The sequence below is a fragment of the Sphingobium sufflavum genome, assembly GCF_021403115.1.
In the GTDB taxonomy this organism is placed as follows: domain Bacteria; phylum Pseudomonadota; class Alphaproteobacteria; order Sphingomonadales; family Sphingomonadaceae; genus Sphingobium; species Sphingobium sufflavum.
This window is the reverse complement of the sequence record NZ_JAJSSH010000007.1, coordinates 1-115,343: the sequence shown is the minus strand read 5'-3', so window position 1 is coordinate 115,343 and position 115,343 is coordinate 1. Positions and strand designations below refer to the sequence as shown.

92 protein-coding genes and 1 riboswitch (1 of these 93 running past the window's edge) are annotated in these 115,343 nt (G+C 65.4%); of the genes, 47 read left to right on the top strand and 45 right to left on the bottom strand.

The features are described from left to right. The 3 genes in view from LWE61_RS11795 to LWE61_RS11785 are tightly spaced (at most 8 nt apart) and all read right to left on the bottom strand, a layout consistent with a single transcriptional unit that may run on beyond the window. Nucleotides 1-596 carry the 5' portion of an outer membrane lipoprotein-sorting protein gene (locus LWE61_RS11795; RefSeq protein ID WP_234150266.1) on the bottom strand. Its footprint begins 190 nt before the window's first position, so 596 of the gene's 786 nt are visible here — the first part of the coding sequence; its start codon is at nt 594-596; its stop codon lies beyond the left edge, outside the window. Nucleotides 597-604: 8 nt separating this feature from the next. Then, nucleotides 605-1,987, bottom strand: a complete 1,383-nt coding sequence (locus LWE61_RS11790; RefSeq protein ID WP_234150265.1) for an ABC transporter permease — start codon at nt 1,985-1,987, stop codon at nt 605-607. After that, the gene (locus tag LWE61_RS11785; protein WP_267961698.1) at nt 1,984-2,697 is read right to left on the bottom strand and encodes an ABC transporter ATP-binding protein; all 714 of its coding nucleotides are present in this window, start codon (nt 2,695-2,697) and stop codon (nt 1,984-1,986) included. Before LWE61_RS11785 ends, LWE61_RS11790 begins: the two co-directional genes overlap by 4 nt. A 127-nt stretch (nt 2,698-2,824) precedes the next feature. On the opposite strand from LWE61_RS11785, the gene LWE61_RS11780 reads away from it, so the two are divergent. From LWE61_RS11780 to LWE61_RS11740, 9 genes are read left to right on the top strand one after another with little or no spacing between them, the layout of a single operon-like run. Next, nucleotides 2,825-3,319, top strand: a complete 495-nt coding sequence (locus LWE61_RS11780) for a GNAT family N-acetyltransferase (RefSeq protein ID WP_234150263.1) — start codon at nt 2,825-2,827, stop codon at nt 3,317-3,319. A gap of 33 nt (nt 3,320-3,352) precedes the next feature. Continuing rightward, nucleotides 3,353-3,682 (top strand): acyl carrier protein, encoded by a 330-nt coding sequence (locus LWE61_RS11775; RefSeq protein ID WP_234150262.1) that lies wholly within the window; start codon nt 3,353-3,355, stop codon nt 3,680-3,682. After that, nucleotides 3,679-4,647: a beta-ketoacyl-[acyl-carrier-protein] synthase family protein gene (locus LWE61_RS11770; protein WP_234150261.1), complete on the top strand. Its 969-nt coding sequence runs from the start codon at nt 3,679-3,681 to the stop codon at nt 4,645-4,647. Before LWE61_RS11775 ends, LWE61_RS11770 begins: the two co-directional genes overlap by 4 nt. After that, nucleotides 4,644-5,606: a beta-ketoacyl-[acyl-carrier-protein] synthase family protein gene (locus tag LWE61_RS11765; protein ID WP_234150260.1), complete on the top strand. Its 963-nt coding sequence runs from the start codon at nt 4,644-4,646 to the stop codon at nt 5,604-5,606. Before LWE61_RS11770 ends, LWE61_RS11765 begins: the two co-directional genes overlap by 4 nt. Then, nucleotides 5,603-7,087 carry an MATE family efflux transporter gene (locus tag LWE61_RS11760; RefSeq protein ID WP_234150259.1) on the top strand — a complete coding sequence of 495 codons (1,485 nt, stop codon included), beginning with the start codon at nt 5,603-5,605 and terminating at the stop codon, nt 7,085-7,087. Before LWE61_RS11765 ends, LWE61_RS11760 begins: the two co-directional genes overlap by 4 nt. Then, complete coding sequence (locus LWE61_RS11755) at nt 7,059-8,651, top strand: acyl-CoA ligase (AMP-forming), exosortase A system-associated (RefSeq protein WP_234150258.1); 1,593 nt, start codon at nt 7,059-7,061, stop codon at nt 8,649-8,651. Before LWE61_RS11760 ends, LWE61_RS11755 begins: the two co-directional genes overlap by 29 nt. Then, nucleotides 8,638-9,918: a pyridoxal-dependent decarboxylase, exosortase A system-associated gene (locus tag LWE61_RS11750; protein ID WP_234150257.1), complete on the top strand. Its 1,281-nt coding sequence runs from the start codon at nt 8,638-8,640 to the stop codon at nt 9,916-9,918. The genes LWE61_RS11755 and LWE61_RS11750 overlap by 14 nt, the downstream gene beginning before the upstream one ends. A 27-nt stretch (nt 9,919-9,945) precedes the next feature. Continuing rightward, a complete protein-coding gene (locus LWE61_RS11745) occupies nt 9,946-10,944 on the top strand; it encodes an acyl-CoA dehydrogenase family protein (RefSeq protein ID WP_234150256.1) in 999 nt (332 codons plus the stop codon). Between the two features lie 33 nt (nt 10,945-10,977). After that, nucleotides 10,978-12,195, top strand: a complete 1,218-nt coding sequence (locus tag LWE61_RS11740; protein ID WP_234150255.1) for an acyl-CoA dehydrogenase family protein — start codon at nt 10,978-10,980, stop codon at nt 12,193-12,195. Nucleotides 12,196-12,537: 342 nt separating this feature from the next. Here the strand turns inward: LWE61_RS11740 and LWE61_RS11735 are convergent, their stop codons facing one another. From LWE61_RS11735 to LWE61_RS11680, 12 genes are all read right to left on the bottom strand, one after another. Next, entirely contained in the window at nt 12,538-13,647 is a 1,110-nt protein-coding gene (locus LWE61_RS11735; protein WP_234150254.1) for an LLM class flavin-dependent oxidoreductase, read from the bottom strand. A gap of 291 nt (nt 13,648-13,938) precedes the next feature. Beyond that, nucleotides 13,939-16,824, bottom strand: coding sequence for a TonB-dependent receptor domain-containing protein (locus LWE61_RS11730; protein WP_234150253.1), 2,886 nt, complete (start codon nt 16,822-16,824; stop codon nt 13,939-13,941). A gap of 662 nt (nt 16,825-17,486) precedes the next feature. Then, nucleotides 17,487-19,088 carry an FAD-dependent oxidoreductase gene (locus tag LWE61_RS11725; RefSeq protein WP_234150252.1) on the bottom strand — a complete coding sequence of 534 codons (1,602 nt, stop codon included), beginning with the start codon at nt 19,086-19,088 and terminating at the stop codon, nt 17,487-17,489. A 297-nt stretch (nt 19,089-19,385) separates the two neighbouring features. Beyond that, a complete protein-coding gene (locus LWE61_RS11720; protein ID WP_234150251.1) occupies nt 19,386-20,735 on the bottom strand; it encodes an NTP/NDP exchange transporter in 1,350 nt (449 codons plus the stop codon). A gap of 40 nt (nt 20,736-20,775) precedes the next feature. Next, entirely contained in the window at nt 20,776-22,095 is a 1,320-nt protein-coding gene (locus tag LWE61_RS11715) for an NTP/NDP exchange transporter (RefSeq protein WP_234150250.1), read from the bottom strand. 502 nt (nt 22,096-22,597) lie between these two features. Continuing rightward, entirely contained in the window at nt 22,598-25,183 is a 2,586-nt protein-coding gene (locus tag LWE61_RS11710; RefSeq protein WP_234150249.1) for a TonB-dependent receptor, read from the bottom strand. 202 nt (nt 25,184-25,385) lie between these two features. Then, nucleotides 25,386-26,171 carry an SDR family NAD(P)-dependent oxidoreductase gene (locus tag LWE61_RS11705; RefSeq protein WP_234150248.1) on the bottom strand — a complete coding sequence of 262 codons (786 nt, stop codon included), beginning with the start codon at nt 26,169-26,171 and terminating at the stop codon, nt 25,386-25,388. Between the two features lie 44 nt (nt 26,172-26,215). After that, nucleotides 26,216-26,554, bottom strand: coding sequence for a hypothetical protein (locus LWE61_RS11700; protein WP_234150247.1), 339 nt, complete (start codon nt 26,552-26,554; stop codon nt 26,216-26,218). Next, on the bottom strand, nt 26,551-27,759 hold the full coding sequence (locus LWE61_RS11695; protein ID WP_234150246.1) for an aromatic ring-hydroxylating oxygenase subunit alpha: 1,209 nt from the start codon (nt 27,757-27,759) through the stop codon (nt 26,551-26,553). Before LWE61_RS11695 ends, LWE61_RS11700 begins: the two co-directional genes overlap by 4 nt. 124 nt (nt 27,760-27,883) lie before the next feature. After that, the gene (locus LWE61_RS11690) at nt 27,884-28,474 is read right to left on the bottom strand and encodes a TetR/AcrR family transcriptional regulator (protein ID WP_234150245.1); all 591 of its coding nucleotides are present in this window, start codon (nt 28,472-28,474) and stop codon (nt 27,884-27,886) included. Nucleotides 28,475-28,570: 96 nt separating this feature from the next. After that, nucleotides 28,571-29,896 carry a diguanylate cyclase gene (locus LWE61_RS11685; RefSeq protein WP_234150244.1) on the bottom strand — a complete coding sequence of 442 codons (1,326 nt, stop codon included), beginning with the start codon at nt 29,894-29,896 and terminating at the stop codon, nt 28,571-28,573. 164 nt (nt 29,897-30,060) lie between these two features. Then, nucleotides 30,061-30,984: a formylglycine-generating enzyme family protein gene (locus LWE61_RS11680; protein WP_234150394.1), complete on the bottom strand. Its 924-nt coding sequence runs from the start codon at nt 30,982-30,984 to the stop codon at nt 30,061-30,063. A 295-nt stretch (nt 30,985-31,279) separates the two neighbouring features. On the opposite strand from LWE61_RS11680, the gene LWE61_RS11675 reads away from it, so the two are divergent. Continuing rightward, nucleotides 31,280-32,041: a sterol desaturase family protein gene (locus tag LWE61_RS11675; RefSeq protein WP_234150243.1), complete on the top strand. Its 762-nt coding sequence runs from the start codon at nt 31,280-31,282 to the stop codon at nt 32,039-32,041. A 60-nt stretch (nt 32,042-32,101) separates the two neighbouring features. On the opposite strand, the gene LWE61_RS11670 is transcribed toward LWE61_RS11675, so the two are convergent. Beyond that, entirely contained in the window at nt 32,102-32,569 is a 468-nt protein-coding gene (locus LWE61_RS11670; RefSeq protein ID WP_234150242.1) for a MarR family winged helix-turn-helix transcriptional regulator, read from the bottom strand. Nucleotides 32,570-32,788: 219 nt separating this feature from the next. Further along, nucleotides 32,789-33,988: an ROK family transcriptional regulator gene (locus LWE61_RS11665; RefSeq protein WP_234150241.1), complete on the bottom strand. Its 1,200-nt coding sequence runs from the start codon at nt 33,986-33,988 to the stop codon at nt 32,789-32,791. A gap of 131 nt (nt 33,989-34,119) precedes the next feature. On the opposite strand from LWE61_RS11665, the gene LWE61_RS20625 reads away from it, so the two are divergent. After that, nucleotides 34,120-36,825, top strand: coding sequence for a TonB-dependent receptor plug domain-containing protein (locus LWE61_RS20625; RefSeq protein WP_267961694.1), 2,706 nt, complete (start codon nt 34,120-34,122; stop codon nt 36,823-36,825). Nucleotides 36,826-36,906: 81 nt separating this feature from the next. Continuing rightward, nucleotides 36,907-39,057, top strand: coding sequence for a hypothetical protein (locus tag LWE61_RS11645; protein WP_234150240.1), 2,151 nt, complete (start codon nt 36,907-36,909; stop codon nt 39,055-39,057). Between the two features lie 90 nt (nt 39,058-39,147). On the opposite strand, the gene LWE61_RS11640 is transcribed toward LWE61_RS11645, so the two are convergent. Continuing rightward, nucleotides 39,148-40,032 carry an acid phosphatase gene (locus LWE61_RS11640; protein WP_234150239.1) on the bottom strand — a complete coding sequence of 295 codons (885 nt, stop codon included), beginning with the start codon at nt 40,030-40,032 and terminating at the stop codon, nt 39,148-39,150. A 223-nt stretch (nt 40,033-40,255) separates the two neighbouring features. Continuing rightward, complete coding sequence (locus tag LWE61_RS11635) at nt 40,256-40,660, bottom strand: hypothetical protein (RefSeq protein ID WP_234150238.1); 405 nt, start codon at nt 40,658-40,660, stop codon at nt 40,256-40,258. A 491-nt stretch (nt 40,661-41,151) separates the two neighbouring features. Between LWE61_RS11635 and LWE61_RS11630 the strand changes: the two genes are divergently transcribed. Genes LWE61_RS11630 through LWE61_RS11620 form a run of 3 tightly spaced genes read left to right on the top strand, consistent with a single transcriptional unit; the run spans nt 41,152 to nt 45,379 of the window. After that, entirely contained in the window at nt 41,152-41,850 is a 699-nt protein-coding gene (locus tag LWE61_RS11630) for a response regulator transcription factor (protein WP_234150237.1), read from the top strand. After that, on the top strand, nt 41,837-43,225 hold the full coding sequence (locus tag LWE61_RS11625; protein WP_234150236.1) for a FecR domain-containing protein: 1,389 nt from the start codon (nt 41,837-41,839) through the stop codon (nt 43,223-43,225). The genes LWE61_RS11630 and LWE61_RS11625 overlap by 14 nt, the downstream gene beginning before the upstream one ends. A gap of 3 nt (nt 43,226-43,228) precedes the next feature. Continuing rightward, the gene (locus LWE61_RS11620; RefSeq protein ID WP_234150235.1) at nt 43,229-45,379 is read left to right on the top strand and encodes a CHASE2 domain-containing protein; all 2,151 of its coding nucleotides are present in this window, start codon (nt 43,229-43,231) and stop codon (nt 45,377-45,379) included. A gap of 112 nt (nt 45,380-45,491) precedes the next feature. Here LWE61_RS11620 and LWE61_RS11615 read toward each other — a convergent pair whose 3' ends face one another. The 5 genes from LWE61_RS11615 to LWE61_RS11595 form a co-directional block, all read right to left on the bottom strand. Continuing rightward, nucleotides 45,492-46,043 carry a hypothetical protein gene (locus LWE61_RS11615; protein WP_234150234.1) on the bottom strand — a complete coding sequence of 184 codons (552 nt, stop codon included), beginning with the start codon at nt 46,041-46,043 and terminating at the stop codon, nt 45,492-45,494. A 140-nt stretch (nt 46,044-46,183) separates the two neighbouring features. Continuing rightward, on the bottom strand, nt 46,184-46,789 hold the full coding sequence (gene cobO, locus LWE61_RS11610; protein WP_234150233.1) for a cob(I)yrinic acid a,c-diamide adenosyltransferase: 606 nt from the start codon (nt 46,787-46,789) through the stop codon (nt 46,184-46,186). Continuing rightward, nucleotides 46,786-50,679, bottom strand: coding sequence for a cobaltochelatase subunit CobN (gene cobN, locus LWE61_RS11605; protein ID WP_234150232.1), 3,894 nt, complete (start codon nt 50,677-50,679; stop codon nt 46,786-46,788). The genes cobO and cobN overlap by 4 nt, the downstream gene beginning before the upstream one ends. Then, nucleotides 50,679-51,716: a cobalamin biosynthesis protein CobW gene (gene cobW / locus LWE61_RS11600; RefSeq protein WP_234150231.1), complete on the bottom strand. Its 1,038-nt coding sequence runs from the start codon at nt 51,714-51,716 to the stop codon at nt 50,679-50,681. The genes cobN and cobW overlap by 1 nt, the downstream gene beginning before the upstream one ends. Continuing rightward, nucleotides 51,713-52,792 carry a HoxN/HupN/NixA family nickel/cobalt transporter gene (locus LWE61_RS11595; protein WP_234150230.1) on the bottom strand — a complete coding sequence of 360 codons (1,080 nt, stop codon included), beginning with the start codon at nt 52,790-52,792 and terminating at the stop codon, nt 51,713-51,715. Before LWE61_RS11595 ends, cobW begins: the two co-directional genes overlap by 4 nt. 271 nt (nt 52,793-53,063) lie before the next feature. Next, a riboswitch (cobalamin riboswitch) is annotated at nt 53,064-53,318 on the bottom strand. Nucleotides 53,319-53,544: 226 nt separating this feature from the next. Between LWE61_RS11595 and LWE61_RS11590 the strand changes: the two genes are divergently transcribed. Further along, a complete protein-coding gene (locus tag LWE61_RS11590) occupies nt 53,545-53,763 on the top strand; it encodes a DUF5818 domain-containing protein (protein ID WP_234150229.1) in 219 nt (72 codons plus the stop codon). A 256-nt stretch (nt 53,764-54,019) separates the two neighbouring features. Here the strand turns inward: LWE61_RS11590 and LWE61_RS11585 are convergent, their stop codons facing one another. Further along, nucleotides 54,020-54,280, bottom strand: coding sequence for a hypothetical protein (locus tag LWE61_RS11585; RefSeq protein WP_234150228.1), 261 nt, complete (start codon nt 54,278-54,280; stop codon nt 54,020-54,022). A gap of 608 nt (nt 54,281-54,888) precedes the next feature. Beyond that, nucleotides 54,889-55,395: a hypothetical protein gene (locus LWE61_RS11580; protein ID WP_234150227.1), complete on the bottom strand. Its 507-nt coding sequence runs from the start codon at nt 55,393-55,395 to the stop codon at nt 54,889-54,891. Nucleotides 55,396-55,617: 222 nt separating this feature from the next. On the opposite strand from LWE61_RS11580, the gene LWE61_RS11575 reads away from it, so the two are divergent. After that, on the top strand, nt 55,618-56,907 hold the full coding sequence (locus tag LWE61_RS11575; RefSeq protein ID WP_234150385.1) for an ATP-binding protein: 1,290 nt from the start codon (nt 55,618-55,620) through the stop codon (nt 56,905-56,907). Beyond that, nucleotides 56,904-57,437, top strand: a complete 534-nt coding sequence (locus tag LWE61_RS11570; RefSeq protein ID WP_234150226.1) for a response regulator transcription factor — start codon at nt 56,904-56,906, stop codon at nt 57,435-57,437. Before LWE61_RS11575 ends, LWE61_RS11570 begins: the two co-directional genes overlap by 4 nt. 96 nt (nt 57,438-57,533) lie before the next feature. On the opposite strand, the gene fumC is transcribed toward LWE61_RS11570, so the two are convergent. The 3 genes from fumC to LWE61_RS11555 form a co-directional block, all read right to left on the bottom strand. Beyond that, nucleotides 57,534-58,916, bottom strand: a complete 1,383-nt coding sequence (gene fumC, locus LWE61_RS11565; protein ID WP_234150225.1) for a class II fumarate hydratase — start codon at nt 58,914-58,916, stop codon at nt 57,534-57,536. 85 nt (nt 58,917-59,001) lie between these two features. Further along, nucleotides 59,002-60,105, bottom strand: a complete 1,104-nt coding sequence (locus LWE61_RS11560) for a helix-turn-helix transcriptional regulator (RefSeq protein WP_234150224.1) — start codon at nt 60,103-60,105, stop codon at nt 59,002-59,004. A gap of 214 nt (nt 60,106-60,319) precedes the next feature. Beyond that, nucleotides 60,320-60,985 carry a TetR/AcrR family transcriptional regulator gene (locus LWE61_RS11555; protein WP_267961693.1) on the bottom strand — a complete coding sequence of 222 codons (666 nt, stop codon included), beginning with the start codon at nt 60,983-60,985 and terminating at the stop codon, nt 60,320-60,322. Between the two features lie 111 nt (nt 60,986-61,096). On the opposite strand from LWE61_RS11555, the gene LWE61_RS11550 reads away from it, so the two are divergent. From LWE61_RS11550 to LWE61_RS11540, 3 genes are all read left to right on the top strand, one after another. Then, the gene (locus tag LWE61_RS11550; RefSeq protein WP_234150222.1) at nt 61,097-62,347 is read left to right on the top strand and encodes an efflux RND transporter periplasmic adaptor subunit; all 1,251 of its coding nucleotides are present in this window, start codon (nt 61,097-61,099) and stop codon (nt 62,345-62,347) included. 104 nt (nt 62,348-62,451) lie between these two features. Continuing rightward, nucleotides 62,452-65,637, top strand: coding sequence for an efflux RND transporter permease subunit (locus LWE61_RS11545; RefSeq protein WP_234150221.1), 3,186 nt, complete (start codon nt 62,452-62,454; stop codon nt 65,635-65,637). A 4-nt stretch (nt 65,638-65,641) separates the two neighbouring features. After that, a complete protein-coding gene (locus LWE61_RS11540; protein ID WP_234150220.1) occupies nt 65,642-67,078 on the top strand; it encodes an efflux transporter outer membrane subunit in 1,437 nt (478 codons plus the stop codon). Between the two features lie 174 nt (nt 67,079-67,252). On the opposite strand, the gene LWE61_RS11535 is transcribed toward LWE61_RS11540, so the two are convergent. Beyond that, the gene (locus LWE61_RS11535) at nt 67,253-69,430 is read right to left on the bottom strand and encodes a S46 family peptidase (RefSeq protein ID WP_234150219.1); all 2,178 of its coding nucleotides are present in this window, start codon (nt 69,428-69,430) and stop codon (nt 67,253-67,255) included. Nucleotides 69,431-69,698: 268 nt separating this feature from the next. On the opposite strand from LWE61_RS11535, the gene LWE61_RS11530 reads away from it, so the two are divergent. The 3 genes from LWE61_RS11530 (at nt 69,699) to LWE61_RS11520 (ending at nt 71,590) form a co-directional block, all read left to right on the top strand. After that, nucleotides 69,699-69,992, top strand: coding sequence for a hypothetical protein (locus tag LWE61_RS11530; protein ID WP_234150218.1), 294 nt, complete (start codon nt 69,699-69,701; stop codon nt 69,990-69,992). Between the two features lie 11 nt (nt 69,993-70,003). Further along, complete coding sequence (locus LWE61_RS11525; RefSeq protein WP_234150217.1) at nt 70,004-70,765, top strand: phosphatase PAP2 family protein; 762 nt, start codon at nt 70,004-70,006, stop codon at nt 70,763-70,765. A 126-nt stretch (nt 70,766-70,891) separates the two neighbouring features. Further along, complete coding sequence (locus tag LWE61_RS11520) at nt 70,892-71,590, top strand: glutamine amidotransferase (protein ID WP_234150216.1); 699 nt, start codon at nt 70,892-70,894, stop codon at nt 71,588-71,590. A 235-nt stretch (nt 71,591-71,825) separates the two neighbouring features. Here the strand turns inward: LWE61_RS11520 and LWE61_RS11515 are convergent, their stop codons facing one another. Next, complete coding sequence (locus LWE61_RS11515) at nt 71,826-72,026, bottom strand: hypothetical protein (RefSeq protein WP_234150215.1); 201 nt, start codon at nt 72,024-72,026, stop codon at nt 71,826-71,828. A gap of 110 nt (nt 72,027-72,136) precedes the next feature. Beyond that, nucleotides 72,137-73,051, bottom strand: a complete 915-nt coding sequence (locus LWE61_RS11510) for a histone deacetylase family protein (RefSeq protein ID WP_234150214.1) — start codon at nt 73,049-73,051, stop codon at nt 72,137-72,139. Between the two features lie 181 nt (nt 73,052-73,232). Between LWE61_RS11510 and LWE61_RS11505 the strand changes: the two genes are divergently transcribed. The 5 genes from LWE61_RS11505 to paoC all read left to right on the top strand — a co-directional run bounded on the left by LWE61_RS11505 (nt 73,233) and on the right by paoC (nt 79,305). Next, entirely contained in the window at nt 73,233-74,432 is a 1,200-nt protein-coding gene (locus LWE61_RS11505) for an amidohydrolase family protein (protein ID WP_234150213.1), read from the top strand. Between the two features lie 84 nt (nt 74,433-74,516). Beyond that, nucleotides 74,517-75,407, top strand: a complete 891-nt coding sequence (locus LWE61_RS11500) for a LysR family transcriptional regulator (protein ID WP_234150212.1) — start codon at nt 74,517-74,519, stop codon at nt 75,405-75,407. A gap of 57 nt (nt 75,408-75,464) precedes the next feature. Beyond that, nucleotides 75,465-76,157 (top strand): aldehyde dehydrogenase iron-sulfur subunit PaoA, encoded by a 693-nt coding sequence (gene paoA / locus LWE61_RS11495; protein ID WP_407696227.1) that lies wholly within the window; start codon nt 75,465-75,467, stop codon nt 76,155-76,157. Continuing rightward, on the top strand, nt 76,154-77,107 hold the full coding sequence (locus tag LWE61_RS11490; protein WP_234150210.1) for an FAD binding domain-containing protein: 954 nt from the start codon (nt 76,154-76,156) through the stop codon (nt 77,105-77,107). Before paoA ends, LWE61_RS11490 begins: the two co-directional genes overlap by 4 nt. Further along, the gene (gene paoC / locus LWE61_RS11485) at nt 77,104-79,305 is read left to right on the top strand and encodes an aldehyde oxidoreductase molybdenum-binding subunit PaoC (protein ID WP_234150209.1); all 2,202 of its coding nucleotides are present in this window, start codon (nt 77,104-77,106) and stop codon (nt 79,303-79,305) included. The genes LWE61_RS11490 and paoC overlap by 4 nt, the downstream gene beginning before the upstream one ends. 89 nt (nt 79,306-79,394) lie before the next feature. Here the strand turns inward: paoC and LWE61_RS11480 are convergent, their stop codons facing one another. Beyond that, complete coding sequence (locus tag LWE61_RS11480; RefSeq protein WP_234150208.1) at nt 79,395-81,494, bottom strand: TonB-dependent receptor plug domain-containing protein; 2,100 nt, start codon at nt 81,492-81,494, stop codon at nt 79,395-79,397. A gap of 155 nt (nt 81,495-81,649) precedes the next feature. On the opposite strand from LWE61_RS11480, the gene LWE61_RS11475 reads away from it, so the two are divergent. Together LWE61_RS11475 and LWE61_RS11470 are read left to right on the top strand one after the other, a co-directional pair. Next, complete coding sequence (locus tag LWE61_RS11475; protein ID WP_234150207.1) at nt 81,650-82,162, top strand: homogentisate 1,2-dioxygenase; 513 nt, start codon at nt 81,650-81,652, stop codon at nt 82,160-82,162. A 93-nt stretch (nt 82,163-82,255) separates the two neighbouring features. Next, nucleotides 82,256-83,140 carry a cytochrome c peroxidase gene (locus LWE61_RS11470; RefSeq protein ID WP_326490636.1) on the top strand — a complete coding sequence of 295 codons (885 nt, stop codon included), beginning with the start codon at nt 82,256-82,258 and terminating at the stop codon, nt 83,138-83,140. Here the strand turns inward: LWE61_RS11470 and LWE61_RS11465 are convergent. The 4 genes from LWE61_RS11465 to LWE61_RS11450 all read right to left on the bottom strand — a co-directional run bounded on the left by LWE61_RS11465 (nt 83,135) and on the right by LWE61_RS11450 (nt 85,848). Next, entirely contained in the window at nt 83,135-83,785 is a 651-nt protein-coding gene (locus LWE61_RS11465; protein ID WP_234150206.1) for a molybdenum ABC transporter ATP-binding protein, read from the bottom strand. The genes LWE61_RS11470 and LWE61_RS11465 overlap by 6 nt on opposite strands. Next, nucleotides 83,775-84,476, bottom strand: coding sequence for a molybdate ABC transporter permease subunit (gene modB / locus LWE61_RS11460; protein ID WP_234150205.1), 702 nt, complete (start codon nt 84,474-84,476; stop codon nt 83,775-83,777). The genes LWE61_RS11465 and modB overlap by 11 nt, the downstream gene beginning before the upstream one ends. Before the next feature lies 1 nt (nt 84,477). Continuing rightward, nucleotides 84,478-85,278, bottom strand: coding sequence for a molybdate ABC transporter substrate-binding protein (gene modA, locus LWE61_RS11455; RefSeq protein WP_234150204.1), 801 nt, complete (start codon nt 85,276-85,278; stop codon nt 84,478-84,480). A gap of 165 nt (nt 85,279-85,443) precedes the next feature. Then, the gene (locus LWE61_RS11450; protein ID WP_234150203.1) at nt 85,444-85,848 is read right to left on the bottom strand and encodes a winged helix-turn-helix domain-containing protein; all 405 of its coding nucleotides are present in this window, start codon (nt 85,846-85,848) and stop codon (nt 85,444-85,446) included. Between the two features lie 233 nt (nt 85,849-86,081). Here LWE61_RS11450 and LWE61_RS11445 point away from each other — a divergent pair, with 233 nt between their 5' ends. The 5 genes from LWE61_RS11445 (at nt 86,082) to bfr (ending at nt 93,007) form a co-directional block, all read left to right on the top strand. Beyond that, entirely contained in the window at nt 86,082-87,284 is a 1,203-nt protein-coding gene (locus LWE61_RS11445) for an efflux RND transporter periplasmic adaptor subunit (RefSeq protein ID WP_234150202.1), read from the top strand. Nucleotides 87,285-87,288: 4 nt separating this feature from the next. Then, complete coding sequence (locus LWE61_RS11440) at nt 87,289-90,486, top strand: efflux RND transporter permease subunit (protein ID WP_234150201.1); 3,198 nt, start codon at nt 87,289-87,291, stop codon at nt 90,484-90,486. After that, nucleotides 90,483-91,937, top strand: coding sequence for an efflux transporter outer membrane subunit (locus tag LWE61_RS11435; RefSeq protein WP_234150200.1), 1,455 nt, complete (start codon nt 90,483-90,485; stop codon nt 91,935-91,937). Before LWE61_RS11440 ends, LWE61_RS11435 begins: the two co-directional genes overlap by 4 nt. A gap of 73 nt (nt 91,938-92,010) precedes the next feature. Further along, nucleotides 92,011-92,235: a DUF1289 domain-containing protein gene (locus LWE61_RS11430; RefSeq protein WP_234150199.1), complete on the top strand. Its 225-nt coding sequence runs from the start codon at nt 92,011-92,013 to the stop codon at nt 92,233-92,235. 289 nt (nt 92,236-92,524) lie between these two features. Further along, nucleotides 92,525-93,007: a bacterioferritin gene (bfr, locus tag LWE61_RS11420; RefSeq protein WP_234150197.1), complete on the top strand. Its 483-nt coding sequence runs from the start codon at nt 92,525-92,527 to the stop codon at nt 93,005-93,007. A 598-nt stretch (nt 93,008-93,605) separates the two neighbouring features. On the opposite strand, the gene LWE61_RS11415 is transcribed toward bfr, so the two are convergent. Continuing rightward, the gene (locus LWE61_RS11415) at nt 93,606-94,361 is read right to left on the bottom strand and encodes a PEPxxWA-CTERM sorting domain-containing protein (RefSeq protein WP_234150196.1); all 756 of its coding nucleotides are present in this window, start codon (nt 94,359-94,361) and stop codon (nt 93,606-93,608) included. Between the two features lie 947 nt (nt 94,362-95,308). Then, nucleotides 95,309-96,196, bottom strand: coding sequence for a KPN_02809 family neutral zinc metallopeptidase (ypfJ, locus tag LWE61_RS11410; protein ID WP_234150195.1), 888 nt, complete (start codon nt 96,194-96,196; stop codon nt 95,309-95,311). Nucleotides 96,197-96,341: 145 nt separating this feature from the next. Between ypfJ and LWE61_RS11405 the strand changes: the two genes are divergently transcribed. Then, on the top strand, nt 96,342-97,532 hold the full coding sequence (locus LWE61_RS11405) for a patatin-like phospholipase family protein (protein WP_234150380.1): 1,191 nt from the start codon (nt 96,342-96,344) through the stop codon (nt 97,530-97,532). Next, a complete protein-coding gene (locus tag LWE61_RS11400) occupies nt 97,529-98,311 on the top strand; it encodes a 3-hydroxybutyrate dehydrogenase (protein WP_234150194.1) in 783 nt (260 codons plus the stop codon). The genes LWE61_RS11405 and LWE61_RS11400 overlap by 4 nt, the downstream gene beginning before the upstream one ends. Nucleotides 98,312-98,526: 215 nt before the next feature. On the opposite strand, the gene LWE61_RS11395 is transcribed toward LWE61_RS11400, so the two are convergent. Continuing rightward, on the bottom strand, nt 98,527-99,114 hold the full coding sequence (locus tag LWE61_RS11395; protein WP_234150193.1) for a LysE family translocator: 588 nt from the start codon (nt 99,112-99,114) through the stop codon (nt 98,527-98,529). Between the two features lie 83 nt (nt 99,115-99,197). Here LWE61_RS11395 and LWE61_RS11390 point away from each other — a divergent pair, with 83 nt between their 5' ends. Further along, nucleotides 99,198-99,641 carry an Lrp/AsnC family transcriptional regulator gene (locus LWE61_RS11390; RefSeq protein WP_234150192.1) on the top strand — a complete coding sequence of 148 codons (444 nt, stop codon included), beginning with the start codon at nt 99,198-99,200 and terminating at the stop codon, nt 99,639-99,641. A 257-nt stretch (nt 99,642-99,898) separates the two neighbouring features. Here the strand turns inward: LWE61_RS11390 and LWE61_RS11385 are convergent, their stop codons facing one another. Then, nucleotides 99,899-101,674 carry a thiamine pyrophosphate-binding protein gene (locus tag LWE61_RS11385; protein ID WP_234150191.1) on the bottom strand — a complete coding sequence of 592 codons (1,776 nt, stop codon included), beginning with the start codon at nt 101,672-101,674 and terminating at the stop codon, nt 99,899-99,901. Nucleotides 101,675-102,081: 407 nt separating this feature from the next. Between LWE61_RS11385 and LWE61_RS11380 the strand changes: the two genes are divergently transcribed. Beyond that, a complete protein-coding gene (locus LWE61_RS11380) occupies nt 102,082-103,815 on the top strand; it encodes a thiamine pyrophosphate-binding protein (protein ID WP_234150190.1) in 1,734 nt (577 codons plus the stop codon). Between the two features lie 262 nt (nt 103,816-104,077). Beyond that, the gene (locus LWE61_RS11375) at nt 104,078-104,818 is read left to right on the top strand and encodes an SDR family NAD(P)-dependent oxidoreductase (RefSeq protein WP_234150189.1); all 741 of its coding nucleotides are present in this window, start codon (nt 104,078-104,080) and stop codon (nt 104,816-104,818) included. 300 nt (nt 104,819-105,118) lie between these two features. Here the strand turns inward: LWE61_RS11375 and LWE61_RS11370 are convergent, their stop codons facing one another. Beyond that, nucleotides 105,119-105,868, bottom strand: coding sequence for an SDR family NAD(P)-dependent oxidoreductase (locus LWE61_RS11370; RefSeq protein ID WP_234150188.1), 750 nt, complete (start codon nt 105,866-105,868; stop codon nt 105,119-105,121). Nucleotides 105,869-105,959: 91 nt separating this feature from the next. Continuing rightward, nucleotides 105,960-106,994 (bottom strand): AraC family transcriptional regulator, encoded by a 1,035-nt coding sequence (locus tag LWE61_RS11365; RefSeq protein ID WP_234150187.1) that lies wholly within the window; start codon nt 106,992-106,994, stop codon nt 105,960-105,962. Between the two features lie 183 nt (nt 106,995-107,177). Here LWE61_RS11365 and LWE61_RS11360 point away from each other — a divergent pair, with 183 nt between their 5' ends. From LWE61_RS11360 to LWE61_RS11345, 4 genes are all read left to right on the top strand, one after another. After that, complete coding sequence (locus tag LWE61_RS11360; protein ID WP_234150186.1) at nt 107,178-107,708, top strand: nuclear transport factor 2 family protein; 531 nt, start codon at nt 107,178-107,180, stop codon at nt 107,706-107,708. A 67-nt stretch (nt 107,709-107,775) separates the two neighbouring features. Continuing rightward, nucleotides 107,776-109,632: a flavin-containing monooxygenase gene (locus LWE61_RS11355; protein WP_234150185.1), complete on the top strand. Its 1,857-nt coding sequence runs from the start codon at nt 107,776-107,778 to the stop codon at nt 109,630-109,632. Between the two features lie 13 nt (nt 109,633-109,645). Beyond that, the gene (locus LWE61_RS11350; protein ID WP_234150184.1) at nt 109,646-110,500 is read left to right on the top strand and encodes an SDR family NAD(P)-dependent oxidoreductase; all 855 of its coding nucleotides are present in this window, start codon (nt 109,646-109,648) and stop codon (nt 110,498-110,500) included. 246 nt (nt 110,501-110,746) lie between these two features. Continuing rightward, the gene (locus LWE61_RS11345; RefSeq protein WP_234150183.1) at nt 110,747-111,667 is read left to right on the top strand and encodes an SDR family NAD(P)-dependent oxidoreductase; all 921 of its coding nucleotides are present in this window, start codon (nt 110,747-110,749) and stop codon (nt 111,665-111,667) included. Between the two features lie 155 nt (nt 111,668-111,822). On the opposite strand, the gene LWE61_RS11340 is transcribed toward LWE61_RS11345, so the two are convergent. Beyond that, entirely contained in the window at nt 111,823-113,094 is a 1,272-nt protein-coding gene (locus tag LWE61_RS11340) for an MFS transporter (protein ID WP_234150182.1), read from the bottom strand. Nucleotides 113,095-113,257: 163 nt separating this feature from the next. On the opposite strand from LWE61_RS11340, the gene LWE61_RS11335 reads away from it, so the two are divergent. Further along, nucleotides 113,258-113,578, top strand: a complete 321-nt coding sequence (locus tag LWE61_RS11335) for a polyhydroxyalkanoic acid system family protein (protein ID WP_234150181.1) — start codon at nt 113,258-113,260, stop codon at nt 113,576-113,578. Nucleotides 113,579-113,667: 89 nt separating this feature from the next. Here LWE61_RS11335 and LWE61_RS11330 read toward each other — a convergent pair whose 3' ends face one another. Beyond that, the gene (locus LWE61_RS11330; protein WP_234150180.1) at nt 113,668-114,510 is read right to left on the bottom strand and encodes a transglutaminase-like domain-containing protein; all 843 of its coding nucleotides are present in this window, start codon (nt 114,508-114,510) and stop codon (nt 113,668-113,670) included. Nucleotides 114,511-114,695: 185 nt separating this feature from the next. Between LWE61_RS11330 and LWE61_RS11325 the strand changes: the two genes are divergently transcribed. Then, on the top strand, nt 114,696-115,157 hold the full coding sequence (locus LWE61_RS11325; RefSeq protein WP_234150179.1) for a nuclear transport factor 2 family protein: 462 nt from the start codon (nt 114,696-114,698) through the stop codon (nt 115,155-115,157). Nucleotides 115,158-115,343: the final 186 nt, after the last annotated feature.

Below are 115,343 nucleotides of genomic sequence, written 5' to 3'. Positions count from 1 at the left end.
CGCCCGCTCGCCGAATAGAAATTGGCCTTGATCGGGCGATAGCTGCCCTTTTCGACCCAATAGGTCATGCGGTCATAGACGGCATCCTTGGTCGCCCGCGTCAGCGTGAGTTCCCACGCCCCGATGTCCTTGCCATCGGAACTGGCGACGGTGGCGGGGCCTTTCAACTGCGCCTTGTAATCCAGCGACAGATTGGCCGTCAGCACATCCCCGTTCGACGCCTGGCCGATCAGCCGTTGCTGGGGCGCGATGCGGACAGCGCTCTTGGAGGCGGAGTCATAGAACCACAGGGTCGTGCCGCTCAGCAGCAGCAATTTGCCCTGATCGCGGGCCGGCGCGACATAACGCACGATATTCTGATATTGCCCGCTGGCCGGATCGGTCTTGGCATAGACGATGATGCCATAGCTGCCCCTGGCCGATCCGCCGACATATTCGGTCAGCTTGTTGCGGAGCATGAAGCTCTGGCCGGGGTTGCGGATGGCGTCGGCGGCCCGGACCATGTCCTGCGCGGAGGGCGTGTCCGCCGATGCGACGATGGCGGGGGCGGGGGCGAGGGCGAAACCGAGTGCGAACAGCGTCAGGATAGTCTTCATGGCACACCTCAAACGTGACGGAGGGAGTCGACGGTCGTCATCCGGGCGGCCCGCATCGCAGGGAGCACGGTGGCGACGACGGAGATGAGGACGAGGGCCAGCCATGTGGCGAACACGCTGGCTTCCTGTCCGGCGAGAAGGAGGCGGAAGGGCGTGGGTACGGTGGCGCCGGGGGGCATCCAGCTGAGGCCGAGGCCGTTGATCGTGGTGACGAGCGCGACGGCGATCGCCACGCCCGCCGTCGCCCCGACCGTGCCGAGCAGCACGCCCTCCGCGAGGAACTGCATCCCGATGCGGGACCGGCGGAAACCCAGCGCGCGCGACGTGCCGATCTCGTTGATCCGCTCCATCACGGTCATGCTCATGGTGTTGACGATGGAGAACAGGACGACGATGCCGATGACGATCGAGATGAAGGCGAATATCGCCGTGTACATGCCCACGATCTGGCCATAGGACGGGGTCAGTTCCGCAAAGTCCCTGACCTCCAGGCCCAGCTTGCCGGTCCGGTTCAGCGTCTTGATCCGGTCGATCGCCGCAGGAAGATCCGCCGTATGGTGGAGCTGGACATCTATCGACGTCGCCCTGGGTTCCGCATTGCCATAGAGCAGGCGCTGGGCGAGGCCGATGTGCATCCGCACGAAACTGTCGTCCAGCTCCTTCGCGCCGATCTTCGTGGCCTGTCCGATGTCCATCTGGACGATGTTCGGCGCGCCACCGGCGGTCGAGGCGAGCAGGTCGATGCGCGGGGTCGTGGACACCGTCCGGTTCAGTTCGCGGTCGGACCCGACAAGGGCGGTGAAATCGCGCTTGTCCGCGTCCGTCGCCGCGGAATGGCCCGCGCTCCTGGGGCAATCCTGGCCGCCAAGGGCTTCGCAAAAGCCCAGCATCCGCGCGAGGCCGGAGCCGACCACGCCCCTGTTGCTGTCGTCGTCGCGCAGGCCGGTGGTCTGGAAAGCGCCGCCGCTCAGGCCATATTCATTCCATCGCTGCATCTTGTCGCGGTCCGACGGCAGGATGCCCTGACCGGCAAAGGTCTTCGATGTGTCGAGCGCGAAATTGCTGGCGATGCCGCCCAGCGCGACGACGGGCGTGGCGACGTTTATCATCGGCGACAGTTCGGGGTCGGTGCGCAGCGTGCCCAGCAATTCGGTATAGCCCGCGATGTCATAGGCCGCAGGATTGGCGGTGCCGAAGTCATTATAGCCTTCGCGGAAGATGGTCAGATGCCCGGCGCGCTCCACGATGGCGGTTTGCAGGCCGATCATCGTCTGGTTCTTGAACGCGGAGAAGGACAGCATGGCCACGGCGCCGACGGCGACGGCGGCAATGGTCGCGGTGGAACGGCGCGCGTTCCGCAAAATGCTTCGGGACGCTATTCTGATAATCATGCGACCAGCTCCTTTACGCTGCGTTCGACGACGATGCCGTCCCTGATGCGATAGGTCTCATCGGCCTCAGAGATCAGTTGCGGGTCGTGGGTCGAGAAGATGAAACTCGTATGGAATTCGCGCTGCATGGTCCGCATCAGGTCGATGATCTGGCGGCCCGTCTCGCTGTCGAGATTCGCGGTGGGTTCGTCGGCGAGGACAATCTCCGGGTCTTTGGCAAGGGCGCGGGCGATGGCGACGCGCTGCTTTTGCCCACCGCTCAACTGGTTGGGCCGATGATGCAGATGATCGCCCAGCCCGACCCGCGACAGCATCGCCCTGGCCCGGCTCTGCCGTTCCGACGCGGAGAAGCCGAGCAGCAGCAGGGCATATTCCACATTCTCCTGCGCCGTCAGCACGGGCAGCAGATTGAAGCCCTGGAATATGAAGCCGATGTTTTCTGCCCGAAAATCCGCGACTCTATTGTCGGATAGAGCTTTGATGTCATGGCCGCATACTTCGACATGGCCGGATGTTTGCTGGTCGATGCAGCCGATTATATTCAGCAGCGTGGTCTTTCCACTGCCCGATGGACCGACCAGCATGGAAAAACGACCGCGCGGAATCGTCATGCTGACGTCCTTCAGGGCGACGACGGCGACATCGCCTTCGACATATTCCCTGGAAACGGATTGCAGGACCACTGCATTTCCCGGAGCACCATCTGTCATTGTCGGCCCTCATATGTATTTGAAAATCATGAATTAATATCGATAATGCGGGCCAGTGGAGGCCGACTCATTATCCTCTGTAATGCAGAGTTAATACTCTATCTTGCAGAGTGGATGGCGAGTCAAGGTGGGGGCTGTGCTGTCAGAATTGACAGGCGAAGAATTCGATCCTGAAGTTAATCAGGGTCTCATGAACGAAAAGATCCTCCTCTCGAAAAATCCCGGTGTGGCGGATCGTCTCGCGATTCTCCGGCCGTTGAAGGCTTTCAACGAGGCCGCGCTCGACCTGCCGCCGCCGGAGGCCGTCGCCGTCCTGATCCGGGACCGGGAGCAGAAGCGGAAGGTCGGCGGCCTCTGGGGGCTGGCCGGCTGGGGCTGGTTCCAGATCGAATTGCTGTTCGTGCCCGAAAACCTGCGGTCGCAGGGTTGGGGGCGACGCCTGATCGAACGGGCGGCGTGCGAAGCGCGCGAGCGGGACTGCCACAGCATGTGGGTCGAAACATTCAGTTTTCAGGCAGTCGATTTCTACAAAAAGATGGGTTTCGAGATGTTCGGGGAACTGGACAACTATCCGAATGGGAACAGTCGGGTTTTCCTCAAGAAAAGCCTGATCGAAATCTGACGATATTTTGCCGATGTGGAAGGGGATAGTAAAATGGATAGCTTTGATGGTTCAGAGGCATTGGGTTTTTCGGCCGATCCAGTCCTGGCGGTCGATGATGCCGGCCCGTCCGTCGCCACTTTGGAAGCGGGTGTGAAATCCGTCCTCATCAATGTCCTGCGGCTGGAAATGAGCGCCGCCGACATTGATGCCGACACCAACATCTTCGAACTGGGGGCGGACTCCATGGCGACGGTCGAACTGGTCTTCGCGCTGGAGGAGCATTTCGGTATCCAGTTCGAGGAGGACATGCTCAAGGCGACGATGCTGGAGAATGTCGGCAAGATCACCCGGCTGGTGGCAGGCAAGAGCCTCCGCGCATGATACCCGTCGTCATGGGCAGCGCCTGTGCGCTGCCACTGCCACGGCCCCTTGTCGGGTTGTTGCACGATGAGGACGCCGACCGATGGGCGACATTCGGCAGGCGGCCGTGCGCGATGGATGCGGATGCGCTGCGCACCCTGGAAAAGCCGGTCATGGTGCAGGAGATGGCGGGCGAGCCATGGCCCGCCACGGTGACGGAGGCCTGCGTCGATGTCAGCCGCCGTCTTTTCCGGTCGGACCCGACCCTGACAAAGCCGGATGCGATCATCGTCTGCCAGACATCGGTGGATGGCGATGTTCCAGCCAATGCGTCCTCCGCCCTGCGACTGCAATGCGAGTTCGGCCTGACGCAGAACAGCTTTTCGGTCGGGTCGCAGGATGGGGCGGCGTTCTTCACCGCGCTGGGCCTCGCGCGCGACCTGATGGCGGTGGATCACCAGATCGAAAGCCTGCTGATCTGCTGCGCGGAAATCTGGTCGTCCGATGATCTGCCCGCGCTGGGCGATCTGGTCGCGCCGGGCAACGGCGCGGTGGCTGTCCTGTTCGGCCGGTCCGGTCCCGGCTGGCGGCTCCGGGCGCTCGAAACCCAGTCGTTCACCGGCTTCGGCGATCCGGCGGAGGAGCCGCCGCAGGGGGAAAAGCTCGGCCGCTACGCCATCGCGGTGCAGAATGTCGTGGAGCGGCTGCTGGTCCGTCATGCGATCGTGCGGGAGGCGGTTTCGCGCATCGCCGGACCCAATTTCAACGCCGCCGTCACGCGCGCGGTGGTGGCCGGGCTGGCGTTGCCGCACGCTGTGGCCTGCGAACTGGACCATCGGGATGCCGGCTATCTGTTCGCCGCCGATCCCGCCCTGCGCCTGCACGATGCGATCACTGCGGGGGCCGACGGACCGGGGCTGTTGCTGCTGTGGGGTGTGGGCCTGAGCGGTTCGATTGGCGCCGCCCTGTTCGAGTATGCAGGGTGACGGGCGCCGCAGCGGCCATCGCGCCGCCCCCCTTGGCACTCGCCGGGATCGGTATTCGCGCCATCGGCCTGCATCTGGCGAACCAGAAACGGCCGATCAAGGCGTGGGTCGACCGGCATGGCGGGTCGTCGGAACGGCTGGCGAAGCTGGCCTCCGCCGGGGCCGAATATTTCCTGGACGGGGAGGAGTTTTCGACCCGTGAGATGACGCGCAACGCCGCCGCAAGGGCGCTGTCCGACGCCGGCCTTGCCCCCGGACAGGTCGACCTGCTGATCTTCACCCATACGCGCAACGAGGGGGATTCTCCTCCGCCGGCGAGCACGGTGAGTTTCGTGCAGAACGCGCTGGGCCTCACCAATGCGCGCTGCTTTTCGATCAGTCAGCAGAATTGCGTCTCCATCTTCGTGGCGATCAAGCTGGTGCAGGCGATGATGAGCAATGACCCGGCGATCGCCAATGCACTGGTCGTGACGGCGGACCATGTGCCGGTCGCGCAGGATCATCTGCGCGTGATCGACGACATGACGATGCAGAGCGACGGGGCCTGTGCGTTGCTGCTGACGCGGGACTGGCCCGTGCGCCGCGTCCTGAGCGTCGTGAACAGGGCCGATGCCCGATATTATCGCGCCGACCCCACCATATCCCAGCCGAACACGGACTATTATGTCTCCACGGTGGCGACGATGCGGTCGGCCATCGCCCGGTCGGGGGTGGGGCGCGACGCCATCGGGCGGATATTGCCCAACAACGTCAATCGCCCCAACGCCGAACGGGTCATCCGGTTGATGCGGATGCCGGACGACGTGCTGTTCAAGACGAATTTCGGCGAGAAGGGGCATGTCTTCGGCGCGGACCCGTTCATCAACCTGGCCGAATGTCCGTCGGAAAGCGGTGAAGTGCTGCTGCTCTACTCCACGGGAATCGCGGGTTGCTACGGCGCTGCGGTGATCGTGACATGAAGGAGGAGACGATGCCCGGCATCCATGCCGCCCCTGCGCCCGCGCCCGCGCCCGTGCGCACCGCCCCGCCGGTCGCCGCTCCCTTTCGCACCGAACTGATCGGGCTGGCGCTGTTCGCCGCCATGCTGACGATCTACGAACTGGCGGCCATCCTGAACGGCGCGACGACCACCTGGGTCATGGGCCGACTGGGGACGGAGACGCTTGCAGCGGGCGGCATGGTCGGCAGCGTCCTGCTGCTGCTCTATCTGGTCATGCAGGGGCTGGTGCAGGGCATCAGCATCGTGTTCGCACAGTCCGTCGGGGCCGGGCGGGACCAGATCGCCCGCAGCGCGGCGACGATCGCCCTTTATACCGGCCTTGTCCTGGGACTGGCGCTCACGCTGGTGCTGACCGTCCTGCCCGCCGTCTTCATGACCCTGCCGGGCGAGCCGCGGGTCCATGCGCTGGCGGGGCGCTATGTCCTGGGATTGGCGCCGGGAATCGTGGCGACGTCGATGCTCTTCGCGCAACGGGCGGTGATATTCGCGCTCCAGAAGTCCCGCATGGTGGTGGGGCTGAGCTGGACCGCCATGACCGTCAATGTGGCGCTGGCCTATCTGCTCTCCAGCGGGAGCTGGGGCCTGCCCGACCTTGGCATCATGGGCGTCGGCATCGCCAGCAGTGTCGTGGCTTGGCTGCAACTGATCCTGCAATCCGCGCTGATCGCGCGCGACCGGGCCGTCAGCGACTATTTCCGGGACATATGGCGTCCCGTGCCGGAACTGCTGGCCCCCCTGGCGCGGCAGTGCCTGACCATCGGAGCGCCCATCGCGGCCGTCATGGCGATCGAGGGCCTGCTGGTGACCGGCAGCTATTTCCTGATGGCCGGGGTCGGCGCGGTGCAACTGGCCGGGCATGCGCTGGCGCAGCAATGGATGGCGATCGCCTTCATGGCCCCCATCGGCATTTCGCAGGCGGTGGCGATGCGGATCGGCTTTCGCATCGGTGCGCGGGACGCGGAGGGGGCGGCACGGCTCGCCTCCGCCGCCATCGTCCTGACGCTGGCGGTAACGGGCGTCATCGCGCTGGCCTTCCTGTTCTCCGGCGACACTCTGGCGCACAGCCTGATGGGGTCGACACGGGCGATTTCGCCGGACTCTCTGGCGGCGGCGACGGACTTTCTGGGGATCGCGGCCATCGCGCAGATGATGCGCGGCCTGATCGTGGTCTTTGCCGCGATCCTCCGGGGATGCGGAGACGTTCGCGTCGCCTTCCGCAGCGTCATCGTCGGTTACTGGCTGGTGGGACTGGGGCTGGCAGGGTTGCTGGCCTTTGGGCTTGGCCTTGGCGGGATCGGCATCTGGATGGGGCTGGCGGCAGGTTTTGCCTACTCCTGCATCGCCCTGTCCTTCCGCGTGAAACAGACGCTGGACAGCATCAACGACACCATCCTGAAAGTGGAGAATGGCCATGCGAAATTTAGCGCAATCGGTTCGTGACCGGGCGGCGTGCGACCCTGACGGGGAAGCGCTGGTCTATGGTGAGCGGCGGCTGACCTATGGCGAATTGTGGGCCGGCATCGCGAAGGCGGCGGCCGTCATCACGGCAAGCGGGGTAGGCCGGGGCGAGCATGTCGCGGTGCTGCTGGAGAAGCGGGTGGAAACCATTCTCGCCCTGTATGGCGCGGCGTGGGCCGGGGCTGTCTTCATCCCCATCAACCCGATGCTCAAACCGGATCAGGTCACGCATATCATGCAGGATTCCGGTGCGCGGACCCTGATTACCACGCGGGTCCGGGCGGGGATGCTGGGCGCAAGGCTGGCCGACTGTCCAGCGCTGGAGGCGCTTTTGCTGGTCGGTGGCGGTGGCCCCGCGGTGCGCTGCGCCGACAGGCTGGTCCAGACGGACTGGACGGCCAGCCTCGCCGCCGCACAGCCGCTGCATCCGGTCGACACGCTCGACGAGGATATTGCCGCGATCCTCTACACCTCCGGTTCGACAGGGCTGCCGAAAGGCGTGGTGCTGTCGCAGCGCAACCTGATCGAGGGCGCGCGCAGCGTGGTGGAATATATCGGCAACGGACCGGACGACCGGATACTCTCCCTCCTGCCGCTCAGTTTCGATGCGGGTTTGAGCCAGGTAACAACCGCCTTTGCAAGCGGGGCGTGCGTGGTTCTGGTCAATTATATCGGGGCGGAGGATATTCCCGGTATTTGCGTGGCGGAACGGATCACCGGGATCACCGGCGTCCCGCCGCTCTGGGCGCAGCTTGTGAAAGTGGCATGGCCGCAGGAGGCCTGTCGCCTGCGCTATGTCGCCAACACCGGCGGGCGGATGCACATCTCCACGCTCACGGCGATGCGGAGCCTCTATCGCGAGGCGCGGGTCTATTTGATGTATGGGCTGACGGAGGCGTTTCGTTCGACCTATCTGCCGCCGGAACAGGTCGACCGTCGGCCGGATTCCATCGGCAAGGCGATCCCCAACGCCCGTATTCTGGTCGTGCGGCCGGACGGCAGCGAATGTCTGCCCGGCGAAGAGGGGGAACTGGTCCATATCGGCGCACAGGTGGCGCAGGGCTATCTCAACCAGCCCGCGCTGACCGCGCAACGCTTTCGCCCATCGCCCGAACCCTGCCTGCCCGGCACCGCGCCGCGCGCGGCGGTATGGTCCGGCGACATCGTGCGCCGTGACGAGGAGGGCTATCTCTACTTCGTCGAACGCAAGGACAATATGATAAAAACGTCCGGCTATCGGGTCAGCCCGACGGAGATCGAAAGCGTCGTCAACGAAAGCGGCGATGTCGCGGAAGTCGCCGCGATCGGGATCGAGGATGAGGATCTGGGCCAGGTCATCGCCGTGGCCGTCGTCCGCGCGCAGGCGGGCGACCTGCGCAAGGCGGTGGAGGCGATATGCCGGGAAAAGCTGCCCATCTATATGCTGCCCCGGCACGTCATCGAACTGGATGCCCTGCCGCGCAATCCCAACGGCAAATATGATTATCACGCGATCCGGCGTCTGGCGCTGGATGCCATGGGGGAGCTTGTCCATGAACTTCATTGATCCCGTGGCTGACCTGTCCGATCCCGTCGTTGCACAGGGCGCGGTGGCCGAAGGGCAGGGTGCGCCTGCGCTGGCGCCGGAAAGCTGGTTCGACATCGGCGGTGTCCCGCTGGACAAGCTGGTGCTGCGCGCGCAGCAGACGCCCTTCTTTGCCTATGATCGCCGGGCGCTCGACAGCCGCATCGCGCAATTGCGCGCCGCGTTGCCGGAGGAGGTCGACCTCTTCTATTCGATGAAGGCCAATCCCTTCGATCCGCTGGTCCATCATCTCGCCGCGCGGGTGGACGGGTTTGATGTGTCGTCCGGCGCGGAACTGGCGCAGGCGCTCAACGCAGGGGTCGCGGCGGAGGACATCGCCTTTGCCGGACCGGGCAAGAATGATCGCGAGCTGACGCTGGCGGTGGCCACCGGCGCGATCCTGAGCGTGGAATCCGCGGGCGAACTGGGCCGGATAGAACGCATCGCCGGGGAACTGGGGATCGCGCCACGCCTCATCCTGAGGGTCAACCCGGAACTGGACCTGAAAGGGGTCGGTATGCGGATGGGCGGCGAACCCCGGCAGTTCGGCGTCGACATGGAGTTCTGCCTCGATCTCGTCCGGCGGCTCATGGCCACGCATGGCGACAATTTCCTGGGCTATCATGTCTTCTGGGGGTCGCAGTGTCTCAAGGCGGACATGATTATCGCCGCGCAGGCCGGGACGATCGACGCGCTGGTCGCCCTGTCCGATCAGGCGGGTTTCGTGCCGCGCCTCATCAATCTGGGCGGCGGTTTCGGCATCGCCTATAGCGACGGGTCGCCGCCGCTCGACCTGACGGCTGTCGGCACGGCGCTCGCGCCCCGGCTGGCGGCGTTGCGCCAGCGTTTCGGGAGCGTCCGGGTCGTGATCGAACTGGGCCGCTATCTGGTCGGGGAGGCGGGCTATTATGTCTGCCGCGTGCTGGACCGCAAAATGTCACGGGGGGAGATATTCCTCGTCACCGATGGCGGCATGCATCACCATCTGGCGGCATCTGGCAATCTGGGCCAGATCCTGCGCCGCAACTATCCGATGCTGGTCGGCAATCGCGCGGATGCGCCGCCGTTCGAGAAGGCTCATGTCGCGGGGTGCCTCTGCACGCCGATCGACATGCTCGGCCATAATGTTGCCCTGCCGCAAACGGAGGCGGGCGACCTGATCGTGATTCGCCAGTCGGGCGCCTATGGCCCCAGTTCTAGCCCCAGCGGCTTTCTCAGCCATCCCGCGGCGACCGAACTTCTCGTCTGACGAGCCAAACCCATGAGGAGCGACAGGATGAACCTCGAAGATGCGCTGATCGACAGCATTTCCTTTGCCATGACCCCCCTGCAACAGAGCATCCGCGACAGTGCGGAGCGTTTCGCCCGGAATTTCGGGCGGGACGGGGAGGGGGGACGCCCCGGCGACCTGGGCCTCGATGCGCTGGCGGGGGACATTACCGAACTGGGGTTTGCCCGGTCGGAATTCCCGGCGGTGCTGATCGCGGAGGAACTGGGCGCGGGCGATGCCGTCAAGGCGCTCGAACTGCTGCTGCCGTTGCCGGCGCTATGGTTTCTGGCGGCGGCGGGGCGGAGCGCCGATTTCGACCGCTGCCTGCAACGCTGGTCGGCTGGCCTTGGCGGACCGGGGCTGGCGATTCAGCGCGAGCAAGGCGGACAGGCGCGGCTCTGGACATTGTCCGCCACGCCTGCCGAAGAGGTCGTGCTGGTCGACGTGCAGGAGGAGGGCGTGCGGGTCGATTGCCTGCCTGCGAGCCGGTTGGCCGGCACTATATCGCCAGTGCTGGGGGATGGGCCGCTGCACCTGACCATGGGGCGGGGCGATCCCCTGCACACTCTTTCCGGCGACTGTGTCGACCGCGATGCGCTGGCCAGCGCCTGCGGGGAGACAGTGCAGTTGTTCAGCGCCATTCTAGTCGGCGCGATGCGGTGCTGCACGGAGGCGGCCTATGACTATGCGGATCAGCGCAAGAGCTTCGGTCGCCCCATATCGCATCATCAGGCGGTGGCGATCCGGCTGGCGGATACGCTGATCGCCTGTCAGGGGGCGGAATTGCTGCTCCACCGCATCGCCAGCGTCGAGAGCGGACGGGACCGGGAGGACGCGCGCCTGCTGTCCGGTCAGGTGGCGGCGGCGTCCCGCATCGTGTTCCGCGATGCGTTGCAGGTCTTCGCCGCCCATGGCTACATCGCGGAAAGCCTCGCCGCGAAAAACTACCGCGTCAGCAACGCCCTCGTCGCCATGATCGACGCGATCGCGGCCATCGACGGCTGATCCCTCCCCCCTTTATCTGGACTGGAATGCATCATGACGAAGCTGGACGAGAAGCGCGTCTTCGAACTGGCGCATCAACGCGCCGTCGAATGTGGTATCGATTTCAAGACACTGACCCAGGCCATCGACGGGGCGACGCTGGCGACCGACCGGACCGGCGAAATCCCGGATTCCTTCTGGACGCAGTTCGATGTCAGGCCGCTGAACCTGAACTGGGTGCCGGACGCCTATTCCAGCCGCCCGACGGTCCATTCCGCGCTCGGTCGCGCGGCGATGGTGGAGGAGCTGGGCTATGCCGATCCGGGCTATGCCATTTCCATGCCGGGGCCGGGCCTGTCCATGCCGCCGCTGGCCGCGCTGGGTAATCCCGAACAGCAATCCCTGCATTTCGGACGGTTCGATTCCGATATTCCGCGCTGGGGCGCCTTTGCGATCACGGAACCGTCGGTCGGTTCCGATGCGACCGCGATCCACACCAGCGCCCGCAAGACGACGGGCGGCTATGTGCTCAACGGCCAGAAATGCTTCATCACCAATGGCGCCCGTGCGGATTATGTGATCGTCTTTGCCAATATCGCGCGGGACCGGGGCCGCTTCGGTATTCGCGCCTTTCTGGTGGAACGGGGCACGGCCGGTTTCAGCGTGGACAGGGTCGAGGATATGCTGGGCCTGCGCGGCAGCATGCTGACGGCGCTGTCCTTTGAGGATTGCAGGGTGCCGGAGGAGAATCTGCTGTGGGGCGCGCATGTCGGCCGCCATCTCGACGCCTTCGCCGCGGCGCAGGGGGCATGGGATTTCATGCGGCCGATGCTGTCCTGCATCATCGTCGGCTTCTGCCGCAGGACGCGCGACCTCATCGCCCAATATATCGCGGGAGGTGGCCCGGACGGTCGCCCCGACTGGGGTCAGGCGCGTGTCGAACGCTATCTGGCCGACATGGACCGGGAAATCATGACCGCCCGGCTGCTGGCCTGGCAGGCGGCGTGGAAATATGAGCAGGGCGAGGCCATGTCGCGCGATGCGTCCATGGCAAAGGCCTATGCGTCGCGGCTGGCGCAGCAACTGGTGGAAAAGGCCATGGACGTGCTGGGCATGGCGGCCTTCGAGCCATCCTCCCGGCTGGAGAAGGCGTGGCGGGACGCCAAGGCGTTCGACATTCTGGAAGGCACGGGCGATATGCAGCGGCAGATGATCGCTAGCCTCCATCGGCGGGAGCGCACCAGTCGCCAGATACAGTTGCGCGCGGCCTGAACCACCGCCCTCGCAAGGGGGCGATGGGTGGGTTGGCAGGACATGGAACGGGAGGGGCGGCCACACGGCTGCCCCTTCTGTGGCGTTATGCGCTGTTTCGATCCCGGTTGGCGCATCGCGCGCAGCAAGGGGCTGGTGCAGCAGCGATCCGGCGATATGGGGCGGTAAGCTCAGCCTGTCCGCTGGTCGAACTGGGTGGCGCCAAGTGGGGTGTCCCGGTCCGCCGACAGTCACCGACTGGTCCCCGTTATCCGAACCCGTAACGCGGGCCATGCAGGCAAAATCGAACGGGACCGATCATGACGACCGGCCCCGTTTCCTGTCATGCGCCGCTGGGGGAGGCTATGCGAACTGCGTCGTGACGAGGTCCGTATCCTTGGCGAAATAGGGCATGACCTTCTCGGCAAAGGTGCGGATGGATTGCATGGTGATCTCGTGCGGAACCGTGCCGAGTTGCATGACGAGGATCAACTCGTCGATCCCGGCGGCCTCGAAGATCGCGACCTTCTCACGCGCGACCTGCGGATCGCCGACGATCGACAGCAATTGCGACTGTTCGTTGAACCGCATGGATTTGGTCATCTCCAGCATCCGGGGCGACCATTCCGAACGGTCCACTGGCAGGCGGCCGATCTGCGGACGGTCGGACTGGTGGTAATATTGGGCGAAACTGTCGCGGAAATAGCGTGCGCCGCGGAAGCCGTGGGCGCAGGCCATGTCGTCATCGTCGAGGACGCAGGTGTTCGCCGTGACGGAGAAGCTGTTGTTGATCGCCCGCCCGCTGACCGTCGATGCGGTGACGGCATCGCGGTACATCGCAACACGGTTCTTGAGGTCGTCGAATGTCGATGTGCTGAAATTGAGGACGCCCAGCCCCATCGTGCCCAGCTTTCGGATGGTTTCGGTGCTGACCGCGGCGGGGGCGAACAGGGGGGGGTGCGGTGCCTGCACAGGCTTCGGCACGATATGGGTCGGGGGGATCGAATAGTTGGCGCTCTCCCAGGAGAAGACATCCTTCTGCCACATCTGCGGGATCATCTCGATCGCTTCGCGCCATTGCCCTTCGAGGTCGGCGGGGTTGATGCCGAACAGCGGGGCTTCGAGATTGCTGGAGCTTTTGCCCGATCCCCAGTCGACCCGTCCGCCGGACAGAATGTCCAGCGTGGCCACGCGCTCCGCCACACGGATGGGGTGGTTATAACCCTTGGCCGTCAGCGAGACGCCATGGCCGATGCGGATATTCTTCGTGCGGGCGGCGACGAACGACAGGAAGATTTCCGGCGCGGCGGAATGGGCATATTCGTAAAGGCCATGATGCTCCACGGCCCATACGCGATGATAGCCCAACATGTCGGCAAGAACGGCCTGCTCCACCGTGTTCTGGAAGAGCCGGCTTTCACTTGCGCGGGTCGGATCGGAAATCTGCATTTCGAAGAAGAGGGAGAATTTCATGGCATATCCACTTCGGTCTGTCGGTTTTCGGACGGAATTGAAGTGGTGCGACCTTCGCAGGGGGCATGGCCCTGAGCCACGGTCAAATCTTATAGTCAGGGGCCTGCACCGTCCCGTCGAGCGGGGGGCGGCGTCGCAGAGCCGGGGTGGCGACGCGCGCCATGTCGCCGGAGCCATTGATCTGTTGAGCAGGGGAACGGGAAGCCTCTCCCCGCTACGGTCGCTCCCTGCCCGCACAGTCATTGTGCGTGGCGGGCAGGGAGCGATAGCGGGAAGAGGGCAGGGGTATCGTCAGTCGATCTCGGCCCGGATGATGACACCCAGCCAGCGGGGCACGCCCGGCTTATACTGGTTCCAGCTGGGGTTCAGGCCAGTGTCCACGTTGAACAGATTCTTCGCGACTACACTGAAATCGAAGCGCTTGTTCCAGCCGAAGCCGACGGAGAGGTCGGTGATGCCCCAGGGGTCCGTCTTGGTATAGCGCGATAGGGTCGTGTCCGCATAATAGCCGCTCTGGTAATTATAGTTCAGATTGGCATGGACCGTCTTGGTGCCGCCGACGGGGTAGGAGAAGTCGACGAACAGGTTGCCGCTCCATTTCGGCGCACCCGCCAGCGTCTTGCCCGTGGCGTCATAATAGGCGCCATTGGGGTTCGCACCGCCCAGTTCGCCGGGATTGGCCGCACGGGGGAAGCTGCGATAGCGGGCGTCGGTATAGGCGCCGGCAAAGCGGACCGTGGTGTAGGGGATGGCGAACAGCGCGACGTCCAGCTCGATACCCTTGGTACGGACCTTCGGAACATTGCCCAGCGCCGACAGATAGACGGCGGTCGCGTTGGGATCGGTCGCCCGCGCCAGCGCGGTCTGCGCCTCGTCATAGACGAAGGCGGGCTGGATATAGTTGGTGATGTCCTGAAGGAAGGCGGTCGCACCGATCGACAAGGCGCGATCGAACAGCAGCGACCGTATGCCCACTTCATAGGCGTCGGTCTTTTCCGTGTCGGCGGGCACGGACTTGCCGCCGTTGATCGTGGCGCCGACGATCTGGGAAATGCCCGGCTTCTCGCCATGCTTGTAGGTCGCGTGCAGCGTATGCTCGTCCGTGATCTTGTAGGTGACGCCCAGGTCGATGGTCGGCAGGGTCGCCTTATATTTGGCGGCGGCGGTCTCCCGATAGAGCGCGCCGAGGCGGCCGAGCCGGATCGCCTTGGCCGCGCCCACCTGCGCCCGCTGCGCTGTGGTCAGCCCGGCGTAGTTTGCGACATTGAAATATTTCTGCGCCACCAGATCGGCCACGGCCAGTTGCGCCGCGGTGTTGACGCCCAATACACCCGCCGCACTGCTGTTGAAGCCGTTGAGCGCGACATTGTTGACCGAGGCGGGGTTGAGTTCGGCCCCGAACCCGTCGGACAGGATGCCGCTCTGCGACCAGGCCTGCCGCTGTTCATGCGTCAGGCGCGCGCCTGCGCTGAGCGTCAGCCGTTCCGTCGCATCCCAGATCAGGCTGGCATAGGCGGCCAGCGATTCATTCTCGTACCGTTCCTTGCGCTGGGTGATGAGGCCGTCGAGCGCGTTGAGCAACAGGCCGCGTCCCGCCGGATCGGTGGCATTGGGCAGGCCCGCGATGCTCGGGTCGAGCAGCCCATATTGCGCCGCCGTCGCATACCAGGCGCCGCCATCCGAACCATAGCGCTCCGTCTGGCTGTAATTCGGGAATTTGCCCCGGTAATAATAGAGGCCGCCCCGGAAGCGCAGCGTCGGGTCGAGCTTGGCGTCGACGCGGAATTCCTGGCTCCACTGTTCGAAACTGGTCTGCGTCCCGCGCGGTGCGCGCAGCCATTCGAACGGCGTGTGCGATCCCGCGCCCTGCGAGAAGCTATAGTCGCGCCAGCCGGTGATCGACCGCAGCTTTACAGAGTCGGTGACGTTAAAGGTCAGGTTGGCGGTCGCCCCCTTGGTCGCATAGGTGTTGGGATATTCGCTGACCGTGTTGATCTGCCGGTCATAATAGTCGTTGACCGTATAATCGCTCTTCTGCGCGAACCAGCGCCGCTGGATCTTGCCGAAATTATCGTTGGAATAATCGACCGCGCCGGGCAGCCCGTTCGTGCCGGTCCAGTCATAATTGGCCGGGGTCTTGGTAGGGAAGGCGAAGCAGTTTTCGCAAATCTCGCGACCGGTCGGCGTATAGTCGAAGGACAGCAGCGCCTCGAACCGGGAGGATGGCGTGTACAGCAGTTGCGCCCGCACATTGGTGCGATCGGTGTTGCGCCAGGTGTAGTGGGTGTCATTCTTGTTGGCGTAGGGACCATCGGCGGTTTCTCGATTGACGCTGATCCGCACGGCCAGCTTGTCGTCGATGATCGGGCCGGTCAGGGCGGCGGTCGCGATGACCGTGTTCAGTTCGCCATAGGTGATGGCGGCGCTGGCCGACGGTGTGAAGCTGGGCCGTTTGGTATGGATGGAGATGCGACCGAGATTGGCCGCGCGCAGGCCATCCGCGCCGACCGGGCCGCGTTCCACCTCCACACTTTCGACGTCGAGATAGTTGCTGAGCGCGGAGATGGAGCTGATCCCGTGGCTGACATCGTCCACCGCGACGCCCACGCTGGGGTCGAGTACGCCCGCACCCGCCGCCCAGCCAACGCCCCGGATGAAGATGGATGCGGTGTTGGGGTTGTTCCAGCTTGTGCGGACATTGCCGATGCGGTTGGCGATGTCGCGGAAATTATTGACCTGGAATTTCTCCAGCTCCTCGCCCGTGACCGCCGAAACCGACTTGGGCAGTTCCTTGATCCGCTGCGCCGTCACGATGATCGCGTCGGCCAGTTGCGCGTCGCCCACGCCGGCGCGCTCCGGTTCCTCCGCCCTCTCGACCCTGGCAGTCTGGTGCGCCGGCTGCGCTGCCGGGGAGGGCGCGGCGGACGGCGTCGTCTGACCGGGGATCTGGGCCTGATCGGGGGACTGGCGGGTCAGCGCGGCCCTCAGCCGGGCGTTTTCCTCTTCCAGACGGCGGTTCGACTGCCTCAGTTCGTCAAGCGTCTGGGCGGAGGCGGGCGCTGCCGCGCCAAGGATGGTGCCGACGAGCAGCAGCGCGACAAAGGCCCGGTTGCGGCGGCCAATGAAGCCGGTTCGGCCGGACGGCGTCCGGTCGGTGGAATGATCTGCAAATGTCATATTACCCCCCTGTTGGGCACAGTGATGGAAAGTCGGGTCAGCGAACCGCGCCCGCGCACCGGCCTGTCAGCCGGCGCAGCAACGGGAGCCGAAAAGCATTTCGGCGGATGCCGTCCCATCATGGTGGATTCCCGGCGCGAGCGTCATCGCGCAGCCAGACGCCTGCGCGTCCTGCCTCTGGCTGTGCCAGCCCATCGCCGGTGATGGTGGGATCGCCATGGACTCTGACGGTCCCGGTGGCGATACCGTCAGATCAGCAGTGCGGTGTGAAGTGGCGCATCGTCATTCCTTGTTCCTGGAAACGCGAAGCCAGCCGGATGTCCGGTAGGACTTGTTTGGGTTGCAATGGCGGACACGGGACAGTTGCGACTGTTGAACCCGCGGGTCGTTCTGGGCCTTTGGATTGACCCGTTACAATCCCTATTTATTCACTAGGAATAATCCCTGTCAATTGGATGAAACAGGATTGTCATAGTATCAATTGTGATAAACATTCTTCGTCATGGGAATATTGGGTAAGTTCGATAGATATACTTACAATGGTGGCATGTTTTCTATCGAATGATTTTACAATGTTGCCATTCTCATGAAAAGCCTCCTTCAGGACGGTCCGATTGTCGAACGTCCTGAAGGAGGCGCTTTTCACACCGTCATGCGAGCCATCAGCTTCGGATGGCGCGCTGGTACAGGCTGGGGTCCGGGCGCTGCGGCGGGACGGCGTTCAGCACGCGCTTGCTGGCCCCCAGATCGACGCCCTCCGCGAAGAAGTCGCGGGCAATCGCCTCGACCAGGATCGGATAGAGGGCCGCGCTGCTGATGTCGCTCACCGCCGCATCGAAGCTAAGCCGCCCGGACGGGTTGAAGACATGGATGTTGCGCAGGAAATCGGCGCTGACCCCCTGCTTCGGCTGGAACTGGAAGCCGGAGCCGAGATAGGGATAATAGTTGCCGATCGGATTCTCTTCGCCCGGCGCGGGCTTGTAGCGGTCGCCCCACAGGGAGATGGACTGGTGGAAGCGCGCCAGTTCCGGGCGGGTCGATACGTCGGTGCGATAGCCGGTGCCCGCGATCACAAAGTCGAACTGATAGGGCGCGGTCTCCGTCTTGACCGACACCTTGCCATTGCTGCCCACGGCGACGTTGGACCATGAGCTGTTGAGATGAAGGTAGAAGCGGTCGGAACTGACGGCGCGGATGACCTCATCCGACATGACCGAACTGACCGCCCGGTTGCGCAGGAGCTGGTTGCGCCACCGGACTTCCTCCGGCAGGTTGTAGGACAGGCCGAGAGGGGCGGGATAGGGCGACCCGGACGTGGACGGCGGCGGGGTGCTGCCGGTGCGGTAGTTGATGAAGTCCTTGCGGCTGAACAGATGCACCTGCGCCGCCCCGGCTTCCAGCGCGGCGCCCGCCGCATCGAAGGCGGATGCGCCCGCGCCCAGCACGCCGACCACCTTCCCGGCCAGCGGCGCCAGCGCGAAAGGGGTGCCGGTGTGCGACCAGAAGCGCGTCGGCAAGGTCCGCACGAAGTCGGGGACGTTCGGCCCGCCACCGCCCAGATAGCCGCTGGCCAGCACGATCTTGCGCGTCGTCACCACGCGGCGGACGCCCTCCGTCTCCAGATGCAGGCGCAGCACGCTGCCGACCGGCTCGATATCCAGCAGGCGGGTGCGATAGCCGACCTGTGTTTCCGTCGTCTGCTGGAACCACGCCAGATAGTCGGCCCAGGCGAGGCGGGGCACGCGCTCCAGCGCGTCGAAGGCACCGGTGCCGTAAAGGGTTTCATACCAGGCGCGAAAGCCGAGCGCCGCATTGTCCCGTGCCGGGCCGGGCAGCGTCTTGGGCGTGTTCAACTGGCGCATACGCCCGACGTTGCGCCAGATGCCGGCCTGCCCCGGTTCCGCCTGGTCGATGGTCAGGACACGACCGATGCCGCGCCGCCGCAGCCAATAGCTGATCGAGACGCCGCTATGGCCCGCGCCGACGACGACTACGTCATGGTCCGTCTCTCCGCGCGGCACCACCCATTCCGGGGGCGTCGTGCCAGTCCAGCGCACTATGCTCTTTGCTTCCTCCGCCAGCGCCGTGGTCGCGCCGGGGTTTATGGCGCCGGGTGTCTGGACAGGCTCCGCGGCGAGTGCGCGAAATGGTCCCGACGGGGTGAACAGCCCTGCGGCGCCCACGCCGCCCAGCATTGCCGCACCCCGAAAAACGCCACGCCGGTTCATCTGGCCCGGCTCATGATTCCCTGTTTCCTTGGTCATGTACACCACTCTACGCTTTGAAAGATTTGGCTATGGACGGGCGGATGCCCTGTGGATTCGACGATATTCGGTCATCGGTGCGGGCGGTTTTCGAGTCTCTCGCGCCGGAAATGACGATGATATATCTTATTCTATATAGAATTACTAGAATTAAAATGCAGCCGGAATGATTGGATGGTCCTTTTGCGCGATATGCGTTTCGGCAGGGCGTTTCGGGCTGACCCCAGCGCCCGATCCGGGACCGACGGCGCCCCTGTGGCACCGCCGTCCCGTCTCGTCGCGAGCGTCACCCGCCTGTCAGCGCGCCGTTGCCGGAGCGGCGCCGGTCAGGCCACTTTCATCGGGCCGCGCCTGTGGATCGACGGGTTTGCCGGATTCATAGCGGCGACCCAATATGAAGGCGATAGGGAACCAGAAGAGCGCGATCACCACCCCCAGCAGCGCAAGGCCGGTGACTCCAAAGGGCAGGATCGCGGCGCTCACCCAGGCGGAGACGACGTCGCCAAAGCGGTACACCACCGTGTCGATGACATTTTTGGCCTTATATTTCTCCTGCTGGTCGACGATGGTGAACAGCATGTCGCGGCTGGGCTTTGCCACCGAATATTCGGAAAAGCGCCGCACGACCTGGATGGCGCCCAGCACGAGCAGGCCCGGCGAAAAGACCACGGCCACAAAGGCCAGCACCATGATGACCGGATTGACGAGCAATCCCGCCGTAACGCCGAAGCGTTGCAGGAAACGGCCCGTCCCGAACAACTGGATCAGCAGTGCGACGCTGTTGGTCGCAAGGTCGATCGTCGCATAGGCCTGCGTGCGGGCCTCCCGGTCGGCGAAATTCTTGCTGATGAGGTCGCCGAGCTGGAAATAGAGCACGGTGGAGATGCACGTCATCAACAGCAGGAAGAGGGCGATGAGGAGCAGATAGCGCGACCGGAACAGCAGGACGAACCCATCGAGGGGATTGCCGCCCAGGCTATGGTCCAGAGAGGTTTTCTGCACGGCCACGTCGCTCACCACCAAACGGCGCTTTTCCGCTTCCAGAACCCGCACGATGACCGCGCACAGGGCAAAGCCGCCGGCCGAGGTCAGGAGCAGATTGTCGGTGCCGATCACCGTGACGAACAGGGCGATGAACGCCGGGGCCGCCACCGTGCCCAACGTCCCGCCCGCCGCGATAACGCCAAAGAGCCGCTTGGCCTGCGTGCTGGAGAAGATGTCGGCCATCAGGCTCCAGAACACCGAGATGATAAGCAGGTTGAAGGTGCTGAGCCAGATATAGAAGGCCGCGGCCACCCATCGGTCGTTCGTCACCCGCTGGAACAGGATATAGAATATGACCATGGTGATGGCGATGAAGCCATAGACCCACGGCAGGAAGGTCGCGAGCCGGATGCGGGAGGCAAGGCCGGCATAGACGGGCGCGACGATGAAGCTGAGCAGGAAGGTGCCGGTGAACAGTTCCTGGAGATGATCGACGCCATAGACGGTGCCCATCGTGTCGCGCAGGGGACGCAGCACGAAATAGCTCGCCATCAGCAGGAAGAAATAGCCGAAGGAGAGGAGCACGACCCGGCTTTCGGCAGGGTCGATGCCGAACAGGCGTTTCAGGAGGGTGGGGGCGGCGGCGGGTTCAGGAACGGGCATTGCTGTCTCCGGACAGTAGGCTTTTTGGGGAGGGATCGAGTTATGCGGCAGGCACGGCGTCGCGTGCGCGGGCCCGGGTCCGGGCGAGGGCTTCATAGCGCCGCCCGACGAACAGCGCCGCGAGGCCCCATGCGGCGGACACGGCCACGCCCAGCGTGACGATCGCGAAGAAGCCCATGCCCATCGACCGCAGGCCCGCCTGCAACCACGCGGCGGTCAGGTCGCCAAAGCGATAGACCGACGTGTCGATGACATTTTTGGCCTTATATTTTTCCTGCTGGTCGAGGACGGTGAACAGCACTTCCCGGCTGGGCCGGGCGACCGCATATTGCGAAATCCTTTGCAGGGCGCGGGTGGCCTGCACGACGAAAAGAGTGGGGGCAAAGGCGAGCGCGGTACAGGCGAAGACCATCAGCACCGGACTGAGCGCGAGGCTGGCGGTCACGCCGAACCGTTGCAGGAAACGCCCCAGACCGAAGATCAGGATCGCGGCGGAACAGATGTTCACGAACAGATCCAGATTGGCGAAGGCCACGGTGCGGCCTGACACGGCGGCGATGCTTTTCTCGACGAAATCGGCTTGCAGGAAATAGAGGATGGTGGCGATCCACGTCATGAGGACGAAGAACAACGCCTGCCCCAGCAGGTAGCGCGACCGGAACACCAGCGCGAAGCCATCGAGCGGATTGCCGGGCAGGCTATGGTCCAGTGTGGTCTGTTGCGTGTCGCTGTCCAGCGCGCGCAGGCTCTCCTTCTCCCGCATCAGCCGGTGGAGGAAGGCGATGACGATCATAAAGCCGCCGCACGCCACCAGCAGCAGGCCGTCCACCCCGGCGCTTTCGGCGAAGGCGCTTGTCACCAGCGGACCCAATATGGCGCCCAGACTGCCCCCCGCCGCCACGAAGGCGAACAACCGGGTCGCCTGTGTCGACGAGAATATGTCGGCGGCCAGGGTCCAGAATATGGAGAGCAGGAAGAGGTTGATGACGCTGAACCAGCAATAGTAGCTGGCCGCCACCCATCGGCTGTCCGGCATCCGGTGGAACAGGACATAGAAGAGCAGCAGGTTGACGATCAGCAGCCAGAAAACGCCGGGCAGCAGGCGGGACAGGCGCATATGCGCCACGCACCATGCGAACAGGGGGGCGAGGATCAGCGTCAGGACAAAGGTGATGGTGAAGAGATGCTGCAACTGCGCCACGCCGACCACGGTCGCCATGGTGTCGCGCAGGGGGCGCAGGATATAATAGCTGGCCAGCAGGAAGAAATAGCAGCCGGAGGCCAGGATCGCGGCCTTCAACTCATGCGGCTGCGCCTTGCTCGCCGCGCCGATGAGGCGCAGCACCCTTGTTTCGTTCACCAGCGCCATGTTGCCCCACCGTTATGCCGGCCGTATGGATTAATACCCTAGTTCAATTATAGGCATTATAGATATAGGGCAATTGCTATTATGCGGCTGTTGAATCGCACAGGATGCACGGACCGCCTTGCCGCGCCCGGAAGTCCTTCGGGACGGGGTGCCGCGTGGGCGGCTGATGGACGGCGCATGTCTGTCCGGCAGGCGCGGTAATCGGATAGGCGGGCGTCTCTCAGGGCGACGCATCGGGCGTTGCCGCGCGGACGTACGCCGCTGTCAGAGCGTGACTTTTCCTTGAATCGTCATCGCGAGCACGGCCAAACCAACGCATTGCGCCGCCGCATGGATTGCGTCGCGGCGCCCGCCATGACGAGGCGTGTGAACGTCACGGCATCAGGCTCCTGGGATCGCTCGCACCGGCCACCTTGCGGCCCAAAAAGCGGCGGTGAACCGGATGTCCGATCCACCGCCGCATTTCCCCCCTTACGCTCTCAGGCGCGCCGGCTCAGCCGCCGAAACGATATTTCAGGCGGAAGCCATACATGCGGGGTTCGCCAATGATGTTGGAGATGAAACCCGACGTCTGTCCCTGATCGTTCGCGCTGATATAGTATTTTTGGTTGGTTATGTTGGTCATGAAGAAGCCCGCGTCGAGCGCGCTGCCCGCAATGCCTTCCCAGTTCACGCTGAGGTTGGCGACGCCATAGCCGGGCAGGATGCCACCGTCCGTGACGACGCAGGTCTTGGCGGTTGTCGAACCGTCCATGCCGAAGCGGCCGGGATAGCAGCTGTTCTGCGAGACCAATGTGCTGGACTGATAGACATAGGTGCCGCCGACGCTGATCTTGCCCACCGATTCCGGCAGCGGGAGCGTGTAGCTGCCGCTGATGTTCCACTTGTGCGGCGTGGCGGCGGGGATTGGATCGCCCACGGCTGGCGGACGAATGTCGTTATAGGGCAGGCCGTTGCTGGTGATGAGGCTGCTGGCGTCCTGCACCTCCAGGATACGGGTCTTGATATAGGCGTAGGCGACATTGAGTTGCAGGCCCTGGAAGGGGCTGATGCCCAGCTCCACTTCTGCACCGTAGAGTTCCGACTTGCCCACGTTCAGGATGGCGGTCGTCTGGGTACAGGACTTGGTAGGCTCCAATACGGTCGCGACGCACTGGAGGCCCAACTGGATCTGCTGGTTGCTGAAGTCGTTATAATAGCCGGAGACATTGAAATGGCCGGGGAAAGACCCGCGCCAGCTCGCCTTCGCGCCGACTTCATAGGTGTTGACCTTCTCCTTGCCATAGCTTTGCAGCTTGTCGGCGCCGAACGGGTTCACGCCGCCCTGACGATAGCCGCGCGACCATTTGGCGTAGAGGAGGACGTCCTCCGCCACCTTATAGTCGAGGTCGATGAGCCAGGTCGGGGCTTCGGTCGACACGCTCTGGAACTGCTTGCACATGTCGAAGCGGTTGGCGATCGGCTGGTAGGGGTTGGTCGCCGACCCCTTGATACCGAACGTCGGCAGCGCGGCGCAGGCGGCGGAGAAGCCGGCCGGGACCGGTGAAATGCCGGCCGGGGGGACCGCCTGTGCCGGGGGCAGCGCACCGTTGAGGTTGATGTCCACGACCTGGAAGGCGCTGGACATCTTGTCCCACGTATAGCGCAGGCCGGCGGTGAACTTCAGCTTATCGGTGATGTCATAGCTGGCCTGACCATAAGCCGCGATGCCCCGATATTTGGTGAGCGTCGTGCTGTAGGTCTGGCGGCCCAGTGAGGTCGCGCCGCCATCGTTGGTGACACAGTTGAACGTCGCGATGTTGACGCACGGGGTAAAGGTTGCCGACTGCGTCCCCGACTGGCCGAGAGGCTGGCTGGATTCGAAGTAGAGGCCACCCTGCCAGATGAGGCGGTCGCTGGGACGGCCCTGGAACTGGATTTCCTCGACGAAGGTGCTTTCTGCGTTCGTGTTGCGGCCGTCGATGACATGGGTGCCGGTGAAGTTGCGCACCTGATAGGGGTTGGTTTCCGTACCGGCGGGGACGCCGACCGGCGTGTAGACGCCGAACAGGTCGATGTTGTTCTTGCCCCGGAACTCCGCATAGGAGGCGATGTTCTTGACGGTCAGCGTGTCGCTGGCCTGCCAGGTGGTGGTGTTGATCGCCTGCCATGTCGTGGTCTGCGACAGGGCGTCGTTCATGCTGTTGGACACGGTCCAGAAGTCGCCAAACGCATTCTCACGGTCGATCTGCGCCTGCTGGGCGGTGCCGCCGCGGCTGGTGAAGGCGCGGGTGATCTTGGGCGTGGTGCCCGTGCTCTTGGACTTGGCATAGGTGACGATGGTGTAGTTTTCGAGGTTGGGCGCAAGGTCGGCCACCACGCTGGCGCGCAGGGCGATATAGTCCTGGCTGCCGCCTGCATCCCCTTGCGAGCCGAAGCCTATCCGGCCGGCATTCTTGAGGTAGCCGTCACGGGTGGAGCGATCCACGCCGACGCGGACGCGCAACGTGTCGTTGACGGGCACGTTGACCACGGCCTGTACCCGGCGCAGGTCATAATCGCCGATCGAACCCTCGACATAGCCTTCCAGCTTGCCGGTCGGCTTGCGGGGCACGATCAGCACCGCGCCGCCGGTGGAGTTGCGGCCCTGCAACGTGCCCTGCGGTCCCTTCAGCACCTGAACATTCTGGAGGTCGAAGAGCTGGCCCGGACCGGCGCCGTCGCCGCCCGGAGAGGCGCCGGAACCGCGCGGAGCGACCACATCGGCGAAATAGGTGCCGACGGTCGATGTTGTGCGCTGTTCCTGCGTGAAGCCGCGGATGGTGAAAGTGGTGTTGTCCGCGCCATAACGGGCGTTCAGCGTCAGGCCGGGCGTGTAGGTCGCAAGGTCTTTCGCATTCTGGACGTTGTTGTTGGTCAACTGCTCCTGATTCAGCACGGTGATCGAAATCGGAACGTCCTGAAGGCGTTCCTCGACTCGGCGAGCGGTGACGATGATGTCGCTGGGGTCACTCGACTGGCTCCACGCGGGCGTCGCGACGCCGGTGGCCAGGACCGTAGATGCAACAAGCGCGATTCTACGACGAACAAGACTGTTCATTCTTCTCTCTCCCATGTGTAGCGCAGTCCCTGTTCGAGGACTTGTCGTTAGAGGGCGAAGGTGTTCCGAATTTTGCATATGGGCTTGATGATTTCGGACATGCCGAAAAAACATTCACTACGGTGGCGGATAGGGCACTGTGCGGTGCGCTTCCTTCGGCCCGCCCGTTCCGGCCATTGCCCACCATTGCCGGGCAGGAGTGTTACACAGGCTCGCCGAAAGCGCGCAATATCGCCTCGAAGCGGGCTTTCGTGTCCCCGGCATATTCGGGGTGGGTGATGATATAGGGCTGCCTGTCCTCGATTGCCTTCACGACCATCCGGCCGACCCGCAACGGGTCCATCATCCGGGCGCGGATGGCGTCGGCCTGCGCGGGATTGAGGGCGATGAGGCCATCGGTGGGGGATTCGGACATGCGGCTGCGGGTCAGACCGGGGAAGAGGGTGGAGACGGCCACCCCCAGCGGGGCCAGTTCCTGTCGCACGGCGTCGGACAGGCCCAGCACCGCGAATTTGCTGGCGGAATAGGTGGCGAAGGTGCCGAACGGGTTGAGGCCGTTCATCGACGATGTGTTGACGATATGGCCCGATCGGCGGGCGACCATGCCGGGCGCGATGGCCATGATGCCGTTGTAGACGCCCCTCACATTGATCGCCATCACCCGGTCGAACTCGTCGGACGGCGTATCCAGCAGGGTCTTGAATCCTGACGAGATACCGGCGTTGTTGCATAATATGTCGATGGGGCCATGGCTGTCCTCGACGCGGGTGCGGGCGGCGGCCCAGCTTGCCGGATCACTGACATCGAGGGGGACGAGCGTCACATCGGCACCGGCGGGGAGGCGAGCGGCTTCCTCTTTGGCATGGGCCAGGTCGATGTCGGCCAGCACCAGCCGCGCGCCGCGCTCCGCAAAGGCGGTGGCCATGCCCCCGCCAATGCCGCCCCCGCCGCCGGTGATGAAGACCAGCTTGCCTGTGAAATCTGTCATATCTTCCCCCAACTTTCGGTCTTGTCGCTCCTCCCGGCGGGCGATCACCTGTCCGCGGGTGTCCGGGTGATCCGCATCGACGCGCGCAACGGCGCATGTTGGGCCTCGTCCGGTCCCTGCACCTCGACCGCCAGCGAGACATGGGCGAAGGTGAGGAGCAGCCGCATCAGTCGCTGTTGCGCTTCGTCCAGTGCGGCCAGCGGCGTCTCGTCGAGATGCGCCAGTCCCGCCTCCAGCCGCGGTGCGCAGGCGGCATGGAAGGCGTCACGCTCCGCATCGGGATAGGCCGCGCGCAGATGGGCACGGTCCGCCGCCGTTTCCCCGGCCCAGCGCATGGCGAAAGGCTCCAACGTCGCGAAGCCGGGCGGCAACAACGCGCTCACGCCCGTGCCTCCGCGCCCGACGCCATCTCCGCCTTATAGGCTTCTACGGCAGCATCGACGCTGCGGAACAGATGGCGGCACAATATCTCCTGCGTCTGGAGGTGGATGTGCTGGAGCGCGCCGCTGCTCAGCCCGCGCTGCCCCCGTTCGATGACGCCGCGATCCTCCGAATGAATGTCCCGCGCCGTCGCCATCAGATATTCGCGCGCGAACCGTTCGCTGGCGCTGTCATCCTCCCCGATCCAGTAGAGGCGGATGACCCCGCGCGAGCGGGTGGCGCTGATCGGCATCACCACATGGGAGAAATGCTGGAGCGGCGATCCCAGCAGGAAGAAATTGGGGAAGAGCGCAAAATAATCCTTCGCGTCCTGCGATACCATTATGCCGTGCGCGGCTGCGGCCTCCGCCGCCTTGCCATAGGAGAGCAGCGCAGGAGCGGGCGGTGGAGGCGCCGCGCGATTGGACCAGATGGTCTGGGTGCGATGCGGGCCGTGAAAGCCATAGTGGACCGGATAGCCGAACGGATTGTCCGGTCCCGTAGCCGCCCCGCCCGACCGGGGATGGATGAAGCGCAGATGATAATTTTCCTGGAAATTATCGTAGGTCAGCTTCCAGTTCGCGTCGATTTCATAGACATATTCGCTGAACGTCGTCGCCCGTGCAACGGGCAGCGCCTCCAGCCGATCCGCCAGATCGCCCAGCCAGTCGCGCAGTGGTTCGGGCCGCTCCGCAAAGCTGAGGAAGATCAGGCCGGCGCACACGCCCACCGCGACGGCGGGCAGTGCGCAATCCTTCTTAGCGACATGGAACTGGTCGAAGTCGGGTGCCGACACCAGCGCGCCGTCGGTGGCGAAGGTCCACATATGATAGGGGCAACTGAAGGTGGATTGCCGCCCCGCTTCGGCCATCACCAACTGCGTGCCGCGATGGGTGCAGACATTGTGAAAGGCGCGGATGGCGCCATCCTTGCCCCGCACGATCAGGATGGAGGCGTTGGCGAACTCGATCTCGCGGCGGATGAAGCTGCCCGGATCGGGCAGTTCGCAGACATGGCCGACCTGAATCCAGGATCGCAGGAACACCGCCTTGCGCTCCAGCTCGAAATAGGCGGGATCATAATAGGGGCTGGCGGGGATGGGGTCGGTGCCGAGCCAGGCTACATCGTCCTGCGAGACGGGCTGGAAAGGCGGTGTGTGCGTGTTCATCGGGCCTGCTCCTCCCGGTGCGACCCATGACTGGTCGATCCGGTAAGGTGGCTTGTAGCGGACCTCTGTAATTTTTACAACACATGTGTCGTAATTTTAAAGTACAGTCTTTGAAAGGCGCGTCTCAAACACGAAAGAGGGAGTCGCGTCGGAGCACGCGCTGCTGCTCCTTGCGGAAACGCTCCGTCACTTCCTTCAGCGACAGGTCCGGCCGTACCGTCATGTGATAGACGCGCGGGGCGATGAAGGCGGAGGTCAGCAGGATGGTGCAATAGACTTCTGCGTCGATGGCGTCGTCCTGCGCCGCGTTCAGCGTGGCCGCCGTACCGCGGACCAGCTCGTCCCAGCGCGGATAGCGATCGCGAATGTCGCCGGGCGACACGAAATCCTCGAACCATAATTTGATGAGTTCAGCGTTTTCCAGCACGAAACGGGAGATATAGTCGATCCGCTCCTGCTGGGGTACATCCGGCTCGAACCCTTTGCTGAGCTGTTCGGACGACCATAGCTTGACCGCAACGATCATCGCGTCGCGGTCCTCGAAATGATAATAGAGGGTCGTGCGGTTGATCCCCACCGCGCGGGAAATCGCCGCCATGGAAAGGGCCTCCACGCCCTTTTCGGAGATCAGGCGCACGGCCGCCTCAATGATCGCCTGATGCGTGGTGTCGAACCCCTTGTTGCGGCGGCGTCCGGGAGCCTCGTCCTTGTTCATCACATTCCCCTGGCGGCGATGGTCCCTGTTGCGGATACACAGCAGGGGGCGGGGGGAACAGCCTGTTTCGGGCCGATTCAGCCCTGGACGACGGCGTCAGGCCCGGCAGAATATCGCATCATAGACGACCCGGTTCCGCCCGCCATTCTTGGCCATGTAGAGCATCTGGTCGGCGGCGTTGAGGTTGTTGTCCATTCCCTCTGAGGCTTGCATGATCGCCGCGCCCAGAGAGGCGGTGACGTTCAGCGTGCGATTTTCATAGGGGATGACAAGGTTGGACACGGCGATGCGGATCGCCTCGCAGCGCTCCTGCACCTCGTCGATGGTCAGGTTGGTGAACAGGACCACGAATTCCTCGCCACCGAAACGGGCGGTGATGGCGTTGCCCTGCTGGCAACTGTCCTCCAGCACACCGGCGACCAGCTTGATGACCTTGTCGCCGGTGTCATGGCCGTAATTGTCGTTGACCTTCTTGAAATGGTCGATGTCGAGGATCGCGACCGACCCTTCCTCGCCGTCGCGCGCGCTCAGTTCGTCGAGGATATGATGGGCCTTCTCGAAAAAGGCGCGGCGGTTGTACAGGCCGGTCAGGGGGTCGCGTTCTGCCAGGAAACGCAGATGCTTGATCTGGTCCAGCGTCTCCAGATTGCTCTGGATGCGATATTTCACCTCTTCCGCGATGAAGGGGCGATAGACGAAATCGGATGCGCCCGCCTTCAGGAAGGAGGCGGACAGGAAAGGGTCGGAGGAAGCGGAGATGCCGATCACCCGGATGCGGTCGGGCGCATAGCGGGCGCGGACGGTCTTGGTCAGTTCATGCCCGTCCATGTCCGCCATATGATAGTCGGTGATGACCAGTTCGATGTCCTGATGCGCCGCCAGCATCGCCAGCGCCTCTGCGCCGGAACTGGCCTCGAACGTGCGGTAATTCTGGCGGCGTAGCAGGTCGACCAGCACGGCGCGGCCGCTCGCCATGTCGTCCACCACCAGCACGGAGGGAGAGATCGTCTCCGTATAGCGGATGATGGTCTGGACGATGGCGTCCACCGTCGCGGCGGCGTCCTTCAGAAAATAGTCGATGATGTTGGGTGTGGAGAAACGGTCGCGCGCTCGCCGGTTGAGCGTCGCGGTGAACAGGATGGTGGGGATGTCCCCCTCCGCCAGCAGGTCCACTATCTCGCCATCGGGTGCATCGGGCAAGTTCAGTCCGGTCACGGCCAAGGCGGGCCGCTGCTCGATCAGCGCGGCTTCGGCATCGGCATAGCTTTTGAACCAGCGGACATCGACGTTGGTCTGTTCGCCGATCTTGTGCAGCAACAGCAGGCCCAATGCCGCGGAATCCTCGATCAGGAACACCGTCCGCGAGGGTATGGCATAGCGGCTCGCCTGCGCCTTGCCGTCCGCTGCCCGTACTTTTGACATAGATCCCACTCCATCGGCCCGCGCCCCGTTTCCCCCCGGCACGCCGCCATGGCGTTTACCGGCAAACCGCTGTCATTTGATTACCGAGGGCAGGAGGGCGGCGATTTTGCGACGAAGCGTTTGCGGGGCCGACACCGTCGGCCGACCACCCTAAAGGGCTGCGATCAATCGGCTCCGGCCCGTACGACACAACGGAAACCGATGTGGCTGGTGGAGGAATCGATCGCCTGTGGATGGCGCGCCGCCGGACGATAGCGTTGGCAATAATTAGGCGCGCACAGGTGGGAGCCGCCCTTGAGCACCTTGCGTCCCATGGCCGTGGTGGGGGCTGCGGGGTCGACGCTGTCACGCTGCCGTGCGCCGCGTGGGTTCGCGATAGTGCAGCAACTGCCCTTTGTCTTCCTCTCGACCTTGGGGTGAGCATACCAGTCGCTGGTCCATTCCCAGACATTGCCGATCATGTCGACCAAGCCATAGCCATTGGGCGGATAGATGCCGACCGGCGATGTCCGCTCCCAGCCGTCCGTCAGCAGGTTGGCGAAGGGAAAGGCGCCCTGCCAGGTGTTGGCCAGCATCGCGCCGCCGGGGGCCAGCTCGTCCCCCCAGGCATAGTCCGCGCCGTCCAGCCCGCCACGCGCGGCAAATTCCCATTCCGCTTCCGTCGGCAGGCGCTTGCCCACCCAGCGGGCATAGGCGGCGGCATCCTCATAGGCGACATGGACGACCGGATGGTCCCATATCTCTTCTAGGCCGCTGTCCGGTCCGAGCGGATGCGCCCAGTCGGCGCCCAGCCGGAAATCCCACCATTGCGACGGATCGGTCAGGTCGACCGGCCCCGCCGTCTGCTGGAACAGCAGCGACCCTGCATGGGCCATTTCTGGCAACAGGCCGGGGTAATCTGCCGGGTCGGGGGCGATCTCCGCCAGGGTGCGATGCCCGGTCGCCGCGACAAAGGTGGCGAATTGCCGGTTGGTGACGGGGGAGACATCCATCCAGAACGCATCGACCCGTACCCGCCGAACCGGTGCTTCCTCGGCGTAGAAGCGGTCCGACCCCATGGAGAACATGCCCCCCGGCACAGAGACCATGCCGTCGAGCAATCCGTTCCTACCCGCCGTCATTGCGTCATTCTCCCGGCCCTTGTTCTGTCCTTTTGCCCGATGGAGGAGCGGGACCCCTCTGACAAGCGCAAGCATGTACGAACGAAAGATGAGGCAGGGTTGATAAAATTCACAAAATGAACTATAAAGACTTATCAAGTGTCGCGATGCCATTGTCTGTCAAAGACATGGCGCGACGACTCGCTTGCCCCCGATCCATCGCGGGGCGTCATGCAGAAAGGTATGGTCGAGGGTGTTCGAGGGATTGATGAGTGGCGAGCATATGCTCAGGCTCTGGCTCATACTGTTCGTCGCGATCGGCATCGTGGCTGGCGTGGTCAGCGGCTATTTCAAGGCGCGCAAGATCCAGCCCAAGGGCTTCAAATGGAAAATCTTGCGTAACGAGGCGATTATTGCGGTCGTCACGCTGACCGTTTCGGGCACCATGATCGGCGCCGCCACCAAATGGCTGTGGGCGCATGGCGTCATCAGCAGCATCGCGACACCGGCGGCATGGTGGCAGATCGGTCTGGAATATGTCCTCTATTTCTTCCTGTTCGACACCTATTTCTATTGGCTGCACCGCTGGATGCACAAGGAGCCGGTGTATAGCTGGGTGCATAAGCTGCACCACAAGTCCACGTCGCCCAACGTCCTGACGACGCTGTCGGTGAATCCGCTGGAATCGGTCATCAATGGCGGTTTCGTGCCATTGTTCCTGAGCGTTTTCACCATCCATGATGCGACGATGGCACTGATCCTGCCGACCAACATCATCATGGGCGTGTACGTTCATTCCGGCTATGAGTTCATGCCGCGCTGGTGGAACAAGAGCTGGGCGACGAAGTGGTTCATCACCGCGACTTTCCATGACCAGCATCATCGCTATTTCACCGGCAATTTCGGTGGCTACACGACGATCTGGGACCGGCTGTGCGGTACGATGCGGCCCAAGTTCGAAAGCGATTTCGACAAGGTCAAGCAGCGTTCGGCGGCAAAGGCGGTGGTCATCGATCCCGTGCCGGTCAGCGACACTGTTTCCTGATCGGGCAAGGAGGGGAGGGCCGAGTGCTCTCCCCCTGTCAGTCTGGCCGGACTGGGGCACTCAGTTGCCCTCGGCAAAATCCCTGAGCATCCGGGCGGTCGCCATCACCTGCTCTGCGCTATAGCCGGACAGCCGCTGCTCCAGCAAAGACGTCAGGTCTCGCGACAGGCGCTCGCGCAACGCCTGACCGGTCGGGGTAAGCGACAATTCGATACGGCGCCCGTCCTGGGCGCTTTTTTCGTAGAGGATCAGATTGGCGGCCTGAAGCTGCGCCAGTTCTGCGGTGACGAGGCTGCGCCCGATGGAGAAGGCGCGGGCCAGTTCATGCGGGGAAATGGGGCGGCGTCCGATCAGGCCCACCATCCACGGGCCGCGCGGACCAATCTCGTACTCGCGCGAGAGGATGCGGGTCACATGGCCAAACCGATCCCGCGCCGCGGCAAGGGCGCCGAAGAAAAACCCTGCCTCTTCCGTGCTGTAAAGCAGCTCGTCCCGCTTGTCCTCGGTGAAGGCCCCACGAGAGGGCATAGGCATCATCCCTGAATAACTGACCTTGCCGCGCCGACGGCAACCGGCCTCTGGCACGCCGATGCGGGCGGTGGCGTGGCGCATCCATGGCGCTATCAGATTCGATCCGTTCAGGCGAGGCAGAAGCGCGGTGTCAGCGCGCGTGGGGAGAGAGGCGGAAAGGGCATCATGATCCCACTGCCTCGGTTTCGCCAGACGGTTGCTGGCGCTTCGATCTGGCTATGCGTCTGCGGACGCGATGGTCGTTCGTGACTGGTATAGTTGCTCCAGCACCATGGCGGCGGCCCCGCGCGAATAATTTTGCTCGTCGAGGTGCCGGAATGTCACCCGTGCCAGATTGCGCAGCGGTTCGAGAGTGTTGTGGTGCAGGGCATCGAAGAAATCGTCGGAGATGAGGTCGACCAGTTCCGGCTCGCTCGACAACACGATGATGCGTTCCGGGTCCTGCATGTTGATATGGTTGGCGATGGCGATGCCCAGATATTTACCGCAGCGGTGGAAGATGTCCTGCAGGCTGTTATGCCCCGCCTTCGTCAGGGCGATGACGTCCGGCAGCAGACTTCGCATACCCATATGGCCGGGCACCGCCTGTCCCGTCAGGTCGCAATATTGCGTGACCAGGGCGCTCAGCGAGCTATAGGTCTGGAGGCAGCCGAAGCCGCCGCAATGGCACTGCCTGCCGTCTTCGGGGACGATCTTGGTGTGGCCCAGTTCCGCCTCGATCCCATGGCTGCCCACGACAAGTTGCCCATTCTGGTAGCGCGCCCCGCCCAGACCGAGTTCGATCAGGATCAGCGTGAAATCATCGACGGGTGGACTTGCGCCGAACCAATGCTCGGCCCGCGCCAGCAGGTTCATATTATTGTCGATCCTGACCGGGATGCCGAGCAGGGCCTGCAGCGTCGCCGCGAAATCATACCGGCCGCCGGAGAAGGTCGCCATATATTCCACGACGCCGGTCCGGTTGTCGACCATGGCGGGCAGGCCGATGCCGACTTGCGCGATGGCATGGATGTCCAACGGGCTGGCCGCGATGACCTCCGCCAGAACCGTGGCGAATTGCGCGGCGAGGACGGCCAGGCTCCGGGTGTCGGTCAGGGGCCGGGTCTGGGAAAAAATAGCTCGCCCGGTCAGGTCGAGTATCTCCACCAGAAAATCGCCGGTGGAGGGGAGGGTCGCGGCGGCGACATAGGCGCCCGCAGGATTGAGGCGCAGATTGACCCTTGGCCGCCCCCGGTTGGGAGAGGGCACTTTTTCCTCCAGCACCAGGCCGCGCGCCGCCAGATCGCGAACGATGGGGGTGATCGCCCCGCCGGTCAGCCCCGACAACTGCGCCAGCTCCGTCCGGGAGACAGGCTCTGCCGCACGCAGATTCTTGAGGACCGTCAGGCGATGATACTCGGAATCCGATAGGCGCATGCGCCTTATTCCCAGACTTTCCGGACACCGGCAAGCGGCAATCCATTCTATAATTTTAGTACCTAAATTTATTTTGACAGCCCGGATTTCGGAATGTACGCAGACAAAATACCAAAAAATGGAGGGGACTGATGGCATCCAATATTCGTATTTCCGCGCGTGCTTTTGCCTGGGGGGCGGCTGCACTGGCATTGTGCCCGGCGAGCGTTTTCGCACAGGGCACGGCGGAGCAATCCACCAACGATAGCGTTTCGGATCGCGAAATCGTCGTAACGGGCACGCTGCTGCGCGGTAGTGCGCCGGTCGGTTCGCCGATCATCAATCTGGGCGAGCAGAAGCTGAAGGAGACCGGCTCCGTCACGTCGAACGACCTGCTGGCGACCATTCCGCAGGTCACGAACTTCTTCAACAACGTGCCGAGCGCGACATTGTCGCGGGCCGTGAACCAGTTGCAGATCGCGCGTCCCGAATTGCGCAACTTGCTGTCGCCTTCCGCCGCCAGTTCGGCGACTCTGGTGCTGGTCGATGGCCATCGGGTCGCTGGCATCGGCGTTAACCAGTCGTCCATCGATCCCGACCTGATCCCCACCGGCGCCATTGAGCGCGTGGAAGTGGTGACGGACGGCGGATCGGCCACTTATGGCGCGGATGCCGTGGGCGGCGTCATCAACTTCATCACCCGCAAGCGGTTCGATGGTGTGAAGGTCGACGGGCGTTATGGTTTTGCGGATGACTATTACACGGTCGACGCCAATCTGACGGCGGGCAAGGATTGGGGATCGGGTTCGCTCTATGCGTCCTACACTTTCTCCAAGAACGACATGATCTTCGGTCGCGACCGCAATTTCATCAATGGCCGGGACTATGCCACGGCGAACCCGACGCTGAAGGGCCGTCAGTGCAGCGCGCCCAATGTCACGATCGGTGGCGTCAATTATGGCTATCCCAGCAGCACCTCCGGATCGATCAACTATTGCGATCCCACCGATAACAAGTCCGTCATTCCGGCGGCAGAGCGGCATGGCGTCATCGTTGGCCTGTATCAGGAACTCAGCGACAAGGTGACGATCAACGTTCGCGGTTTCTACAGCGACCGCAAGACGCGCGGCACGGACGAACTGGTCGGCAATTTCACGGTCACGACCGCCAACCCCTATATGTTCGTGCCCGCCAACACGGTCCGGCCCGCGTCGGAGACGGTCAACCTGAGCTTTGCGCCGTTGCTGGGCGTGGATAGCGCGCCCTTTGGTACGGACGCGCAGGAATGGGGCGTCAACAGCGAGCTGAAGGTCGCGCTCGACGATAATTGGCAGGTGCGCACGTTGCTCAACTACAGCCGCAGCAACAGCACCTATTTCCTGAACGGTATCGACACCACCGCGCTGAACGCGGCGGGGGCGGACTCCAATCCGGCCACGGCGATCAACCCGTTCAACCTGGCGCAGACCAATCCCGCGACCATCGCGGCCATCCGCAACCGCGCCATTCAGGGACAGGCGCGGGACGAGGTGCTGAACGCACGCGCCATCGTGGACGGCAGTCTGTTCTCGCTGCCGGGCGGCGATGTGAAGGTCGCGGTCGGTTACGAGTTCATCCGCGACAATTTCCAGCAGCGGTTCACGTCCGGCGCGCCGATTGGCGCGCTGGCGAGCATGCCCTATTCCAAATATGGCCGCTCGCTGAACGCGGTGTTCGGCGAGGTGCAGGTGCCGGTGTTCGGTGCAGGCAACGCCATGCCGGGCATCCAGTCGCTGATCCTGTCCGCGTCCGGTCGCTATGATTATTACAGCGACTTTGGCGGCACCTTCAATCCCAAGCTGGGCCTGACCTACAAGCCCGTGTCCTGGATCTCCCTGCGCGGCAACTGGGGCACGTCCTTCAACGCACCCTCGCCGCTGGACCAGTTGGGATCTCAGCGTAACTCGATCGGTGGTTTCCCGTTCCTGCCGTTCATTCGTCCAGGCGACAATATCGGTTTCTTTGGCGGTTACACCATTGGCCTTCAGGGATCGAATCCAGGCCTGAAGCCGCAGACTGCGGACACATGGTCCATCGGCGCGGACATCAGCCCGCCCTTCATCCCCGGTCTGCGCGCCAGCCTCACTTACTATAATGTGAAGTTCAAGGATCTGCTCAGCACGCCGACGCCGGATGCGGGCATTTTCGCCAACTTTCCGGGCAATGCAACGACGGCTCTGGGTGGCTTGTCCGCCGATGTGGTGCGCGCCTTTGCAGCGCAGGATCCCGGCGGCCTTGCCGTCGTGAACCCGCTGATCGCGTCGAACCAGCTCATCTATGCGCTGATCGACTTCCGTGTGGGCAATTACGGCATCCTCAACACCAGCGGCCTCGATTTCGATGTCAATTACCGGCATGAAACGGGCTTTGGTGCTATTGATGGCGGTGTCGCGGGGAACTATCAGCTGACCCGCAAGACGCAGACATCGCCGGGTGCGCCGGTCCGGGATCAGCTGGTCGCCATCACGTCGACCCAGCAGAATGCCACGCCGCGCCTCCAGTTGCAGGCGAATATCGGGGCCACGGTCGGCAACCTGCGCGCGCAGGCCACGCTGAACCATAGCAGTGGTTTTGCCGTCGCCCGCATCGCCGGCATCCGCCCGCAAGACCGGGTGGGCGCGTATGACACGGTGAACCTGTTCTTCAAATATGATGTGCCGGGGTCGAGCAAGCTGCTCCAGGATCTCAGCTTTACCCTGAACGTGAACAATGTGTTCGACACGGACCCGCCGGTCTATCTGTCCACGCCGGACAGCGGTTACGCCAACGGCTTTACGTTGGGCCGACTGGTCATGGTCGGCGTGTCCAAGAAGTTCTGATACCGCCCGGTATCAGTATAAAGGCCCGGCCGGTTCACCCTCCCACCGGCCGGGCCTTCCTTATTCGAAGCGAGTATCACCATGCCTGATGTAAAGCCGACCGCCCGTGCTGCCCGTTTCCTGTCCCCGTCACTGGTGCTGGCGCTGGCCGGGACGCTGCTGGCGTCTGCCAGTCACTCGGCGGGTCCGGTGGAGAACAAGGCGTCGACGTCCGACACGGCTTCCCCGGCAGTCGATCCGCTGTTCGCCCAACCCTATATCGACAAGGACGAGTGGCGCGATGCGCCCGTCCGGCACCGCTATGTGCATGGTGGCTTCAAGGGCACGGAGACCCGGTTTTCCTTCTACTTCCCGGAGAAGGCCCAATATCAGGGGCGTTTCTTCCAGCATTTCACGCCTGCGCCCGATAACGAAAATCTCGCCCAGCGCGGATTGAAGGGGGAAGAGGACAAGCTCGGCTTTGCCCTGTCCAGCGGCGGCTACTTCGTGGAGACCAACGGCGGCGGTTCCGCCGTGGCAGGCTTCGGGTCCAAGGATCCCACCGTGGGCGCCTATCGCGCCAATGCGGCGGCGGCCCGCTATTCGCGTGTCGTCGCGCTCCAGATGTATGGCGGCAAGCGCCCCTATGGCTATGCCTATGGCGGCAGCGGCGGTGCCTATCGCACGGTTGGTTCGTTCGAGAATACGCGTGGCGTCTGGGACGGGGTGGTGCCCTATGTGCTGGGGTCCAGCATGGCGATCCCTAACAGTTTCAGTGTCCGCATGCATGCGATGCGCCTGCTCGACGGCAAGTTCCCGCAGATTCTCGACGCGGTGGAACCGGGCGGCAGCGGCAATCCCACGGCAGGGCTGAACGCCGAACAGGCATCGGCCTATCGCGAAGTGACCAGCATGGGCTTTCCGCCGCAAAGCTGGTTCGGCTGGAAGACGATGGGCATCCATGGCTTTGCGGCCCTCTATGGCGGGGTGGTGATGGCCGATCCCGGCTATTTCACCGATTTCTGGACCAAGCCGGGCTATTATGGCTTCGACCATCCCGAAAGTTTCGTCGGTGCGCGGCTCCAGCATAAGGCGACGGTGGCGGAGGCCTTGTCGCCTTCCGATGCCGTGCGCCTCAAGCTCCAGACCGGGGTGATCGCGGGCAAGGTCGCGGGCAATGTCGATGACAGTTTCGCTGCGGCGGACGGACGGCAGGTGAAGAATGTCGTCGGGGTGCGGCTGGGCACGACCCCGCCCAAGGTGGAGTTCCTGGGCGGCGACCTGATCGTCCTGTCGGGCGCGGCGAAGGGCGCGAAGCTGACCATCAGCCGGATCGTCGGCGATATTGCGGTGTTCGGCATCGTCGATCCCGCCGTGGCGGCCAAGCTGGCACCGGGCGATGAGGTGCAGGTCGACAACAGCAATTTCCTCGCCGCGCAAACCTATCACCGGCATCAGGTGCCGGGGCCGGAGTTCGCGGTCTGGAACCAGTTCCGGGGCAAGGACGGCAAGCCGCTCTATCCGCAGCGCCCCATGTTGCTCGGCCCGATATTTACGCAGGCGACGGCGGGTTCGGTGCCCAGCGGCAATTTCGAGGGCAAGATGATCCTGGTGGAATCGCTTTGGGACCGTGAAGCCTACCCCTGGTCGGCGGACTGGTATCGCGGACGGGTGCAGGCGAAGTTCGGCAAGGCGACCGACGATCATTTCCGGGTCTGGTTTGCGGACCATGCACTCCATGGTGATTCCACGAAGCAGGAGGATGCGACCCGCACGGTCAGCTATCTCGGCGTCCTCCATCAGGCGCTGCGCGATGTGGCGCTGTGGGTGGAGAAGGGGATCGCCCCCGCCGCCAGCACATCCTATCGTGTCGAGGACGGGCAGGTCATCGTCGCCCCGACGGCCCCCGCGCGCGGGGGCATCCAGCCGGTCGTAACGCTCAAGGCGAATGGCGGTGAACGCGCCGATGTGAAGGTGGGCGACGTGGTGCGCTTTACGGGCACGGTCGCCGTGCCGCCCGGCGCGGGGTCGGTGATCGCCGCCGAATGGGACTTTGACGGGGCAGGCGCTTTCCCGACCAGTTCCACGGTGGCCAAGGGTGCGAAGAGCGTCGCAGTGTCCACCACCTATCGCTTCACCAAACCCGGAACCTATTTCCCCGCGCTGCGCGGTATTTCGCAGCGGGACGGGGATCGCCGGACGCCCTATGCGCGTATCCAGAACCTTGGCCGGGTGCGCGTGGTGGTGCGGTAAGACGATGTACATGAGGGGCGGCATCCCTGCCGCCTGATTGGTCTCGACCGCTATGGCGGGCAACGGCGCATCGGCCGTTGCCCGCTTTTCTTATCGCGTTGTGGCGAGTGTGGCGGTTTCCGCCGCGCAGTCGCGGCCCGGTTTAGCGCCCGATGCCAATATCCTGTCGGCCTCCGCGCGGGCCGCCGCGACATCCTTCTGGAACGCCGGTTCGGCATGTAGCCGCGCCAGCGTGGCGGAGGCCATGATACGCCCTTCCTCGATATCGCTCAGCCAGTGGACGTTGCACAGGCGGCGGCTGTCGCCAAAGGCCTTGCCGCGTGCGACGAGCGCCGTGGCACGCGACGGCACGACCTCCGCCAGGATCAACCCCTCGCCATAGCCCAATGCGCTGTGCCCGGAGGGATAGGAGCCATCCCGGCGCAACAGCGGCTCCATGTCCGGTGTGCAACTGGGCTTGCCATTGACCATGAAGGGACGGGGGCGCTGATATTTGCGCTTGGCGGCGAAGGTGGAGATGGCGATGTCCGCCGCCGCCCGGCGTAGCAGGGCAGAGATGGCGGGCGTTGCCTGTGCGCCAAGGTCGAAACCGGCTGCGCAGGAAAAAGCCCCGATCGCATCGGGCGCCATCAGTTCCGCATCGGCCACGGCCAGTTTCCAGCGAGCGCTGCCCTGCTGCGCCACGGCCGCGGCGGCGGCTTCGTCATCGCGGGCTTGCGCCAGAGAAGCCGTGGCGGGTGGGGGAGGGAGGATCGTGGCGCTATCCGGCAGGGCGGCCTGCGGCAGATAGCCGCTCATCGCCATATGGCGGGACGGGGTGGTGGGGGTGATGCCAGGTGCGACCACAGATGTTGGCTGTGCCGCCTGCGATGAGCTTGCCGGTGGTGGGGCCGATGTCTGCACCTGCCCGTGCAGGGGCGCAAAGGGCAGCGTTGCCACCAGTGCGAGAGCCGTCAGTCGAGGGGTGTGGGTCATCTCTTCTCCTCCTGTTTGCCAAGGGACGGCGGATGACGCCGACGATCCCGATCGCCTGTGGTTCAGGCGTTTTTCTTCCATGGCAGGAAGGCCTTAGCGTGCCCAATGGGTTGCTGCATGCCTTTTCGGAGCAAGTGAGAGAGGTGTCTTGCCCTTGCCTATGCTCCTCGCAGTTTACAGGATCAGTGTTGCTCTGTGGGGGCAGGATTGTTGCCCCGTGAGGCTATCGCCGTAACAGCGTGGGCAACAGGTTCGCAAAGCGTCGGCGGAGCGAGAGGCGGACGGCATAGCCATGCCGATCGGTGGGCGAGGGTGTCGAAACCATGGGCGGGGGCGGCGCGGCATGGGAAAGCGGATCCGGCATCCAGGCTTCCTCCTCCGCGCGCTGATCGGCCTCCAGATGTCGTGCGAAATCCTGCGGCAGTGTGGCGGTGTAGCTGCGCGCCACGGCGCAGACATGCGCGGCATCGTGGCTGACATGCATCAGGCCGCCGCTCCACAGGCTGGGATCGTCGGAACCCTCGCCCAGATACGCCATGAAATAGCATTTGCTATAGCCGTTCCAGCCAAGTTTCACGACCATGTGCGGTGGCAGGCCCGTACGGGCGGGAAAGATATGTTCGCTCACCTCGCTTTACCGCCGTGCCTGCGGGAGGAGGGATGCGGGTCCGTGGTTGACCATGGAAGATCGCGCCCTTTGTCCGATAATATCCGTTGATCTGAAATGCGCCGTTCGACGGCTTTTGTTCTGCCCTGTCCACGTCATTGCGCCGTCGACTTCTCCTGCCCGCCGATGATGGTCGTGCGGATGACCCGGATGGCGTGATGCCCGACAGGCCGTCTCATATCGAGGCAGTTCCGGCGCGGAACTGCCTCGAATGGGTGCGATCCGAAGGGCAAGGGCGTCCCATGCCGGTACGCTTGCCATCCGAATGGCGGAAATGACGCATTCTCCTGCACATGGCCCCCGCGCCACGGCCTGTTGCACCATCCATCGCCTGTGCCCATGATAGGGCAGGAGTGCCGAACCGGCTTGTAAAAGTTTGTAAAATCGGACGGGTGACGATGACGGAAAGGGAAATACCACCTACGCGACAGGGAAGCGGCTAAGGTCAGGCAATGCATATCGCGGTAATCGACGACGACGAAGACATGCTGAAGTTCGTGGAGGATGTTCTGTCCCGCGACGGGCATCGCTGTCTCCTCTACAGAAATGGTCGCAGTTTTCTTGCCGCGCTGCAACGCGAGACGTTCGACTTGTTCATCGTCGACTGGACCATGCCTGAAATGAGCGGGATGGAGGTCATCCAGTGGGTGAAGACGCGGCTGCCGCAATGTCCCCCGGTCATGATGCTGACCAATCGTTCGCAGAATGAGGAGATTGCCGGCGCGCTGAACGCGGGCGCCGATGATTTCGTGGTAAAGCCGGAATCCGCCATCGTCCTGTCCGCGCGGGTCAACGCGCTGCTGCGTCGGCACGGCATGGGTGCGGGCGGAGACGAGGCGCCGATCCATTTCGGCGGCTACAGCTTCGACCGCCGCCGCGACGTGGTGACGCTGGCGGGGGAGGAGATACAGTTGACCTCCAAGGAGTTCGGGCTGGCCTTCCTGTTCTTCTCCAATCTCGACCGGCCGCTGTCCCGGCCTTATATCATGGAGACGGTGTGGCTGAGCGTCGCCAGCCTGTCGACACGGACGCTGGACATGCATGTCTCGCGTATTCGTGCCAAGCTGGCGCTGCGACCGGAAAACGGGTTTTCCCTGCGAACCATCTTCGGATATGGGTATCGCCTGGAACCCTATTATGACCAAGGCTGACGGATCATTCTGGACATATGGTCCGTCGTACGGTCGGTTGCTGGTCGGGCTGTCGCTGGCTGTTGCCGCGCCGGTCGCACGGGCGCAGCCTGTTGCCGTCCCACTTGCCAGACAGGTAGAGGTCGCCGCTGACGGCACCATCGACTATCAGGTGCGCAAGGGTGAGCATCTCTATGGTCTCGCCCGTCTTTATTTCACGCGGCAGGGCGATTTCGCCCTCGTGCAGCGGCTCAACCGCATCGCCGATCCCTATCGAATCCCGACCGGCACCCGATTGCGCATCCCTGTCCGTCTGCTGCGCGCCGAACCGCTGGACGCGAAGGTGCAGGCGTTTCGCGGACAGGTCGGCATCCGTGCGGGCGCGGGCAGTGCGGCAGGAACGCCGACGGTCGGCATGGCGGTGCGACCCGGCGCGATTATCGAGACGGGGCCGGATGGCTTTGTCGGCCTGACGCTGTCCAATGGGTCGCAACTTTCCATACCGACGCGCAGCCGTGTGCGCCTGCTCGCAATGCGGCGTATCCTGCTGACCGGCGGCGTCGATTTCGACATTGCCGTGGATGAGGGCAAGTTCGAGACGCAGGCGACTCCGCTCGTCCCCGGCAGCGGCCAGTTCCGGCTGCGCACGCCGCGCGCGGTCTCCGCCATTCGCGGCACGGTGCTGCGCGTGGGATATGGTGCGGACGCGGGCCAGTCGCTGACCGAGGTGCTGGATGGCAGCGTTGCCGTGCAGGGTGCGGGATCGGGCAAGCCTGCGCTGGTGCCCAAGGGGCAGGGCGCCGTGGTTGCCGCCAGCGGTGCGGTTCGGACGGAGGCGCTGCTGCCCGCGCCCGACCTGGCCGATCCGGCGCAGGTGCTGATCGATCCGGTGGCGGCTTTCACCGTGCGTCCGTTGCCGGGTGCGCGCGCCTATCATGTGCAGGTCGCGGCGGACGCGGGCTTTGGCGATGTTGTGGCGGAGGCGACGGCAGAAGGGACTGTGGTCGCGCTGCCCGCGCTGGGCAATGGTCGCTGGTTCGCGCGTGTTTCGGCCATCGCGGCCAGTGGGCTGGAGGGGGAATCGCAGGTCTATTCGATCCGCCGCGTGCTGACTGGCCTGAATGCAGCGGCTGAACAGGAGGCGGACCGGCTGAAGTTCAAATGGGCGGGCGCGGGGGAGGGACGGCGCGTCTATCATTTCCAGATGGCGCGGGGTGATGCAAAGGCGCGGCCGATGGTGGACGAGCCGGGCCTGACCGCGCAGGAGCTCACCCTCTCCGGCATGGCCGATGGCGTCTACGTCTGGCGAGTCGGTGTGCGCCAATATGCGGATGGCGAAATGGTGGAAAACTGGCTGCCCTTCCAGAAACTGACCGTGGCGGGGACAGGCCGCTGATCCATGCTGTATAGGCGGCTGGTGACAGAGTGGGCGCTGGTGTCGCTCTGCGCCACGCTGATCGTACTGGGCGCGAGCCGGGGCGGGTGGATGGAACGGGTCGATACCATCCTGCTCGACGCCGTCATCGCCCTGTCACCGCCACCGGTGGACGAGCGCATCCTGCTGGTCGAGATCGACGACGCCAGTCTGGCCCGCGTGGGGCGTTGGCCCTGGCCACGGGCGCGCCATGCGGCGGCTCTGGATATACTGGCCCGCGCCCGACCACTGGCGATCGGCTATGACGTGCTGTTCCTGGAAGGCACGGCGGAGGATGCGGTGCTGGGCGCGGCCATTAGCCGTGCCACGCCCGTCGTGCTGCCGATGCTGCCGCCGCTTCTATCCACTGGGCAGGAGCCGCCGGGCGAGGGCCTGCCGCCGCCGGTCATCATGCGGGCCGCCGCTGCACTGGGGTCGGTCGATGTGGATGCGGACGGCGATGGTGTCGTACGCAGCTATCAGCCCGGTCATGGCGGTTCGATCCCGCTGATGGTGGAGCGGATTGCGGCGCTGGTCACGACGGTCTCCACACCGACCGCGCGTGATGGCGAGCGGTTGCTGATCCCGTTCGAGCCGCCCGGCAGTTTCCGGCGCATCGCCTTTGCCGACCTGTTGTCCGGCAGCGTGCCGAGCGCCTTCCTGCGCGGGCGGATCGTCATGGTGGGTGGCACGGCGGCGGGGTTCGGGGATCGCTTCCTCGTCCCGTCCTCGGCCGGGACATTGATGTCGGGCGTGGAGTTGCAGGCGAATATCCTGAACGGGCTGGTGCAGCATCATTTCTATCGCCGTATGCCGGACCCGTGGCAGACGGTTCTGGCGCTGCTGCCGGTCTGGCTGCTGCTGCTGGCCTTCCTGCGCTTTGGACCGTCCACCAACCTGAAATTGTCGCTGGTTGCGCTGGGCGGCACGGCGGCGCTGGCGCTGGGCGGGGTGCTGGTCAGCGGATGGTGGTTCGCGCCGGGGGCGACATTGCTGGGACTGGTACTGGTCTATTCGCTGTGGGGTTGGCGGCGGCTGGCGGCGGTCAGCGATTTCTTGGCGGCGGAGGCGCGGGCGTTGCAGGCGGAACCGGACATCATGCCTGCCACCGTTCCTGCCGACGCGCGTGGCGACCTGGTGAATATGGAGAGCGGCCGCCTGCATGACGTCATCGGCCAGATGCGCGCTCTGCGCCACTATATCGCGGATATATTGGCCCGCCTGCCCGATGCCGTCTGCGTGGTGGATGATGACGGGCGGGTGGTAATGGGCAATATCGCAGCGGATGCCCTGTTCGATGGGCCGGTGCGAGGCCGGATGATGGCGGATATACTGGTTGGGCGGGGCATGGGTGCGCCGGAACCGGGAGCGGAGATCGGTCTGGATGACGGACGGACACTGGTGATGATGCGCGCGCCCATTGGGGGGGCGGGCACGATCCAGCGGTTCGTTGACATCTCCGAGCTGAAACGCGCCGGGGAAGCGCGCGAGCAGGCGCTGCAATTCCTCAGCCATGACATGCGTGCGCCCCATGCCGCGATCATTGCCCTGCTGGAAGGTGGCGGCGCAGGGCCGGATGCGCTGCGGGGTCATGCGGAACGGGGGCTGAAACTGGCTGACGATTTCGTGCAACTCGCGCGGGTGCAGCAGGCTGTGGTGCAGCGGGAGCCTGTCGACCTCGCCGATGTGGGGGTGGAGGCCATCGACCGCATCTGGCCGCTGGCCAAGCGGCGCGGCGTCACCATCGCGGAGGAGGGGCTGGACGCCGACCTGTGGGTGATGGGCGACCGGGGGCTGCTGGTACGGGCGGTGGTCAACCTGCTCGACAATGGCGTGAAGTTCGCGCCGGAGGGCGGCTGTGTCGCCTGCGCGCTGGGAGAGGAGGAGGGTCGGTTGCGTCTGTCGGTCAGCGGTCCTGGCCCCGCCATGCCGCCAGAGCGAGCGGCTGATCCCTTTGTCGCCTTCGCGCCGGGGCAAGCGACCGGCGACCGGGACAGTGGTGGTCTGGGCCTCGCCTTCGTGCGGATTGCGCTGGAACGGCAGAGGGGCACGGTGGACTATGCGGCGCTGCCCGGTGGGGTCCATCGGTTCAGCATCCTTCTATCTCGCGCGTTTTTCGACGAGGAGGGGGAGTGAAACCCTTGCGGTGCGCCATTCAGGCTAGTCACGCACCTCGCCAGAACTGGACGAACGAAACTCCCGGTTCGATTTGGCCCTTCAGTACAGGTTCCCAATAGGGCTTCGCTCTTCAATCCCGCGTCCAGCGCAGAGTCGATCCGCTGGTGCCCGGCCGGGTGAGCATCGCTACCGACTGGCGCGCCAGCACGGGCAGGACGGATGTAAGGTCGGCGGCGCAATGGCTCTCTTCGGCCCAGCCGCGGGCGACGATCTCTCCGCTGTGCCGATCGGTGACGGCCAGCGTGAGGCGATAGCCGCTGTTCCGGCAGTTTTGCAGCAGGCGTTGCCGACGCGGAGAGGCTAGTGCGGTGCCGCCCGCGCCCAGAACGCCCACCCTGTCCGGCCGGGAACTGAGGCCGATGTGCAGTTCGTTCGCGCTCTGATCGTCAATGCCGATGCCGCTGGCGCGCAGGGCCTCCGTCACCGCGCGGCGGGCTTCGTCGTCGGTGGTGGAGGCCAAGGCCAGGGTGCTGAGCGGCGCGGCGTCCAGCGGCAGGTAGCGGAGCGTCGGGGATTGTGCCGGCGGGCCGGGTGTCGGCAGGCTGCCATAGCGGGTGCGCACAGGCCCGGCGCAGGCGCTCGCAAGGCAACAGGCGGTGAGAAGCATCGCGCGCGCTGTCATTCGGGTCCATTCCATGCGGTTCATGGCGCCGCTTTTAGCAGGGTGGCAGGGAGAGCGCGATGGGCTTGTTCGGGCGAGGGAGGGGGCTTCGGGCAAGTTTGGGGCGGATTGTTTCGAGAATGTTCGGCCGCCTTATCCCTTCAGAATTCTATCCCGGCTTGCGCCTTGATCCCCGACCGAAAGCCATGCTTGACCAGCGTCATTTCCGTCACGATGTCGGCGGCGTCGATCAGTTCCTGCGGCGCGTTGCGGCCGGTGACGACGACATGCTTCATCGGCGGACGGGCGTTCAGGACCGCCAGCACCTCCTCCAGCGGCAGATAGTTGTAGCGCAGGACGATGGTCAGTTCATCGGCCACCACCATGTCATAGGCGGGGTCGGCAATCATGCGGACGACCTCCATCCAGCCGAGCCGGGCGGCGGCGATGTCGCGGTCGCGGTCCTGTGTCTTCCATGTCGACCCCTCGCCCATCGCCTTGAATTCGACCTGGCCGGGGAAATGGTCGAGCGCGGCCTTTTCGCCCGTTCGGCCTTCGCTTTTCACAAATTGCACGACGCCGACGCGCTGGCCATGTCCGACACCGCGCAGCACCATGCCCAGCGCGGCAGTGGTCTTGCCCTTACCCCTGCCGGTGTGGACGATCAGAAGCCCCTTCTCGATCGTCTTGGTGGTCGCGATTTTTTGCTGGGCCGCCTCCTTCTTGCGCATCCGTGCGGCATGGGCCTGTGCATCGGGGGACGTCATGCCGGTTCCCCGGCAAGGCTGGCGAGGAGCATGGCGGCGCTGTTCGACCGGGGCTTCCACAGGCCGCGCTCCAGCGCCTCCGTCAGCCGGGCGGCGGTTTCGCGCAGGGCCGCCGGGTTCACCTGCGCCATGAAATCGCGCACGGTCTCATCCTCCATGAAGGCGGCGTGCACCGCGTCGAAATGATGGTCGCGCACCGCATGGGTGGTGGCGGCAAAGGCAAAGAGATAATCGACCGATGCCGCAATCTCGAACGCGCCCTTATATCCGTGCCGCATGACCCCGGTGATCCATTTGGGATTGGTCAGGCGCGCGCGCACCACCCGGCCGATCTCGTCGTGCAGCGTGCGGATGACCGGCTTTTCCGGGCGGCTATGGTCGTTGTGGTAGGATAGCGGCTTGCGCCCGGACAGATGCTCCACGGCGGCCGCGATCCCGCCCTCGAACTGATAATAATCGTCACTGTCGAGCAGGTCATGCTCACGATTATCCTGATTCTGGACGAGGGCGTCGGTCTGCGCCAGCCGGTGCGCGAAGCCGGTGCGGTCCGTCTCCCCCTCCACGCCGCCGCCATAGGCATAGCCGCCCCAGTCGAGATAGACGGTGGCGAGATCGGCGCGGTCGTGCCAGAGTTTCTCGTCGATCATGGCTTGCAGGCCCGCGCCATAGGCGCCCGGCTTCGAGCCATAGACGCGGGCGCCGGCGCGGCGTTCGGCGGTCTTCGGGTCGATGCCGTCCGCGATCAGGGTCGCGGTTTCGGCGCGGTGACGGGCGGCGGCGGGATTGTCCTCTTCCGGCTCGTCCAGCGCCATGACGGCGCGCGATGCGCTGTCGATCAGGTCGATCTGTTCGGGGAAGGCGTCGCGGAAAAAGCCGGAGACGCGGAAGGTCACGTCGACGCGGGGGCGGCCCAGTTCCGCGACCTTCATCACCTCGAACCCGATCACCCGGCCCGACGACCAGTCCCAGCGCGGACGCGCGCCCATCAGGGCGAGGGCCTGCGCAATATCGTCGCCGCCCGTCCGCATGTTGGCGGTGCCCCAGGCGGAGACGGCCATGGCGCGAGGATAGTCGCCCTCCCGCTGGAAATAGTCGGCGACGAGCAGGTCGGCGGACTTGCGGGCCAGGTTCCATGCGGCGACGGTGGGGACGGAGCGGGTGTCGACAGAATAGAAATTGCGGCCGGTGGGCAGGACGTCGGGCCGCCCGCGCGTGGGCGCGCCGGACGGGCCGGGGAGGATGAAGCGGCCATCGAGCGCGGCGAGCAGCGCGGCCTTTTCCGCAGGCCCGCAGGCGGTGACGCGGGGGAGGAGATCGTCGCGGATCGCGGCGAGGACGGCGGTGCTGGCGGGGCCGGGCGTTTGACAGGATGTACGGCTGAGCAGGGCATCCACCTGCTCTATGGCTAGCAGTTCCAGCCGTTCGACCGTGTCCCCCGTCGTTCGCCATGATTCAGGGGACAGGATGGCCAGACTATCCGGGCGCGAGCCGTCCCACACATCACCCATGCGGCAGTCGAGCGGGTCGAAACCGAGCGCCAGATCGTCCGAAAAGGCACGCAAAAGCGACTTTTGGCCGTCATTGTCGATGCCGCGCGGGGTCCGGCTAAGCGCGATCAGCAGGTCGCGCAGCAGCGCGCCGTCGGGCGAGCGGGTGAAGATGTGCAGCCCATCGCGGATCTGCATCTCCTTCAACTCGCACAGATAATTGTCGATCGCGGCGAGCGTGTCGTCCGGGTCGCCGCCGGTCGCGCCCGCATCCTTGTCCAGCCCCTGACTGGCGGCCAGCGCCAATATGTCGCGGCGCAGCGCGTCGAGACGGCGCGGGTCCATGCCCGCCGCCATATAATATTCGTCGACCAGCGCCTCCAGCTCGCGCAGCGGGCCATAGGTCTCCGCACGGGTCAGCGGCGGGGTGAGATGGTCGATGATAGTCGCGCCGATGCGCCGCTTGGCCTGCGTCCCCTCGCCGGGATCATTGACGATGAACGGATAGATTTGCGGCAGCGGTCCGGCGCAGATTTCCGGGAAACAGGTGTTGGACAGGGCAATCGCCTTGCCCGGCAGCCACTCCAGATTGCCATGCTTGCCGACATGGACAAGCGCCTGCGCGCCAAATTCCCGCTCCAGCCAGATATGGAAGGCGAGATAGGCGTGGGGCGGGGGCAGGGCGGGGTCGTGATAGCTGCTTTTCGGGTCGATATTGTAGCCGCGCGCGGGTTGCACCGCGAGGGCGACGCCGCCGAACCGATGGATGGCGAGGCGGAAGGTGCCGTCGCGGACAAAGGGGTCGGCGTCCGGCTCACCCCAGCGGGCGGTGATGGCGTCGCGTACGCTGGCGGGCAGGGCGGCGAAGGCGGCGCGGTAGGTGGCGAGGGGGAGGGAGGGGAGGGCGGCTTCGTCCGTGCCTCCCGCGAATGTCGAAGGACTGTCTTCCCCCCGCACCGCTGCGTCCGAAGAAAAGGACGGTCCTTCGACAGGCTGAGGACGAACGGGTGGAGGGGGCGGGGATAGATGGGATGCGGGTGGGGGCGCAGGAGGTGTGCGGTCCAATGACGACAGATCATTGGTCACGCCGCCCGTCATCAGCGCCATCAGCGATGCGCCGTCGGCGGGCGCGCCCGCGACGTCATAGCCTGCCTCGTCCAGCGCGTGCAGGATGGCCGCCGCGCTGGCGGGGGTGTCGAGGCCGACGCCGTTGCCGATGCGGCCGTCGCGGTTGGGATAGTTGGCGAGGATGATCGCGACCCGTCGCCGGGCGGCGGGCGTGCGGCGCAGGCGCGCCCAGTTGGCGGTGAGCGCGGCGACGAAGGCGACCCGGTCGGGCAGCACGCGCGGCACGACGATGCCACATTCGGTGCGGGCGTCGAAATGCTCTGTCGCCTTGAAGGCGACGGCGCGGGTGAAGATGCGCCCGTCCACCTCCGGCAGGGCGATGTTCATGGCGAGGTCGCGGGGGCCGAGGCCGCGCGCGCTCTCCTCCCATGATGCCTGCTCCGCGCTGGCGAACATGGTCTGGAGGATGGGGCAGTCGGCCCGTTCCAGCACGCCGGGGGTGCGCGGCTCGCCGGGGGAGGAGGCGGCGAAGGAGGTGGCGTTGAGGATCACGTCCGGCTGCACGGCGTCGATCAGCGCGCCGAGATGGTCGATGACGAAGGGTTCGCGCAGCGCCCGAACATAGACCGGCATCACGTTGATATTCTGGGCTTCCAGCGCCGCGATGATGGCGTCGGGCGCGTCGAGCGTGCCCGCGATCACCAGCGCGCGATAGAAGACGAACAGCATCACCGGCTGCCCCTCGACCCAGCGCGACCGCACCTGATCCAGCGTGGGCCGATCCGCGCCGGCGCGATAGAGGCCGGCATCCGCAACCGGCACGGGATCGTCCGGCACGCCCGCGTCATGGCCGATCAGCCGGGCGGCGGTTTTCAGAAAGGCCAGCGCATTGGGGATGCCGCCCTGCCGCAGATAGGCGCGCAGCCGCTCGCAGCTTTCGGGCGGCAGGGTGGAACAGGTGGTGAGGTCCGGGTCGTCCTCCCGCCCGTCGGTGATGGCGGCGAAGGCGATGCCGTGGCGGCGCGCCGTCTCCGCAATCTCGTCCACGCCATAGGGCCAGTAGCTCTTGCCCCCCAGCAGGACGACGCAGACGAATTTCGCCTTTGCGATCACCTGCTCGACATAGAGGTCCACCGAATAGGGGTGGCGCAGTTGCAGCAGGTTGGCGAGGCGCACTGTCGGGCCGCCGTCACCCAGCAGGGCGGCGGCGCGGGAGAAGCAGGCAAGCTCGCTGTCCGCCACGGTCAGGAAGACGATGTCGCCGGGCGACTGGCCGAGGTCGATCGCCTCGTCCCCGGCGGAGATGGTTCCCGGCGTGGCGGACAGCAGATGCATCAGGCGGGCACTGCGGCGTGCAGGCTGGCCTCGATGGCGGCGCGGTCCAGCCCGGTCTGGCCGATGATGACCAGCCGCGACTGGCGACGCTCCGCCGCCGTCCATGGTCGGTCGTAATGATGCTGGATACGCGGGCCGACCGCTTGCAGCACCAGCCGGGCGGGGCGGCCGCCGACGGCGAGGAAGCCCTTCACCCGCAATATGTCATGCGCGGCGATGGTGTCGGCCAGGGTGGCGAGCAGCGCGTCGACATTCTCCACCACCGGCAGGTCCAGCACGAAGCTGTCGAAGTCGTCATGGTCATGATCCTCCTCGCTGTCATGGTGGGAGATGCGAGCGTCGGTGTCGTCCTCCGCCGCCTTGTCCAGACCCAGCAGGACGGCGGGGTCGATGCGGCCATGGTCGGCGCGGACGATGGTGACGCCGGGGCGCACGTCCTTGGCCAGACCGGCCTCCAGCTCGGCCAGCTTTGCCGCGTCGACCAGATCGGTCTTGTTGAGCAGGACGAGGTCGGCGCAGGCGAGCTGGTCCTCGAACAATTCCTCCAGCGGGCTGTCATGGTCGAGTGTGGGGTCGGCGGCGCGGGCGGCGGCCAGCGCGGCCTCGTCCGTGGCGAAGCGCCCAGCGGCCAGCGCATCGGCGTCGATCAGCGCGATCACCCCGTCCACCGTCGCGCGGGTGCGGATGCTGGGCCATTGGAAGGCCTTGATGAGAGGCTTGGGCAGGGCGAGGCCGCTGGTTTCGATGATGATATGGTCGGGTGGGGTGGGGCGGTCGAGCAGTTTTTCCATGGTCGGCAGGAAATCGTCCGCCACGGTGCAGCAGATGCAGCCGTTCGCCAGTTCGATGATGTCGTCGTCCGGGCACGCCTCGTCCCCGCAGCCCTTCACCAGTTCGCCGTCGATGCCAATGTCGCCGAACTCGTTGATGATGAGGGCGATGCGGCGGCCGTTGGCGTTTTCGATCAGGTGGCGGATCAGGGTCGTCTTGCCCGCGCCGAGGAAGCCGGTGATGACCGTTGCGGGAACCTTGCTCATGAAATCTGTCCTTCGATGGAGGGGATGGGCTGGCCGGGCAGCGCGACTTCTATCTCGTCGAACCGTTTCCAGCGATAGATGAACCAGCTTATCAGCCAGCAGGCCGCGAACAGGCCGATGATGGCGAAGCCGAGGCTGTTGAAATGCTCGCCAAGGTTGGTGGCGACGGACCAGATGCCGCCGTGCAGGTCGAGCTTGTCGGCGAGCAGGGCGACCGTCTCGATCCCGCCGATCACGATGGCGACAAGGGCCGATACCAGCGTGATGGTGATGTTGTAATAGAGTTTGCGCACGGGCTTCACGAACGCCCATTCATAGGCGCCCAGCATCAGCACCCCGTCGAGCGTGTCGACCAGCGCCATGCCGGTGGCGAACAGCAGCGGGAAGATCAGCACCGTACCGATGGAGAGGCCGTCGGCCGCCTGGCTGGCGGAGAGGCCGAGGATCGCGACCTCCGTCGCGGTGTCGAAACCCAGCCCGAAGAGGAAGCCGAGCGGGGCCATGTGCCACGGGCGGCTGACCAGCCGGAACAGGGGTTTGAAGATGCGCGAGAGCAGGCCGCGATTGCCCAGCAACAGGTCGAGATCCTCCTCCACATAGGCGCCGCCGCGGCGGACATGGTCGAACCGTCGCCAGACGGAGCGGAGGATGACGAGGTTCATGCCCGCGATGGCGAAGAGGAACAGCGCGGAGACGGCGGTGGCGATGACGCCGCCGATGTCGCCCACGGCCTCCACGTCGGTCAGCGCGCTGCTGGCCAGCGCGATGGTCATGGCGGCGATCAGCACGATGCCGCTATGGCCGATGGCGAACCAGAAACCGACGGTGATCGGGCGCTGGCCTTCCTGCATCAGCTTGCGCGTCACATTGTCGATCGCCGCGATATGGTCCGCATCGACCGCATGGCGCAGGCCGAGGCCCCAGGCGAGCGTGGCGGTGCCCAGCATCAGCGGCTGGTCGCGGAACAGCGCGAAGGCCCATGCCCATGCCGCGACATTGGCGGCGATCAGCAACAGTTTCAGGACGGCGATCCGCCGGCCCAGCGGATGGGCGAGCCAGGAGGCGAGGCGGCTCATGCGCGCCAAATTCCGTGGCGGGAAGGGGAGGTCAGGGAAAGATGGCATCGGGGCAGGCTATGGGGGATCATGATGGCGCTCCCGTTGCGGCGTGACGAAAGCGGGGCCTGCCGCCGCGATGCCGACCGGCGGGATGGCCGGGCCGCGCACGCGGATATTCCATGCCCGCACGACGCCGCAACGCATCGCGCGCACAGGGACAGCGGCCCCCGCCGCTCCTTCGTCGCCCAGACGGATTTCACCGTGCCTTGGCCAACCCCTGGGCCAGAGCAAGAGCGACCAGACGCCGGCAGGTCTCCTGGCTCACGGGTCGTCGCTCGATGCACGGCCTTCCCAGGCCTCGCATGATTTAGCGTCCGACCCAGTGGCTGACCCCGCCGCTATGGCAGGGTCGATATGCATCTCACTCACCGCTTACAGTTGCAGGGACAGCCGTGGATTGGGACGCGCCCCCGACCTGTCGAGGGGCATCCGCACCACATTCCCTTTCGAAGCCCCTTGCGGGGCACCGGCGCGATCAGCGAAGGCGGGCCATGGAGCCTGCCTTCAGCGGCCTGTGTAGGGACTTGGCGGACCGCTGCCAAGGTCGAATGATGATGCACGGGGGCAACAGTCGCGCGCCTATCTGCGGTTCCGGGCGGTAAAGATGACACTATGGCGACAGGCTGCCCCTCGCCGGGCTTGCCAGCGCGCGCAAGGCGCATATGATCGGGCAAACGGGAGGGGATGACTGACCAACGAGGGAGTCGTCCATGACAGATACCAAGTTTGCACAGCCCATGCCGTGCAACGCCGTCGGTACCCTCATCTTCAAGAACCATTGCTATGCCCTGCGTCAGGACGATGGCGCGGAAATGTGGCTGGAACTCGACATGGCGCCCGCCCATCTGATCGACCGGGCGGTGTCGGTCGAGGGGGCGATGTATTCCAAGAAATTGCTGTGCGTGGACCGGATCGGGCCGGTGAACTGAGGAGTTTGGTCAGGGCTTTCGGGCGGTTTGCTCTTTGACCGCCCTGTGACGCCGGACTTGCCCGTCACCCCGGACTTGATCCGGAGCCCGCTGCCTCTTGCGGTCACTCGAATGATTCAAATCGGAAGACAAAGTGGAACTCCGAATCAAGTCGGGGTGACGTCAGGGGACTGTTCGCTACTGACCCGAAACAAAGCTGTCCCTGCATCGCCCCCGCTCTGATCGCGGCGTGCCCGTCCGCTGTTCCGGCCGCAATTCAGAGCCGCGCCCCGTCCACTTCGGCTTCCAGCGTGTCCAGCCGTGCCTCCAGTCGGTTAAGCAGCGACGCCCGCACTGGCTGCCCCGCGATCAGCTTGCGCCAGGTGTTGTAGCTGATGCCGAAACGGGCGTTCAGCGCCTCGTCCGTGCGGTATGTGACCATGGCGCGCATCCGGTCCACCAGCCGGGGATCGACCTCCCGGCATCCCTTGCCCTGCACCAGCGTCGCCACACCGAATTGACCGTAATTTTCCTGCATAAGCGAGAGCCCCCTTCAGCGATCCATGACATGATGATTGCACCGGAACGCAACCGTCCCGGCAAAGCCTCTCCTGTCCAGAGTCCCCGCGCTGCGGCATCCGGCCCGGATCGAGTCCATGGATGCATCGGTGCGCGCAATCGCCCGGCCGCCTGTTGCCCAGACATGTTACGGTGCGATTACAATGGTCCATTCCCATGGGAACCGGGTCATGCCATAAATCTCTACCATTAGTATAGACATATGAAAGACTGGGCTGCAACCTCTCTCGACAGCGGGCGGGGGGCGCTCGCAATGGCCTGCATTGCCACGGAAAAAGGCACGACGTGGCCGAACGGCAGGCATGGCGGGCCAACCGGCGCGGGTTCGCCGGGGCAGGATAGACCGGGCAAAGATTTTTCTGGGGGAAGGATAGAAAATAGCCGCTCTTCGCCGCGATGCCGGCTGGTGGAGCGGACCATCGGAATTCGACTCTTCTGGGTGCGCGAAATCATGTCGCGCTCGTGGATGGGTTGGGTTTCGCGCGCTTGCGGTTCGCTGCGCTCGCAATGACGAATATGAATGGAGGTGAAGTTGCGAATCCTTGGCGGATCAGGGCATGAAAACAGTCATCCTTCTGGCACATCAAGGGCAAATTCCACCCGCCACCAACGCCGGTTTTCGATAGTATCCAACAGCCCCGTCTCCAGGCTCGATCGGTCGGATATTATGGCGATGGCGGCGGGAACTTTGGACAGCCAGCCAAGGGACGCCTGCAGGTCATCCCAGGACATGGACTGTTTTGCCCCATTCATTTCCCACTGCACTGTCGCAGGCGTATCGCCATGCGCCGAGGAAATGCCATTCAACCCGTGGCATATGCCATTACGAAGGGTGAGCGCCCCTTCGAGTTGAGCGCGCAGCGTCGCGGCCAGCAACAGGCGCAGCGGGACAACCGGCTGCCTTGCAGTCACCATGCTTTCCCAAGTGCGCAAGACGGCGGCTATTCCATAGGCCGACTTTGGCAGGCATCCATGGACATGAATGATTTCCTCGCGCGCAGATCGCTCGATTGCCGCCCAGAGCAGCAGTAACGATCCCAGAGAGCCGCTCATTTTCTCATAGGTCACGTCCAATATTGTTCGATCCTTGCGTTGCCCTTCTCTCAAGCGGGGCGATATCCCCGACGTCACAATGTCTGCAATCCAATAGCATCGCGCGAATCTCCGATGCGCATACCCAGTCTACACCCCCTTTCCCCCACGGCCCAACCGGCCTAAGCCCGGCCGCACGGCAAGATCAGGGGCAGGAACAGGCAGGCCATGCACAATATCCACCCGTCCGGCACCACCCCGGCCATGGGCAACCCCCGGTCCCTTCGCGCCCCGTCCGTGCCCGACGCAGGCTGGCGGAACATGGAATTGCTGGTGCAGCTCCGCTGGATCGCGGTCGGGGGGCAGCTCATCACCATCGCCGTGGTGCAGGAGGGGATGCGGATCGACCTGCGCCTGCTGCCGCTCATGCTCGCGCCCGCCGTGCTGGCGCTGGTCAATGTCGCGACCATGCTGATCCTGCGCCGCCGCCGCCGGTCGGTGTCCAATGGCGAACTGACCGCCGCCCTGCTGCTGGATGTGGCCGCGCTCGCCTGGCAACTCTATCACAGCGGCGGGCTGACCAATCCCTTCGCCTCGCTCTTCCTGCTTCAGGTGGTGATCGGCGCGATCCTGCTGCGGCCGCGATCCTCCTGGGGCATCGTCGCCGCCGCGCTGGCCGCGCTCGCGCTGCTCGCCGTGGAGTCCCGGCCGCTGGCCTTGCCCACCGCCTATGCCGCCGATCCACTGGGGCTTTATATCCGGGGCAGCCTCGTCTGCTTTGCGCTGATCGCGGTCCTGCTGGTCCTGTTCGTCGCGCGTATCGCCCGCAATTTGCAGGAGCGCGACGCCGCCCTCGCCGCCATACGCCAGCGCGCGGTGGAGGAGGATCATATCGTCCGCATGGGCCTGCTCGCGTCGGGCGCGGCGCATGAACTGGGCACGCCGCTCGCTTCCCTTTCCGTGCTGATCGGCGACTGGCGCGACATGGACCGGTTCGACGCCGACCCGGAGATGCAGGAGGATCTGGCCGACATGGCCGCCGCCGTCCATCGGTGCAAGACCATCGTCAGCGGTATATTGATGTCGGCGGGGGAGGCGCGCGGCACCGCGCCCGAATTCACCACCGTCCGCCGGTTCCTGCACAGCCTCGTCGCGGGCTGGCCCGCCGCCGTGCTGGACGACGACTTTGGGGAGGATGTCGCGATCGTCTCCGACCCCGCCCTGCGGCAGGTGATCGCCAATGCGCTGGACAATGCGGCGGAGGTTTCGCCCGGCTGGATCGGGGTCGCCGCATCGCGCGATCAGGACCGACTGATCCTGACCATCACCGACCATGGCCCCGGCTTCGCGGCGGAGATACTGGCGGGTTTCGGCCAGCCCTATCGTTCGACCAAGGGCAAGCCGGGCGGGGGCCTCGGCCTCTTCCTCCTCGTCAACATGGTGCGCAAGCTGGGCGGCGAGGCCAGCGCGAGCAACCGGGCGGAGGGCGGCGCGATGGTCCGCGTGACCCTCCCCCTCGACAGCCTGTCCTATCATCTGGAGGCCCCGCAATGAGCGACCAACCCCTTCTGGTCATCGTGGAGGATGACGCCGCCTTTGCCCGCACGCTCAAACGCTCGTTCGAGCGGCGCGGCTATCGCGTGCTGACCGCGGCCAGCCCGGACGATCTGGCCGTGCTGCTGGGCACGGAGCGGCCCGGCTATGCGGTGGTGGACCTGAAACTGGGCGGCGCGTCGGGCCTCGCCTGCGTCCAGACGTTGCGCGCGCTGGACGCGGGGATGAAGATCGTGGTCCTGACTGGCTTCGCCAGCATCGCGACGGCGGTGGAGGCGATCAAGCTGGGTGCCAGCTATTATCTGGCCAAGCCGTCCAACACCGACGACATAGAGGCCGCCTTCGCCCGCGCGGACGGCGACCCGGATGCGCCGCTGGACGGCCGGCAATCCTCCATCAAGACGGTGGAGTGGGAGCATATCCACCAGACATTGGTGGAGACGGACTTCAACATATCGGAGGCGGCGCGGCGGCTGGGCATGCACCGGCGGACATTGGCGCGCAAGCTGGAGAAACGGCCCGTGCGGTAGGGGGGAGAGGGGCGGGATGGGTGGCAGACAGCTGGCTCTTCTTCCCCTATCCTGCATAGGGGAGAAATGGTCGAAACCCGCCTCGCCCCAAACTTCCTAGATCATCGTCTCCGGCCGCACCAGCCGGTCGAAGGTCGCGGCGTCGACCAGTCCCAGTTCCAGTCCTGCCTCGCGCAGGGTCTGGCCATGGGCGTGGGCGTGCTTGGCGATGTGGGCGGCATTGTCATAGCCGATTTCCGGCGCCAGCGCGGTGACGAGCATCAGCGAGCGGTCGACCAGTTCCGCGATCCGCTCCCGGTTCGGCTCCATTGCATCGACGCAGCGGTCCGCGAAACTCGCCATCCCCACCGACAGCAGGTGGAGCGAGCGCAGAACCGCCGCGCCGATCAGCGGTTTGAACACGTTCAGTTCCAGATGGCCCTGCAACCCCCCGACCGTCACCGCCTGATGATTGCCGATCACCTGCGCGGCGACCATGGTCAGCATCTCGCACTGGGTCGGGTTGACCTTGCCCGGCATGATCGAACTGCCCGGTTCGTTGGCGGGCAGGGACAGTTCGCCCAGGCCGGATCGCGGGCCGCTGCCCAGCAGGCGGATGTCGTTGGCGATCTTGGTCAGGGCGACGGCCAGCGTGTTGAGCGCGCCGGACAAATGGACGAGGGGGTCGTTGGAGGCCAGCGCCTCGAACTTGTTGTCCGCCGTCTGGAAGGCGAGGCCGGTGAGGATGGCGATCTCCGCCGCCACCGCCTTGTCGAAACCGGTGGGGGCGTTGAGACCGGTGCCGACCGCCGTGCCGCCCTGCGCCAGCGGCAATATGTCCCACAGCCCATCCTCTATCCGCGCGCGGCAGCGGGCGAGTTGATGGGCATAGCCGGAAAATTCCTGCCCCAGCGTCAGCGGGGTCGCATCCTGCAAATGGGTGCGCCCGATCTTGACGATGCCGCTCCACGCCGCCGACTTGGCGGCCAGCGCGCCGTGCAGGCGGTCGAGTGCCGGGATCAGCGCGTCGTTGACCGCGCGCGCCGCCGCGATGTGCAGCGCGGTGGGAAAGCTGTCGTTGGAGGACTGGCCCATGTTGACATGGTCGTTGGGATGCACGGGGGACTTGCCGCCGCGTGTGCCGGACAGCATCTCGTTGGCGCGACCGGCGATCACCTCGTTGACGTTCATGTTCGTCTGGGTGCCGCTGCCGGTCTGCCAGATGACCAGCGGGAACTGGTCGTCATGCTGGCCCTCTACGATTTCGGCGGCGGCGGATTCGATGGCGTCGGCGACGCCCGCGTCCAGCCCGAAACGGCGGTTCACCCGCGCGGCGGCCCGCTTCACCAGCGCTAGGGCATGGACGATGCCGATGGGCATGCGTTCCGTCGCGCCAAAGGGGAAATTCTCGATGCTGCGCTGGGTCTGCGCGCCCCAATAGGCGTGGGCGGGCACGGCGACGGTGCCGATGCTGTCGCTTTCGTCACGGGTCAGGGACATGCGCTTCTCCAGGACTGGCGGAAAGGTCTGCTCCCCATATAGGCGCGGGGGACGACCGGCGGGAGGGGGCGGGGCGGTTCCCGCCTCAGTCGCGCAACAACTGGCCGAGCATGACGACCAGTTCCACCTCCCGCGTCACGCCCAGCTTGGCGAAGATCGCCTTGATCTGCGAGCGGATGGTTTCGAGGCGGGCGCGCCGCTCCTCCGCCACCGTTTCGCGCGGCTGGCCACGGGCGAGGCGCAGCGCGATGTCCGCCTCCGCGGGGGACAGGCCATAGATGCCCTGAAGCACGGCCGACGCCGAACCGTGCCAGCGGTCCGCGCCGCGCACGACGACCATGATGCGGGTATCGAAATCGAACCGCCATGGCCCGCGCGGCATGGCGACGATGTCGAGCAGCAGCGGCGGTCCGCCGTTCGCCCGGTCCTCCAGCACCAGCGATTCCAGCGGGAGGGGGAGCGGGCCGCCGTGGCGCGCCAACGCTCGCGCCAGCCGGTCCTGCATCGCATGGCCTGGCACGCGCAGCAGCCCGGCGCCGATGCCGATCCGGCCCCCGTCCAGCAATTGCTCCGCCGCCGCCGTATGGGCCAGCACGCGCCCGGCGCGGTTGCAGATGAAGGCGGCGGCGGACACGGTTTCGAGCGCGCCCGTCATCAGTTTCGGCCCGTCCCGCTCCAGCGCCATCTGCATGCGGACGGCGCTGCGCACGAAGGGGGCGACGGCGGCGAACAGCGCGCGCTGCTCCGCCGTGCTGGGCCCGTCCCGTTCGGTGCGCAGGACGGCAAGGCCGACGATCCCGCCGTCCCCTTCGAACAATTTGGTCTGGCAACCGTGGGAAATGTCATAGTCGCGGCAGAAATCCAGATAGATTTCGGATTTCAGCAGGGGTCGCGCCCGCTGGTAATGCGCCTCGCTGCGCACCTCCAGCAGCGGCGCGCCGATCGCGGCGGCGATGCGGGGATTGATGTGCGGGTTGCCGCCATCCATGTCGCGAAACAGGTCATGGGCGTCGGGCGGGAAATCATGGACCCAGTTGAACGGGATGGAGGCATCGCCGCCCACGCCGATCAACTGACCCCGCGCCGATCCGGTCGCATCGGCCAGCAACCGCAGCGCGCCCATCCATTGGGATGGGTCGATGGCGGCGGACGCAAATCCATCCGCGAGTTGAAGAAGGCGGCTGTCCAAGAAATCGGATTCCCCAGGGCAGGTGGCGGCGAAAAGACAACGCGAGTGGCGGCGGCGCGGAGCCGGTAGAGGTGAAAAATTCCCGGCGGAAACAGCGTGCAGGCGGGGGATTCTAGGCCGGGCGGGCGGCGGTCCGCAAGCCCCGTCGCCCGCCCGGCACGCGGGGTGGGAGCGGGACCGCCTGCCCGGCGCGGGGTGGCCTATCGCGTGCGGCCTATTGCGATGCAGCAATCCGCACGGACCCGCGCGGGGGGACGCCGAGCGGGAAACCGTCGGGCAGGTGCGCCCGGATCAGCGTCTCGCAGGTCGGGGTAAGGGCCAGCGCCGGACCCTGGCTGCCAAAGATATGATGGCTGGCCATCGCCCCCTCGATCACCAGCATCAGGCCGTTGGCCAGCGCATCCGGGTCGTCGACGTGCAGATCCCGGCAGATGTCGACCATCAGCCCGCGCAGGTCCGTCTTACAGCTTCGCAGGATGATGCGGCCCGGATGATCGGGTTCGGGCAGTTCGACCGCGACATTGCTGATGAGGCAGCCGCGAAATTCGACGCAGCCGATCTTTTCCGCGAAATGGGCGACGATGGCGCGCAACTTGTCGCGGGGGCAGGGACCGGCGGCCTTGACGGCGGCGTCGACCGCGGCGCGTCCGTCGTCGGCGCTTTCCTGAAGACAGGCGGCGACCAGATCGTCCTTCGACCGGTAGGCGCGATACAGACTCGGCTTGGTCACGCCCGCGCCCGCGACGATTTCGTCAACGCCCACATCGCGCACGCCGCGTTTGTAGAACAGATCCTTGGCGGTCTCGAAAATCTTCGAAGCCGCTGTTTTCTTTACAGAACCGGGTCCACAATCACAAAAGGAGTCAATCTTTATCGCCATTGCATGACGTCCATATCCTCATTGCTTGACGAGGATGTAACAGATCGGTACGTAGGCCGCAAGAGACGTACCGGTTAGTAACATAACCGTAGCATAAAGGCGGGCGATTCCATGTATCTTTCCAAGGTGAAAGCCGATTCGAGCGCGGAGCAGGACTCGGCGGCCGGTCAGGCGCGGTGGAAAAAGGCGTATCTGATCCTGCCGGTCATCGGGCTGGCGCTGGTCTATCTGTTGATGCGCTGGTTCGGCGCGGCGCCTGCCCCGGCCGCGCCGCCGCCCGCATCGGTCACCGTGTCGCACCCGCTGTCGCGCATGGTCACCGATTGGGACGATTATGTCGGCCGGTTCGAGGCGAGCAAGGCCGTGGAGGTGCGCCCGCGCGTCTCCGGCCAGCTCGTCGGTATCCATTTCAAGGACGGCGACGTGGTGCAGAAGGGGCAATTGCTCTTCACCATCGACCCGCGCCCCTTCACCGCCGTGCTGGACCAGTCGCAGGCGCAGGCCGCCGCCGCCGCCACCACGGTCAATCTGGCGCGGGCGGAACTGGCGCGGGCCAGCCGCCTGATCGCCGACCAGGCGGTGAGCGCGGAGGAGATCGACACGCTGCGGGCGCGCGTCCAGTCGGGACAGGCGCAACTGGCCGCCGCGCAGGCGACGGTGCGGGCGCAGCGGCTGAACGTCGAGTTCGCCCATATCCGCGCGCCGATCACGGGCCGCATCTCCGACCGCCGCGTCGATGTCGGCAATCTGGTGGCGGGCGATACCGCCGCCGGTGCGACCGTCATGACGACGATCAACGCGCTCGACCCGATCTATTTCAGCTTCAACGGGTCCGAGGCGCTGCTGCTGAAGCATCAGCGGCAGAAGGACGCCGCCGGCCAGGTCGAAATCCGTCTTCAGGACGAGGCGGAGTATAAGTGGAAGGGCCATGTCGACTTCACCGACAACGCCATCGACAATGGGTCCGGCACGATCCGGGGCCGGGCGGTGGTCGCCAATGCGGGCGGCTTTCTGGTTCCCGGCATGTTCGGCAACATGCGGCTGAACGGCGGCGCGCCGCACCGGGCGCTGTTGGTGCCGGACGGCGCGGTCGTCACCGATCAGGCGCGCAAGATCGTCTATGTCGTGGCGAAGGACGGGACCGTCGCGGTCAGGCCGGTCGAGGTCGGTGCACTGGCCGGTGGCCTGCGCGTCATCCGATCCGGCATCACGGCGCAGGACGAGGTGGTCATCCAGGGCACCCAGTTCGCGATGCCGGGGGCAAAGGTGAACAAGATCGCGGGGCGCATCGACCCGGCAAAGGTGGCGGCAGTCGCCCCGGTCGCCGCGCCCGCATCGTCGCAGGCGACCATAACGAACTGATTATGTCACGGGCCGTCGGGGGCTGGCCGCGCAGGCGCTGCGCAACGGTCCCTTGCGCGCTCATCACCGGGCTTTCCGGGTACAGGGAATAAGGGAAGAGATCCATGCGTCTCAGCCATGTCTTCATCGAACGGCCGATCTTTGCGGGCGTGATCGCGGTGGTCATCACCATCGTCGGCGCGCTGGCGTTCTTCGGCCTGCCCGTCGCGCAATATCCCGACGTGGTGCCGCCGACCGTGACGGTCAGCGCGACCTATCCGGGCGCGTCCTCCGAAACGCTGGCCGACACGGTCGCCGCGCCGCTGGAGCAGGAAATCAACGGCGTCGACAACATGATCTATATGTCGAGCCAGTCGACGGGCGACGGCCGCCTGACCATCACCGTGACCTTCAAGCAGGGCATCGACCTGGACGAGGCGCAGGTGCTGGTGCAGAACCGGGTTGCGCTGGCCGAGCCTCGCCTGCCGGAGGAAGTGCGGCGGCAGGGCGTGGTGACGCGCAAGTCCACGCCGGATTTCATCCTGGTCGCCAACCTGACCTCGCCCGACCGGTCGCTGGATACCGCCTATCTGTCCAACTATGCACTGACCCAGATCAAGGACCGCATCGCGCGCATCGACGGCGTGGGCGAAGTCCGCATATTCGGCGCGCGTGATTACGCCATGCGCGTGTGGATCGACCCCGGCCGCGCCGCCGCCCGCAACATGACGGCGGGTGAGGTGGTCGAGGCGCTGCGCAGCCAGAATGTGCAGGTCGCGGCAGGTTCCATCGGCAAGCCGCCGGAGGACACGGGCGCCGCCTATGAACTCAATCTGGAGGCGCAGGGCCGTTTCAAGACCGCCGACCAGTTCGCCAATGTCGTCATCAAGAGCGACGGGGAGGGCCGCCTGACCCGCCTGTCCGACGTCGCCCGCGTGGAGCTGGGCGCGGAGGATTATGGCATCAACTTCTACTTCTCCGGCGAGCCTGCCGTCGGCATCGGCGTGTTCCAGCGCCCCGGCAGCAACGCGCTGGCCGTGGCGGACGAGGTGCAGGCCGAACTGAACCAGATGGCGAAGAGCTTTCCGCCCGGCATGAAGCATAATGTCTTCTACAACCCGACCGAGTTCATCCGCGAATCCGTGAACGCCGTGCAGCACACGCTGCTGGAGGCGGTGGTGCTGGTGGTGATCGTGATCCTCGTCTTCCTGCAAAGCTGGCGCGCGGCGATCATCCCCGTGCTGGCGATCCCGGTGTCGCTGATCGGCACTTTCGCGGTGCTGGCGGGGTTCGGCTATTCACTCAACAACCTGTCGCTGTTCGGGCTGGTGCTGGCCATCGGCATCGTGGTCGACGACGCCATCGTGGTGGTGGAGAATGTCGAGCGGAACCTGGAGCATGGCATGACGCCACGCGACGCCTCCCACCGTTCCATGGACGAGGTGTCGACCGCGCTGGTCGCCATCGTGCTGGTGCTGTGCGCGGTGTTCGTGCCGACGATGTTCCTGACCGGGCTGACCGGCGAATTCTATCGCCAGTTCGCGGTGACCATATCGGCGGCGACGATCATCTCGCTGGTCCTCTCGCTCACCTTGTCGCCCGCGCTGGCCGCGCTGCTGCTCAAGCCCAAGGCGGAGGATGAGCCGGAGGGGCGCTATGCCCGGATGGTCTATCGTGGCGGACGGCGGTTCAACGCCGCCTTCGACAGGCTGAGCGACTGGTATGCGACGACGACGCGCCGGATGCTGGCGGTGCGCGGGCCGGTGCTGCTGGTCTATGGCGGGCTGATCGCGCTGACGGCGTTCGTCTTCTCGGTCACCCCTGCGGGCTTCGTGCCCAACCAGGATCAGGGCTATGTCCTGGCCGCCACCTTCACGCCGCCCGGCACCTCGCTGACCGCCACCGACAAGGTGCTGCGCGAGACATCGGCGCGGATGATGAAGATCCCCGGCGTCAAGGGTGCGGTCATGCTGACCGGCTTCCATGGCCCGACCGGCACCGCCGCGCCCAATGCGGCCGCCGCCTTCCTCGTCTTCGACAGTTTTGCGGAACGGGCGAAGCATGGGCAGACCCAGGGGTCGATCCTGATGGAGGCCAACAAGATCGCGCAGACGGTGGATCAGGGCCGGGTGTTCGTCATCCCGCCGCCGCTGATCCGTGGCATCGGCACCGGCGGCGGTTTCAAGCTGATGGTGCAGGACCGGTCCGGCCGTGGCTATGATGAGCTGAACAAGATCGTGTGGGGCATTGCGGGCGAGGCGAACAAGGATCCCAACCTCGCTATGGTCCACACCAAGTTCGAGGCTTCGGCGCCGCGCGTCTATGCGGATGTTGACCGGGCCAAGGCGGATATGATCGGCGTGTCGCCGTCGCGGGTGTTCGAGACGTTGCAGGTCTATCTGGGGTCGGCGTACGTCAACGACTTCAACCTGCTCGGCCGCACTTATCGCGTGATCGCGCAGGCTGACCTGCCGTTCCGTGACGATACCGGCGACATCGCCCTGCTCAAGACCCGTTCCAACAGCGGCGAGATGGTGCCGGTCAGCGCGGTCGCGACCCTTCAGGACAAGACCGGGCCGTATCGGGCCGTCCGCTACAACCTCTATCCGTCCATCGACATAGAGGGCGACACGGCGCCGGGCCATTCGTCCGGTCAGGCGATCGCGGCGATGGAGCGGCTGACCGCCAACCTGCCCGCCGGTGTCACCACCGAATGGACGGAAGTGGCCTATCAGCAGAAGATGGCGGGCAATGCGGCGGTGTGGGTTTTCGCGGCGGCGACGTTGTTCGTCTTCCTCGTCCTCGCGGCGCAGTTCGAAAGCCTGATGCTGCCGCTGGCGATCATCCTGATCGTGCCGATGACGTTGCTGGCCGCCATGTCCGGCGTGCTGATGCGGGGGCTGGACAATAATATCCTGACCCAGATCGGCCTTGTCGTCCTGATTGGCCTTGCCGCGAAGAATGCGATCCTGATCGTGGAATTCGCCAAGCAGGCGGAGGAGGAGGGGCTGAACCCCGTCGATGCCGTGGTTCGTGCGGCGCAGAGCCGCCTGCGCCCGATCCTGATGACCAGCTTCGCCTTCATCCTGGGCGTGGTGCCGTTGCTGATCGCGACGGGACCGGGCGCGGAATTGCGGCAGGCGCTGGGGACGGCGGTGTTCTTTGGCATGTTGGGCGTGACCTTCTTCGGCCTCGTCTTCACGCCGACCTTCTATGTCGCGACGCGGGCCTTGTCCCTGCGGATGAAGGGCTGGCGCGATCGCCGGGCCGCCTCGTCCGCCGCCCGTCCCGCCCTCGATGCTGCGGAGTAATCGCATGAAGACGATCAAGACCATCCTGCTGCTGGGCGTCGGCACGCTGACGCTGGCGGCCTGCGCGGCGGGGCCGAACTATGTGCGCCCCGCCACCCCGGCGAACGCGGACCGGCCCTTCGTGGCGGCGGTGCCCTCGCTGGTCACGGCGGACGCGCCGCAGGACGACTGGTGGCGGCTGTATGAAGACCCGGTGCTGGACCAGTTGGTGGCGGATGCGCTGAAGTCCAACACGGACCTGCGCGTGGCGGTCGCCAATCTGGAGCGGGCGCGCGCCTCGCTGCGCGAAAGCCGGGCGCTGCGCCTGCCGCAGACCAGCATCACCAGCAGCGGCCAATATGGCCGCACGTCCGCCCTCCAGCGCGCGCCGGGCCTGCCGGCGGAGGACTGGCGGGTCGATGGTGGCCTCGGCGTCACCTATGAGGTCGACCTGTTCGGCCGGGTGAAGCGGTCGATAGAGGCGTCGCGCGGCGACGCGGATGCCGCGGCCGCCGCGGCGGACGCCGTGCGTGTCGGTATCGTGGCGGAGACGGCGCGGGCCTATGCGGATGCGTCGTCGGCGGCGGAGCGGATCGGTGTCGCCCAGCGCACGCTCGACCTGCTCGACAAGACCGTGGAACTGACCGCCAAGCGGTTCGAGGCGGGACGCACCAGCCGTCTCGACGTCGCCCGTGTCTCCGCGCTGCAAAGCCAGCAGCGCGCCCAGATTTCCCCGCTTCGCGCCCAGCGCGATGCGGCACTCTTCCGTCTCGCCCTCCTGACCGGAAGAGTGCCGGCCGACCTGCCCCCCCAGGTCGGCATGCGCGCGGCCACGCTTCGCCTGGAACGCCCCGTTCCGGTGGGCGATGGCCGCGCGCTACTTGCTCGCAGGCCCGATGTGCGGGAGGCGGAACGGCGGCTGGCCGCCGAAACCGCGCGCATCGGTATCGCCACCGCCGACCTCTATCCCAAGATTTCGCTGGGGGCGTCGGTCGGTTCGACCAGCAATGGCCTGTCCGACCTGTTCGGTGCGGGGCCGTTGCGCTGGCTGGCAGGGCCGTTGCTCAGCTGGGCCTTCCCCAATATCGAGAGTGGCCGGGCGCGCATCGCACAGGCGCAGGCCACCACGCGGGCGGCGCTCGCCACCTTCGACGGCACGGTGCTGACCGCGTTGCAGGAGACGGAGACGGCGCTGTCCACCTATGCCAACACGCTCCAGCGGCGGCAGTTCTTGCGGGAGGCCGCCGATCAGGCGCGCATTGCGGCGAAGATCAGCCGGGCGCAGTTGCGCGAAGGGCGGGTGGATTCGCTAATCGTCCTAGATTCCGAACGGACGCTGGCGGGCGCGGAAAATGATCTGGCGGAGGCAGACGCCGCTGTTGCCGCCAGCCAGATCGACCTGTTTCGGGCGCTGGGCGGCGGCTGGCAGAGCGATCCGCAGCGGATTGCCTTGGTACGGTAATGAACGCGCGATAAGACTCCGTTCATCGCAGGCTAATATCGCTTCGTCTTAAACGCGGCTACCACCCTGCGGCTTGAGAAGGGCCGTTCCTGCCTCTCGGACTGCAAACCCAGGTTCGTGCGGTCCTTCTCAAGACGCAGGGTGGCTCAAGACGCAGGATAGCGACGATGGGGGCTATTTCGCCCCCATTTCCTTGAGCAGCCGATCGGCATGGTCGATAGTGTCCATGGTCCACAGCATGAAGCGGCTGTCCACATGGATGGTTCGGTTGCGGTCGGCGGCATAGGCCCAGTCGGAAATCACCCCGTCCAGCGTCCCGTCGAAGGCGAGGCCGACGAACTCCCCCTTTGCATTGAGCGTCGACGATCCGCTGTTGCCGTTCGTGATGTCCACTGTGGACATGAAATCCACCGGCAGCGTGCCCAGCGCGGGCGCGACATAGGGACCATAATCCCTGGCCCTGATCGCGGCGATGGCGGCGTCGGGCGCGTCGAACTCGCCCTTGCCGGTCTGCTTGGCGACAAGGCCCTCCGCCGTCGTGAAGGGCGTCCAGATCTGCCCGTCGCGGGTGCGGCCCGTCACCTTGCCCCATGTCAGGCGCAGCGATCCGTTGGCGTCGGGATAGATGGGCTGGCCCACCGCCTTTCGATAGTCCAGCAGCCCCTGCATATAGAGGGATCGCGCCGCCTGTATCCGGCCCGCCCGGTCCTTCTCCTTCGCCTCGCCCGCCATGTCGCCGGGGTTGAGCGCGACCGCCAGCCGGATGAAGGGATCGCTCGACGCCTCGAACTCCGCCGCCGTCTTGTCCAACCAGCCGAGGCGCGTGGCCGTGTCGCCCAGTTTCGTGTCGGCGTAGAGCCGGTCCAGCCCGATCTGCGCCAGCGTCGCCTCGAACGCCGCATCGCGGTCGGCGGGGGCAAGCTGGCGATATTCGGCCAGCGCCGCCTCGAACAATTGCCGGTCGATGGGGGCGAGGTAGCGGCGCTCGACCTGCGTCAGCCGGTCGATGGTCGCGCGGCGGTCGCGATCCTGATAGCCGCTTTCCCGCGCGGCGTCCGGCTTGGCCCGCTCCCGCGCCCAGCGATAGAGCTGCCGCGCGGACGAGAGAAGCTGTGCCCGGCCGAGAAGTCCCTGCCGCAAGCCCTTGAGCCAAGCGGCATTATTCTCCGTCACCACGGCGTCCAGCGCCCGCGCCGCCACGCCATAGCGGGCGGTGCGCGCAGGATCGGCGGCGATCCAGTCGCGATAGGCTTTCTCCTCCGCCGCCTTGCGCGCGTCCAGCCCGATGGCGTCCGCGCCCGCAATGTCGCCGGACAGCTTCTTCTCGTAATTCTCCGCGCCTTGCAGGATGGAGGCGTATCGGATCTGCGCCTCCCGGTTGCCCGCCGTCGCCTTGTGGATCTGGGTCGCATATTCGGCGAACAGGCGCTGCCACAGCGGTTCATATTCGGCGAAGTTGAAGCGCACTTCGTCATAGGTCTTCAGCCGGCTGGTGGTGCCGGGGAAGCCCGCCACCATGACGAAATCATTCTCCTTCAACCCCTCCTTCGCGATCGTCAGCCAGCTTTTGGGGCGATAGGGGACATTCTCCTTTGCATAGGGGCGGGAGCTGCCGTCGGGGCCGACATAGGCGCGGTAGAAGCCGAAATCGCCGGTGTGGCGCGGCCACATCCAGTTGTCCGTCTCCCCGCCGAAATTGCCGATGCCCAGCGCGGGGGCGTAGACCAGCCGCACGTCCTGAATCTCAAGCTGCTGCTGGAGATAATAGGAGGCGCCGCCATAATAGGGGCGCACGTCGCAGCGGCGGTTGGGCTGCTTCTCGCAGGCGGCGATCAGCGCCTTGCGGTTGGTGTCGATGCGGGCGTAGCGGGCCGCGCCGCCCAGCGTGGCGGTGACGCCCTTCAGCATCGCGGGTGTGACGTCGCGCAGAGCCTCTATCACATAGATGCGGCTGCCGGGCGCGGCGGGCAGTTCGTCGGTCAGCGCCGGGGCCAGGAAGCCGTTGGTCAGATAATCCTGCCCCTCCTTGCTGTTATATTGCACCGAACCCAGCACGCAATGATGGTTGGTCGCGACCAACCCCTGCGGGCTGAGGAAAGCGGCAGAGCAGCCACCCAGCGAGACGATGGCGTTGAGTGGCGCGGCGTTCAGGTCGCCCAGCGCGGCGGGATCGAGCTGCAACCCGTCCGCGCGCAACGCCGCGCCGATCTGTGCCACCTGTCCCGGCATCCACATGCCCTCGTTCGCACCGGCGGGCGCGATGGCGGTGAGGGTGGCGGCAGCGATGGAGGCGGTGAGGGCGAAGCGGAGGGGCAGCCCCGGCGACAGGGGGGGCAGCACGATACGGGGCATGACGGGGAACTCCGGCGAACAGATGATCGCACCATCCTGACTATGCGCGCGGCGATGGCAAGGGGCGGGCGGACCATCCGGCAAAAAAGCGACGTGTCCGGCCTTTTTCCCGCGATGGTGCGGGCATCGGCTCCGCCGTTCCGGTCCGGGTGTGGGCCTGCCCGCTCCCGCCGCGCCGCTATGCGACGAACCGTGGGAACCGAGGGGCGGTGCGGGGCGTCTAGTCCGCGTGGAGCGGACGGGACCGCTGCATGGGAAGAGGACAGCAGTGCGCCACGAGAAGATCAGCCTGGCCGACCATACCGACCTGCCCGACGTACTGGCGCGCTCAGGTGACGACGCGGGCGCAGACACGGGCATCGCGACCGGCACAGGCACGGTTTCGGAAGCCGCGACGCCCATCGTGACGGATGATCCCACGCACGACATGCAGCCCGCACCTGCAGCGCATGAGGAGGCGGACGCCCCCAAGGGACCGCCCGTCCTCGTCCAGCATTTCTATTATTGCGGTCGTTCCCCTGCGCGGACCCACGCCATGCGCGGCCGGGACCGCACCTATTGAGGCGCAGAACAGTGCACTCGCCTGAAGACGCGGCAGTCCGCACGCCGTCACCGCGTCATCGTCTCCTCGCCCTCCTCAGTCCCCATGCCCATCGCATCGACAGTCGGATGCTGGTCGTCTTCCTGATCGTCGCGGTCGGGGGATTCGCCTTCCTCAAACTGGCGTCGGAGGTGACGGAGGGGGATAGCCTGGCGATTGATCGCATGTTGCTGCGCGCGATGCGCAGCGCCAGCGATCCGGCTGTGCCCGTCGGCCCGCTGTGGCTGCGCCGGGCGATGGTGGACATCACCGCGCTGGGCGGGGTCAGCGTGCTGACGCTCATCACCGCGCTGGCGGCGGGCTATCTGGTGGCAGCGCGCAAGCTGCGTATCGCTCTGTTCATGACGGCGGCGATTGCGGGCGGGGCCATGGTCAGCACCCTGCTCAAGACGCTGTTCGCCCGGCCCCGGCCCGATCTGGTCGATCATCTGGTGGAGGTCACATCGTCCAGTTTCCCCAGCGGCCATGCGATGAACAGCGCGATCATCTACCTCACGCTCGGCGCTCTGCTCGCCCGCGCGCAGCGGGACCGGCGGGTGCGTATCTATATCCTCTCCGCGGCGATGGCGCTGACCCTGCTGATCGGCCTGTCCCGCGTCTATCTGGGCGTGCACTGGCCCAGCGACGTGATGGCGGGATGGTGCGTCGGCGCAAGCTGGGCGGCGCTCAGTTCGCTGGTCGCGCGGGGGCTGCAAAGGGAGCGGACGATAGAGGCCGCCACGTCCGGTCCGTGACCGCGATGCAGGAAATCGCGATCCGCTCCGATTGCATATTCCCTTCTGGGGGCAGGAACGCCATGTTGCAGGGGTGCAAGAAGCTCTTCCTTCCCTCCACCGGCATCGCGGTGCATTGCTGACGCCATGAAATCCGCGCTTATCATTCGCCATGTGCCCTATGAGGGCGTCGCGGGCTATCGCGCGCCGATCGAGGCGGCGGGCTATGACCTCGACCGGATCGACGTGGCCGATCCCGCCTTTGCGACGCTGGACCTGCGGGAACCGGACCTGCTCATCATGATGGGCGGGCCGATGGGCGTGTATGAAAAGGACCGGTATCCGTGGATCGGCTGCCAGCTCAAGCGGCTGGCGCAGCGGCTGGAGGCGGACCGGCCGACGATCGGCGTATGCTTCGGCGCGCAGATGGTGGCGGCGGCGCTCGGCGCGGAAGTCTATGCCGGGCCGCACAAGGAAGTGGGCTTCCACCCCGTCGAACTGCACCCGGATGCGGTGGCCACTCCGCTGCGTCATATCGCGGACGTGCCAGTGCTGCACTGGCATGGCGACACCTTCACCCTGCCCGAAGGGGTGGAGTTGCTGGCGTCCAGCGCCCTCTACGCGCATCAGGCGTTCCGGCGTGGCTCCAACCTGCTGGCGCTGCAATTCCATGCGGAGATGGGCGAGGACGAGCGGTTCCACGAATGGGTCCGCCAATGGCCGGAATCGGTGCAGGAGGCGGGACAGGACGAGGCGTCGTTCAGCGCCATCCATGACGAACTGGGACCGGGTGCGGTCGCGGCCGGGCGGCGGATGATCGCCGAATGGCTGGAGGGGCTGCGCTGACCGATTGTCCGGAGGATGGGACATCTGCCGAGGTTGGTGATGGCCCGGTGCTAGCGCGTGTTCTGGTAACCCCGTGTCCCGGTAACCCAGTGTCCTGGTAACCGGTGTCTGACCCCTGCGGTGAGTACCTGCGATGGTGCCGAATCGGGTAAGGGACGGCGCCGGCCTGCCCCCCCGTATATCCTGAAAGCCCGTTATGCGGGGCCTGTTACAGGGGGGGCTGTTACAGGGGCCGTCAGAGGCCGAGGCGACGCCAGAATTCGCTTGCGTCGAGGCGGCTCTTCTCATGGGCCGATTTGGTGCGATGCCCCGCCGACTGGGTGGCGGGCGGCGGCGCGGGCGTGCGATCGGTCTGGCGTTGCGTTTGTGGCATCTCATCCTCCCAAAGACAGGGCGGGAACACCACAAGGTCGCGGAAGTTCCAGGAAAATTTCACCGTTATTCCTACAGAAACAGTAGGAATTTTCGAGCCAGTCCTTTTTGGGATCGCCCAAGAATTTCTTGGGTATGCAGAAAGCCGCAGGATTTCGTCAAAAAACTGATTATTCAATCAGTTGAATCATTTTGATGATAATTTTCTCTAACCGTCAAAATGGTTCGGACATGGCGCTTCGCCACCGCCAGCCGGTCCGGCCCATAGCCTCCGCCGAGTGCGCTGGCCAGCGGCAGGCCTCTTTTGCCGGCCTCCCGCGCCACGAAGCGGTCGCGCCGGACGAGGCCCGCATCGCTCAGCGCCAGACGGCCCAGTGCATCCTCCCCATGCGGGTCCACCCCCGCCTGATAGAGGATCAGGTCGGGTGCGAAATCGTCCAGTATCGGGGGCAGGGCATCGGCCAGCGCGGCCATATAGGCATCGTCCGCCATGTCGTCGGGCAGAGCGATGTCGCGGGTGGAGCGCGCCTTGCGCACCGGGAAATTCTTCTCCGCATGCAGCGACAAAGTGAAGATGTCGTCCCGCCCCGCCGTCAGCGACGCGGTGCCATCCCCCTGATGCACGTCGAGGTCGAGGATCAGGATGCGGCGCACGTCCCCCTCCGCGATCAGCCTATGGGCGGCGATGGCCAGGTCGTTGAAGATGCAATAGCCTGCGCCCGTGTCCGCCAGCGCATGATGGCTGCCGCCCGCGCCATTGGCGGCAAAGCCATGGATCAGCGCCAGCCGCGCCGCCAGCCATGTGCCGCCGCACGATAGCTGCGACCGGCGCGCGGTGTGGGGCGTGACCGCATAGCCGATCCGCCGCTCCTTCTCGCGCGGGACGCTCTGGGTCAGCACTTCGCGGACATAGGCGGGGTCATGCACCGCCGCGATCCACGCCTCCGGCATCAGGTCCGGTACATGCACGATGTGGGGCGCGCCGCTTTCCACCAGCGCCTCCATCACCAGACCATATTTGTCGTGGGGAAAGCGGCTGCCCGGCGGGGCGGGGCCGACATAGAGCGGATGGTGGACGAAATGCAGCACTCCGCCGCCTTAGCAGCTTGTGCCCCGTCCCCGCCAGCCGCCGCCAAGCGGGACGCCTGCCTTGTCCGGCGCATCAAAGTCATCGGCGTTTCCGATGCCCCCTCATCTAAAGTCAGCGGGTTCTCCGAACACCGGGGCGGGGGTATCCCATCGGCAACAAAATTGTCTGGGAGAAGAGAGCATGGCCACGCTGGCACCGGAGCGCACGGACGCGCCATCGACCATCAAGGTGATCGACGCCGACACCCATTATACCGAACCGCATGACATGTGGGTCAAGCGCGCGCCCGCCCAGTGGAAGGACCGGGTGCCGCAGGTTCGCATGTTCGAGGGACAGATGAGCTGGGTGATCGACGATCGCCTGTCCATCGGCACCGGCGCGCATCCCAACAGCTCCATCCTGAAGGACGGCCGCAAGGTTCGCGTGCTCGACGATTTTCTGAAGCTGACATTCGCGGACGTGCATGATGCGTCGTCCAGCGTGCCGGAGCGGCTGAAGATCATGGACGCTGCGGGCATCCATGCGCAGATCGTCTATCCCAACATCCTGGGCTTTGGCGGGCAGGCGACGGGCAAGGTGGACGTGGACCTGCGCCAGATTTGCGTCGAAATCTATAATGACGCCATGGCGGAGGTGCAGGCGGAATCCGGCGAGCGGATGTTCCCGATGGCGCTGCTGCCCTGGTGGGATCTGAAGGCGGCGATCCGGGAGACGGAGCGGTGCGCGGCGATGGGCCTGCGCGGCATCAACATCAACTCCGACCCGCATGAGCATAAGGATGCCGACGGCCAGCCGCTCCCCGACCTCGGCAGTCCGCACTGGGATCCGTTGTGGGAGGTGTGCGTGGACCGCAGGCTGCCCGTGAACTTCCATATCGGCGCGTCGGACACGTCCATCGACTGGATGGGGCAGCAGGGCTGGCCCTCTCTCCCCCGCGAACTGCGCTCCGGCATCAGCGGGGCGATGCTGTTCTTCAACAATGGCAAGGTCGTGTCCAACATCATCTATTCCGGTATGCTGGACCGCAATCCCGGCCTGCAATTCGTGTCGGTGGAAAGCGGCGCGGGCTGGGTGCCCTTCCTGATGGAGGCGCTGGATTACCAGCTTCTGGAAATCGCGGAGAACCGCAGCTTCCAGAAGAGGCCGTCGGAATATTTCAGGAGCAATTTCCACGCCTGCTTCTGGTTCGAGAAGGACGGCGTGGCCGATACGCTGCGCAAGGTGGGTATCGACAATGTCCTGTTCGAAACCGACTTCCCGCACCCGACCAGCCTGTTCCCGATCGAAAATCTGGAGGCGCGGCTGGGCGACCTGACCCATGCGGAGAAGACCAAGGTGTTGGGCGGCAACGCGGCCCGGCTGTATAATATCGCGCTGTGATTGGCGGGAAGGCCCCTCCGCTTCAGGGGAGGGGCCTTCTGCGATGCATCTTCCCCTCCCTCAACTTTCCCCTATGATGCCCGCATGAAAGTCACGCTCCGGCAGCTGGAAGTCTTCGATGCCGTTGCGACGCTGGGCAGCGTCACCGCCGCCGCCGACCGGCTGCACATGAGCCAGAGCGCGGCGTCCAGCGCGCTCACCGACCTCCAGATCATCCTCAAGCGGTCGCTGTTCGCCCATGCGAAGGGCCGGCCGCTCCAGATCACCGACGAGGGCAAGCGGCTGCACCCGATGGTTCGCTCCCTGCTGACCGAAGTGTCCGACATCGAGCGGGCCGAGTCCGCGCCGTTGGCGGGCAAGCTGGTCATCGGGGCGACCGCGATGATCGCGGAAACCATGCTGCCGACCATCTGCGTCGATTTCCTGCGAACCCATCCCGGCGTGGAGATCAGGATCGAGGCGACGACCGCCACCGACCTGTTCGACCGGCTCGCCCGTTTCGACCTGGCGACGGCGCTGGTCGAGGTGATCCCCGATGTGGAGGGGCTGGAGGTCGTAAGATGGCGCATGGATGATCTGTGGCTGGTGGTCGCGCCGGGCCATGCGCTGGCGGACCGCCATAATCTGGCCGTCGCGGACATGAAGGGCATGGCCTGGTGCTCGCGGGAGGCGGGGTCCAACATCGCGGGCCGGGCGCGCTATCGGTTGCATGAGGAGTTGGGTCAGTTTCCCGTGGCGTTCGAATCCACCAGCAACTGGGCGGTGCGGCTGGCCGCCATCGCGGGCGGGGGCATCGCCTGCCTGTCGCGCACGATGGTGGAAAATGACGTGGAGGCTGGGCGGCTGGTGCGGCTGGACGTGCGCGATTTCACCCTGTCCCGCGCGCTCAGCCTGGCCCGGCCCCGCGCGATCTGGCGCAACCGGCTGACACGGGCGTTCGACGATTTTCTGCTGGACCGGGGCGATCCGGCCTGAGGGGGGCGTGGTGGGCTGGCGACGGTTCGGGCGGAACCTCTGGCGCTTCCGCCCGCTATGCCCTGCATCATCCCTCCTGCGCGAAGGTGGCTATGGACAGTATCGGCGCTTGTGCCCTATTCCCGCGCGGCAATCGGCCGGGTCGCCGCGCCGCTGGCTCCGGTTTCCTTTGGGGTACGCGACCACGCGGCCCGGCATCCCGCAAGCCAGCGTTTTTCTGGAATAAGGTCATCGCCTGTGCGTCATAGCCTCGCTCTCACGGTCAATGGTCAGGATCATGCGCTGGAACTGGACACGCGCACGACCCTGCTGGATGCGCTGCGCGAGCATCTTCACCTGACCGGGGCCAAGAAGGGGTGCGACCATGGCCAGTGCGGGGCCTGCACCGTCATCGTGGAGGGGCGGCGCATCAACAGTTGCCTGACGCTGGCGGTGATGCACGACGGGGACGCGATCACCACGATCGAGGGGCTGGGCGCGCCTGGCGACCTGCACCCGATGCAGGCGGCCTTCATCAAGCATGACGGCTATCAATGCGGCTATTGCACGCCGGGGCAGATCTGCTCGGCGGTCGCGGCGCTGGACGAGATACGCGCCGACATGCCCAGCCATGTCAGCCCGGACCTCGACGCGCCCGCTACCTTCAGCGGGGAGGAGATACGCGAGCGGATGAGCGGCAACCTGTGCCGCTGCGGCGCTTACTCCAATATCGTGGACGCCATCACCGATGCGGCGGAGGAACGGGTATGAGGACGTTCGACTATGAACGGGCGACCTCGCCCGCGGCGGCGGCGGCGCGGGTGGCGGGAACGCCCGGCGCGCGCTTCATTGCGGGCGGCACCAACCTGCTCGACCTGATGAAGCTGGAGATTGAGACGCCGGCCCATCTGGTGGACATCAGCCGGCTGGCCGGGCTGGACCGGATCGAGGAGACGCCGGAGGGTGGCCTGCGGATCGGCGCGCTGGTCCGCAACAGCGACCTGGCCGCAGACCGGCGGGTGCGGCGCGACTATGCGGTGCTGGCCCGTGCGCTGCTGGCCGGGGCATCCGGGCAGTTGCGGAACAAGGCGACGACGGCGGGCAACCTGCTCCAGCGCACCCGTTGCCCCTATTTCTACGATGGCAACCAGCCGTGCAACAAGCGCATGGCGGGCAGCGGCTGTGCGGCTATCGGCGGGTTCAGCCGCAACCATGCGGTCGTCGGCGCGAGCGAGGTGTGCATCGCCACCCACCCCAGCGACATGGCGGTGGCGATGCGCCTGCTGGACGCAATAGTGGAGACGGTGCGCGCGGACGGCAGCACCCATGCGATTCCGGTCGCGACCCTGCTGACCCTCCCCGGCGACACGCCCCATGTCGAACATGGGCTGGAGCCGGGCGAACTCATCACCGCCGTCACCCTGCCGCCGCCCATCGGCGGCACCCATGTCTATCGCAAGGTGCGCGACCGCAGCAGCTATGCCTTCGCGCTGATCGCGGTGGGCATGGTGGTGCAGGAGGATGGCTCCGGCCGGGTGGCGCTGGGCGGGGTCGCGCCCCGGCCCTGGCGCGTGGAGGATGCCGACGCGCTGCTCCCGCGCGGGGCGCGGGCGACGGTCGAGGCATTGCTGACCGGGGCGAAGACGACGAGCGAAAACGCCTTCAAGCTGCCACTGGTGGAGCGAACGCTTGTCTCCGCGCTGGCGGAGGTGCGGCCATGAAGTTCGATACGCCCGCCACCGGCAACGCCATCGACCGGCTGACGATCATCGGCCATCCCGTCGACCGCATCGACGGTCCGCTCAAGACCAGCGGCCGCGCGCCCTACGCCTATGAGCATCATGCGGCCGTTCCGAACCCGGCCTATGGCGTCATACTGGGCGCGGCCATCGCCACCGGGCGTATCCGGTCCATCGACACGGCGGCGGCAGAGGCGGCGCCCGGCGTGCTGGCGGTCATCACGTATGAGAATGCGGGCAAGATCGCGCAGCCCAAGGGGCCGCCGCTGGCGCTGCTCGCCGGGCCGCGCGTCAGCTCCTACGATCAGGCGGTGGCCCTCGTCGTGGCGGAGAGTTTCGAGGAGGCGCGCGCCGCCACCCGGCTGATCCGCATCGACTATGCCCGCGAACAGGGCCGCTACGACCTCGCGGCGGAGAAGGACGCCGCGGTCATGCCCCCGTCCATCTTCGGCGGGGAGTCGGACACGGCGGTGGGCGATTTCGATGCGGCCTTCGCGGCGGCCCCGGTCCGGTTCGACCAGCAGTACAGCACCCCCGATCATAGCCATGTGATGATGGAGCCGCACGCCTCGCTCGCCCTGTGGGAAGGGGAGGCGCTGACCCTGTGGACCTCCAGCCAGATGATCGCGGGCGCGCGGCGCGCCATGGCGATGCTTCTCGGCCTCGACCCGCAGAATGTCCGCATCCTCTCCCCCTATATCGGCGGCGGGTTCGGGGCGAAACTGGGCGTGCGGGCGGATGCTTTGCTGGCGGCGGTCGGCGCGCGGGCGGTGGGGCGGCCGGTCAAGGTCGCGCTCACCCGGCCCCAGTCGATCAACAACACCACCCACCGCCCCGCCACCCTCCAGCGCATCCGCATCGGCGCGACGGCGGACGGGCGGATCACCGCCATCGGGCATGAGGGCTGGTCCGGCAACCTGCCCGGCGGATCGGCGGAGGCGGCGGTGCAGCAGACGCGCTATCTCTATGCCGGGGCGGATCGCATGACCACCACCCGGCTCGCGGTGCTGGACCTGCCGGAGGGCGGGGCAATGCGCGCGCCCGGCGAGGCCCCCGGCATGATGGCGCTGGAAATCGCGATGGACGAGATGGCGGAGAGGCTGGGGCTGGACCCCATCGCCTTTCGCATCCTGAACGATACGCAGGTCGACCCCGAAAATCCCGAACGGCCTTACTCCCTGCGGCAACTGACCCGCTGTTTCGAGGAGGGGGCGGCGGCGTTCGGCTGGGACCGGCGCCGCGCACCCGGCGCGGTGCGGGACGGGCGCTGGCTGGTCGGGATGGGCGTCGCCGCCGCCTTCCGCAACAATGTCCCGATGAAGTCCGCCGCGCGCGTCGTGCTGAACCGCGATGGGCGGGTGACGGTGATGACCGACATGACCGACATCGGCACCGGCAGCTACACCATCATCGCTCAGACCGTAGCGGAAGCGATGGGCGTGCCGCTGGACAGTGTGGAGGTGCTGCTGGGCGATTCCCGTTTCCCCGTGTCGGCGGGGTCGGGCGGCCAGTGGGGCGCGCATAATGCCACCTCCGGCGTCTTTGCCGCCTGTATGAAGTTGCGGGAGGATGTGGCGCTGAAACTGGGCTTCAACTCCGCCGAGACGGTCTTTGAGGACGGCATGGTCCGCGCGGGCAACCGCCATGTGCCGCTGGCGCAGGCGGCGGCGGAGGGTGATCTGACGGTGGACGACGCCATCGAATATGGCGACCTCGACAAACGCTATCAGCAGTCCACCTTCGGCGCGCATTTCGTGGAGGCGGCGGTGGATGCGGCGACCGGCGAAGTGCGGGTGCGGCGGATGCTGGCGGTGTGCGCGGCGGGCCGCATCCTGAACCCCAAGACCGCGCGCAGCCAAGTGATCGGCGCGATGGTCATGGGAGTCGGCGCGGCGCTCATGGAGGAACTGGTGGTGGACCGCCGCTTCGGCTTCTTCGTCAACCACGACCTCGCCGGCTATGAGGTGCCGGTCCATGCCGACATCCCGCATCAGGAGGTGATCTTCCTCGATGAGGTGGACCCCATCTCCTCCCCCATGAAGGCCAAGGGCGTGGGCGAACTGGGCATCTGCGGCGTCGGCGCGGCGGTGGCCAACGCCATCTACAACGCTTGCGGGGTGCGGGTGCGCGACTATCCCATCACGCTGGACAAGCTGATCGGCGGACTGCCGGCGGTCTAGGGCATTTCCCGGTTGACCGTTTACGGTCGACGGCTTGGAAAATATCCGAAGGACGATGGGGCGTGGGCCATCACCCACGCCCCATCCCCTCAATATTTCGCGCGGACGCTCAGGAAGAAGCTGCGCCCCGGCTCCGGGAAACCATCGGTCAGCACCACATTCTGATCGAACAGATTCTTCGCGCCCACGCCCAGCGTCACCTGCGGCAGCACCGCATAATCCACCCGGATCGCGCCATTGGCGTAGGAGCCGGTGGGATAATAGGTCGGCGCGTCCGCATTGGCGGTGATGGCGGTGACGGTCGTGCGGCTGGACGCCACCTCTAGGCTGGGCACGATCTCCAGCCGTTCGACAGGCCGCCAGGAGACATAGGCGAAACCCTTGTGCTCCGGCACGTCCGTCAGTTGGAACTGGCGGATGAAGCCGCCGATGGGGGCCGCGCCCACATCGAATGTGCGGTGGATATAGCTGTAGTTGCCGCCGATCCGCAGCGCGGGTGTGATCTGCGCCTCCAACGACAGTTCCGCGCCATAATAGTCGGCGGACCCGATATTCTCGCGGCGGTTGAGCGTACCGTTGCGGATGGACACCAGCGCGTCGGTCAGGCGGCTGTAGAAGGCTGCGACGGAGACATGGGCGGGGCCGAACTGGCGACCGCCGCCGACCTCGAAATTGGTGGCCCGCTCCGGCTTCAGATAGGGGTTGGGGTCGGCGTTGTTGAACTGGCTGCTGAACCGTTCGAAGATGGTGGGGAAACGGACGCGCGAGGAGACGCTGGCATAGGCGTTGGTGCCATCGCCGCCCGTCCAGTCCAGCCGGCCCTGTCCGTTCCAGCCATCGGCATTGACGAGCGGGAAGCTGTAGAGGCCGCGCGCGCCGCTATATTCCTCCGCCTGCGCGGTGTCGCGCCAGTCATAGCTGGCGCCCAGCGTCAGGCGCAGGCTGTCGGACACGTCCAGCCGATTTTCCACCGCGACGCTATAGGTCGTCTCCACGTTGCGCTGGTTGGGTTCATAGACGTTGGTGGGGATGCCCGGCGCGGAAATCTGGCGCTCATTATGCTCGTCGCGACGGTAATGCACCGCGACGCTGAGCGTGTCGCGTCCGGTCAGCTTGGCGTCGAGCTGGACGGCGCCGCCATAGGCATTGTCGCTGTACGGGCTGTCGAACGTCGCCGGGCCGCCGCTGCTGCCGCCGGTGGTCGTCTGCGTCGTCTGGCTGGCGTTGTTGAACGACCGCAGCATGTTGTAGAATTCATTATAATAGACGCGGGTCTTGAGCGTCGCCTTCTCGCCCAGCGCGGTGGTGGACAGGAAATAGACGCTGTCGATATTCCATTCCGGCCAGCTCCAGAAACGGCGGACCTGCTGGCTCGTCTCCGTGATGTGCAGGGGCGCGTTCTTCGACCCTTCCTGCCGGGTATAGCTCAGCGAATATTCGTCGGTGGCGTTGGGGGTGAAGCCGACTTTCACATTGGCGCGCCAGTCGGCGGTCCTGGTGAAGTCGCGCGGGCTGCCATCCTCGTTGACGGTCGGGCGGAAGCCGCTGGCCAGATCCCAATGGTCGCGGAAATTGCGGGTGAAGCTGGCCTGCGCATACCATTGGTCATGCTTCGTGCCGAGCAGCGCGAAGACATTATAGCCGCTATAATTGGCGTCATGGTCGAGGTTCAGCGTGCCGCCGACTTCCGCTTCCAGCGCCTTGGTCGGCTTGCGGGTGACGAGGTTGATCGCACCGCCCATCGCGCCCGGACCGTCCAGGACGGAGGCGTATCCCTTGGCCACCTGCACCTCTGACACGTCGGCGGTCAGGAAGCGCCCGAAGTCCAGCCGGTTGTCGGCGGGCAGGTAGACGCGGATGCCGTCGATGGAGAGGGGCACCTGGAACCGGTCGAAACCGCGCACGAAGATCAGCCGCTCGTTGCGCGATCCGCCGCTGTTGGATGCGGTGACGCCGGGGATCAGGTTCACCGCCTCGTCCAGCGTGGGCCGGTTGAAGGTCAGCATCGCCTCCGCGTTCAGGTTGCTGGTGCCGATGGTGAGGTCGTTCGTCTTCGCGCCGACGACGGTGATCTGGCCCAGGGTGAAGGCGTCGCTGGCGGTGTCGGGCGCTGCCGCTGCCGTTTGCGCGGCGGCGGGAACCGACAGGATGAAGGATGCCGTGGCCGCGAGCGCGGTCGAATAACGCATGGATAAAGCCCCTTTTGTCCGCGCCCACAATTGTCTGGCGAGTCGCTATATCTCGCCGTATATAGCTATGATGTTGGAAGGGAAGGGTGAAAATGGGCATGGAAACGGGCATTTGGGGCCGGCGCAAAAAGGGCTTTTTGGTTGGTATAGTTGTAATGTCCGCCCTGACGCCGGGCGCCGTTTTGGCCCAGCCCGCGGCCCCCGCGGCGGAACGCCCCGCGCCCGACTGCGCGCTGGTGCGGGTCGCCTTGCCGCCCGAATTATCCGGTTGGTCGAACCGCTCTCTCGCCCCGGCGGCGAAGGACAGGGCGGGGTTGGGCCGGGCGGTGCTGACCGTCGGGCAGGCGGTGGATGCCACGCTCCGCCGCACCGCAGATGTCCGCTATCTCCTGCGCCCGGAAAAGCCCGGTGGCTCGGTCAGCTATGGCGGCCTGTTCACCTTTACCGTGAAGCAGCCGGGCCTCTACCGGGTGGCGCTGGGGTCCGGTGCGTGGATCGACCTGTTGCGCGACGGCAAGGCGGTTGCCTCCACCGCCCATGGCCATGGCCCGGAGTGTTCGGGCGTCCGCAAGATGGTGGACTTCCCGCTCACCCCCGGCCGCCATGTGCTGCAACTGGCCGCGAACGGCGCGGAAAGCTTGCCGGTGATGATCGCGCGACTGCCCTGACATGCACGCACAATGGGCGGGCCTGATCGCGGCGCTGCTGCTGACGACGGGCGTCGGTGGCGCGGCTGCGCCCGGATGGCGATGGGATTGCCGGTGGGTATCACTGCGCCGCCGGTGCCCGCCGACAATGGCATGACGGCGGCGCGGGTCGAACTGGGGCGGCGGCTCTTCTATGATGCGGACCTGTCGGTGGACGGCACTATGGCCTGTTCGGCCTGCCATGAGCAGAAGCGCGCCTTTGCCGACGGCAACCGCACGCGCCCCGGCGTGCATGGCGATCCGGGGCGGCGCAATGTGCAGGGCCTCGCCAATGTCGGCTGGCTTGCCCCGCTGACCTGGGCCGATCCGCGCCAGACGACGCTGGAGATGCAGTTGCTGGTCCCCTTGCTGGGCGAGCATCCGGTCGAGATGGGGATGAAGGGGCAGGAGGCGGAGATCGCCGCCCGGCTCTCTCGCGATCCCTGTTATGTAAGGCAATTCGCGAAGGCCTTTCCCAAGGAGCGGGGCGCCATCGGCATGGCGACGGTGGCGAAGGCAATTGCAGCGTTCGAGCGGACGCTGATCTCCTTCGGCAGCCCCTACGACCGGGGCGCATTGTCGGATGAAGCGCGCAGGGGTGCGGCGCTGTTCGCGCCAGCCTGTGCCGGGTGCCATGCCGGGCCACATTTCACCGACGGGGCCTTCCATCGTCTGGAAGCGCCCGTTGCCGGGGAGCGGGGATTGGGCGAAGCGACCGGACGGGTCGAGGACGACGGTCGTTTTCGTACGCCGGGTCTGCGGAATGTGGCGCTGACCGCCCCCTATTTCCATGATGGCCTGTCAGGCGGGCTGGCGGAGGCGATCGACCGCCATCGTCTGGGCATTGTCGGGACCGATCGAGCCGCGATCATCTCCTTTTTGGAGGCGCTGACCGACCAGGATTTCGTTACCGATCCTCGCCTGTCCATGCCGGACCGGGCGTGCGGAAGGCGGCTATAGTGGCACGATGGTGGTGGCCAGCCGCTCCACCTCCGCCCGGTCGTGGCTGACGTAGAGGATGGGCAGTTTTAACTCGTCACGGATGCGTTCGATGACGGTCATGATCTCCTCCCGCCGGGCGGCGTCGAGGGAGGCGAGCGGCTCGTCCATCAGCAGGAAGCGGGGGGAGGAGAGGAGGGCGCGGCCGATGGCGACGCGCTGCGCTTCGCCGCCGGACAGGGTGTGGGGCAAGCGGTCGAGGAGGGCGCCGATGCCGAGGAAGGCGACCGCCTCGTCCAGGGTCATCCAGCGATCCCCCTGCGCGACCCGCTGCACGCCATAGAGGAGGTTCGCCCGGACACGGCAGTGGGGAAAAAGGCGGCCGTCCTGAAAGACATAGCCCGCGCGGCGGCGTTCCGGGCGCAGGTCGGCGCGGCGGGCGGCATCGAACAGCGTCTCGCCCGCGACCCTGATATGCCCCTCGTCCGGGCGGAGGAGGCCCGCGACCATGTTGAGGATGCTGGTCTTTCCCGCGCCCGATGGGCCAAAGAGCGCGGTCAGGCCCGGATCCGCGCGCAGCGTCAGGCGGATGGAGGCGTCGCCGAGGCGGCGGCTGACGTCGATGTCGAACGCGAGGGGGGCGGGATGCGCGGGGTCAGAGGACATGGCCGCCCCGTCCCGATCCGGCGCGGCGGGCCAGTATCTCCGATATCATCAGCGCGGCGAGCGATAGCAGCGCCGCGATGAAGGCGAGACGGGTGACGGTCTGCTCGCCGCCGGGCATCTGGAGCGCGCTGTAGATGGCGAGGGGCAGGGTGCGTGTCTCGCCGGGGATATTGGAGACGAAGGTGATCGTCGCGCCAAATTCACCGATGGAGCGGGCGAAACCCAGCACCGCGCCGGCCAGCACGCCGGGCAGGGACAGCGGCAGGGTGATGGTCAGGAAGGTGCGGACTGGGCCTGCGCCCAGCGTACGTGCCGCTCCCTCCAGCCGCCGGTCGACCGCTTCGAGGGAGAGGCGGATGGCGCGAACCATCAGGGGGAGCGCCATGATAGCGGCAGCGAGCGCGGCTCCGGTCCAGCGGAACATGAAGGTGAGTTCGAATGTCTCGGCGAAGAAACGCCCCGCCGGGCCGTTATTGCCGAACGCCAGCAGCAGCAGCCAGCCCGTCACCACCGGCGGCAGGACGAGCGGCAGGTGGACGATGCCGTCGAGCAGCAGCTTGCCCGGAAAGCGGACGCGGGCGAGCAGCCAGGCGAAGAGGAAGGCGACCGGCATCGTGCCCGCCACAGCAACCCCGCCGACCTTGAGCGACAGGGTGATGATCTCCCATTCCTCCGGACTGAGCAGCGCCATGTTATCGGGGCGTGAAGCCGTAGCGGGCGAAGATCGCCTTACCCTCGCGCGAGATCAGGAAGCGGCGAAAGGATTCGGCGTCGCGGCTGGTCGCGCTTTTCAGGACGGCGATGGGATAGGTGATCGGCGGGTGGCTGCTGGCGGGGAAGGTGCCGATGACGCGGACGCCCTTCGACGCCAGCGCGTCGGTGGCATAGACGATGCCGAGTGGTGCCTCTCCCCGTTCGACCAGGGCGAGGGCGGCGCGGACATTCTCGGCGCGGGCGACGCGCGGCTCGACGCTGGACCAGACGCCGAGGGCGGTGAGCGCGGCCTTGCCATATTTGCCCGCGGGAACGGAGTCCGGGTCGGCCATGGCGAGGCGGCCGGTGCCGAGCGCGGCGGCGAGGGGGAATTTGCGGCGGATGGTCAATTTTACAGGATGACCAACCGAAGCCACTAAAACGAGCCTGTTGGAAATGTAGGACAGGCGCGTGCCGGGGCGCAGCAGTCCCTTGGCCGCGACATCGTCCATCCACGGTTCGTCGGCGGAGATGAAGAGGTCGGCGGGCGCGCCCGACCCGATCTGCCGGGCGAGGGCGGAGGAGGCGGCGAAGGAGAGGATGGGACGGGGATGGCGGCGGGCGGTCCAGACGTCCGCCGCGGCGGTCAGGGATTCCTGGAGGCTGGCGGCGGCGAGGACCAGAGGCCCCTTCGACGGCGCCGCACCGCCCTGCGCCCCGGCGGGAGCGACGCCCGCCAGCAGCACCAGGAGGAACAGGCAAAGGCGGCTGGCCCTGTGGCGCATGTCGATACGGTTCATGTCGGTCCCCAAGGGTCGCTGTTTTTCGCTATATACAGCGTATGGGCGACGATGCCAGAGGCGTGGATGACGGGATGACGGGATGACGGGATGACGGGATGACGGGATGACGGGATGACGGGATGACGGGATGACGGGATGACGGAGGGGCAGAGAGCCGACCGATCAACCCTTCTGCGACGGTTTGGGCCGGGGCAGCATCGCTGCGCGCAGGCTGTCCCATGCCGCGCCTTCCGCGGCGGCGGCGATGCGGGCTTCCAGGTCGCGATAGTGCGCCGCCACAGTCTGGCCAAGGTCGGTGAGCCGCGCCCCGCCGCCCTGCGTGCCGCCCGCCGCCGTTTCCACCAGCGGCGTGACCCAGCAGCGGTTCATCGTGTCGACCAGCATCCATGTCCGCCGATAGCTCATCCCCAGCGCGCGCCCGGCGGCGGAGATGGAGCCTTCCCGCGCGATCGCCTCCAGCAGGGCCACCTTGCCCGGCCCCATCGCGATGTCCTCGCCACAATAAAGGCGGGTGCGGATGGAGAGGGTGGGCGCGGGATCGCTGGAATCGGTGGGGTCGGTCGGCATGGCTTTCCTCCTACCGAAAGATCGGGGGGGAGGCCATCGGGGACAGGAGGATGTGACAGTGGAGCGTGACGGGCCGTAATCACGCGAGACAGGGAAACAAGGCAGGGAAGCGGGTTGCGGGGTATTCGCGCAGAATGGCCAATGCTGCGATTGCTTCGCAACAACGATCCGTTGCGGGTTGCAACGGGCGGCGGCCGGGCGTAGGTGTTGCAGCGCAACAGGGAGATCAAGGCGTGCGGTTCCGGTCAACAATTGTGAGTGGCGCGCTTCTCCTGAGTGCATGCGGTGGCGGCGAAGCCCCGCCCGCGCCGCCCCCGCCGCAGGTGACGGTCGCGACCCCGCTCCAGCGGGACGTGGTGGACTGGGACGACTACACCGGCCGGTTCGAAGCGCCGCAGGATGTGGAGATTCGCCCGCGCGTCAACGGCGTCATCACCGCCATTCATTTCAGCAACGGGCAGGATGTGCAGGCCGGGCAGGCGCTGTTCACCATCGACCCGCGCCCCTATCGCGCCACGCTGGAACAGGCGCGCGCGCAGGTCGCCCGTGCGGAAGCGGCCGCCGCCAACGCCCGGCAGGTGACGCAGCGCAGCCGCGCGCTGGCCGCTGCGCAGGCGGTGAGCAAAGAGGAACTGGAAGCCAATATTGCAACGCAGCGCAGTGCGGAGGCCGATCTGGCCGCCGCCCGCGCGGCGGTGAGCGGCGCCGGCCTGAATGTCGGTTTCACCACGGTCCGCGCGCCGTTCAGCGGTCGTATTTCGGACCGGCGGGTCAGCCTGGGCGATTCGGTGAAGGATGGGGACACGGTGCTGACCCGGCTCGTCTCGCTCGACCCGATCTGGTTCACCTTTGAAGGCGCGGAATCCTTTTATCTCAAGAATTTGCGGCAGGCCGCGCGGGGGGAGCGCGGATCGTCTCGCAACACCGCCAACCCCATCGAAATCCAGCTTGCCGACGAGAGCGGCTATCGCTGGCGGGGTCATATGACCTTCCTCGACAATAATATCGACCCGAACAGCGGCACGATCCGCGCGCGTGCGGTGCTGCCCAATCCCAAGCGGTTTCTGACGCCCGGCATGTTCGGCCGGGCGCGGCTGCTGGGGTCGGGCACGTACAAGGCGCTGCTGGTGCCGGACGAGGCGATCGTGACCGACCAGACGCGGCGGCTGATCTATGTCGTCAATCGCGAGAACAAGGCTGCCACCCGGCTGGTGGAGGTCGGCGCGAGCGTCGAGGGCCTGCGAATCATCAGGGGCGGGCTGGCGCCCACCGACCTGATCGTGCTGGACGGCATCGGCCGGGTGCGCCCCGGCGCGCCGGTGACGCCGAAGCGCGGCCAGATCAAGCCCCGGCCGGAGGCGCAGGCGGCGCCGACATCGCCGTTGCAGGAACCATCATCCGGTCAGGCGACCGCCGGCGCGGCAGGAGCGCAATAGTCCCATGAACCTGCCGCATTTTTTCATCCGGCGGCCGATCTTTGCCGCCGTGCTGTCGATCCTGATCGCGATCGTCGGCGCGCTGGCCTATCCCACGCTGCCCGTCGCGCAATATCCCGACATCGCGCCGCCGACGGTGACGGTGAACGCCTCCTACCCCGGCGCATCGGCGGAAACGCTGGCTGAGACGGTGGCCGCTCCGCTGGAGCAGGCGATCAACGGCGTGCAGGGCATGATCTATATGTCCTCCTCCTCCACCGCCAATGGCGCGGTGACGATGGTGGTCAGTTTCGGTCAGGGCACCGACGTCGATCAGGCGCAGGTGCTGGTGCAGAACCGCGTGACCAGCGCGGAACCGCGACTGCCGGAGGAAGTGCGGCGCATCGGCGTGAAGGTGGAGAAATCCTCGCCCGACCTGCTGCTCGTCGCCTTCTTCCGATCGCCCGACAAGTCTTTGGATCTGGGCTATATTTCCAATTATGTGAACGTCAATGTGCTGGACCGGGTGGCCCGTGTGCAGGGCGTGGGTCAGGCGCAGCTCAACGGTGGCCGCGATTATAGTATGCGGGTGTGGATCGACCCCGGCCTGGCCGCCGCGCGCGACATGACGGTGGACGAGGTGGTGAACGCCATCCGCCAGCAGAATGTGCAGGTCGCCGCCGGTACGGTCGGCGCGCCGCCCTATGGCAAGGGCGGGGCCTCCGCCTTCGAACTGGGCGTGCAGACGCAGGGACGGCTGGGCACGCCCAAGGAATTTGAGCAGGTCATCATCAAGCGCGACGACACGGGCCGGCTGACGCGGCTGCGCGATGTGGCGCGGGTCGAGCTGGGCGCGCAGGATTATGGCATCAACAGCTATCTGGGCAAGGAGAACGCCATTGCGATGGGCGTGTCGCAGTTGCCCGGCTCCAACGCGCTGGAGACGGCGTCCGCGGTGCGCGCCGCGCTGAAGGAAGCGGCAAAGGATTTCCCGCCGGGACTGGTCTATTCCGTCGATTACGACCCGACCGAATATATCAGCGAGTCCATCTCCGCCGTGCAGCACACGCTGATCGAGGCGATCATCCTGGTGTCGCTGGTCGTGTTGCTGTTCCTGCAAAGCTGGCGCGCGGCGATCATTCCGATCCTGGCGATCCCGATCTCGCTGATCGGGGCGCTGGCCGCGCTGGCCGCGTTCGGCTATTCGCTCAACAATCTGTCGCTGTTCGGGCTGGTGCTGGCCATCGGCATCGTGGTCGACGACGCCATCGTCGTGATCGAGAATGTCGAGCGGCTGATGGAGGAGGAGGGGCTCTCCCCCGCCGACGCCGCGCACAAGACGATGGACGAGGTGTCGGGCGCGCTGATCGCCATCGCGCTGGTGCTGGTCGGCGTGTTCCTGCCCACCGCCTTCATCCCCGGCATTTCGGGGCAATTCTACCAGCAGTTCGCGATCACCATCTCGTCCGCGACGCTGATCTCCGCCTTCGTGTCGCTGACCCTGTCGCCCGCCCTGTCGGCGATGATCCTGCGGCCGCGCGGCGATGTGCATGGCCATGGTGTGGTCAAGCCGGGCTGGCGCGGGTGGGGCACGCGCTTCGCCAATCGCTTCAACGCCGGGTTCGACTGGCTGTCCGACCGGTATGGCCGGGTGACGGCAAAGCTGGTGCGGATGCTGGCGATGGTCGGCATCGTCTATCTGCTGCTGATCGCGCTGGCGGGTTGGCGTTTCTGGGCGACGCCGACGGGCTTCATCCCGCCGCAGGACCAGGGCTATCTGATCGGGGCGGTGCAGTTGCCGCCCGGCTCCTCGCTCCAGCGCACCGACGCGGTGATGCAGGACGCGATCAGCCGTGCGCTGAAGGTGCCGGGCGTGCATAATGCGGCGGGCTTTGCGGGTCTCGACGGGGCCAGCTTTGCCGCGGCGCCCAATGCAGGCGTCATCTTCTTCGTGCTGTCCCCCCATGGCGAGCGCAAGCAGACCGCGACCGACGTGCAGAATGCGCTCTATGGCACCTTTGGCGAGATCAAGGGCGGCGACATCCTCGTCATCGCCCCGCCGCCGGTCGCCGGCATCGGCACGGGCGGCGGTTTCAAGATGATGATCGAGGATCGCGGCGGCAAGGGCTATGCCGAGCTGGCGCGCGTCTCCACCCAGATGATGATGGAGGCGAACCAGCTCCAGCCGGTCGCGGGTGCCTTTGCGCTGTTCAACACGGGCACGCCGCGCCTGTCGGCCGACATCGACCGCGAACGGGCGGAGCGGATGGGCGTTCCGGTGCAGAATATCTTCTCCACCCTCAACGCCTATCTGGGGTCGGCCTATGTCAACGACTTCAACTTCCTGGGCCGCACCTATCGCGTGACGGCGCAGGCGGACGCAGCCTATCGCGACGATCCGTCGGATATTCAGGTGCTGAAAACCCGCTCTGCATCCGGCGCGATGGTGCCGATGAGCAGCGTGATGGCGCTGAAGAATGACGCCGGGCCGTATCGTGTCGTGCGTTACAACCTGCATCCCGCCGCGGAATTGCAGGGCGACACCAAGCCGGGCTTCTCCACCGGCGAGACATTGGGCGCGATGGAGCAGCTGGCCGACCGCGTGCTGCCCGCCGGTTTCGCCTATGAATGGACGGAGCTGGCGTTCGAGCAGAAGCAGGCGGGCAACACGGGCCTGATCGCCTTTGCGCTGGCCGTGGTGTTCGTCTTCCTGCTGCTGGCGGCGCTGTACGAGAGTCTGGTGCTGCCGCTGGCGGTGATCCTGATCGTGCCGATGTGCCTGCTGGCGGCGATATTGGGCGTCAATGTGATGGGTATGGACAATAATATCCTGACCCAGATCGGCCTTGTCGTGCTGATCGGCCTGGCGGCGAAGAATGCGATCCTGATCGTCGAATTTTCCAAACAGGGCGAGGATGAGGGACTGAGCATCCGCGACGCCGCCGTGCGGGCGGCGCACCAGCGGCTGCGGCCGATCCTGATGACCTCCATCGCCTTCATCCTGGGCGTGCTGCCGCTGGTCATCAGCAGCGGCGCAGGGTCGGAGATGCGGCAGGCGCTGGGCGTGGCGGTCTTCTTTGGCATGATCGGCGTGACCATATTCGGGCTGGTCTTCACGCCCGCCTTCTACGTCATCAGCCGCTCGCTGGGCGAAGGGTTGGCGAAGCGGTTCCACCGGGGCAAATATAAGCGGGCGGCCGTGGCGCCGGAGGCAGGCGAATGAAGCGGGTTGCGCTGATCCTCTCGATGCTGCTGACCGGTTGTGCGGTCGGCCCGCGCTATGAACGGCCGCAGGCGCCCGGCGAGGGTGCGGGCAAGCCTGTCGCCTTTGTCGATCCCGGCGTGACCAAGGTCGCGACCGGCCCGGCGGAGGGGCAATGGTGGCGGCTGTTCCGCGACCCGGCGCTGGACCGGCTGGTGCGGGACGCACTGACCTATAACACCGACGTGCGGCAGGCGTCGGCCAATCTGCGCCGCGCGCGCGCGTTATTGTCGGAGTCGCGCACGGGGCGCCTGCCCACCACGAACCTGTCGGCGGGCTATACGCGCCAGCGGGTCGGGGCGGAGCAACTGGGCACGCAAGGCGGCGCATCGGGCGGCACCGGCGGGATCACGGGCTTTGAATTCGACTATTTTACCGTCGGGCTGGACGCCGCCTATGAGGTCGACCTGTTCGGCCGGGTGAGCCGGTCGGTCGAGGCGGCGCGGGCGGATGCGGGCGCGGCGGCGGCGGCGCTGGACGGCGCGCGGGTCGCGGTGGCGGCGGAGACGGCGCGCACCTATGCGCAGGCGTGCAGCTTTGCCGCGCAGGCGGAGGTGGCGCGCGAGACGGCGCGGTTACAGGACCGCACGCTGGACCTGACGCGGCGGCTGGCGGAAGCGGGCCGGGGCACGCGGCGCGATGTCGATCAGGCGGTCGTGTTGGCGGAACGGGCACGGGCGAGCGTGCCAACCTATGAAGCGGAGAGGCGATCCGCCCTCTACGCGCTGGCCACGCTGACGGGGCGCACCCCGGCGGAGGTCGATGCGGACGCCAGCCAGTGCAGGACGCCGCCGGCCGTCACGACGCTGATCCCGGTCGGTGATGGCGCGGCGCTGCTGGCGCGGCGCGCGGACGTGCGCGAGGCGGAACGGACATTGGCGGCGGAGACGGCGCGCATCGGCGTGGCCACGGCGGCGCTGTTCCCGTCGATCAAATTGATGGGATCGGTCTCGCTGGGCGCGACCGACATCGACAATCTGGGCAAGGCGTCCTCGTTCAACTTCTCGGCCGGGCCGCTGATAAGCTGGAGCTTTCCCAATATCGGCGTCGCGCGGGCGCGGATCAAACAGGCGCGGGCGAGCGCGGATGCGTCGCTGGCGGTGTTCGACGGCACGGTGCTGACCGCGCTGAAAGAGGTGGAGCAGGCGTTGGCCCGCTATGCCGCCGCGATCGAGGCAAATGGCGGCCTGCGCCGTGCGGAGGCGGCGGCGAGCAGCGCGGCGAGGATTGCGGAACTGCGCTTCAACGAAGGGCGCGACAGCTTCCTGCAACGTCTGGATGCGGAGCGTGACCGGGCGACGGCGCGGGGCGCGCTGGCCCAGTCCGATGCGGATCTGGCGGAGGCGCAGGTGGCGTTGTTCAAGGCGCTGGGCGGCGGCTGGGAAGGCGCGGGCCAGCCGGAACGACGCTGACCATGGCGCGCGAGCGGCGGGGAATGGGCGCGACGTCGGCCGTGCCGGTGCGCTGCGTCCGGGATAGGGCGGCATGACCGTCCGATCCCCCTGCATCGGCGCGTGCCGGATCGCGCCGGACACCGGCTGGTGCGTCGGTTGCGCGCGGACATTGGCCGAGATTACTGCGTGGGGTGGAGCGGGCGACGCATGGCGGGCAACGGTCGTGGCCGCCCTGCCGGATCGACTCGGACGGGCGGCGTCCCGAAACGGTTCGTCCGTTAACCAAAAAACTTCACTTGCAATCAAGTCGCAATAGCGTAAATTTCGAGTCTCTGGGAGAGACTCGAATGGTCGTTTGCATTTGCAATGTTATCCGGGAAAAAGACATCCGGGAAACCGCCCGAAAAGGCATTTCCGATGTGTGTGACGTCTATGCTCACCTCGGCTGTGAACCGAATTGCTGCCAATGTTTATCATTCGCAGAGCAGATAATCGACGAGGAATGTCGCGTCGCGGCCTGATTTTTCGGGCTTTTCCCCTTTTGTGCATTGGCGAGATAGCCGCCAGCCGCTAAACAGCCGCTCTGTCTGTTTGGAGGTTTGGTTATGAAGGGCGACGCTCGTGTTGTTCAGTTCCTAAACGAGTCGCTCAAGAATGAGCTGACCGCGATCAACCAGTATTTTCTGCATTATCGTATGCTGAAGCATTGGGGCGTCGAGAAACTGGCGAAATATGAATATTCCGAATCCATCGACGAAATGAAGCATGCCGACCGCATCGCGGACCGCATCTTCTTCCTCGACGGCCTGCCCAATTTCCAGGATCTCGGTCGTCTGCGCATCGGCGAGACGGTGGAGGAAATCCTGAAGGCCGATCTGGCGCTGGAGATGGAGGCGCTGCCCCAGCTCAAGGAGGCCATCGCCTATTGTGAAGAGGTGCGCGATTTCGTGACGCGCGACCTGTTCAAGGACATCCTGGCGAGCGAGGAAGAGCATGTCGACACGATCGAACGGCAGTTCGACCTGATCGAGCGCATGGGCCTGCAAAACTACATCCAGCTCCAGTCGGAGGCGATCGAGGGCGAGTGATGGGCCGGGCCTGACCTGTCCGCGCCTGACCTGTCCGCGATGGTGCGGATGGGTGGCCTGAACCGCCGGTGAGGTGGATGGAAGGCGGGGCTTTGGCTCCGCCTTTTTCTTTGCGTGCGGGCGGCGGGCGGTGGATTGGCTCCATGAGTAATGGAGAGGCCGGGCTGCACGGGGATAGCCTCCCCCCCCAACAGGGCGCTGGTTCAGGCTGTGGGCGGGGGGAGGCTGCATGGTGGCCGGATTCGTTTGGGGTGCGTCCAGCCCTGTGTCATTCCGGTGAGACTGACATCCTTGTCGGCAGGAGGCGGGCTTGTCGGCAGGGGGCGGGCAGCCTCCCGCGATCCCGGTCTGCGTCTCGATGGGCGGCATGGGAAAGTGGACGGCATGATTTCCTGTATCTTTCCGTCCTGAAGCTGTTCCACCGCACTCTACGCCTATGCCTCCGTCCATGGTTGATGCCGGATGCGGCGCGGATAGGCGCCATCCCACCCGATCCCACGCAAAAGGCGCCCCGTCCCCACGGGAACGGAGCGCCTTTTGTTGGCGGTGGCCCGCGGCTTGTGCAGCGTGACCGATTGGACCCGAAGGGGGCGGGGTGTTAGGCCGCCAGCATGTCGGAAATGGGCGATACCCGATCCGTGGTCCGGCGGCGGCGCATGGCCGTGCCGATGGCGCCGAAGCCCAGGATCAGCATCATCCACGTTGCCGGTTCGGGAACCGCGGCGAAGGAGAAGGAGAAGATGTCGAAGCTCGACCCCGTCGTGGTACCGGCGGCCAGACCGTTGCGCTGGACGCGATCCATATAGGTGCTGCCGATGCGGAGCTGGTAGTTGCCACCCAGCAGGGTCGCGGTGAGGCTGCCCGATGCGTTGGGCGTGACCGCCTGGCTGAACGCGCCGCTGCCGCCGGTCAGGCTGATCGTGCTCAGGCTGGTGGCGACTGAGTTGGGGTCGAGCAGGTTGTAGTTGATGGTCAGCAGCGTCTTGCCGATGTTGCCGAAATTATAGGTGAAGGTGTAAGCGCCCGCCGCCGCGGCGCTGAGGATCGGGTTCGTCCGGGTGGAGCCGATCGCCTGCACGATGCCGGTGTTCGACGAGGCGGAGAAGACGCCCGACGCGGGCGATGCGAACGTCACCGACGTCAGGGTCGAAGATGAGGAGTCGATCGCCGCGGTGACGCCGATCTTGCCAGAAGCCGTCGCGGTGGCGGTGGTCGACAGCGTGGCGGGGAGGGTCTTCGATTTGACGGTCGACGACTTCGACTTTGTGTCGACCACATTCTTGACGTTGGTGTTCGCCGCGGAGGCCGCCGTCATGGCCACATTGGTGAAGATGATGGCTGCATGAGCCGGCATTGCAGCCCCGGCCGACGCCAGAAAAAGCGACGATCCAAGAAATAGTTTGTTCACGTCCAAACCCCCAAATAGGTTAAATCTATCCCCCGTTAGAAGGCCATGGCGGAATTTGCAGATTTCTAAAATGTAACATTTTGTTTCGTTCTGGAGATCATCCCTAATTTCCGCGCCATTACGACACAGCGATACAATGGGCGCGGAGTGGGCCGGAACGGAAAGGGTGCGCTAACAGTGGTTTGGCTACGGGGCAGCCCATGACAGCGCATAAGACGTGGATTTCCGGCGCGCGGAATCTTTTTTATGACTGCGTTGAGAAGGTGCTTTTTTGGCGCTGATCCGATTGACGGGCGGAGCAGGTCACGCCGAATCGGTATCGAAAGGTCAGAGAATAAAAAAGCAGGCGGGGAAAGGGTACTCGCAAGGTGCAAGCTGCACCTTTCCCCGCATTATGTCGTCCGGTTGGTGCCGGTTTTTCCCGGCGGCGTCCTCTCCTGACATATTTTCTACCGTCCGACGAAGGCGACCTTTACCTTGAATGAATGGCAAAAAAAAGGGCCTAACCGAGAAATCGGCCAGGCCCACGAGTTATAGGAGAGGATGCCTGAAAGGCATGGCCGTAAATAAGATGCTCTCAGTTTTTCGGCAAGTGCGAAACAAGCATTTTCGGTTGCAAAAAACGCAATCGGTAGAGATTGCGCCATGACTGTCTCGATCCTGAACAACGCTGCAAGAGACTGACAAGGTGCTATTATTTTTCGCAGCACCCGTGGCGACCGGTGAAATAGTCAACATGGTTGGTATTTTGCGGCGCGGTACAAGAGGGCGACCGATGAGGAGGGATGGGGTGATTTTTACGCCGCCCCGGACAGCGTTATTTTTTGCCGGGAGCGCGAAAATGCCGGGTCGACCACCCGTTTCGGCGTGAAATGTCGGCCCGGCGATTCGAATCAGATGGCGCTGCTGAACGTGTCGCAGGCGCTGGGGTCGCCCGATTCGAGGCCTTTCTTCAGCCAGCGCATCCTTTGCTCGCTGCTGCCATGGGTGAAGCTGTCGGGCATGGGGGTGCGGCCTGCGCCCTTTTGCAGCGTATCGTCGCCGATGGCCTGCGCGGCCTTCAACCCTTCCTCTATGTCGCCAGCCTCCATCAGGCCGGTCTCCCGGCCCCAGACCCCGGCGTAGCAGTCCGCCTGCAACTCCACCTTCACCTGCACGGCATTGGCCTCTGCGGAGCCGAGCCGGCGTTGCTCGCTGTTCGCCTTGGCCAGCACACCGGTGATGTCCTGGATATGATGGCCGACCTCATGCGCGATAACATAGGCCTGCGCGAAATCGCCGGGCGCGCCGAACCGCTGGGTCAGTTCGTCGAAGAAGCTGGTGTCGAGATAGACCTTCTTGTCGGTCGGGCAGTAGAATGGCCCCATCGCGGATTGCGCCGCGCCGCAGCCGGACATACCGCTCTGGTTATAAAAGACCAGAATGGTCGGCTCATATTTCTCGCCCGACTGCTGGAAGAGGCGGCCCCATGTCCGCTCCGTCGATCCCAGCACCTTGAGCGACCAGTGCTGGACCGGGGTGAGCTGTGCCGGGTCGCGCGATCCCTCGACCGCGGGGGAGCCGCCCGTGCCGCCCCCGCCCAGCATGGAGCCGAGATTGCCCAGCCCGCCGGTGACGGCGAGGATCAACAGCACGACCGCGATGCCGCCGCAGCCGAAGCGCGAACCGATCAGCGGCAGCAGCAGGCCCAGCATGCCGCCGCCCCCGCCGCCGAAACCGCCACCTCCGCCGCCCTGCTGAACCTCGAAATTGCTGCTTTCCTGTTCGTCGTCGAGGCGCATTGGGTCACTCCTTTCCTGCCTGTCTATGAGATGGGGGCGGGGATGGGAAGCGGGTGCGGGCACGGAAAGGGATGGGGGCGGCTTTTTCGCGTACGCCGGTCATGGCGGTGGAACAAAGGTGCGCGGTGGGTTATTGCGGCGCAACATGGACATGCCGCTCTCTCCGCTTCGCACCAGCGCCCCGCTCCGCAACAGTTCATTGCCGCTGCCGCCCCATGTCGCGCTGGTGCTTCAGGGCGGGGGCGCGCTGGGCAGTTTCCAGGCGGGCGTGGTGGAAAGCCTGTTCGCTCATGGCATCGGGGTGAACTGGGTCGCGGGCATCTCCATCGGCGCGATCAACGCGGCGATCATCGCGGGCAACACGCCGGATCAGGTGGTGCCGAAGCTGCGCAGTTTCTGGGAACTGGTGAGCGGCGGTATGCCCAATTTCGTGCTGCCGGAGAATCACGCTATAGAGGAGGCCGCGCATCTGGCCGCCGCCGCTACGGTCGCGATGTTCGGGGTGCCGGGCTTCTTTCGCCCGCATGGGCTGGCGGGACCGTTCGCGGTCAGCGGATCGCGCGAGGCGGTCAGCCTGTACGACACATCACCGCTGCGCGAGACGCTGGACCGGCTGGTCGACTGGGACCGGGTGAATGACGGGCCGGTACGGCTGTCGGTCGGCGCGGTCGATGTGGAGAGCGGCAATTTCGATTATTTCTGCACCGGCGATCCGCGCTGGAAGGGGCGGATCGACGCGCGCCACATCATGGCGTCGGGCGCACTGCCGCCGGGCCTGCCGCCGGTCGAGATAGACGGTCGCCATTATTGGGACGGGGGCATCGTCAGCAACACGCCGCTGGCCCATGTCATCGACCATCAGGACGGCGACATGCTGCTGTTCCAGTGCGATCTGTTCCCGGCGGAAGGGCCGCTGCCCCGTACGCTGACCGACGTGATGGCGCGGCAGAAGGACATTCAATATAGCAGCCGGACCCGGCAGGTGACGGACCAGTATCTGCGCCTGCGCCGGGAGCATCATGCGGTCGAGCGGCTGCTGGCGACGCTGCCGCCGGAGATCGCCGCGTCGGTCGAGGCGGAGGCGGTGCGCGACATGATCGACCGGGGGTCGATCAACATCGTCCACCTCATCTATCGCGGGCGGGAATGGGAGAGTGGGGCGAAGGATTTCGAATTCTCCCGCCGGACCATGCTGGACCATTGGGAGCAGGGACGCAGCGCGGTGGCGACGGCGGTGGAGACGGGCGACCGGCTGATCGCGCGCAATATATTGGATGGCAAAAGCGCCTCGTTCGACCTGTCGGCACCGGGCAGCATCAAGGAGAAGCAGGCATGAGTTTGACGGGCAAGACGGCGCTTATCACCGGCTCCACCTCCGGCATCGGGCTGGCCTATGCCAGGGCGCTGGCGGGCGAGGGCGTCAACATCGTCATCAACGGTTTCGGCGACGCCGACGCCATTGAGACGGAGCGCAAGGCGCTGGAGGCGACCAGCGGGGCGAAGGCGCTCTATTCCGGCCATGACCTGACCAAGGCGGACCAGATCGAGGCGATGATGGCGGAGGCGGCCAGCGCCTTTGGAGGCATCGACATCCTCATCAACAATGCCGGGATGCAGCATGTCGCGCCGGTCGAGGAGTTCCCGGTCGACAAATGGAACCTGATCCTCGCGCTCAACCTGACGGCGGCGTTCCACACCACGCGGCTGGCCGTACCCTATATGAAGGAGAAGAAGTGGGGGCGGATCATCCAGACCGCGTCCGCCCATTCGCTGACCGCCTCGCCGTTCAAGAGCGCCTATGTCACCGCCAAGCATGGGCTGGCGGGCCTGACCAAGACGGTGGCGCTGGAACTGGCGACATTCGGGGTGACGGCCAACTGCATCTCGCCCGGCTATGTATGGACCCCGCTGGTGGAGAACCAGATACCCGACACGATGCAGGCGCGTGGCCTGACGCGCGAGCAGGTCATCAACGATGTGCTGTTGGCCGGGCAGCCGACGAAGCAGTTCGTGACGCCGGAGCAGGTCGCGGCGATCGCGCTGTTCCTGTGCCGGGACGAGGCGGCGAACATCACGGGTGCGAATATCAGCGTGGATGGTGGCTGGACGGCGTAGGGTTAAGCCGTCCAGCCACCTCGCCGAGCGGGCGTCAGTGACGTATCATGGGGAAGGATTAGCTTGCCCGCCGCGTCGAGCGAGGGCGAGAAGTGGCGGGACGCTTTCGCCTCGCCCCCCCTCTGCGGCCCTGCAGTGGGGTGACATTGGATTGACCGACCTCGTCATCGCTTCGCTGCGCTCGCAATGACGATGCACGGGAAAGTCATCGCGCCCTAGAGTGCCATAGCGATGGAGCCGACGAGCAGAGCGGCCATGCCATAGTTGAAGGCCAGCAGGCGGCGACGGCTGGAGAGCCAGCCGCGGATGCTGAGGCCCGCCAGCATCCAGCTTCCCGTCGAGGCGATGCCGATGAGCGCGAAGACCAGCGAGATCAGCAGGATCGAGGCGAAATGCTCATCCGGCGCGTAGAGTGTGATCGCGCTCAGCGCCATCGTCCATGCCTTGGGATTGACCCATTGGAAGGCGCTGGCTTGCAGGAAGCTCATCGGGCGGCCCTTGATATTCTCCGCCCCGGGCGCGTCGGCGCGGGCGATCTTCCACGCCAGCCAGAGGGTGTAGGCGACGCTCACCACCTTCAGGATGGTGAAGCTGGGCGGCCAGGCGTGGAACAGGCCGAACAGGCCCAGCCCGACGATCAGCAGCATGAAGAAGAAGCCGACGACCACGCCCGCCATATGGGGCAGAGATCGGACGATGCCGAAATTCGCGCCCGACGCCATCAGCATCAGGTTGTTCGGGCCGGGCGTGAAGGAGGATACGACGCCGAAGCTGGTGAGGGCGAGGAGGGCTTGCGGTTCCATGGGCGCAACATAGTGCGGAATAACGCGCGGTGTGTTGCGAAATGCCCCCTTTAACTTGACGATTCATGCAATAATCCAGTCCCATGGATATGATAAACCAGAAAATATTGCGCGAGCTGGCGCGTGACGGACGAATCGCCAATGTCGATCTGGCCGACCGGGTGGGCCTGTCGCCCTCCGCCTGCCTGCGCCGGGTGCAGGAACTGGAGCGCAGCGGGGTCATCACCGGCTATCGCGCGACCTTCGACCCGGAAAAGCGCGGGGTGGGCTTTGTCGCCTATGTCACCATCGGCCTGTCCACCCACACCAAACAGGCGCAACAGGATTTCGAGGCCGCCATCGCCCGCGCGCCGGAGGTGACGGAATGTCATAATGTGACGGGGGCCGTCGAATATCTGCTGCGCGTCGAGGTGGTCGATCTGGCCGCCTACAAGCATTTTCATACCGAGGTGCTGGGCACCCTGCCGCAGGTGACGGCGATTAGCACCTTCGTGGTGATGAGTTCGCCCAAGGATGAGCGGCGGTAGCGTCTGCGGTCTGTCGGCGCGGGGGCAATGCGGGGGGCTGGTGCGGTCCTGCGCCGATGCGAGGGCTTTGGGTGAGGGGTATATGGATGGCGGGTGGCTCTGCCGTGGGCGGCCCCGCGCCCCTGACAGCGCGGAGCGGCATGATGTCGGGTGAGAGGGACGCGGTGGCCACCCTGCAAAAAGCCCCGGCTTCTCGCGATGAGAGGCCGGGGTTTTCGAAGATGTCAGACGATGACGTCAGGCCATGGGTGGCGGGATCAGTAGCCGCTGCTGTTCTCAGTCGAACCGCCGCCGCCCGCGCTGGGCGCTGCCGGGGCCGCGCCGGGCACGCCGAGGAAGTCACCCTCCTCGCCGAACCAGTTGCGGAATTCGAGGAAGCCGGGGATGCCCTTGAACGTGCTGTTGCCTGCCTTGTCGACCTCTACATGGATGACGGCGGGCTTGCCGGACGCGATGGCGCGTTCGATGGCCGGGCCGATGTCTTCCACCTTGTCGACATATTCGCCGTGCGCGCCAAAGCTCTGCGCGGTCAGGTCGAGGCGCACCTCATTGCCCCAGCGGGCCTCCGGCGTGCTGGTGTCCTCACCGAAGTTCGCCTTGTACGACGCTGCCTCGATGCCCCAGGCATGATCGACCGCGACGATGCAGAGCAGGGGCAGATTTTTGCGCGCCGCCGTCTCCAGTTCCGAGATGTGGAACAGGAAAGCGGAGTCGCCGGTCAGCAGCGCCACGCGGCGCTTGTCGCCCACCGCCAGCTGCGCGCCCAGCGCCATGGGCAGGCCGTTGCCGATTGCGCCCCAGTTGCTGCTCCACATGGAATCGCGCGGCGTCCACTGGAGGAGGGCGGAGAACCACATGCTCGCGGCGCCGCCGTCGCGCACCAGGATGGTGTCGTCGGGCAGATGCTTCGTTGCCTCGATGGCGAGGCGGCCGGTGTGGATCGGCTGCGATGCGGTGGGGACGGTCGCTTCCAGCGCCGCCTTCGCGTCGTCGCGGATCTTGGTCCAGCCCGCCAGTTGCGCGGGCAGTTCGCGCTGCACGCCTTCCAGCGCCTTGTTCAACTGCGGGATGATGTCGACAAGGTCGCCGACCAGCGGCACGTCGATCGGGCGGTTCACGCCGATGGCGGTGCCGTCGCGCTCGACATAGATCCACTTGCGGTCGGCATCGCCCTGCTTCCACGCATGGCCGCGGCCATAGTTGAGCGCCTCGCCCAGTTCCGTACCGATGGCCAGCACGACGTCGGAGGTGGAGGCGACCTGGCCGCCCGCCTCGGAGCTGTAGGGGAAGGTGCGATCCTCCATGCCGGGCAGCACGGCCTCGACCGCGTTGGATTGCAGGATGGGGCAGTTCAGCTTTGCCGCCAGTTCCGTCGCCGCCACATGCTGGCGGGTCACGAACACGCCCTGACCGAGCAGCAGCGCCGGGTTCTTGGCGTTCTTCAGCAGTTCGACCGCTTCCGAGATCGACAGGTCGTCGGCACGCTGGCGGACGAGGCGATAGCGGTTCGGCGCAGGAACGGGCGAGCCGTCGAACTTATACTGCATCACGCCCAGCGGGATTTCGACATAGGTCGGGCCGGGAACGCCGGTCAGCGCCTGACGGAACGCCTCGTGGAAGATTTCCTCGGTCTGCTGCGGATATTCGATGATGCCGGTGTATTTCACGGCGTTTTCGAACAGCGGCGGCTGGCTCATATACTGCATCTTGCCGCGGCGGACGCGCTGTTCGTAAAAACGCTGGCGCTGCGCCATGATGAAGATGGCGGGGACATTTTCCTTCATCAGGAAGTTGGCGCCTGCCGCGATGTTGCCGACGCCTGGCCCCTTGTTGACGCACATCACCACCGGCTTGCCGGTCATGCGGAAATAGCCGTCGGCGATCAGCGCCATGGCTTCCTCATGATGCGGCGAGACAATCTTCATGCCGCGCCGCTCGGCCTCGATGAACAGGCCAAAGAAGCTGGGATCGGGAATACCGAACAGCGTATCGATACCCTCGGCCTGAAGCAGGTCGAGAATGCGGTCTTGCATCGTCTGATTTGTCATGGGCAGGCGTCTCTCGTCATATTCCTTATATGCCATGGCTCTCAGCACGGGGACAGGCACAGGTCAAACGCAATTGCCAACAGTGTTGATGACAAGCCGCGACGCCCCGGCGTTGAATGTGCCGAAATGCGCCCGTTGAACTGATATGCGTCGAAAAGGGGTGGTTGTCGCCGCCATATCCGGCTAAAGGGGCGCTCTGGCCTGTGCCGTTCGTCCCTGCGTACCGCTCCGGCGATTTCGGCGAACGGTCGGCCTGATGGGCGGCATTGCCTTCCGGTCGATGAATTGGAAGCTGGGCATGGCGCGATGGAGAATCACTTCCGACCGCGCAAGGCGGCCGGGTCGGTATCTGCGGGCGCGCGCAGAACATGGATAGAGGGAGAAGATCACCCATGGCAGTACCTGTTTACGAGCGTATTCTTCAGCTCTTCGAAGCCGAGGGTATCAAGACGCTGTTCGGTATCCCCGATCCGAACTTCGTGCATTTCTTCCTGGAGGCCGAGTCGCGCGGCTGGACCGTGGTGTCGCCGCATCATGAGGCCGCCGGCGGTTTCATGGCCGAGGCCGCATCGCGCATCACCGGCAAGCCCGCCGTCGCCATCGGCACGCTGGGGCCGGGCCTCGCCAACCTGATGCCCGCCATCCAGTGCTGTCTGGTCGAGAACAGCCCGGTCATCTTCCTGGGCGGCCAGCGCGCCCGCATCACCGAACAGCGCGTGCGCCGTGGCCGCATCCAGTTCGTGCGCCAGCAGCCGCTGATCGAGGATTCGGTCAAGTACGCCGGCGTCATCGAATATCCCGACCAGACGGACGAGGTGATCCGCGAGGCGATCCGCCGTTCGATGACCGGCACGCCCGGCCCGACCTATGTCGAGTTCCCGCACAACGTCACGCTGGAAGAGATTGACGACACGCCGGTCCTGGCGCCGTCGCAGTATCGCCTGGTCAATCAGGGCGCGGACGTGGACATGCTGAACGAGGCCGTCCGCCTGATCCAGACCGCCAAGAACCCCATCCTGCTGGTCGGCCACGCCGTCCACACGTCGCAGACGGGCAAGGCGGTCAAGGAACTGGCCGACCTTATCAAATGTCCGGTCATCCAGACATCGGGCGGCACCAGCTTCATCGAGGGTCTGGAAGACCGCACCTTCCCCTATGGCTTCTCCGAAGTGTCGATCGACGCGGTGGTGGAGAGCGACCTGTGCATCGCGCTGGGCACCGAACTGGGCGAGCCGAGCCATTATGGCCGCTGGCGCCATTGGGTCGACAATGAGGCCAACCGCAAGTGGATCTATGTCCAGCAGGATCCAACCGCCATCGGCGTGAACCGGCATTATGACGTGCCCCTCGTCGGCGACCTGCGCGGTATCGTGCCGCAGCTGGTCCGCGCGCTGAAGGACACGCCCCGCGCCGAGCATCCGCGCCTCGCCGAATATATCCAGCGCGAACAGGAGGCCCTCGACGAGCTGTACGAGGAGTCCAAGACCCGCAGCGACGGCACCGGCAATGTGGCGATCAACACCGCCCGCTTCGTGACCGAGGCGAGCCGCGCCTTCCCCAAGGACGGCATCATGATCCGCGACGGCGGCGCATCGGTGATCTACACCTGGACCTATAATCAGGCAAAGCCGCACGACGTGCTGTGGAACCAGAATTATGGCCATATCGGCACCGGTCTGCCCTATGCCACCGGCGCGATGATCGCGGATCGCGCGACCAATGGCCGGGAGCGTCCGGGCATGCTGATGACGTCGGACAGCAGCTTCCTGTTCCACATCGGTGAACTGGAAGTGGCCGTGCGCCTCAACCTGCCCCTCGTCTGCGTCGTCGCCGTCGACAACCAGTGGGGCCTGGAGGTCGGCATCTATCGCGGCGCCTTCGGTGAAGGCACGTCGGAGCCGGGCGTCCACTGGAGCAACAAGGTCCGCTTCGACAAGATCGCGGAGGGCTTTGGCGCCTATGGCGAATATGTGACCAAGGCGGAGGACATCGCGCCCGCCATCGAGCGCGCCTATGCCAATGGCGGCCCGGCGGTGATCCATGTGGTCATCGACCCCAAGGCCAATGCCGAGGACAAGCCGCAGTATAGCGAATTCCGTACCTGGTATGCCGAGGGCACCCAGTAAGGGCGCTCCGTAAGATTGCGGCGCCACCGCTGAACCATTCGATCGCCCGCCGTGCCCTGTGCCCCGGCGGGCGGTTTGGTTTCAGGCACAAGGGACGGAGTCGCGGGACAGGGGCCGTGGGCGTGGTCCCGTCGGGCCATCGCATAGCCGATGGGCAAAAATCCGCGCCCGCCCTTGCAAGCCTATGCAGGGTCATTCCATGGTTGCGACGGACACCCGTGGGTGAACGGGCGACGACGTACATAAAAGATCAGGAGCAGAGATGAGCAAGACGGCATTGGTGACGGGTGCGGCGGCCGGTATCGGCAGGGCCTGTGCGATACGGCTGGCGAAGGACGGACATGCGGTCGGCGTGCTCGACCTCGACCTGAACGGGGCGGAGGCGGTGGCGGCGGAGATCGTCGCGGCGGGCGGCAGGGCGTTCGCGTTGCAGGCCAGCATCGCCGACCGGGCGCAGGTGACGGCGGCGGTGGACAGGCTGCGCGCCGGATTCGGGCCGGTCACGATCCTCGTCAACAATGCCGGTATCTCCAAGTTCGTGGATTTCGAGGATATTACCGACGATCTGTGGGACGAGCAGTTCACCATCAACGCCAAGGGGACGTTCATCGTCACGCAGGTCGTGCTGCCCGACATGAAGGCCGCCACATGGGGCCGCATCGTCAACATCTCCTCCTCCAGCGCGCAGACCGGCAGCATCCAGCAGGTGCATTATTCCGCGTCCAAGGGCGCGGTCATCACCATGACGCGCAGTTTGGCGCAGGCGCTGGGACCGCTGGGCATCACGGTCAACAATATCCCGCCCGGATCGGTGCTGGGCACGATCATGTCAGACAAGAACATCAGCAAGGCGACCATCGACAATCTCAACCAGACACTGCCCGTGCGCCGGGTGGGCGAGCCGAACGACATCGCCAATGCCTGTGCATGGCTGTGTCTGGAGGATAGCGGCTATGTCACCGGCCAGACCATCGGGGTCAATGGCGGGCGCGTGGTGTCCTGATCCCGTGGGGCCGGCCGCGTCCATGGTGGGCGGGGCCGGTGCGGCGGACGGCATGGGGTGTGGACGCCCATCTGCGTCGTCCCGGAATGATCGGGACGGGGGGGGGGATTTCGCCAGAGGGTTCCACCCAGGAGTGATCCGGCAAGAAGGTTTGGCCAGAAGGTCCGATATAACGCCCTTCATGGCAAACCGCGCCGAAGCGGGGAACGATGCCGCCAAGGTTTTTCCCGGATGACACGGGCGGCGGGGGGAGGAGGGTGTCGCCTGACCCCTTCTCCCCCGCCGCCCCACCGACAGCGATCAGGTCGTGCGCAGGCGTCCGCCGTTCACGCCGATGGTCTGGCCCGTCACATAGCTGCTGCCTTCGCTGCACAGCCATGAACAGGCGTTGGCAATGTCCTCCGGCTCGCCGGTGCGGCGCACTGGGATCATCTCGCGCACGGTTTCGATGGGGATCGGGAAATTCGCGCGATTCGCCTCGGACATGATGGTGTTCATGATGATGCCCGGCGGGATATTGTTGACCGTGATGCCGTGGGGGCCAAATTCCTCCGCCAGCGCGCGGGTCAGGGTGATGATCGCGCCCTTGGACGAGCTGTAGGGCACCATGCCCGCCTGTCCGGTCTGCGCGCTGGACGAGGACATGTTGACGATGCGGCCCCATTTGGCGGCCTGCATGTCCGGCACCACCGTCTGGGTGACGATGAAGGTGCCCTTGACGTTGATCTGGTACACCTTGTCCCAAAGCTCGTCCGTCACCTCCAGAAAGGGGGTGGTGTTGGTGATGCCCGCGTTGTTCACCAGCACGGTGACGGGGCCGAAGGCGTCGCGCAGTTTCTGCACCGCGGCTTCCACCTGCGCCCGGTCGGAAATGTCGGCCTGGAGGGCGATGGCCCTGCCACCGTCGGCGTTGATCTCGTCGGCGGTCTTCTGCGCCTGCTCGATCAGCAGGTCGAGCACGCCGACCGCCATGCCGTCTTTCGCCAGTTGCCGCGCGCAGGCACGGCCGATGCCTGCCGCTGCGCCTGTCACCAATGCTGTTTTCGTCATCCTGTCCTCCTGTAGTGGTTTTGCCTGATGGTATCCTCTGTGGACAGGGGAGGCGGGTCGCGACTTGACCGATGGCGACAATATGAGGGGGTCAGGCGGCGGTGCGCCGGGCTTCCGCACGGATGGCGGTGGGGGAGGCGGAGAACCAGCGATGGCAACTGCGCGTGAAGACGGATTGCTCCGCGAAGCCCAGCCGTTCCGAGATATGGGCGAAATCCTGCGCTGTTTGTTGCAGGTAATAGAGCATCAGGTCGCTGCGGACCTCATCCTTGATCTTCTGGAAGGCGCTGCCCTCCGCCTTCAGGTGGCGGTGGAGGGTGCGGGGATGGAGGTTCAGTTCCTCCGCAATCCGGTCGTTGGTGCACCATTCCGTGCCGAGGAAGCGCATCACGAGGCCGCGCACCTGCGCATGGAGCGGCGGCCGGTGCCGGGTGAAGCGGGCGTCGATGAAGGCGGTGACGGTGCGATAGGCCTCCGCATCCGGGTCGATGATGGGCGCATCCAGGCTGTTGCGAGCATAGACGATGCCGTCTTCCGGCTGGCCGAAGCGCACCTCGCACCCGAAATGGCGGCGATAGGTGGCCAGGGGGGACACGGGCTGGTGCCGGAAATGCACCTGCCATGCGCGGGCATGGCCGCCGGTCAGCGCCATGGACAGCAGATGCCCGACCAGCAGGATCTGCTCGATCAATTGGGCGCGGCTGCCGATGCCGTCCAGCAATATGTCATGGCTGATGAAGATGCGGCCATCCTCCGCCCGGTGGGTGGGGGCGATCCGCGCGGCCAGGCTATGGGCGTAGGTGTGGGTGCAGACATAATCCAGCGCCTCGCCAAAGGTGCGCGAATTGCGCATCGCGGTGCCCAGCGGCCCCACGAAAGCGCCGCCGCCCTGCATCCCGGCCAGCCGCATGCCGAAGTCCGGGCATTTCAGGTCGTGCGCGGCAAGGTCGAACAACTGGATGACCTGGCGATAGGTGGCGCGCGGCGTGCTGTCCTGTGCGATGCCGGCCCGGTCCATCAGCGCGCCGGAATCGCCGCCCAGCGTCGTCACCAGTTCGGGAAAGAGGTGCAGCGTCCGGGCGTGGATGATGTCGAACCTGTCCTCCCCGTTGATCGGTTGCGCCATCTCGCTCTCCTTGTGTTCTGGCCCCGGTATCGACTCTGCCCGACTGTTGTCGCCGCCCGTCCCTGTCGCGTCGCAGTCGAACCTATTTGTCCGAATTGGTCAAGCGATCTGTCACCCGGCAGGCGTAACAATGGGGGGCAAGCCGGCGCCGGGATCAATCCGTGTCGGGGTGAGAGGATGACCATGGGCGCGACCGGCGACGAATTGCAGAATTTTCTCGATCGCGAAAATATCCGCGACTGCCTCGCCCGGCTGGCGCGCGGTGAGGACCGCCGCAACGCCGACCTGATCCGGGGCGCCTACTGGCCCGACAGCGTCACCGACTATGGTGTCTTCAAGGGCCGTTTCGACGACTATCTCGCCTGGGTCGTGCCCGGCGCGGACGCCATCACCAACACGCAGCATGTGCTGGGCCAAAGCTATATCGAACTGTCCGGCGACACGGCGAAAGTGGAGACGCAGGTCATCTCCTACCACCGCGTCGACATGGGCGCGGGGGAGCAGGACACGTGCATCGGCGGGCGCTACCTCGATGTCCTCGAACGGCGCGAGGGCCGGTGGGGCATCGCCAGCCGCCTGATGCTGTACGACTGGTATCAGGGCTGGGGCGACGCCATCGACTGGTCGAAGGGCGTGATGGCCATGCCATTTTCCGAGGAGCATTTTTCCGGTAGGTCTGTGAAGGATTACAGCGAGCGTTTCTTCGGCGTCTGACCTGTCGCTATCCAACAGGTCTGTTGATAAGAGACCTTAGCGAATCGAGAGGGAAGATCAGAGCGACATGACCTGCCAGCCAACCAAGACCCCGCCCAAGGACGCCATCAACATCCCCGCGCTGCGCGAGAAATATCTGCTGGAGCGCGACAAGCGCGTCAGCACCAAGGGACAGGCGCAATATGTGCGCCCGACCGAGGAGTCGCCGGTCAAGGATTATACCGCCGATCCGCACATGCCGGTCACCCCGCGCGACCCGATTTCGGAAGAGATCGACGTCATCGTGCTGGGCGCGGGCTGGGGCGGAACCATCGCGGCCTATCACCTGACCAATGCGGGCGTAACCAATTTCCGCAACATCGACATTTCGGGCGATTTCGGCGGCGTTTGGTACTGGAACCGCTATCCGGGCGTGCAGTGCGACAATGACGCGCTGATCTATCTGCCGCTGCTGGAAGAAATGGGCTTCATGCCCAGCCAGAAATTCTCCGACGGGCGCGAGATTCAGGGCTATTGCCGCCTGATCGCGGACAAGACCGGCTTTGCCGACCGCGCGCTGTTCCACACCCAGATCACCAATCTGGAATGGGACGACGCGGCGCAGCGGTGGAAGGTCACGACCAACCGCGGCGATGACATTCGCGCCAAGTTCGTCATCATGGCCTGCGGCGTGATGAACATGCCCAAGCTGCCCGCCATCCCCGGCATCCACAGCTACAAGGGCAAGATGTTCCATACGTCGCGCTGGGAATATGACTATACCGGCGGCAGCTATGGCAGTCCCGTACTGGACAAGCTGGGCGACAAGACGGTGGCCATTCTGGGTACCGGCGCGACGTCGGTGCAGGCGGTTCCGTCGCTGGGCAAGCATGCCAAGCAGCTCTATGTGATCCAGCGCACCCCCTCCAGTGTCGATGAGCGGCCGAACCCGCACACCGACCCTGAATGGGTCGCCTCGCTGCCCAAGGGTTGGCAGAAAGATCGCATGGACAATTTCCACCGCGCCGCGATGGAAATGTTCCTGCCCGGCGAGAAGGATCAGATCTGCGACATCTGGACCGAAGTCGCGCGCAACCTGGCCGCCGAACTGAACGCCGAGGGCTGGCCCGAAATGTCCGTCGAGGAGTTCATGTCCCGGCGCGAGATGGTCGACTATCAGGTGATGGAGCGCATGCGCCAGCGCGTCGAAACCCTCGTCGACGATCCGGCGACGGCGGAGGCGATGAAGCCCTATTATCGCTTCCTGTGCAAACGTCCGCTGTCCAACGACGATTATTACCCGACCTTCAACCGTCCCAACGTCAAGCTGATCGACGTGTCGGCGACGCAGGGTCTGGAAGCGATGACCGAGAAGGGCTTCATCCATAATGGTGAAGAGGTCGAGGTCGATTGCATGATCTTCGCCTCCGGCTTCGAGGTGACGTCGGATCTGGAGCGTCGCTGGGGCATCGACACGGTGGTCGGCCGCAACGGCGAGTCCATCTACGATCATTGGCGCGAAGGCCCTAAGACGCTGCACGGCACGATGACCCATGGTTTCCCGAACCAGTTCTTCATCGGCTATATCCAGGGCGCGGCCTATGCCTCCGTCACGGAACAGTTCGGCCAGCAGGGCTATCACTCCGCCTATATCATCGCGGAGGCCCTGAAGCGCGGCCTGACCTCGGTCGAGCCGACGCAGGAGGCGCAGGACGCCTATGTGAAGACGTTCCAGGAGATCGCGGTCGACCTGTCCGCGTTCCAGAGCGAATGCACGCCCAGCTACTTCAACAATGAAGGCGACAAGAATCCCAAGTGGGCGCTGTTCCACAGCTGGGGTTATGGCTGGGCCAATTTCCAGCAGATGGTCGGTGACTGGCGCAACAAGGGCGATCTTGAGGGGCTGACGCTCCGCAAATCGGCCGAGGCCGAACCGGCGGAATAACAAGAGGGATGGAATGGGAGCACTGACGGGCAAGGTAGCGGTCGTGACCGGTGCCAGCCGGGGTATCGGCAAGGGCATAGCGTCAGTGCTCGGCGAGGAAGGGGCCACCGTCTATGTGACGGGCCGCACGGTGGACGCCGGTGCGGGGCCTCTGCCCGGCACCATCGGCGAGACGGTCGCCGAAGTGAACCGGCGCGGCGGCAAGGGTATTGCCGTCGCCCTGGACCTGAACGACGATGCGTCCATCGCCGCCCTGTTCGCGCAGTTGAAGGCGGAGCAGGGTCGGCTCGACATCCTCGTCAACAATGCGATGGCGATCCCGCCGGAGATGACGCAGCGCATCGGTTTCTGGGAGAAGCCGCTCTCCAACTGGGAAATCTTCGACACGGGCGTTCGCGCGGCTTTCGTCGCGGCATGGTATGCGGCGCAGATCATGGCGCCGCAGAAGTCGGGCCTGATCGTCGCCCTGTCCGGCTATGTCGGCGTGACCTATACTTATGACACCATATTCGGGCTGACCAAGACCGCGACGGACCGCATGGCGCGGGACATGGCGGTGGAGTTGAAGCCGCATGGCGTCGCCTCCCTCTCCCTGTGGCAGGGCTTTACCTATACGGAGCGGGCGCAGGAGAATCTGCGCACGGTGCCGGGCATGGCGGCGCAGCTCAACAGCGCGGCAGGCAGCTCGCCGGAGTTTCCGGGCCGGGTGATCGCGGCGCTGGCCAAGGACGAGGACGTGCTGGCGCGGACCGGTGGAACCTTCATCAACGCCGAACTGGCGGCCGATTATGGCGTGACCGACATCGACGGCCGCACCATCCCGTCGTTGCGGGCGGAGCGGGGATCGCCGCTGTGGGCGCCGGTCTGACCCTTTTTATTGTTATCCGCAGCCCGGATGACGGGAGACCTTGTGGCCTCCTGCCGTCCCGGGGCTGGCGGGGCGATACGAACGGAGAGGCCGGGACGATGATCCTGCACCCCATAGCGATATATAGAGCGTGATCCGATCATGCTGAATCGGATCACGCTCTATTCGTCTTTTGTTTTCCGCATTTTCCGAGCCAGCAGGTGATGCCATCCGCTTCGAAAATGCTCTAGCTGACGGAGACTATTAATGACCGAACGACGCTTCGATGGCCGGGTGGCCGTCATCACCGGCTCCGGCCGGGGGCTGGGCCGTGAATATGCGCTGCTGCTGGCGTCGAAGGGCGCGAAGGTCGTGGTCAACGATCTGGGTGGCGCGATGCGCGGCGGCGAGAGTGACACCGACACCAGCGTCGCGCAGCAGGTGGTGGACGAGATCAGGGCGCTGGGCGGTGAGGCCGTGGCCAACACCGACAGCGTGGCAACGCCGGAGGGCGGCAAGGCGATCATCGAGGCCGCGCTCGACAGCTATGGCCAGATCGACATTTTGATCCATAACGCGGGAAATGTCCGTTACGGGTCGCTGGACGAGATCAGCGACGAAGATTTCAAGTCGGTCATCGACGTCCATCTGATGGGCGCTTTCCATGTCGTGCGGCCCGCATTTCCGCGCATGGCGGGGGCAGGCTATGGCCGGGTGGTGCTGACCGGCTCCATCGGCGGCCTCTATGGCACGCATCAGGTCGTGAACTATGGCATGTCGAAGGCGGGCATGATCGGCCTCAACAATGTCATCGCCATCGAAGGGGCGGAGCGGGGCGTGAAGTCCAACGTCATCCTGCCCGGCGCGGTGACGCGCATGGCCGATGGGCTGGACGTGTCGCAATATCCGCCGATGGGGCCGGAACTGGTGGCGCCGGTCGTCGGCTGGCTGAGCCATGAGAGCTGCTCCGTCTCCGGCGAACTCTATGTGTCGGTCGGTGGCCGTGTCGCGCGGGCGCTGATCGCGGAATCGCAGGGCATCTATCGCCCGGAGTGGAGCATCGACGATGTTGCGGAGAATATCGACGCGATCCGCGACACCAGCGAAAATCTTTGGCTGCTGCCGGCGCGCGAAGGCTATATGGAGCATCTCGGCCGCAGCTTCGCAATGGCGCGCAACGGGGGTTAGAGCGTTTTTTCCATTGAGCGAAAACGCTCTTGTCTCTTGATGCCGCATTTTCCGAGACGTTGACTGTCAACGGCCAACCCGAAAATGCTCGAAAATGCTCTGGTGACGGGCGGCCTGATCCACCCACCATCAGGAGAAAGACGGGGAGGGCGGGGTCAGGCGACCGCGCCCTCCTCCTTTTTCGTCCACACCGGATAGGCGGGCAGGGTCATCATCAGCACCCCGCCCAGCGCGCAGCCGATCGCGCCCGCCAGCAGGAACGGGCCATAACCGCCCGCCTGATCGTAGATGATGCCCGCCGTCATGGGGCCGAGGCCCGACGCCAGCGCCATCAGCGCGCCCATCACGCCATAGATGACGCCGAAATGCTTCAGTCCGCCATAGCCCGCGGTCAGGAAGCCGGTGATCTGCGTCTTGGTGCCGAACGCATAGCCGTTCACGATCATCGCGCAGATGATGAGCGCGGGCGAGCGGATGCCGTCCATCAGCAGCAGGAAGGCGAGGGACATGATGGCGAGGGTGATGCCGCCGATCCAGTTGGGGCGATAGCGGTCGAGCAGGAAGCCTGTCACCAGCTTGCCGATGATCCCCGCCAGGCCGGACAGGCTGGCCAGCCATGCCGCATGGGTGCGCGACACGCCCGCTTCGGTCAGGATGGGGAAGATGTGCAGCATCAGGCCGATGGTCAGCACCATCACCACGAAATTCGAAATACCGACCCGCCACAGGGCGGAATCGCGCAGCGCCTGGCCGGGGGTGAGGCCGGTCAGGGCGACCTTTGCGCCCTCGTCCTGAACGATGTTCGCCTTCTTCTTCGCCTTGGCGCGGTCATGCGCGTCGAAGAAGAAGAGCAGGCACAGGATGAAGGTCAGGCCACCCCAGCCAAGCCCCAGCCCGATGAACGCGCCGCGCCAGCCGAAACCGTCGATCAGCCAGTTGGTCAGCGGCGGCACCACCATCTGTGCGACCGCCGTGCCGGACAGGGTGAGGCCGAGGGCGAGGCCGCGCGCCTGGCTGAAACAGCCCAGCACGCCCGCCGTCCAAGCGGTCGATTTGATGGTCACGGCGACCACGCCGAAGATCGCCCACAATATATACCATTGGGTCTGCGAACCGTCGATGAGGCTGAACGCGCAGGTGGCCGCTATGGTGATGATGAGGCCGGGCAGGACCAGCCGCCGCGATCCGAAGCGGTCGATCAATATGCCAAAGGGGGGCGATAGGATGGCGGTGATCGTCACCGCGATCGACGGCCCGGAGGACAGGAGCGTCCGGGTCCAGCCGAACTCCTTCGTCAGCGGCTCAATGAACAGGCCCATCGCCGCGAGCAGGAGCGAGAAGAAGGAAAAGCCCATCGAAGCGGCCAGGACCAGTGTCCAGCCTGTCTTCCATTCGGCGGCGGCGGTGGATGATGTCGTCTCGCTCACGGGCCTCTCCCTCTCAACATGCGCTTCTCTATACGGGGTGGAGGGATTGTCCATTGTAATGCTATGCGACGATCCGCGCGCGGCGGAGTATCGGGAGGGCGTTGCCCACCGGGCGCGACCCTGCGCCGGAACCGGCAGCGCGGTCATGCGTCAAGGATGGACTATGAAACCACTCGTCATCGACATTCATCATGATCTGGACCGGGCCGAGGTGCGCCGCCGGATGCAGGCGGGGGTGGCGAAGCTGCCCGGCCATATCCCGGGCGGCACGGCGACGGTCCGTTCCGCCTGGCCGAGCGAGGACCGCATGACGGTGGACGTGCAGGCGATGGGGCAGGAGATCGCCACCATATTGGATGTCGGCGATCGGTCCGTGCGGGTGGAGGTGATGCTGCCGGGCCTGCTGGCGCTGATGGCCGGGCCGATCGAGGCGGTGATCCGGCGGAGCGGCGAAAAGCTGTTGCTCACGCCTCCTTCCGCCTGAACGGCCAGTCGAACGTCGGGCCTGAGTATTATGGCCTGAACCATGGCCCGGCCTCCTTGTGGAGCCGGGCCATGCGGGAGTGCGTGCGGTCAGGCGGCCTGTCGAAAACTGTCCTGTGCAAGGTCGGGGATGATCTCCTCCGTCACCACCTCGAACTTGCGCAGCCACGTCGCGCCAAAGGAGGTGGTGATCGCCACGTCGGTCGCGTCCCGCCCCCGCGCCATCACGATGCGGCCGATGCGCGGCTGGTTGTGGCGCGCGTCATAGGTGTACCAGTCGCCATCGACATACACCTCGAACCATGCGCTGAAATCCATCGGGGCATCGACGGGCGCAATGCCGATGTCGCCCAGATAGCCGGTGCAATAGCGCGCCGGGATATTCATGCAGCGGCACAGCGTTACCGCCAGATGCGCGAAATCGCGGCAGACACCGACCCGCTCCTGATAGCCTTCCCACGCGGTGCGGGTGTTGCGTGCATGGGGGTATCCGAACCGGATATGGTTGTGGACCCAACCGACGATGGCCTCCACCCGACTCCGCGCGGACGCGATGCCACCGAACAGGTTCCATGCCGTCTGCATCAGCCGCTCCGTCTCGCAGTAACGGCTGGCGAGGAGGAAGGGCAGGGCGTCTTCCGGCAATTCCTGCACCGGCGTCACGGGCACGTCGGGCGCGGGCCGGTCGGGCAGTCCGCTGTCCTCCACCAGAAATTCGGCGTGCAAGCGCGCTCCGCCCGCCGGCAACAGGAAGCGGGTCGCAACATTGCCGAACGCATCCAGATAGTCATAGGCCGGTACATCCTGGCCGATGACGATCCGATGGGGTGTGCGCAGGTCGCGATTGCGGGAGGGGTGGATGCTGAGCAGCGCTGTCATTGGCGTGTCGGCATGCGATCCGAATTCAATGTCGAAACCGGCTTTGATCAGCATGAAGTCCTCAATTCTGATGGGTGTCGGGTCGGACGGTATAACGGTGGGCGGCATCATTCGATCCCTGATGCACGGCGGAGAGCGTTGAAGGACGGCGGGGCAGGGTCGGAGGGCAGCGCCCGTTGCGCAAAGGAGCGTGCGATGCTCTAAAATCGGGGCGGGCTATTATTCGGCAGGGAGAGAGAATGACCGAGAGCGAGCGACTGGTCGCGGCCGACGCCATCCGGCAGGTCAAGGCGCGCTACTTCCGGGGCGTGGACACGGGTGACGCGGATCTGGTGAAGGGCATCCTCGCGGAGGATTGCGAGCTGGACTATCGCGGTTGCTGCACCGACCCGGCGACAGGCCGGGATTTCCTGCCCGCCATGAATGTGGTGCTGCGCGGCCGCGAATCCTGGCAGTCGGACGGCATGGCGAAGTTCGGGATCGTCAGCGTCCATCAGGGCCATAATGTCGAGATCGACTTCGCCAGCGCCACGTTCGCCGCGGCCATCTGGTCGATGACAGACCGGCTGTGGTTTCCGCCGGGCAGTCCCTTCGGGCTGATGACCGGCCATGGCCATTATCATGAAACCTATGAGAAGGTCGGGGATCGCTGGCTCATCAAGAGCATCCGCATCACCCGTATCCGGGTGGAGGCGGGCTGAAATGCAGGAAAAATGCGGTTCTGCCATTTTTGTTGGAAAAAGCTGTTGACCGAATCAAACCCCCCGCCTAGAGGGGTTTCACCGCAGCGGTGCAGCGGCCTTCGGGTCGCCGGTTCTGCTACGGTCGCCAACATCGACGGACTAAGGTCCCCCCGGTAGAGATAGCGGGAGGGCTGGTTGTCCGCC

What these genes read in the sequence shown, in the direction of transcription:
- LWE61_RS11395 (WP_234150193.1), bottom strand. Translation starts at nt 99,114, where the DNA reads ATGGAACCGCAAGCCCTCCTCGCCCTCACCAGCTTCGGCGTCGTATCC.
- LWE61_RS11505 (WP_234150213.1), top strand. Translation starts at nt 73,233, where the DNA reads ATGGCCACGCTGGCACCGGAGCGCACGGACGCGCCATCGACCATCAAG.
- LWE61_RS11575 (WP_234150385.1), top strand. Translation starts at nt 55,618, where the DNA reads ATGGGCAACCCCCGGTCCCTTCGCGCCCCGTCCGTGCCCGACGCAGGC.
- LWE61_RS11540 (WP_234150220.1), top strand. Translation starts at nt 65,642, where the DNA reads ATGAAGACGATCAAGACCATCCTGCTGCTGGGCGTCGGCACGCTGACG.
- LWE61_RS11625 (WP_234150236.1), top strand. Translation starts at nt 41,837, where the DNA reads ATGACCAAGGCTGACGGATCATTCTGGACATATGGTCCGTCGTACGGT.
- LWE61_RS11735 (WP_234150254.1), bottom strand. Translation starts at nt 13,647, where the DNA reads ATGAAATTCTCCCTCTTCTTCGAAATGCAGATTTCCGATCCGACCCGC.
- LWE61_RS11475 (WP_234150207.1), top strand. Translation starts at nt 81,650, where the DNA reads ATGTCCGCCCTGACGCCGGGCGCCGTTTTGGCCCAGCCCGCGGCCCCC.
- LWE61_RS11360 (WP_234150186.1), top strand. Translation starts at nt 107,178, where the DNA reads ATGGGCGCGACCGGCGACGAATTGCAGAATTTTCTCGATCGCGAAAAT.
- LWE61_RS11355 (WP_234150185.1), top strand. Translation starts at nt 107,776, where the DNA reads ATGACCTGCCAGCCAACCAAGACCCCGCCCAAGGACGCCATCAACATC.
- LWE61_RS11385 (WP_234150191.1), bottom strand. Translation starts at nt 101,674, where the DNA reads ATGCAAGACCGCATTCTCGACCTGCTTCAGGCCGAGGGTATCGATACG.
- cobO (WP_234150233.1), bottom strand. Translation starts at nt 46,789, where the DNA reads ATGACGTCCCCCGATGCACAGGCCCATGCCGCACGGATGCGCAAGAAG.
- LWE61_RS11480 (WP_234150208.1), bottom strand. Translation starts at nt 81,494, where the DNA reads ATGCGTTATTCGACCGCGCTCGCGGCCACGGCATCCTTCATCCTGTCG.
- LWE61_RS11520 (WP_234150216.1), top strand. Translation starts at nt 70,892, where the DNA reads ATGAAATCCGCGCTTATCATTCGCCATGTGCCCTATGAGGGCGTCGCG.
- LWE61_RS11325 (WP_234150179.1), top strand. Translation starts at nt 114,696, where the DNA reads ATGACCGAGAGCGAGCGACTGGTCGCGGCCGACGCCATCCGGCAGGTC.
- fumC (WP_234150225.1), bottom strand. Translation starts at nt 58,916, where the DNA reads ATGTCCCTGACCCGTGACGAAAGCGACAGCATCGGCACCGTCGCCGTG.
- LWE61_RS11490 (WP_234150210.1), top strand. Translation starts at nt 76,154, where the DNA reads ATGAGGACGTTCGACTATGAACGGGCGACCTCGCCCGCGGCGGCGGCG.
- LWE61_RS11640 (WP_234150239.1), bottom strand. Translation starts at nt 40,032, where the DNA reads ATGACCCACACCCCTCGACTGACGGCTCTCGCACTGGTGGCAACGCTG.
- LWE61_RS11670 (WP_234150242.1), bottom strand. Translation starts at nt 32,569, where the DNA reads ATGCCCTCTCGTGGGGCCTTCACCGAGGACAAGCGGGACGAGCTGCTT.
- LWE61_RS11585 (WP_234150228.1), bottom strand. Translation starts at nt 54,280, where the DNA reads ATGCAGGAAAATTACGGTCAATTCGGTGTGGCGACGCTGGTGCAGGGC.
- LWE61_RS11430 (WP_234150199.1), top strand. Translation starts at nt 92,011, where the DNA reads ATGACCGTCCGATCCCCCTGCATCGGCGCGTGCCGGATCGCGCCGGAC.
- LWE61_RS11345 (WP_234150183.1), top strand. Translation starts at nt 110,747, where the DNA reads ATGACCGAACGACGCTTCGATGGCCGGGTGGCCGTCATCACCGGCTCC.
- LWE61_RS11775 (WP_234150262.1), top strand. Translation starts at nt 3,353, where the DNA reads ATGGATAGCTTTGATGGTTCAGAGGCATTGGGTTTTTCGGCCGATCCA.
- LWE61_RS11350 (WP_234150184.1), top strand. Translation starts at nt 109,646, where the DNA reads ATGGGAGCACTGACGGGCAAGGTAGCGGTCGTGACCGGTGCCAGCCGG.
- LWE61_RS11590 (WP_234150229.1), top strand. Translation starts at nt 53,545, where the DNA reads ATGACAGATACCAAGTTTGCACAGCCCATGCCGTGCAACGCCGTCGGT.
- LWE61_RS11785 (WP_267961698.1), bottom strand. Translation starts at nt 2,697, where the DNA reads ATGACAGATGGTGCTCCGGGAAATGCAGTGGTCCTGCAATCCGTTTCC.
- LWE61_RS11390 (WP_234150192.1), top strand. Translation starts at nt 99,198, where the DNA reads ATGGATATGATAAACCAGAAAATATTGCGCGAGCTGGCGCGTGACGGA.
- LWE61_RS11755 (WP_234150258.1), top strand. Translation starts at nt 7,059, where the DNA reads ATGCGAAATTTAGCGCAATCGGTTCGTGACCGGGCGGCGTGCGACCCT.
- LWE61_RS11370 (WP_234150188.1), bottom strand. Translation starts at nt 105,868, where the DNA reads ATGACGAAAACAGCATTGGTGACAGGCGCAGCGGCAGGCATCGGCCGT.
- LWE61_RS11720 (WP_234150251.1), bottom strand. Translation starts at nt 20,735, where the DNA reads ATGCCCGTTCCTGAACCCGCCGCCGCCCCCACCCTCCTGAAACGCCTG.
- LWE61_RS11615 (WP_234150234.1), bottom strand. Translation starts at nt 46,043, where the DNA reads ATGACAGCGCGCGCGATGCTTCTCACCGCCTGTTGCCTTGCGAGCGCC.
- LWE61_RS11790 (WP_234150265.1), bottom strand. Translation starts at nt 1,987, where the DNA reads ATGATTATCAGAATAGCGTCCCGAAGCATTTTGCGGAACGCGCGCCGT.
- LWE61_RS11465 (WP_234150206.1), bottom strand. Translation starts at nt 83,785, where the DNA reads ATGTCCTCTGACCCCGCGCATCCCGCCCCCCTCGCGTTCGACATCGAC.
- cobW (WP_234150231.1), bottom strand. Translation starts at nt 51,716, where the DNA reads ATGAGCAAGGTTCCCGCAACGGTCATCACCGGCTTCCTCGGCGCGGGC.
- LWE61_RS11595 (WP_234150230.1), bottom strand. Translation starts at nt 52,792, where the DNA reads ATGAGCCGCCTCGCCTCCTGGCTCGCCCATCCGCTGGGCCGGCGGATC.
- paoC (WP_234150209.1), top strand. Translation starts at nt 77,104, where the DNA reads ATGAAGTTCGATACGCCCGCCACCGGCAACGCCATCGACCGGCTGACG.
- LWE61_RS11695 (WP_234150246.1), bottom strand. Translation starts at nt 27,759, where the DNA reads ATGAACACGCACACACCGCCTTTCCAGCCCGTCTCGCAGGACGATGTA.
- modB (WP_234150205.1), bottom strand. Translation starts at nt 84,476, where the DNA reads ATGGCGCTGCTCAGTCCGGAGGAATGGGAGATCATCACCCTGTCGCTC.
- LWE61_RS11710 (WP_234150249.1), bottom strand. Translation starts at nt 25,183, where the DNA reads ATGAACAGTCTTGTTCGTCGTAGAATCGCGCTTGTTGCATCTACGGTC.
- cobN (WP_234150232.1), bottom strand. Translation starts at nt 50,679, where the DNA reads ATGCATCTGCTGTCCGCCACGCCGGGAACCATCTCCGCCGGGGACGAG.
- LWE61_RS11750 (WP_234150257.1), top strand. Translation starts at nt 8,638, where the DNA reads ATGAACTTCATTGATCCCGTGGCTGACCTGTCCGATCCCGTCGTTGCA.
- LWE61_RS11645 (WP_234150240.1), top strand. Translation starts at nt 36,907, where the DNA reads ATGCCTGATGTAAAGCCGACCGCCCGTGCTGCCCGTTTCCTGTCCCCG.
- LWE61_RS11450 (WP_234150203.1), bottom strand. Translation starts at nt 85,848, where the DNA reads ATGCCGACCGACCCCACCGATTCCAGCGATCCCGCGCCCACCCTCTCC.
- LWE61_RS11705 (WP_234150248.1), bottom strand. Translation starts at nt 26,171, where the DNA reads ATGACAGATTTCACAGGCAAGCTGGTCTTCATCACCGGCGGCGGGGGC.
- LWE61_RS11630 (WP_234150237.1), top strand. Translation starts at nt 41,152, where the DNA reads ATGCATATCGCGGTAATCGACGACGACGAAGACATGCTGAAGTTCGTG.
- LWE61_RS11665 (WP_234150241.1), bottom strand. Translation starts at nt 33,988, where the DNA reads ATGCGCCTATCGGATTCCGAGTATCATCGCCTGACGGTCCTCAAGAAT.
- LWE61_RS11685 (WP_234150244.1), bottom strand. Translation starts at nt 29,896, where the DNA reads ATGTCAAAAGTACGGGCAGCGGACGGCAAGGCGCAGGCGAGCCGCTAT.
- LWE61_RS11380 (WP_234150190.1), top strand. Translation starts at nt 102,082, where the DNA reads ATGGCAGTACCTGTTTACGAGCGTATTCTTCAGCTCTTCGAAGCCGAG.
- LWE61_RS11730 (WP_234150253.1), bottom strand. Translation starts at nt 16,824, where the DNA reads ATGACATTTGCAGATCATTCCACCGACCGGACGCCGTCCGGCCGAACC.
- LWE61_RS11740 (WP_234150255.1), top strand. Translation starts at nt 10,978, where the DNA reads ATGACGAAGCTGGACGAGAAGCGCGTCTTCGAACTGGCGCATCAACGC.
- LWE61_RS11405 (WP_234150380.1), top strand. Translation starts at nt 96,342, where the DNA reads ATGGACATGCCGCTCTCTCCGCTTCGCACCAGCGCCCCGCTCCGCAAC.
- LWE61_RS11725 (WP_234150252.1), bottom strand. Translation starts at nt 19,088, where the DNA reads ATGACCAAGGAAACAGGGAATCATGAGCCGGGCCAGATGAACCGGCGT.
- ypfJ (WP_234150195.1), bottom strand. Translation starts at nt 96,196, where the DNA reads ATGCGCCTCGACGACGAACAGGAAAGCAGCAATTTCGAGGTTCAGCAG.
- LWE61_RS11545 (WP_234150221.1), top strand. Translation starts at nt 62,452, where the DNA reads ATGCGTCTCAGCCATGTCTTCATCGAACGGCCGATCTTTGCGGGCGTG.
- LWE61_RS11375 (WP_234150189.1), top strand. Translation starts at nt 104,078, where the DNA reads ATGAGCAAGACGGCATTGGTGACGGGTGCGGCGGCCGGTATCGGCAGG.
- LWE61_RS11535 (WP_234150219.1), bottom strand. Translation starts at nt 69,430, where the DNA reads ATGCCCCGTATCGTGCTGCCCCCCCTGTCGCCGGGGCTGCCCCTCCGC.
- LWE61_RS20625 (WP_267961694.1), top strand. Translation starts at nt 34,120, where the DNA reads ATGGCATCCAATATTCGTATTTCCGCGCGTGCTTTTGCCTGGGGGGCG.
- LWE61_RS11675 (WP_234150243.1), top strand. Translation starts at nt 31,280, where the DNA reads ATGCTCAGGCTCTGGCTCATACTGTTCGTCGCGATCGGCATCGTGGCT.
- LWE61_RS11550 (WP_234150222.1), top strand. Translation starts at nt 61,097, where the DNA reads ATGTATCTTTCCAAGGTGAAAGCCGATTCGAGCGCGGAGCAGGACTCG.
- LWE61_RS11770 (WP_234150261.1), top strand. Translation starts at nt 3,679, where the DNA reads ATGATACCCGTCGTCATGGGCAGCGCCTGTGCGCTGCCACTGCCACGG.
- LWE61_RS11760 (WP_234150259.1), top strand. Translation starts at nt 5,603, where the DNA reads ATGAAGGAGGAGACGATGCCCGGCATCCATGCCGCCCCTGCGCCCGCG.
- LWE61_RS11415 (WP_234150196.1), bottom strand. Translation starts at nt 94,361, where the DNA reads ATGCCGGCTCATGCAGCCATCATCTTCACCAATGTGGCCATGACGGCG.
- LWE61_RS11570 (WP_234150226.1), top strand. Translation starts at nt 56,904, where the DNA reads ATGAGCGACCAACCCCTTCTGGTCATCGTGGAGGATGACGCCGCCTTT.
- LWE61_RS11680 (WP_234150394.1), bottom strand. Translation starts at nt 30,984, where the DNA reads ATGGTCTCTGTGCCGGGGGGCATGTTCTCCATGGGGTCGGACCGCTTC.
- LWE61_RS11440 (WP_234150201.1), top strand. Translation starts at nt 87,289, where the DNA reads ATGAACCTGCCGCATTTTTTCATCCGGCGGCCGATCTTTGCCGCCGTG.
- LWE61_RS11620 (WP_234150235.1), top strand. Translation starts at nt 43,229, where the DNA reads ATGCTGTATAGGCGGCTGGTGACAGAGTGGGCGCTGGTGTCGCTCTGC.
- paoA (WP_407696227.1), top strand. Translation starts at nt 75,465, where the DNA reads ATGCCCTGCATCATCCCTCCTGCGCGAAGGTGGCTATGGACAGTATCG.
- LWE61_RS11745 (WP_234150256.1), top strand. Translation starts at nt 9,946, where the DNA reads ATGAACCTCGAAGATGCGCTGATCGACAGCATTTCCTTTGCCATGACC.
- LWE61_RS11400 (WP_234150194.1), top strand. Translation starts at nt 97,529, where the DNA reads ATGAGTTTGACGGGCAAGACGGCGCTTATCACCGGCTCCACCTCCGGC.
- LWE61_RS11690 (WP_234150245.1), bottom strand. Translation starts at nt 28,474, where the DNA reads ATGAACAAGGACGAGGCTCCCGGACGCCGCCGCAACAAGGGGTTCGAC.
- LWE61_RS11330 (WP_234150180.1), bottom strand. Translation starts at nt 114,510, where the DNA reads ATGCTGATCAAAGCCGGTTTCGACATTGAATTCGGATCGCATGCCGAC.
- modA (WP_234150204.1), bottom strand. Translation starts at nt 85,278, where the DNA reads ATGAACCGTATCGACATGCGCCACAGGGCCAGCCGCCTTTGCCTGTTC.
- LWE61_RS11365 (WP_234150187.1), bottom strand. Translation starts at nt 106,994, where the DNA reads ATGGCGCAACCGATCAACGGGGAGGACAGGTTCGACATCATCCACGCC.
- LWE61_RS11500 (WP_234150212.1), top strand. Translation starts at nt 74,517, where the DNA reads ATGAAAGTCACGCTCCGGCAGCTGGAAGTCTTCGATGCCGTTGCGACG.
- LWE61_RS11335 (WP_234150181.1), top strand. Translation starts at nt 113,258, where the DNA reads ATGAAACCACTCGTCATCGACATTCATCATGATCTGGACCGGGCCGAG.
- LWE61_RS11555 (WP_267961693.1), bottom strand. Translation starts at nt 60,985, where the DNA reads ATGGCGATAAAGATTGACTCCTTTTGTGATTGTGGACCCGGTTCTGTA.
- bfr (WP_234150197.1), top strand. Translation starts at nt 92,525, where the DNA reads ATGAAGGGCGACGCTCGTGTTGTTCAGTTCCTAAACGAGTCGCTCAAG.
- LWE61_RS11435 (WP_234150200.1), top strand. Translation starts at nt 90,483, where the DNA reads ATGAAGCGGGTTGCGCTGATCCTCTCGATGCTGCTGACCGGTTGTGCG.